104 protein-coding genes (2 of these 104 running past the window's edge) are annotated in these 113,167 nt (G+C 67.0%); 73 read left to right on the plus strand and 31 right to left on the minus strand.

Going from position 1 to position 113,167, the window contains the following annotated elements:
* A protein-coding gene (locus tag Q0996_RS10940; protein ID WP_299618990.1) for an ABC transporter ATP-binding protein crosses the window boundary here: on the plus strand, window positions 1-456 show its final stretch. The gene continues 1,242 nt to the left of window position 1, outside the view; the window shows 456 of its 1,698 coding nt (coding positions 1,243-1,698); its start codon lies off the left edge, out of view; its stop codon occupies window positions 454-456.
* A 63-nt stretch (window positions 457-519) separates the two neighbouring features.
* Complete coding sequence (locus tag Q0996_RS10945) at window positions 520-1,671, plus strand: TauD/TfdA family dioxygenase (RefSeq protein ID WP_299618994.1); 1,152 nt, start codon at window positions 520-522, stop codon at window positions 1,669-1,671.
* Between the two features lie 9 nt (window positions 1,672-1,680).
* On the opposite strand, the gene Q0996_RS10950 is transcribed toward Q0996_RS10945, so the two are convergent.
* Window positions 1,681-2,424: a flavodoxin family protein gene (locus tag Q0996_RS10950; RefSeq protein ID WP_299618997.1), complete on the minus strand. Its 744-nt coding sequence runs from the start codon at window positions 2,422-2,424 to the stop codon at window positions 1,681-1,683.
* An 88-nt stretch (window positions 2,425-2,512) separates the two neighbouring features.
* On the minus strand, window positions 2,513-3,769 hold the full coding sequence (locus tag Q0996_RS10955) for a sodium:proton antiporter (RefSeq protein WP_299619000.1): 1,257 nt from the start codon (window positions 3,767-3,769) through the stop codon (window positions 2,513-2,515).
* A 271-nt stretch (window positions 3,770-4,040) separates the two neighbouring features.
* Here Q0996_RS10955 and Q0996_RS10960 point away from each other — a divergent pair, with 271 nt between their 5' ends.
* From Q0996_RS10960 to Q0996_RS11035, 16 genes are all read left to right on the plus strand, one after another.
* Complete coding sequence (locus tag Q0996_RS10960) at window positions 4,041-4,724, plus strand: alternative oxidase (RefSeq protein ID WP_299619002.1); 684 nt, start codon at window positions 4,041-4,043, stop codon at window positions 4,722-4,724.
* A 24-nt stretch (window positions 4,725-4,748) separates the two neighbouring features.
* Window positions 4,749-5,183 (plus strand): group III truncated hemoglobin, encoded by a 435-nt coding sequence (locus Q0996_RS10965; RefSeq protein WP_299619005.1) that lies wholly within the window; start codon window positions 4,749-4,751, stop codon window positions 5,181-5,183.
* Window positions 5,180-5,452, plus strand: a complete 273-nt coding sequence (locus Q0996_RS10970; protein WP_299619008.1) for a DUF1971 domain-containing protein — start codon at window positions 5,180-5,182, stop codon at window positions 5,450-5,452. Before Q0996_RS10965 ends, Q0996_RS10970 begins: the two co-directional genes overlap by 4 nt.
* A gap of 116 nt (window positions 5,453-5,568) precedes the next feature.
* Window positions 5,569-7,929 (plus strand): carbamoyltransferase HypF, encoded by a 2,361-nt coding sequence (hypF, locus tag Q0996_RS10975; RefSeq protein WP_299619011.1) that lies wholly within the window; start codon window positions 5,569-5,571, stop codon window positions 7,927-7,929.
* Window positions 7,920-8,201: a HypC/HybG/HupF family hydrogenase formation chaperone gene (locus Q0996_RS10980; RefSeq protein ID WP_299619015.1), complete on the plus strand. Its 282-nt coding sequence runs from the start codon at window positions 7,920-7,922 to the stop codon at window positions 8,199-8,201. Before hypF ends, Q0996_RS10980 begins: the two co-directional genes overlap by 10 nt.
* A gap of 6 nt (window positions 8,202-8,207) precedes the next feature.
* Complete coding sequence (hypD, locus tag Q0996_RS10985; RefSeq protein WP_299619018.1) at window positions 8,208-9,350, plus strand: hydrogenase formation protein HypD; 1,143 nt, start codon at window positions 8,208-8,210, stop codon at window positions 9,348-9,350.
* A gap of 5 nt (window positions 9,351-9,355) precedes the next feature.
* A complete protein-coding gene (gene hypE / locus Q0996_RS10990; protein ID WP_322096686.1) occupies window positions 9,356-10,411 on the plus strand; it encodes a hydrogenase expression/formation protein HypE in 1,056 nt (351 codons plus the stop codon).
* An 11-nt stretch (window positions 10,412-10,422) separates the two neighbouring features.
* Window positions 10,423-10,665, plus strand: coding sequence for a hydrogenase maturation nickel metallochaperone HypA (locus tag Q0996_RS10995; protein WP_299619024.1), 243 nt, complete (start codon window positions 10,423-10,425; stop codon window positions 10,663-10,665).
* Entirely contained in the window at window positions 10,665-11,498 is an 834-nt protein-coding gene (hypB, locus tag Q0996_RS11000; RefSeq protein WP_299619027.1) for a hydrogenase nickel incorporation protein HypB, read from the plus strand. Before Q0996_RS10995 ends, hypB begins: the two co-directional genes overlap by 1 nt.
* A 182-nt stretch (window positions 11,499-11,680) precedes the next feature.
* A complete protein-coding gene (locus tag Q0996_RS11005) occupies window positions 11,681-13,255 on the plus strand; it encodes an ankyrin repeat domain-containing protein (protein ID WP_299619030.1) in 1,575 nt (524 codons plus the stop codon).
* 180 nt (window positions 13,256-13,435) lie between these two features.
* Window positions 13,436-14,521, plus strand: coding sequence for a PotD/PotF family extracellular solute-binding protein (locus Q0996_RS11010; protein ID WP_299619033.1), 1,086 nt, complete (start codon window positions 13,436-13,438; stop codon window positions 14,519-14,521).
* A gap of 305 nt (window positions 14,522-14,826) precedes the next feature.
* Entirely contained in the window at window positions 14,827-15,723 is an 897-nt protein-coding gene (locus Q0996_RS11015; RefSeq protein WP_322096687.1) for an ABC transporter permease, read from the plus strand.
* A gap of 8 nt (window positions 15,724-15,731) precedes the next feature.
* On the plus strand, window positions 15,732-16,523 hold the full coding sequence (locus tag Q0996_RS11020; protein ID WP_299619036.1) for an ABC transporter permease: 792 nt from the start codon (window positions 15,732-15,734) through the stop codon (window positions 16,521-16,523).
* Window positions 16,523-17,575: an ABC transporter ATP-binding protein gene (locus Q0996_RS11025; protein WP_299619040.1), complete on the plus strand. Its 1,053-nt coding sequence runs from the start codon at window positions 16,523-16,525 to the stop codon at window positions 17,573-17,575. Before Q0996_RS11020 ends, Q0996_RS11025 begins: the two co-directional genes overlap by 1 nt.
* On the plus strand, window positions 17,572-18,180 hold the full coding sequence (locus Q0996_RS11030) for a cysteine hydrolase family protein (RefSeq protein WP_299619043.1): 609 nt from the start codon (window positions 17,572-17,574) through the stop codon (window positions 18,178-18,180). Before Q0996_RS11025 ends, Q0996_RS11030 begins: the two co-directional genes overlap by 4 nt.
* The gene (locus Q0996_RS11035; protein ID WP_299619046.1) at window positions 18,177-20,351 is read left to right on the plus strand and encodes an amylo-alpha-1,6-glucosidase; all 2,175 of its coding nucleotides are present in this window, start codon (window positions 18,177-18,179) and stop codon (window positions 20,349-20,351) included. Before Q0996_RS11030 ends, Q0996_RS11035 begins: the two co-directional genes overlap by 4 nt.
* Before the next feature lie 12 nt (window positions 20,352-20,363).
* On the opposite strand, the gene Q0996_RS11040 is transcribed toward Q0996_RS11035, so the two are convergent.
* Window positions 20,364-21,362, minus strand: coding sequence for a LacI family DNA-binding transcriptional regulator (locus tag Q0996_RS11040; RefSeq protein WP_299619048.1), 999 nt, complete (start codon window positions 21,360-21,362; stop codon window positions 20,364-20,366).
* A 203-nt stretch (window positions 21,363-21,565) separates the two neighbouring features.
* On the opposite strand from Q0996_RS11040, the gene Q0996_RS11045 reads away from it, so the two are divergent.
* The 12 genes from Q0996_RS11045 (at window position 21,566) to Q0996_RS11100 (ending at window position 33,192) form a co-directional block, all read left to right on the plus strand.
* Entirely contained in the window at window positions 21,566-22,282 is a 717-nt protein-coding gene (locus Q0996_RS11045; RefSeq protein WP_299619050.1) for an SDR family NAD(P)-dependent oxidoreductase, read from the plus strand.
* Between the two features lie 52 nt (window positions 22,283-22,334).
* Complete coding sequence (locus Q0996_RS11050) at window positions 22,335-22,967, plus strand: TRAP transporter small permease (protein ID WP_299619052.1); 633 nt, start codon at window positions 22,335-22,337, stop codon at window positions 22,965-22,967.
* 4 nt (window positions 22,968-22,971) lie between these two features.
* Entirely contained in the window at window positions 22,972-24,273 is a 1,302-nt protein-coding gene (locus tag Q0996_RS11055; RefSeq protein WP_299619054.1) for a TRAP transporter large permease, read from the plus strand.
* A 42-nt stretch (window positions 24,274-24,315) separates the two neighbouring features.
* Window positions 24,316-25,365: a TRAP transporter substrate-binding protein DctP gene (dctP, locus tag Q0996_RS11060; RefSeq protein WP_299619056.1), complete on the plus strand. Its 1,050-nt coding sequence runs from the start codon at window positions 24,316-24,318 to the stop codon at window positions 25,363-25,365.
* 105 nt (window positions 25,366-25,470) lie between these two features.
* Window positions 25,471-26,391, plus strand: coding sequence for an NAD(P)-dependent oxidoreductase (locus Q0996_RS11065; protein ID WP_299619059.1), 921 nt, complete (start codon window positions 25,471-25,473; stop codon window positions 26,389-26,391).
* Window positions 26,388-27,302 carry a PfkB family carbohydrate kinase gene (locus Q0996_RS11070; RefSeq protein ID WP_299619062.1) on the plus strand — a complete coding sequence of 305 codons (915 nt, stop codon included), beginning with the start codon at window positions 26,388-26,390 and terminating at the stop codon, window positions 27,300-27,302. The genes Q0996_RS11065 and Q0996_RS11070 overlap by 4 nt, the downstream gene beginning before the upstream one ends.
* Window positions 27,299-28,327: a tagatose 1,6-diphosphate aldolase gene (locus Q0996_RS11075; protein WP_299619064.1), complete on the plus strand. Its 1,029-nt coding sequence runs from the start codon at window positions 27,299-27,301 to the stop codon at window positions 28,325-28,327. Before Q0996_RS11070 ends, Q0996_RS11075 begins: the two co-directional genes overlap by 4 nt.
* Window positions 28,327-29,691, plus strand: a complete 1,365-nt coding sequence (locus Q0996_RS11080) for an L-fucose/L-arabinose isomerase family protein (protein ID WP_299619067.1) — start codon at window positions 28,327-28,329, stop codon at window positions 29,689-29,691. Before Q0996_RS11075 ends, Q0996_RS11080 begins: the two co-directional genes overlap by 1 nt.
* 2 nt (window positions 29,692-29,693) lie before the next feature.
* Window positions 29,694-30,776, plus strand: a complete 1,083-nt coding sequence (locus tag Q0996_RS11085; protein WP_299619069.1) for a Gfo/Idh/MocA family protein — start codon at window positions 29,694-29,696, stop codon at window positions 30,774-30,776.
* Between the two features lie 93 nt (window positions 30,777-30,869).
* Window positions 30,870-31,577, plus strand: a complete 708-nt coding sequence (locus tag Q0996_RS11090; protein ID WP_299619072.1) for an ABC transporter permease — start codon at window positions 30,870-30,872, stop codon at window positions 31,575-31,577.
* A complete protein-coding gene (locus tag Q0996_RS11095; RefSeq protein ID WP_299619076.1) occupies window positions 31,570-32,316 on the plus strand; it encodes an ABC transporter ATP-binding protein in 747 nt (248 codons plus the stop codon). Before Q0996_RS11090 ends, Q0996_RS11095 begins: the two co-directional genes overlap by 8 nt.
* A gap of 42 nt (window positions 32,317-32,358) precedes the next feature.
* Window positions 32,359-33,192: a substrate-binding domain-containing protein gene (locus Q0996_RS11100; RefSeq protein ID WP_299619079.1), complete on the plus strand. Its 834-nt coding sequence runs from the start codon at window positions 32,359-32,361 to the stop codon at window positions 33,190-33,192.
* Window positions 33,193-33,332: 140 nt separating this feature from the next.
* Here Q0996_RS11100 and Q0996_RS11105 read toward each other — a convergent pair whose 3' ends face one another.
* From Q0996_RS11105 to Q0996_RS11140, 8 genes are all read right to left on the minus strand, one after another.
* The gene (locus Q0996_RS11105; RefSeq protein ID WP_299619082.1) at window positions 33,333-34,226 is read right to left on the minus strand and encodes a helix-turn-helix transcriptional regulator; all 894 of its coding nucleotides are present in this window, start codon (window positions 34,224-34,226) and stop codon (window positions 33,333-33,335) included.
* A 59-nt stretch (window positions 34,227-34,285) separates the two neighbouring features.
* The gene (locus Q0996_RS11110; protein WP_299619085.1) at window positions 34,286-34,873 is read right to left on the minus strand and encodes a carboxymuconolactone decarboxylase family protein; all 588 of its coding nucleotides are present in this window, start codon (window positions 34,871-34,873) and stop codon (window positions 34,286-34,288) included.
* Between the two features lie 63 nt (window positions 34,874-34,936).
* Window positions 34,937-36,838, minus strand: coding sequence for a DNA helicase RecQ (gene recQ / locus Q0996_RS11115; RefSeq protein WP_322096688.1), 1,902 nt, complete (start codon window positions 36,836-36,838; stop codon window positions 34,937-34,939).
* A 304-nt stretch (window positions 36,839-37,142) separates the two neighbouring features.
* Window positions 37,143-38,333, minus strand: a complete 1,191-nt coding sequence (locus tag Q0996_RS11120; RefSeq protein WP_299619087.1) for an HD domain-containing phosphohydrolase — start codon at window positions 38,331-38,333, stop codon at window positions 37,143-37,145.
* Window positions 38,330-39,538 (minus strand): HDOD domain-containing protein, encoded by a 1,209-nt coding sequence (locus tag Q0996_RS11125; RefSeq protein WP_299619089.1) that lies wholly within the window; start codon window positions 39,536-39,538, stop codon window positions 38,330-38,332. The genes Q0996_RS11120 and Q0996_RS11125 overlap by 4 nt, the downstream gene beginning before the upstream one ends.
* Window position 39,539: 1 nt before the next feature.
* A complete protein-coding gene (locus Q0996_RS11130) occupies window positions 39,540-40,913 on the minus strand; it encodes a sensor histidine kinase (RefSeq protein ID WP_299619092.1) in 1,374 nt (457 codons plus the stop codon).
* Window positions 40,914-40,917: 4 nt separating this feature from the next.
* On the minus strand, window positions 40,918-41,463 hold the full coding sequence (locus tag Q0996_RS11135) for a heme NO-binding domain-containing protein (protein WP_299619095.1): 546 nt from the start codon (window positions 41,461-41,463) through the stop codon (window positions 40,918-40,920).
* 218 nt (window positions 41,464-41,681) lie between these two features.
* Window positions 41,682-42,572 carry a LysR family transcriptional regulator gene (locus Q0996_RS11140; protein WP_299619098.1) on the minus strand — a complete coding sequence of 297 codons (891 nt, stop codon included), beginning with the start codon at window positions 42,570-42,572 and terminating at the stop codon, window positions 41,682-41,684.
* A 118-nt stretch (window positions 42,573-42,690) separates the two neighbouring features.
* Here Q0996_RS11140 and Q0996_RS11145 point away from each other — a divergent pair, with 118 nt between their 5' ends.
* The 7 genes from Q0996_RS11145 to Q0996_RS11175 are packed head-to-tail and all read left to right on the plus strand — an operon-like array spanning window position 42,691 to window position 49,096.
* Window positions 42,691-44,319 carry a thiamine pyrophosphate-binding protein gene (locus tag Q0996_RS11145; RefSeq protein WP_299619101.1) on the plus strand — a complete coding sequence of 543 codons (1,629 nt, stop codon included), beginning with the start codon at window positions 42,691-42,693 and terminating at the stop codon, window positions 44,317-44,319.
* Window positions 44,316-45,050: a succinate dehydrogenase/fumarate reductase iron-sulfur subunit gene (locus Q0996_RS11150; protein WP_299619104.1), complete on the plus strand. Its 735-nt coding sequence runs from the start codon at window positions 44,316-44,318 to the stop codon at window positions 45,048-45,050. Before Q0996_RS11145 ends, Q0996_RS11150 begins: the two co-directional genes overlap by 4 nt.
* Window positions 45,050-45,376, plus strand: a complete 327-nt coding sequence (locus Q0996_RS11155) for a succinate dehydrogenase (protein WP_299619107.1) — start codon at window positions 45,050-45,052, stop codon at window positions 45,374-45,376. The genes Q0996_RS11150 and Q0996_RS11155 overlap by 1 nt, the downstream gene beginning before the upstream one ends.
* A gap of 3 nt (window positions 45,377-45,379) precedes the next feature.
* Window positions 45,380-45,727, plus strand: a complete 348-nt coding sequence (locus tag Q0996_RS11160; RefSeq protein WP_299619110.1) for a succinate dehydrogenase — start codon at window positions 45,380-45,382, stop codon at window positions 45,725-45,727.
* Window positions 45,728-45,730: 3 nt separating this feature from the next.
* Window positions 45,731-47,479 carry an L-aspartate oxidase gene (locus Q0996_RS11165; RefSeq protein ID WP_299619112.1) on the plus strand — a complete coding sequence of 583 codons (1,749 nt, stop codon included), beginning with the start codon at window positions 45,731-45,733 and terminating at the stop codon, window positions 47,477-47,479.
* A gap of 10 nt (window positions 47,480-47,489) precedes the next feature.
* Complete coding sequence (locus tag Q0996_RS11170) at window positions 47,490-48,455, plus strand: fumarate hydratase (protein ID WP_299619115.1); 966 nt, start codon at window positions 47,490-47,492, stop codon at window positions 48,453-48,455.
* Window positions 48,416-49,096 (plus strand): fumarate hydratase C-terminal domain-containing protein, encoded by a 681-nt coding sequence (locus tag Q0996_RS11175; RefSeq protein ID WP_299619118.1) that lies wholly within the window; start codon window positions 48,416-48,418, stop codon window positions 49,094-49,096. Before Q0996_RS11170 ends, Q0996_RS11175 begins: the two co-directional genes overlap by 40 nt.
* 284 nt (window positions 49,097-49,380) lie before the next feature.
* Here the strand turns inward: Q0996_RS11175 and Q0996_RS11180 are convergent, their stop codons facing one another.
* Together Q0996_RS11180 and Q0996_RS11185 are read right to left on the minus strand one after the other, a co-directional pair.
* A complete protein-coding gene (locus tag Q0996_RS11180; RefSeq protein ID WP_299619121.1) occupies window positions 49,381-50,220 on the minus strand; it encodes a nitroreductase family protein in 840 nt (279 codons plus the stop codon).
* A gap of 77 nt (window positions 50,221-50,297) precedes the next feature.
* Window positions 50,298-51,167, minus strand: coding sequence for a LysR substrate-binding domain-containing protein (locus Q0996_RS11185; RefSeq protein WP_299619124.1), 870 nt, complete (start codon window positions 51,165-51,167; stop codon window positions 50,298-50,300).
* A gap of 100 nt (window positions 51,168-51,267) precedes the next feature.
* Between Q0996_RS11185 and Q0996_RS11190 the strand changes: the two genes are divergently transcribed.
* Entirely contained in the window at window positions 51,268-51,867 is a 600-nt protein-coding gene (locus Q0996_RS11190; protein ID WP_299619127.1) for a LysE family translocator, read from the plus strand.
* Window positions 51,868-51,972: 105 nt separating this feature from the next.
* Complete coding sequence (locus tag Q0996_RS11195) at window positions 51,973-53,250, plus strand: FAD-binding oxidoreductase (RefSeq protein WP_299619130.1); 1,278 nt, start codon at window positions 51,973-51,975, stop codon at window positions 53,248-53,250.
* Window positions 53,251-53,277: 27 nt separating this feature from the next.
* Here Q0996_RS11195 and Q0996_RS11200 read toward each other — a convergent pair whose 3' ends face one another.
* Window positions 53,278-54,297, minus strand: coding sequence for a LacI family DNA-binding transcriptional regulator (locus Q0996_RS11200; protein ID WP_299619133.1), 1,020 nt, complete (start codon window positions 54,295-54,297; stop codon window positions 53,278-53,280).
* Between the two features lie 185 nt (window positions 54,298-54,482).
* Here Q0996_RS11200 and Q0996_RS11205 point away from each other — a divergent pair, with 185 nt between their 5' ends.
* From Q0996_RS11205 to Q0996_RS11240, 8 genes are all read left to right on the plus strand, one after another.
* Complete coding sequence (locus tag Q0996_RS11205) at window positions 54,483-55,988, plus strand: sugar ABC transporter ATP-binding protein (RefSeq protein WP_299619136.1); 1,506 nt, start codon at window positions 54,483-54,485, stop codon at window positions 55,986-55,988.
* 23 nt (window positions 55,989-56,011) lie between these two features.
* The gene (locus Q0996_RS11210) at window positions 56,012-57,031 is read left to right on the plus strand and encodes an ABC transporter permease (RefSeq protein WP_299619138.1); all 1,020 of its coding nucleotides are present in this window, start codon (window positions 56,012-56,014) and stop codon (window positions 57,029-57,031) included.
* A gap of 43 nt (window positions 57,032-57,074) precedes the next feature.
* On the plus strand, window positions 57,075-58,178 hold the full coding sequence (locus tag Q0996_RS11215; protein WP_299619141.1) for a substrate-binding domain-containing protein: 1,104 nt from the start codon (window positions 57,075-57,077) through the stop codon (window positions 58,176-58,178).
* 268 nt (window positions 58,179-58,446) lie between these two features.
* Entirely contained in the window at window positions 58,447-59,595 is a 1,149-nt protein-coding gene (locus tag Q0996_RS11220; RefSeq protein WP_299619144.1) for an ABC transporter substrate-binding protein, read from the plus strand.
* A gap of 77 nt (window positions 59,596-59,672) precedes the next feature.
* Window positions 59,673-60,593 carry a branched-chain amino acid ABC transporter permease gene (locus tag Q0996_RS11225; protein WP_299619147.1) on the plus strand — a complete coding sequence of 307 codons (921 nt, stop codon included), beginning with the start codon at window positions 59,673-59,675 and terminating at the stop codon, window positions 60,591-60,593.
* A gap of 7 nt (window positions 60,594-60,600) precedes the next feature.
* Window positions 60,601-61,593, plus strand: a complete 993-nt coding sequence (locus Q0996_RS11230; RefSeq protein ID WP_299619150.1) for a branched-chain amino acid ABC transporter permease — start codon at window positions 60,601-60,603, stop codon at window positions 61,591-61,593.
* The gene (locus tag Q0996_RS11235; RefSeq protein WP_299619153.1) at window positions 61,586-62,335 is read left to right on the plus strand and encodes an ABC transporter ATP-binding protein; all 750 of its coding nucleotides are present in this window, start codon (window positions 61,586-61,588) and stop codon (window positions 62,333-62,335) included. The genes Q0996_RS11230 and Q0996_RS11235 overlap by 8 nt, the downstream gene beginning before the upstream one ends.
* 22 nt (window positions 62,336-62,357) lie before the next feature.
* A complete protein-coding gene (locus Q0996_RS11240; RefSeq protein WP_299619156.1) occupies window positions 62,358-63,044 on the plus strand; it encodes an ABC transporter ATP-binding protein in 687 nt (228 codons plus the stop codon).
* A 7-nt stretch (window positions 63,045-63,051) separates the two neighbouring features.
* On the opposite strand, the gene Q0996_RS11245 is transcribed toward Q0996_RS11240, so the two are convergent.
* Window positions 63,052-63,543 carry a MarR family winged helix-turn-helix transcriptional regulator gene (locus Q0996_RS11245; RefSeq protein ID WP_299619159.1) on the minus strand — a complete coding sequence of 164 codons (492 nt, stop codon included), beginning with the start codon at window positions 63,541-63,543 and terminating at the stop codon, window positions 63,052-63,054.
* Between the two features lie 160 nt (window positions 63,544-63,703).
* On the opposite strand from Q0996_RS11245, the gene hmgA reads away from it, so the two are divergent.
* The 6 genes from hmgA to Q0996_RS11275 all read left to right on the plus strand — a co-directional run bounded on the left by hmgA (window position 63,704) and on the right by Q0996_RS11275 (window position 71,092).
* Window positions 63,704-65,002, plus strand: a complete 1,299-nt coding sequence (gene hmgA / locus Q0996_RS11250) for a homogentisate 1,2-dioxygenase (protein WP_299619162.1) — start codon at window positions 63,704-63,706, stop codon at window positions 65,000-65,002.
* A 33-nt stretch (window positions 65,003-65,035) separates the two neighbouring features.
* Complete coding sequence (locus Q0996_RS11255; RefSeq protein WP_299619164.1) at window positions 65,036-66,064, plus strand: fumarylacetoacetate hydrolase family protein; 1,029 nt, start codon at window positions 65,036-65,038, stop codon at window positions 66,062-66,064.
* A gap of 274 nt (window positions 66,065-66,338) precedes the next feature.
* The gene (locus tag Q0996_RS11260) at window positions 66,339-67,298 is read left to right on the plus strand and encodes a glycine betaine ABC transporter substrate-binding protein (RefSeq protein WP_299619167.1); all 960 of its coding nucleotides are present in this window, start codon (window positions 66,339-66,341) and stop codon (window positions 67,296-67,298) included.
* A gap of 130 nt (window positions 67,299-67,428) precedes the next feature.
* Window positions 67,429-68,397, plus strand: coding sequence for a betaine/proline/choline family ABC transporter ATP-binding protein (locus Q0996_RS11265; protein WP_322096690.1), 969 nt, complete (start codon window positions 67,429-67,431; stop codon window positions 68,395-68,397).
* On the plus strand, window positions 68,394-69,929 hold the full coding sequence (locus Q0996_RS11270) for a proline/glycine betaine ABC transporter permease (RefSeq protein WP_299619173.1): 1,536 nt from the start codon (window positions 68,394-68,396) through the stop codon (window positions 69,927-69,929). The genes Q0996_RS11265 and Q0996_RS11270 overlap by 4 nt, the downstream gene beginning before the upstream one ends.
* Before the next feature lie 128 nt (window positions 69,930-70,057).
* Window positions 70,058-71,092: a LysR family transcriptional regulator gene (locus tag Q0996_RS11275; protein WP_299619176.1), complete on the plus strand. Its 1,035-nt coding sequence runs from the start codon at window positions 70,058-70,060 to the stop codon at window positions 71,090-71,092.
* On the opposite strand, the gene Q0996_RS11280 is transcribed toward Q0996_RS11275, so the two are convergent.
* Window positions 71,058-72,623 carry a trimethylamine methyltransferase family protein gene (locus Q0996_RS11280; protein ID WP_299619180.1) on the minus strand — a complete coding sequence of 522 codons (1,566 nt, stop codon included), beginning with the start codon at window positions 72,621-72,623 and terminating at the stop codon, window positions 71,058-71,060. The genes Q0996_RS11275 and Q0996_RS11280 overlap by 35 nt on opposite strands.
* 319 nt (window positions 72,624-72,942) lie before the next feature.
* Here Q0996_RS11280 and Q0996_RS11285 point away from each other — a divergent pair, with 319 nt between their 5' ends.
* From Q0996_RS11285 to Q0996_RS11295, 3 genes are read left to right on the plus strand one after another with little or no spacing between them, the layout of a single operon-like run.
* Complete coding sequence (locus Q0996_RS11285) at window positions 72,943-75,360, plus strand: FAD-dependent oxidoreductase (protein WP_299619183.1); 2,418 nt, start codon at window positions 72,943-72,945, stop codon at window positions 75,358-75,360.
* 33 nt (window positions 75,361-75,393) lie between these two features.
* Window positions 75,394-76,701 carry a histidinol dehydrogenase gene (gene hisD / locus Q0996_RS11290; RefSeq protein WP_299619186.1) on the plus strand — a complete coding sequence of 436 codons (1,308 nt, stop codon included), beginning with the start codon at window positions 75,394-75,396 and terminating at the stop codon, window positions 76,699-76,701.
* Window positions 76,702-76,711: 10 nt separating this feature from the next.
* On the plus strand, window positions 76,712-77,917 hold the full coding sequence (locus Q0996_RS11295; protein WP_299619189.1) for a DegT/DnrJ/EryC1/StrS aminotransferase family protein: 1,206 nt from the start codon (window positions 76,712-76,714) through the stop codon (window positions 77,915-77,917).
* Between the two features lie 48 nt (window positions 77,918-77,965).
* Here Q0996_RS11295 and Q0996_RS11300 read toward each other — a convergent pair whose 3' ends face one another.
* From Q0996_RS11300 to Q0996_RS11335, 8 genes are all read right to left on the minus strand, one after another.
* A complete protein-coding gene (locus tag Q0996_RS11300) occupies window positions 77,966-79,555 on the minus strand; it encodes a S41 family peptidase (RefSeq protein WP_299619192.1) in 1,590 nt (529 codons plus the stop codon).
* A gap of 105 nt (window positions 79,556-79,660) precedes the next feature.
* Entirely contained in the window at window positions 79,661-80,395 is a 735-nt protein-coding gene (locus Q0996_RS11305) for a gamma-glutamyl-gamma-aminobutyrate hydrolase family protein (protein WP_299619195.1), read from the minus strand.
* Complete coding sequence (locus tag Q0996_RS11310; protein WP_299619198.1) at window positions 80,392-81,039, minus strand: isochorismatase family cysteine hydrolase; 648 nt, start codon at window positions 81,037-81,039, stop codon at window positions 80,392-80,394. Before Q0996_RS11310 ends, Q0996_RS11305 begins: the two co-directional genes overlap by 4 nt.
* 2 nt (window positions 81,040-81,041) lie before the next feature.
* Window positions 81,042-82,073, minus strand: coding sequence for an isopenicillin N synthase family oxygenase (locus tag Q0996_RS11315; protein WP_299619201.1), 1,032 nt, complete (start codon window positions 82,071-82,073; stop codon window positions 81,042-81,044).
* A 32-nt stretch (window positions 82,074-82,105) separates the two neighbouring features.
* Entirely contained in the window at window positions 82,106-82,912 is an 807-nt protein-coding gene (locus tag Q0996_RS11320; protein WP_299619204.1) for an ABC transporter permease, read from the minus strand.
* Entirely contained in the window at window positions 82,905-83,813 is a 909-nt protein-coding gene (locus Q0996_RS11325; protein WP_299619207.1) for an ABC transporter permease, read from the minus strand. Before Q0996_RS11325 ends, Q0996_RS11320 begins: the two co-directional genes overlap by 8 nt.
* A 361-nt stretch (window positions 83,814-84,174) precedes the next feature.
* Complete coding sequence (locus tag Q0996_RS11330) at window positions 84,175-85,332, minus strand: ABC transporter ATP-binding protein (protein WP_299619210.1); 1,158 nt, start codon at window positions 85,330-85,332, stop codon at window positions 84,175-84,177.
* 6 nt (window positions 85,333-85,338) lie between these two features.
* Window positions 85,339-86,481, minus strand: coding sequence for a PotD/PotF family extracellular solute-binding protein (locus Q0996_RS11335; protein ID WP_299619213.1), 1,143 nt, complete (start codon window positions 86,479-86,481; stop codon window positions 85,339-85,341).
* Window positions 86,482-86,706: 225 nt separating this feature from the next.
* On the opposite strand from Q0996_RS11335, the gene Q0996_RS11340 reads away from it, so the two are divergent.
* The 3 genes from Q0996_RS11340 to Q0996_RS11350 all read left to right on the plus strand — a co-directional run bounded on the left by Q0996_RS11340 (window position 86,707) and on the right by Q0996_RS11350 (window position 89,352).
* Window positions 86,707-87,399, plus strand: coding sequence for a 4-hydroxythreonine-4-phosphate dehydrogenase (locus tag Q0996_RS11340; RefSeq protein WP_299619216.1), 693 nt, complete (start codon window positions 86,707-86,709; stop codon window positions 87,397-87,399).
* Window positions 87,396-88,238, plus strand: a complete 843-nt coding sequence (locus tag Q0996_RS11345) for a DeoR/GlpR family DNA-binding transcription regulator (protein WP_299619219.1) — start codon at window positions 87,396-87,398, stop codon at window positions 88,236-88,238. Before Q0996_RS11340 ends, Q0996_RS11345 begins: the two co-directional genes overlap by 4 nt.
* A gap of 232 nt (window positions 88,239-88,470) precedes the next feature.
* Complete coding sequence (locus tag Q0996_RS11350) at window positions 88,471-89,352, plus strand: class I SAM-dependent methyltransferase (protein ID WP_299619222.1); 882 nt, start codon at window positions 88,471-88,473, stop codon at window positions 89,350-89,352.
* A 54-nt stretch (window positions 89,353-89,406) separates the two neighbouring features.
* On the opposite strand, the gene Q0996_RS11355 is transcribed toward Q0996_RS11350, so the two are convergent.
* Window positions 89,407-90,174: a glucose 1-dehydrogenase gene (locus tag Q0996_RS11355; protein WP_299619225.1), complete on the minus strand. Its 768-nt coding sequence runs from the start codon at window positions 90,172-90,174 to the stop codon at window positions 89,407-89,409.
* A gap of 165 nt (window positions 90,175-90,339) precedes the next feature.
* On the opposite strand from Q0996_RS11355, the gene Q0996_RS11360 reads away from it, so the two are divergent.
* Together Q0996_RS11360 and Q0996_RS11365 are read left to right on the plus strand one after the other, a co-directional pair.
* Window positions 90,340-90,942 carry a bifunctional transcriptional activator/DNA repair enzyme AdaA gene (locus Q0996_RS11360; RefSeq protein WP_299619228.1) on the plus strand — a complete coding sequence of 201 codons (603 nt, stop codon included), beginning with the start codon at window positions 90,340-90,342 and terminating at the stop codon, window positions 90,940-90,942.
* Complete coding sequence (locus tag Q0996_RS11365; protein ID WP_299619230.1) at window positions 90,929-91,429, plus strand: methylated-DNA--[protein]-cysteine S-methyltransferase; 501 nt, start codon at window positions 90,929-90,931, stop codon at window positions 91,427-91,429. Before Q0996_RS11360 ends, Q0996_RS11365 begins: the two co-directional genes overlap by 14 nt.
* Here Q0996_RS11365 and Q0996_RS11370 read toward each other — a convergent pair.
* The 6 genes from Q0996_RS11370 to Q0996_RS11395 all read right to left on the minus strand — a co-directional run bounded on the left by Q0996_RS11370 (window position 91,426) and on the right by Q0996_RS11395 (window position 98,684).
* The gene (locus Q0996_RS11370; protein ID WP_299619232.1) at window positions 91,426-92,421 is read right to left on the minus strand and encodes an ABC transporter ATP-binding protein; all 996 of its coding nucleotides are present in this window, start codon (window positions 92,419-92,421) and stop codon (window positions 91,426-91,428) included. The two genes, Q0996_RS11365 and Q0996_RS11370, sit on opposite strands and share 4 nt — an antisense overlap.
* On the minus strand, window positions 92,400-93,416 hold the full coding sequence (locus tag Q0996_RS11375) for an ABC transporter ATP-binding protein (RefSeq protein WP_299619235.1): 1,017 nt from the start codon (window positions 93,414-93,416) through the stop codon (window positions 92,400-92,402). Before Q0996_RS11375 ends, Q0996_RS11370 begins: the two co-directional genes overlap by 22 nt.
* Window positions 93,416-94,312, minus strand: coding sequence for an ABC transporter permease (locus tag Q0996_RS11380; RefSeq protein WP_299619238.1), 897 nt, complete (start codon window positions 94,310-94,312; stop codon window positions 93,416-93,418). Before Q0996_RS11380 ends, Q0996_RS11375 begins: the two co-directional genes overlap by 1 nt.
* A gap of 24 nt (window positions 94,313-94,336) precedes the next feature.
* Window positions 94,337-95,257 carry an ABC transporter permease gene (locus tag Q0996_RS11385; RefSeq protein ID WP_299619241.1) on the minus strand — a complete coding sequence of 307 codons (921 nt, stop codon included), beginning with the start codon at window positions 95,255-95,257 and terminating at the stop codon, window positions 94,337-94,339.
* A 103-nt stretch (window positions 95,258-95,360) separates the two neighbouring features.
* Window positions 95,361-96,980 carry an ABC transporter substrate-binding protein gene (locus tag Q0996_RS11390; protein ID WP_299619245.1) on the minus strand — a complete coding sequence of 540 codons (1,620 nt, stop codon included), beginning with the start codon at window positions 96,978-96,980 and terminating at the stop codon, window positions 95,361-95,363.
* Window positions 96,981-97,355: 375 nt separating this feature from the next.
* The gene (locus Q0996_RS11395; RefSeq protein WP_299619248.1) at window positions 97,356-98,684 is read right to left on the minus strand and encodes a glutamine synthetase family protein; all 1,329 of its coding nucleotides are present in this window, start codon (window positions 98,682-98,684) and stop codon (window positions 97,356-97,358) included.
* 182 nt (window positions 98,685-98,866) lie between these two features.
* Between Q0996_RS11395 and Q0996_RS11400 the strand changes: the two genes are divergently transcribed.
* The 12 genes from Q0996_RS11400 to Q0996_RS11455 all read left to right on the plus strand — a co-directional run.
* The gene (locus tag Q0996_RS11400) at window positions 98,867-99,658 is read left to right on the plus strand and encodes an SDR family oxidoreductase (protein WP_299619251.1); all 792 of its coding nucleotides are present in this window, start codon (window positions 98,867-98,869) and stop codon (window positions 99,656-99,658) included.
* Window positions 99,655-101,169, plus strand: coding sequence for a xylulokinase (gene xylB / locus Q0996_RS11405; protein ID WP_299619253.1), 1,515 nt, complete (start codon window positions 99,655-99,657; stop codon window positions 101,167-101,169). Before Q0996_RS11400 ends, xylB begins: the two co-directional genes overlap by 4 nt.
* A gap of 1,172 nt (window positions 101,170-102,341) precedes the next feature.
* Window positions 102,342-103,712, plus strand: a complete 1,371-nt coding sequence (locus tag Q0996_RS11410; RefSeq protein ID WP_299619256.1) for a glutamine synthetase family protein — start codon at window positions 102,342-102,344, stop codon at window positions 103,710-103,712.
* A gap of 291 nt (window positions 103,713-104,003) precedes the next feature.
* Window positions 104,004-105,029 carry a LacI family DNA-binding transcriptional regulator gene (locus tag Q0996_RS11415; RefSeq protein ID WP_322096691.1) on the plus strand — a complete coding sequence of 342 codons (1,026 nt, stop codon included), beginning with the start codon at window positions 104,004-104,006 and terminating at the stop codon, window positions 105,027-105,029.
* A 96-nt stretch (window positions 105,030-105,125) separates the two neighbouring features.
* Window positions 105,126-106,181 carry a sugar phosphate isomerase/epimerase gene (locus Q0996_RS11420; protein WP_299619261.1) on the plus strand — a complete coding sequence of 352 codons (1,056 nt, stop codon included), beginning with the start codon at window positions 105,126-105,128 and terminating at the stop codon, window positions 106,179-106,181.
* Between the two features lie 10 nt (window positions 106,182-106,191).
* On the plus strand, window positions 106,192-107,364 hold the full coding sequence (locus tag Q0996_RS11425) for a Gfo/Idh/MocA family protein (protein ID WP_299619264.1): 1,173 nt from the start codon (window positions 106,192-106,194) through the stop codon (window positions 107,362-107,364).
* A 251-nt stretch (window positions 107,365-107,615) separates the two neighbouring features.
* Window positions 107,616-108,947 (plus strand): ABC transporter substrate-binding protein, encoded by a 1,332-nt coding sequence (locus Q0996_RS11430; protein WP_299619267.1) that lies wholly within the window; start codon window positions 107,616-107,618, stop codon window positions 108,945-108,947.
* 85 nt (window positions 108,948-109,032) lie between these two features.
* Entirely contained in the window at window positions 109,033-109,995 is a 963-nt protein-coding gene (locus Q0996_RS11435) for a carbohydrate ABC transporter permease (RefSeq protein WP_299619270.1), read from the plus strand.
* Window positions 109,992-110,942 (plus strand): carbohydrate ABC transporter permease, encoded by a 951-nt coding sequence (locus Q0996_RS11440; RefSeq protein WP_299619273.1) that lies wholly within the window; start codon window positions 109,992-109,994, stop codon window positions 110,940-110,942. The genes Q0996_RS11435 and Q0996_RS11440 overlap by 4 nt, the downstream gene beginning before the upstream one ends.
* Window positions 110,939-111,151: a hypothetical protein gene (locus tag Q0996_RS11445; protein WP_299619276.1), complete on the plus strand. Its 213-nt coding sequence runs from the start codon at window positions 110,939-110,941 to the stop codon at window positions 111,149-111,151. Before Q0996_RS11440 ends, Q0996_RS11445 begins: the two co-directional genes overlap by 4 nt.
* A 9-nt stretch (window positions 111,152-111,160) precedes the next feature.
* A complete protein-coding gene (locus Q0996_RS11450) occupies window positions 111,161-112,258 on the plus strand; it encodes an ABC transporter ATP-binding protein (protein WP_299619279.1) in 1,098 nt (365 codons plus the stop codon).
* Window positions 112,251-113,167 carry the 5' portion of an ABC transporter ATP-binding protein gene (locus tag Q0996_RS11455; protein ID WP_299619282.1) on the plus strand. 106 nt of this gene lie beyond the right edge of the window, so 917 of the gene's 1,023 nt are visible here — the first part of the coding sequence; its start codon is at window positions 112,251-112,253; its stop codon lies beyond the right edge, outside the window. The genes Q0996_RS11450 and Q0996_RS11455 overlap by 8 nt, the downstream gene beginning before the upstream one ends.

Here is a 113,167-nt window from a genome sequence, read left to right on the forward strand (position 1 = left end):
ATGATCGAGCTCGATCCCGATGCCTTCATCGATCGCTTCCCCGGGGAGCTTTCCGGCGGCCAGAAGCAGCGCATCTGCATCGCCCGCGCCCTGGCGGCGGAGCCGGCCTTCATCATCTGCGACGAGGTGACCTCGGCCCTCGACCAGTTGGTGGCGGAGGGTATTCTCAAGCTGCTGGACCGCATCCAGCGGGAGCTCAATCTCGCCTACATGTTCATCACCCACGACATCGCGACCGTGCGCGCGGTCTCTGACGAGGTGATCGTCATGTACCAGGGCCGCATCGTGGAGCAGGGGCCGAAAGACGAGATGTTCACCCCGCCGCACCACGACTACACCGACCTGCTGCTCTCCTCGGTCCCGGAGATGGACCCGGACTGGCTCGATACACTGCTGGCCGAGCGCGCCGCCCGCAAGGAGCGCGGTGAAAGCGTCATGGCCAGCGGAGATCAATAGAGGTTCCCGCAGGCAGCCACTCACGTCAGGATGCGTGGTCAGGTGTGAGCAGGGAGCGCTGCAATGGAATCCATCGAGTCCGCCAAGATCGTTGAGGAGGGCGCCGCGCTGGAAACCCGTTGGGGTGACGGTGCGGCCTTGCGGTTTCATGCGATCTGGCTGCGCGACAATGCCCTCGATCCGGAAACCCGGTCGCCCGAGAACGGTCAGCGGCTGGTGACCTTGAACGAGATCCCGCCGGACACCCGCGTCCTCGAGACCGCCGTTGCCGAGGGCGCGCTGAGCGTGACCTTCGCGCCGGACCGTAAGACGGTCCGCTTCCCGGCCGACTGGCTGCGGCGGAACGCCTACGATGGGATGTCGGCGCCCGAACCCGGCTGGACCGCCGCGGGCATCGAGACCTGGGACGGTGATCTGAAAGACCTGCCGCAAGGCAGGTTCGACCGCGTGTCGGAGGAACCCGCCGCGCTGCGCGATTGGCTGGCGCTGGTGCGCCGCTACGGCTTCGCCAAGCTCACCGACGGGCCGGCGGAAAGCGGCGCGCTCCTAGAGGTCGCCGCGCTCTTCGGCTACGTCCGCGAGACCAACTACGGCAAGTGGTTCGAGGTGCGGGCCGAGGTGAACCCGACGAACCTGGCCTACACCGGGCGTGGCCTGCAGGCCCATACCGACAACCCCTACCGGGACCCGGTGCCGACCCTGCAGATCCTCTATTGCCTGGAGAATTCCGCCGCCGGCGGCGACTCCCTCGTGGTCGACGGCTTCCGCGCCGCCCAGCGCCTGCGCGACGAAGACCCCGACGCCTTCGGCCTGCTGGCGCGCCACTGCGCCCGCTTCGAATATGCCGGCGCTTCCGGCGTGCACCTTGCCGCGCGCCGGCCGATGATCGAACTGGCGCCGGACGGCGAATTGCTGGCGGTGCGCTTCAACAACCGCTCCGCGGCGCCCATCACCGACGTGCCCTATGCGGAGATGGCGGCTTTCTACCGGGGCTATCGCCGTCTGGCGGAGATCGTCGATGACCCGGCGATGGCGGTCGGCTTCAAGCTGGAGCCGGGCGAATGCTTCATCGTCGACAACACCCGGGTGCTGCACGCCCGCAAGGGCTATGCCGGCAGCGGCTCACGCTGGCTCCAGGGTTGCTATGCCGACAAGGACGGGCTGCTCTCCACCCTGCGCGTGCTGGAAGGAGAGCTCGGCGTCCGTGCCGGCTGAGGCGCCACCCTATCGATAATCCGGATTGGCGTAATCGAAGCGGCAGCCGGCATCCCAGGCGGAGCGCTGGTTGCCGTGGGCGGGGAAGCCGCCGGCATCCACCAACATGCGCGCGCTGTGCAGCAGGTTCCAGGTCATGAAGGTGGTGTTGCGGTTGGTGAAGTCGTTCTCCGGCCCGCCGGAGCCCGCATCGAGGTAGGAGGGGCCGGGCCCGGCCTCGCCGATCCAGCCGGCATCGGCCTGGGGCGGGATCACGTAACCCAGATGCTGCAGCGAATAGAGGATGTTCATGGAACAGTGCTTCACGCCGTCCTCGTTGCCGGTCACCAGACAGCCGCCGACCTTGCCGTAATAGGCGTACTGGCCCTGGTCGTTGAGGTCACCGGAGTTGGCATAGAGCCGTTCGATGACCTTGGTGCAGACGGAAGACTTCTCGCCCAGCCAGATCGGCGTGGTGATGACCAGGATGTGGGCGGCCTTCACCTTCTCGTAGATCGGCGGCCAATCGTCCTTGGGCCAGCCGTGCTGGGTCATGTCCGGCCAGACGCCGTAGGCGATGTCGTGGTCGACGGCCCGCACCACGTCCACGCTGACACCGTTCTTTTCCATGATGGCCTGGGCGATGCGCACCAGACCGTCGGTGTGCGAGACTTCCGGGGAGCGCTTCAGAGTGCAGTTGATGAAGAGGGCCTTCAAGTCTGAGAAGTCCCACTTGCTTTCACTGCACCAGCGTTCCTGCTGTTCGTTGAGCATCTTGTTTCCTTTCAGATTGATTGTTCGTGTGGAGCGTTCGCCTGCCCTCGACGTGTCGAGAGCGGTTTCAAGGTCGATCAGGATTCGCTTATGATCCGCCGCGCGTCGGCATCTCGCTCACGGTCTTGGCTTCCTCGCAGCGGCCCATGGTGTCGGCCAGCGACCCATACCAGCGTGCGCCCGGGGCCGCGGTCACGCCGTGAAGCAGGATAGAGGCGGTGACCGTCACAATTGTGACGACCAGGATGGTCTCCTGGCCGCCGGTATCCGTCTCCTCGAGGATCAGCAGCGCGAAGAGAATGGAGGCGAGACCGCGCGGCCCGAACCAGCCGAGAAAGGCCACCGTGGGCGACTTGATGCCGGTCCCGGCCATGCTGACGGCGACCGGAAGCATGCGCACGAGGGTGAGGCTGAGGCCGGCATAGACAAGCACACTCCAGGTCAGGCCACCGGCGGCCTCGGGCAGGATCGCTGCGCCGAAGATCAGGAATGTGAGGAGGGTGAGAAGCTGACCCTCCGCTTCGGCAAACTCGAAGAGAAAGCCGCAGCGCCCGCGAACCTGGTTGCCGAAGACGATCCCCGCGGTGAAGGCGGCGATGAAGCCGTTGCCCTCGATCAGTTCGGCCCCGGCGAAGGCCATCAGGGCGACGCCCAGGATGGCCGGGCCCTCGAAGCTTTCGCTCATCCAGCCCCGGGTGACGGCTCGGTCGATCAGCCAGGCGCCGAGGCCTCCGACAACGACACCCGCCAAGGGGCCTAGGAGGATCTGCTTGGCGCCGAAGACCAGCCAGCTCTGATCTGCGCCTGCGCCGTGGAATTCGCTGGCTAGGCTGGCGAAGAGCAGCACCAGGGGCAGGGCAATGCCGTCGTTGAGGCCGCTTTCGATGTTGAGCGCCTGACGGATACGCACCGGAACCCGGGGGTTGGAGACCACCGCCTGGCCGAGGGCGGCATCGGTGGGCGCCAGGATCGCCGCCAGCAGCGCGGCCTCCCAGAACGTCAGGCCCAGCGGCAGGAGCAGGGCGGCTGCCGCGCCGGCGGCAATGGTCAGCGGCATGCCCAGCAGCAGCAGGCGGACGGGCAGGTTGTGGTCGCGCCGCACCTGGCGAAGGTCGATCCGCGCCGCATCGGAAAACAGCACCAGGACGAGGGTGAGCTCGGCGAGCCCATGGATGAAGCCGTGGCCGACGTCGAGGTCCGCCAGCCCGAGCCCGGCGTGCCCGATCACCAGGCCGAAAGCGGCGAAGACCATGGGGGCGGTGATCACCGTGGCCTGCAGACGCTTGGAGATCAGGCTGAACAGGACAACGCCACCGGCGATGACCGCAAAGCCCAGTGTATCCACGGCGCCCCCCAATTCTCATGTCGACTCAATGCTGCGGTCCGCCATCATGATCCAAAGCCGCGCCGTCGGGCAACTTGGGACCGCGGCGGGCGCCTCTCCCGGGACCTTCGATGCATTGCGACCGGCGGGGTTACGGGGCGGGCCATCGCGCCGGGTTTCCGACCTCCCGCGTTCTCTTCTATAAAAGATGTATTTTAGGTATTGCTTTTGGCTGCCAGTGCTCCATATAATAGGTATTGAAGATGCTTCTTTGGGGACAAGGGGACGAGCGATGACCCAGAACATCCGGGACCGGGCAGCCACCGGCATCCACCACCACCATGCACCCGCTGATTTCGGCGACCGGATCGCCGCCGGCTTCGTGAAGAGCCTGCGTTTCGTCGCCGACCGCTTCTTCGCCGGCCGTTACGGCCACCGGGCAGTGGTCCTGGAAACCGTAGCGGCGGTGCCCGGGATGGTCGGTGGCCTGCTGCAGCACCTGAAGGCGTTGCGCCACATCCGCGACGACCAGGGCTGGATCCGCGAGCTTCTGGACGAGGCCGAGAACGAGCGTATGCACCTGATGACCTTCGTTCAGATCGCCCAGCCCACCATGCTGGAACGGGTGGTGATCATGGTCACCCAGGCGGTGTTCTATAACTTCTACTTCTTTCTTTATCTCGTCTCGCCGAAGGTCGCCCACCGCGTCGTCGGCTATTTCGAGGAGGAGGCGGTGGTGAGCTACACCCACTACCTGGAAGAGATCGATGCCGGGCGTCACGCGAATCCGCTCGCCCCACAACTCGCCATCGACTATTGGGGCTTGCCGGCCGACGCGCGGCTGCGCGACGTGGTCCTGGCGGTGCGTGCGGACGAGGTCGGTCACCGCGACCGCAATCATGGTTTCGCCAACGCCCTCGGCCGCGGCGAGAATCCGGCGGATGTCCTCGGCGGCCTGCCAGCCGGGCGGGGCTGACCGGACCGGATCGGGGCCATTTCGATGACGGTCGAGACAGTCGGTGGCGCCCCCCGGCCGCTCCATCCGGAGATCGACGAGGCGATGATCGAGCGGCTGGTGCGCCATTTCTACGCCAGGATACGGCGGACTCCGGACCTGGGCCCGATCTTCGAAGCGGTGGTTCAGGATCGTTGGGAGCCGCACCTGCGGATCATGATGGACTTCTGGTCCTCGGTGATGCTGATGAGCGGGCGCTTCAAGGGCCAGCCGATGCAGAGGCATCAGGCCTTGCGGGCCCTGCGGCCGGAGCACTTCCAGACCTGGCTGGCGCTGTTTAGCAGCAGCGCGAATGAGATCTGCCCGCCGGATATCGCCGCGCTGTTTGTGGACCGCGCCGAGCGCATCGCCCGGAGCCTGCAACTCGGCATGTTCGGCCCCCCGGAACTGAGCCTCGCGCGACGAAAGGAGGCGCCGTGAACACCCTGCCGCCATCGGTCAAAGCCTACCACCGGACAGCCGTCTTCACGGAGACGACGGTGCCGAAGGGCCTGTTGCAGGACCATCGGACCAAGCAGGGCGTCTGGGGTGTCATCACCGTTCTGTCGGGACGCCTGCGCTACACCGTGCCGTCGACCGGCGAAGTGAGGGTCCTTGAGGCCGGCCGCCCGGGGATCGTCGAACCCACGGTGGCTCATCGGGTGAAACCCCTGGGTCCCGTCGAATTCTTCGTGGAGTTCCACCGCTAGCTGTTTCGCTCCTGCGTGTGATGGTACGGTAACACCGACCATCGACAAGGATGCGCTTTGGGACAGGGACTTCACGGCAACGCCGACAACCGCGTGGTGATCAGGGACCTGGTGCCGTGAGGGGCGAGGCCATCACCATCCGCGGGCAGGTCCAAGGCGTCGGCTTCCGGCCGACGGTTTGGCGCATCGCCACGGAACTGGGGCTCACCGGCGACGTGCGCAACATTGGTGAGGGCGTGGAGATCCGCCTCTGGGGGGCGGCGCTGGAGCGGTTCGCCGAGCGTCTCGAAGCCGAGGTGCCCGCCCTGGCGCGCATCGAGCAGATGCAGCGGAGGCCCCTGGACGCACCGGCGCCGCCGGCCTTCGAGATCGCCCCCTCCGCAAGCGGGCGCCTGCGCGCGGTGGTGACGCCGGACGCCGCGACCTGTGCCGACTGTCTCGCCGAGGTGCGCGACCCCTTCGCCGCCCGCTACCGCTATCCCTTTGCCAACTGCACGAACTGCGGGCCGCGCTTTTCCATCGTCGAAGGCGCGCCCTACGACCGCGACAAGACGACCATGCGGGGCTTCGCGCTCTGCGATGATTGCCGCGGCGAGTACGAGAACCCGGACGATCGGCGCTTTCATGCCCAGCCCGTCGCCTGCCATGCCTGCGGGCCGCGGGCCTGGATCGAAAGTCTGGGCGGCGGCACCGTCAACCGCGAAGCCCCTTCCATGCTGGACGACGTCGATGCGGCGGGCGGCCTGTTGATGACGGGTCACATCGTGGCCATCAAGGGCATCGGCGGCTTCCACCTGGCCTGCGACGCCACCCAGGCGGCGGCGGTCGCCCGCCTGCGCGCACGCAAAGGCCGCCGCCGCAAGGCCTTCGCCCTGATGGCTAGGGATCTCGATGTGATCCGCCGCTACTGCGCGGTTTCCGAGGAAGAGGCGGCGCTGCTCGCCAGCCCGGCCGCGCCCATCGTTCTCCTCACGCTGCGGGGCGAAGCCTTGCCGCAGGCCCTAGCACCCGGGCTCGACCGCCTGGGCTTCATGCTGCCCTACACGCCGCTGCATCACCTGCTGCTGCGCCGCATGGAGCGGCCCGTGGTGATGACCAGCGGCAACATTTCCGGCCGGCCTCAATGCACTGGGAACGCGCAGGCGCGCGCGGAACTGGCAGGCGTTGCCGACGTTGCCCTGATGAACGATCGGGAGATCGCCAACCGCATCGACGATTCTGTGGTGCGCGTCGACCTCGGCCGTCCGCGGCTGCTGCGCCGCGCGCGCGGCTACGCGCCTGCGCCCATCGCGCTGCCGGAAGGCTTCGACGGCGCCGCGCAGGTCCTGGCCCTCGGCGGCGAGCTCAAGAACACCTTCTGTCTGGTGAAGGACGGGCAGGCGATCCTGAGCCAGCATATGGGCGACCTGGAGGACGCGGCGACCGCCGAGGACGTCGCCCACAATCTGGCGCTCTACCGCGGGCTCTACGCGCACGAGCCCGAGTTGATCGCCGTCGACCGTCACCCCGACTATCTCTCGACCAAGCGCGGGCAGGTGATGGCGGAGGAAGGCGGTCTGCCCCTGGTGGAGGTGCAGCATCACCACGCCCATGTTGCCGCCTGCATGGCCGAGAACGGCTGGCCGCTGCGCGGCGGCTCCGTGCTCGGCATCGCCCTGGACGGCCTCGGCTTCGGTGCCGACGGCACGGTCTGGGGCGGCGAGTTCCTCGGTTGCACCTACACCGGGTTCGAGCGTCTCGCCTGCTTGAAGCCGGTGGCCCTGCCCGGCGGGACTGCCGCGGTGCGGGAGCCCTGGCGCAACGCCTATGCCCATCTGATGGCGGAGATGGGCTGGGCCGAATTCGCCAAAAACTTCGCTCATCTTGATCTCTATCAACGGCTGGAGGCCGCCCCCCGTGCGACCCTGGACGCCATGATCGCCAAAGGCATCAATTCTCCGCTTTCTTCCTCTTGTGGCCGGCTCTTCGACGCGGCGGCCGCGCTCTGCGGTCTGGCCTGGGAGGCCCAGGCCTACGAAGGCGAGGCGGCGATGTGCTTCGAGGCGGCCATCGATCCCCAGGCACTGAACGAGTCCGAGGATCTGGCCTATCCCTTCGTCCTCCCGCGACTCCTCGGCAAGGGGTTGCCTTACATCGAGCCGGCGGCTGCTTGGCGCGCGTTCCTGGAGGATCTGCTCCGCGAGACCTCGCTGGGGGTGATCGCGGCGCGGTTCCACCGCGGCTTGGCCAATGCCATCGTCGCCATGACGGCGCGGCTTTCCGGCGAGGAGAGGCTTTATCCGACGGTTGCCCTGACCGGCGGCTGCTTCCAGAACGCCACCCTGTTCGAATTGGTTCATGAAGGCCTGGAACGGCGGGGGTTCAGGGTTCTCAGTCACGAACGGGTGCCGGCCAACGACGGCGGCCTGGCCTTGGGACAAGCCGCCGTGGCGCTGGCCACCCGGCAGGAAACCCTCAGGAGAGATCCATGTGCCTAGGGATACCGGGACGGATCGTCGAGATCAGCGACGCCGCGAACAAGCTGGCGACGGTCGAAATCGGCGGCGTCAGGCGCCCGGTGAACATCGCCTGCATCGTCGACGAGGAGTATCCGGTGGAGCGCTGCCTCGGCGACTGGGTCCTGGTTCACGTGGGCTTCGCCATGAGCCGCATCGATGAGGAACAGGCCGCCCGGACCCTGGAGGCCCTGACCGAGCTTGGCGAAGTCCAGGCAGAACTGGCGGCCATGCGCGGCTCCGGCGGAGGCTGATCGGTCATGAAGTACGTCGACGAATTCCGCGATCCCGAGAAGGCCAAAGCGCTGTTCCGCGAGATCGAAGCCCTGGCGCAGCGGATCGAAACCAAGGACGGAAAACCGCTGCAGGTCATGGAAGTCTGCGGCGGCCACACCCATTCGATCTTCCGCTACGGCCTGGAGGCCATGCTGCCGGAGAAGATCGAGTTGGTGCACGGCCCCGGCTGTCCGGTCTGCGTGCTGCCCATGGGGCGGGTCGACGACTGCCTGGCCCTGGCCGAACGGCCGGAGGTCATCTTCACCACCTTCGGCGACGCCATGCGGGTGCCGGGCTCGCGCAAGAGCCTGATGCAGGCCAAGGCCGAGGGCGCCGACGTGCGCATGGTCTATTCGCCGCTGGACGCCCTGGCGCTGGCCCGCGACAACCCGGAGCGCGAGGTGGTGTTTTTCGCCCTCGGCTTCGAGACCACCATGCCCAGCACGGCGCTGACGGTGTTGCAGGCCGAGGCGGAGGGCATCGCCAATTTCTCCCTGTTCTGCAACCACATCACCATCATCCCCACCATCAAGGCGATCCTCGACTCGCCGGACCTGCGGGTCGACGGGTTTCTGGGGCCCGGTCATGTCTCCATGGTGATCGGCAACCGGCCCTACGACTTCATCGCCCGGCACTACCGCCGCCCCTTGGTCATCGCCGGTTTCGAGCCGCTGGATATCCTCCATGCGCTCTGGATGCTCTTGACGCAGTTCGCCGAAGGGCGCTGTGAAATCGAGAACCAGTACGACCGCATCGTTGACGGCGAGGGCAACCGTCAGGCCCTGGAGGCCGTCGCGAAGGTCTTCGAGCTGCGCGAGTTCTTCGAGTGGCGCGGCCTCGGCTCCATCGACCACTCGGGGCTGCGGATGCGCGAGGCCTATGCCCGCTTCGACGCCGAGCGCCGCTTCCCGGTGCCCCAGGTGAAGATCGCCGATCCCGCGTCCTGCCAGTGCGGCGAGGTGCTGAAGGGCGTCATCAAGCCCTGGCAGTGCAAGGTCTTCGGCACCGCCTGCACGCCGGAAACCCCCGTCGGCGCGCTCATGGTCTCCAGCGAAGGGTCCTGCGCCGCCTACTACCAGTACGGCGGCGGATCGCGGGAACGCGCGCCGGTGGAGGCGGCGGAATGAACGTAATGACTCCTGCCAACTCGCCCAGCGGCCGCCTGCGCGCCGAGCGTGTCACCTTGGCCCACGGCGGCGGCGGCAAGGCTATGCGTGACCTGATCGAGGACGTCTTCGTCGCCGCCTTCCGCAATCCGGAGATGGGCGAGATGGAGGACCAGGCGCGGCTGACCTCCGCGGCGCTGGCGGAACCCGGCGCGCGGCTCGCCTTCACCACCGACAGCTTCGTCGTCGACCCGCTGGAGTTTCCCGGCGGCGACATCGGCAAGATCGCGGTCTGCGGCACGGTGAACGATCTGGCGGTCGGCGGCGCACGCCCGCTCTGGCTCTCGGCGGCCTTCATCATCGAAGAGGGGGTTGAGGTGGCCCTGCTGCGCCGGATCGCGGAGTCTATGCGCGGCGCCGCGGAGGAGGCCGGTGTGGTGATCGTCACCGGGGATACCAAGGTGGTGGGCCGCGGCGCGGCGGACAAGCTCTTCGTCACCACCTCCGGCCTCGGGGTGATTCCCGCGGAGCGACATTTGGCGGCCAGCCGGGTTCAAGCCGGCGATGTGGCCATCGTCAACGGTGTCCTCGGCGATCACGGCGCGGCGATCCTGGCGGCGCGGGGCGATCTGGCGCTGAGCGGCGACATCCCCTCCGACTGCCGGTCTTTGAACGGTCTGATGGAGGCGGTGATCGCGGCGGCGCCCGCTGTGCGTGCTGCCCGCGATGCCACCCGCGGCGGTCTGGCATCGGCGCTCAATGAGATCGCCCAGGCTGCCGAGGTCGGCATTGAGATCGACGAAGCGGTCCTGCCCCTGCGCAGCGAAGTCAAAGGCGTCTGCGAGATCCTCGGCCTCGATCCGCTCTATCTGGCGAACGAGGGGACTCTCGTGCTCTTCGTCCCGGAGCCGCAGGCCGAGGCGGCGCTGGCGGCGATGCGTGCCCACCCGGCCGGCGAAGGGGCGGTCGTCATCGGCAGGGCCGTGGAGGCCCACCCCGCGACAGTGGTGATGAAGACCCTCTTCGGCGGGCAGCGCATCGTCGACATGCTGGTCGGCGAGCAGCTGCCGCGGATTTGTTGAGGAGCCCGCGGATGCACGAACTGGGCCTGACGCGCAACATCGTCGCCATCGTGTCCGAGCACGCCGGCGCGCGCCGGGTGCGGCGGGTGCGCCTCGCCATCGGGCCCTGGGCCTGCGTAGAGCGCGAGGCCCTCAGCTTCTGCTTCGGTATCGCTGCGGAGGGGACGGTGCTCGCCGGCGCCGCCCTCGAGTTCCTCGAAGCCGAAGGCGATGCCTTTCTGATCAAGGATTTCGAAGTCGAGGAGGCGGCCTGATGTGCGGTACCTGTGGATGCTCCGATCCGGCCAATGCCGTGAGCCTCACCGATCCTGAGAGCGGCGCGCAATCGCTACTCCGCCAGCGCGCGGCGCCCGGCCACGCCCACAGCCATGCACACGGTCATGACCATGATCATGACGAACCCCATGTGCATGGTCCGCACGGCGAGGTGATCTCCCTGGAACAGGCGGTGCTGGCCAGGAACGACGAGATCGCGGCGCGCAACCGCAGTTGGTTCGAGGGGCGGGGTATCCTGGCCCTGAACCTGGTGAGTTCGCCCGGCGCCGGCAAGACCACGCTGCTGGAACGGACGATCGAGGCAGTAGCGGGGAAGATCGAGATCGCCGTCATTGAAGGCGACCAGATGACGGCGAACGATGCCGAGCGCATCCGCGCCGCCGGCGCCCGCGCGATCCAGATCAACACCGGGGCCGGCTGCCATCTGGAGGCCGATATGGTGGCGGAGGCGGTGAAGAAGCTGGACCCGCCAGCGGGTTCCATCCTGATGATCGAGAACGTCGGCAATCTGGTCTGTCCGGCCATGTTCGACCTGGGCGAACGCATGAAGGTGGCGGTGATCTCGACCCCGGAGGGCGAGGACAAGCCGCTGAAGTATCCGCACATGTTCCGCGCCGCGGAACTGGTGCTGATCAACAAGATCGACCTGGCGCCCCATGTCGGCTTCGACCAGGCGCGCTGCCAAGAGAACATCCGCAGCGTCCACCCGGAGGCCGCGGTGATGGCCCTCTCCGCGCGCACCGGCGAGGGCATGACGGACTGGCTCGCCTTCCTCCGGCGCCAACGGAAAGGAGCGGCGGCCCGCGCTTAGGCGGAGGGCTGGTCGGTTTCGGGTTGCATTGCAGCGGCTCCTTGCGGTAGGCACGAGGGCAGCGCGTTCGGGGACGCGCCCTGTCCACGGAAAGAGCGGCCTCACCCCGTCTTCAAAGATATGACTCCGTCTTCTTTTCCTGCCCTCCCGGTGGACACAGGGTGTTGAGGAGAAGAGACGCCATGACCGAAACTTCCCTGAATCCCGCCGACCCGCGCTCCCTTGACGACGCCAAGAGGGCGGCCAAGCGCCTTCGAAAGCAGCTCCACGACGGCGATGCGGATGCGCTCGCCCGTTTTCGCAGCGTCTTTGCCGACCGCCGCGATCCGGCGGCGGCAACCCACGCCGACTGCCTGCACGTCATCGCCCGGGAGGCGGGGGCGGAGAGCTGGCCGCGGCTGAAGCTGGCTGTCGAGACGGCAGCCCTGACCCAGGAGCAGCGCATCAGGCAGCTCGGGCGCGCCGTCACCAACGGCAACTTCCATCTGGTCGACCGCCTGCTGTCCCTCGATCCCGGGCTGCCCGACGCGCAGTTCGGCCTGCAGCTCGCCTTCGCGCGAAAAGACGCTGCGCTGGCGGCACTGGCCCGCGATCCAGCGCTGGCGACCACTCCCATCGGCGAGCGTCTGCCCATCCACGTGCTCTGCGCCTCCAAGATCCATCACCGTTCGCCGGAGGCCGTGGACGCCATGATCGATCTGCTGGAGGCGCTGCTGGCGGCGGGTGCTGAGGTGAACCAGGGCTTTCCGGCCGAACCGGGCGAGGAGCACGAACTCTCGCCGCTCTACTGTGCCCTCGGCCATGCGGGCAACCTGCGCCTGGCGGAGGCCTTGTTACGGCACGGCGCCGATCCCAACGACAACGAGTCGCTCTATCACGCCACCGAACTGCCAACCTTGGAGGGTGTCGAACTGCTGTTCAGGCATGGTGCCGAAGTGGGCACCACCAACGCCTTCCTGCGCATGCTGGACCGGGAAAGCCCCGAGGGCGTCCGGCTGTTTCTGGCCAACGGCGCCGATCCCAACGCGCCGCCCTATCGCCATCCGTCGCCCACGCCGGCCGACGACCGCAACGCCCTGCATCATGCCATCCTGCGCGGCCGCTCCGGCGAGATCGGGGCGCTGCTGCTGGACCACGGCGTCGATCCGGCGGCGCGTCATGACGGGCGCACGGCCTATGCCCTGGCGGTAATCTCCGGCAACCGCGCCATGGCCGAGATGCTGGCCGCGCGCGGCTTGGACACCGAGCTAACTCCTGCGGAGCGCTTTCTCGCGGCCATTGCCGATGGGGACGGAGCGGAGGCCAAACGCCTGCTAAGCGACACCCCGTCTCTTTGGAACGATCTCACTGACAAGGATCTGCAGCGGCCGACCGAGTTGGCCATGAACCGGGACAGCCTCCCGGTCCTGCGCCTGCTGGCCGAACTGGGCTTCGACCCCGACCGCAAGGGCGAATCCGACATGCCGCCGATCCATGCGGCGGCCTGGTGGGGCCACGCCGAGATCGTTGAGATGTACATCGGGCTGGGCGTTGACCTGGAGTCCCGGAACATGTTCGGCGGTACCGCCCTCGGCACGGCAATCCACGGCTCCATGAACTGTCCGGGCGCGGAGGAGGGCGACTATCTGCGCTGCCTGCGCGCCCTGGTGGCGGCCGGCGCCAAGATCCTTCCCGAACACGGCCATCTGGAAATGGGTTCTGAAGAGGTCACGCTCTTCCTGGAGGAGCATCTGGAAGAACTTCAACCGCACGAATGATCGCTGTGCGATGCTTTCGGGGCTGCCGTAGCGCGGTGATTCGGCAAGCCCCTTGATCGCGGCTTCGCCCAGCCCCTACTCTGGGCCCCGGCGCGGTCGAGGGCGCTGTCGGACAGGCAGGGGAAGACGCCGGCACGGCCGCTCAAGAACAGACGACACCCCTTAAGGGAGGAAAGAACAATGGACGGAACTGGCCATCTCTCACGACGCGCGCTTCTCGGCGCCGCGGCGCTCACCCTGGCGGTCGGACTGGCCGGGGCCGGCACGGCGGCTGCAGCCGAGACCATCCGGGTTCTCAACTGGCAGGGCTACGGCACCGACGAGGCCTGGGCGGTGGAGGCTTTTACCGCCAAGACCGGCATCGAGGTGGTGCATGAGTACTTCTCCTCAGAGCAGGAGATGCTGACCAAGCTGCGCACCAACCCCGGTGCCTACGACGTGGTGCTGATCAACTCCTCCTTCACCTCCCAGGCGGCGCAGGAAAAGCTGATTCAACCCATCGACACCGGCGACATGAAGAACGTCGGCGATCTCTCTCCCGGCATGGGCGACAACAAGAACCTGGTGATCGACGGCCAGGTCTACGGCGTCGCCTGGGTCTGGGGCCTCACGTCTTTTGCGGTCAACAGCGAACGCTTTCCGAGCCCGCCGGATTCCATCGAGGCGCTCTGGGACCCGGCCAACGCCGGCCGGGTGGGCTGGCGCGACGACGCCGTGGAGGCGGTGCAGCTCGCCGCCATCGCCCTGGGCCAGGACATGAACAATCCCTCCGATCTCGGCGCGATCCGCGAGAAGCTGCGGGCCCTGAAGCCGCAGATCCGCACCTTCTGGGGCTCCGAGAACGAGTGGAACCAGTTCCTCTCCGCCGGTGAGTTCGATCTGGCGACCTACTGGAGCGGTTCGGCCTCCCGCGCCAAGACCGCTTTCAACCTGCCGGTGGAGTTCATCATCCCGAAGGAAGGGGCCATCGGCTGGCTCGACGGCCTCTCGATCCAGACCGGCGCCAAGAACGTGAAGGAGGCCAAGGCCTTCATCGACTGGATGATCGACCCCGAGTTCTACGTGAAGTGGGATACGGAGGTGGGCGCGCCGGCCTCCGCCAATGCCGCCGCCAATGCGCAGCTCCCGGGCGACGCCTTCAACCGCACGGTCCTGGGCAATCCGGAGAAGGTGGCCAAGGTGCAGTTCATGGGCCCCATCGCCGAGCCCCTGCGCAAGCAGATGCTGGAGCTCTGGCAGGAGACCAAGACCTACATGCAGCAGTAGGCCGTCGCGGTGGTGACGTGACGGCTGCGCTAGGGCCTGTTGAGGTTCACTTCGCCGTTGTGGTCCGAGCGGATTTGGCCCTCGGTTAGGAGCGACGAGGAAGGACATGCTCAAGCATATTCGACGAGGAGCGACGCGGCCGCGGGTCAAATGCGCCGGATCCCTTCGGGACGGGGCAGATATACGCCAGGGCCGCGTCGCGGACGCCTTGTGGGGGACCACCCCACGGCGCCGCCCGCTTCTAACCCTGGCGAATATCTGCTCCCGCCACGACGGCGAAATGAACCTCAACAGGCCCTAGGCCGGTGACGGTCAGGACAGCATCCGAGACCGCGGGGGAGGGGACGGCCGAGCGCCGCCCCCCGAACCGCGCCCTGCCGGCCATGCTAGGGCCCGCCTATCTCTGGCTGGCGGTGACGATTTTCCTGCCGCTCTCGGCCATGCTCTACTTCAGCCTGCTGACGGAAACCCCCTTCGGCGAGCGGGTCGCGGCTTTCACGGTTCAGCACTACCTCGACTTCTTCCAGAAGGACTTCTACCAGACCCTGATGTTGCGCTCCTTCCGCCTCGGTGCGGAGGTGACGCTCTACTGCCTGCTGCTCGGCTTTCCTTGCGCCTACGTGCTGGCCAAAACCATCAAGGGGCGCTGGCGGGAGGCGCTCTTCCTGCTGATCATTCTGCCGTTCTGGAGCAACGCGCTGGTGCGCGTCTTCTCCTGGACCATGGTGCTGCGCGGCAACGGCGTTCTGGAGACGGCGGTGAACTGGGTCTTCCCGGACTTCGGCTCCCTCGGCCTGATGTTCACCTATCCGGCCATCATCATCGGGCTGGTGCACTCCTATCTGCCCTACATGATCCTCACCACCTACATCTCCCTGCAGGCCATCGACGACAGCCTGATCGAGGCGGCGCGTTCGCTGGGGGCGGGGCGCCTCACCACCCTGCGGCGGGTGGTGATCCCGCTGGCGCTGCCGGGCATGGCGGCGGGCTCGATCCTGATCTTCGTGCCGGTGGTCGGCTCCTTCATGGAGCCGCGCATTCTGGGTGGCCGGCAGGGCACCTTTATCGGCACGGTGATCGAGGATCAGTTCACCGCCGTCTTCAACTGGCCCCTGGGGGCGGCGCTCTCCTTCATCATGCTGGGTTTCGTGCTGCTGATCTTCGCGCTCTCGGCGCCGGTCCTGCGGAGGGCGGGATCGTGAGCCGAACCATGAGCCGACGCCGCCTGCCGCTGACCTCCCTGGGCCGGGTCTACCTCGGGGCGGTGCTGCTGTTTCTCTACGTCCCGATCATTGTCATGGCGGTGATGTCCTTCAACGCCTCACAGCTCTACCGCCTGCCCATCGAGTGGAGCGGCGTGTGGTACGAGCGGCTGGCCGGCAACGCCAAGCTGATCGACGCCGGCCTCAACAGCCTCGGCGTGGCGCTGGTAACCACGGTGATCGCCAGCGCTCTCGGCACCCTGGCGGCCATCGCCTTCTTCCGCTACGACTTCCGCGGCAAGAAGCTGCTGCAGATCCTGCTGTTTCCGCCCATCGCCATTCCCTGGCTGATCATCGGCACTTCCATGCTGATCTTCTTCTTCTGGATCGGCATCGGCCGCGGCCTCCATGCCATGGTGCTGGGCCATGTCGCCCTGGCGCTGCCCTATGTGATCATCGTCGTCTCGGCGCGCCTAAAGGCCTTCGATCCGCATCTGGAGGAGGCCGCGCGGTCCCTGGGCGCCAGCCAGTGGCAGACGCTGCGCTATGTCACCCTGCCGTTCCTGGCGCCGGGGGTGATCGCCGCCGCGCTCTTCGCTTTTGCCGTCTCCTTCGACCAGTTCGTGATTTCTTACTTCCTCGCCGTGCCCGGCGTCTCGACCCTGCCGGTGGAGATCTACACGGCGATCCGCAAGGGCTTCACGCCGGAGATCAACGCCATCTCCACCATCATCATCTGTCTCTCCATGGCGGTGCTGCTGGGCGTCGCGCGCTTCTACAAGTTCGGGGGGGAACGCTGATGGCCGCCATCGCCGTCCGCGAGGTGAGCAAGCACTTCGGCAGCTTCACCGCCCTCGACCGGGTCTCCATCGACTTTCCCGACGGCGGCTTCTACGCCCTGCTGGGACCCTCCGGCAGCGGCAAGACCACCCTGCTGCGCATCATCGCCGGCTTCGAGTTTCCCGACAGCGGCCATGTCACCGTCGACCGGGAGCCGGTGGAGAGTGTGCCGGTGGAAAAGCGCGACGTCGGCATGATGTTCCAGAACTACGCGCTGTTTCCCAATATGACCGTCTTCGACAACGTGGCCTTCGGCCTGACGGTGCGCCACCTGGCCAGTGACGAGATCCGGCGCCGCGTGGGCGAGGTGCTGGAGCTGGTGCGGCTTACCGGGCTGGAGGGCCGCAAGCCCCATCAGCTCTCCGGCGGGCAGAAGCAGCGGGTCGCCCTGGCCCGCGCCATCGTCATCGAGCCCCGGGTGATGCTGCTGGACGAGCCGCTCAGCGCGCTGGACAAGGCCTTGCGTGTCGAGATGCAGGTGGAACTGCGCCGCATCCAGCGGGAGGTCGGCATCACCACAATCTTCGTCACCCACGATCAGGAAGAGGCACTGACCCTCAGCGACCGCATCGGCATGCTGCGCGACGGCGCCCTCGTACAAGAGGGCGCGCCCGGCGAGATCTACGAGCGGCCAAGCAGCGTCTTCGCCGCCACCTTCCTGGGTGATGCCAACATCTTTCAGGGCACGGCGGAGGCGGGAGGCTTGCGGCTTGCGGACGGGACTCTTCTGGCCGTCTCGGACAATGCCGGAGCCGCACAGTCCCAGCTCGCCGTGCGGCCGGAGAAGATGTGGCTGCAGCGCAGCGACGACACGCCCGCCGAAGGCACGAACGTCATCGAAGCGCAGGTCTCCCAGCACATCTTCGCCGGCAGCAGCGTCACCTACCTGCTGGACTGGCAGGACCAGACCCTGAAGGTCTTCGCCCAGAACCGGGGGGAGGGGGTGCTGCCGCTGGGTGAGCGCGTGCGGATCTGCTGGTCGCCGGCGCATTCCGTGCCGGTAGAGCCGTGAGCGTGCTGCCCTTCGGGCCGCTGGACGGCGAGGCCTGGCACCTCTGCATCGATATGCAGCGGCTGTTTCTGGAGCCCGGCGAATGGTTCTGCCCGGCGGGGCTGGAGATCCTGCCGGCCATCGTGCGCCTGACGGGCCATGCCCCTGACCGCAGCGCCTTCACCCGCTTCATCACGCCGATGACCGCCGAGGAGGCGCCGGGGCGCTGGCGGCACTACTACAAGCGCTGGTCCTCGGTGACCCGCGCGGAGATCGGGGACGCTGCGATGGACCTGCACGCCGATCTGCAATCCCTCGCGAAGCCGGGGCTGGTCTTCGACAAGGCGACCCACAACGGTTTCGACAGCGAAGCGCTCGCCGCCTTCCTTGAGGAGCAGGCGCCCAGCGCCCTGGTGCTCACCGGGATCGAGACCGATGTCTGCGTGCTGGCCACCGCCCTTTCGGCGGTCGACCGCGGCATCCGGGTGGTGATCGCGAGCGACGCCGTGGCCAGTTCCGACAGCGCCGCTCACCGCGCCTGCCTGGAGTTGGTCTACCCCCGCTTCGACCAGCAGATCGAACAGACGACCTGCGCGGCTCTGCTGGCTTCGGAGTGGCCGCGGTGAGTCCCGCCGGATGGTCCACCTGGAACCCCGAACGGCCGGCGGAACTCTGGAACCCAGAGACGGGATTTCGAGTGGTGCCGGCGCTCTATTCGGCCAAGGCAAACCACTTCCTGGCAACGCCCAGACAGGTCGGCCTCTTTCTTGGCGCCCGCGCCATCGATGGGCGCGCCATCCATTTCGACATCGATCATTACCAGACCCGCCTGCGTTGGCGCTTTCGGCTCGAGCCCGAGGGTCCGCTGATCGAGTGGGTGACGCAAAGCCACGGCGAATGGGGTCTGCGGTTCTGGGTGATCCTCTGTGTTTCCGGACCCGAGGGCTCCCGATTGACCTACGATCAGGCCAGCGGCGTTCTCCAAGGCTTCGATGGTGCGGGTGAACTGAAGCTCCATATCGCGGCCGCCAAGGACCCTTTGCTCGTCACTTTCCATGAGAGTTTAGACGCGCTCGCCAAGGAATTGGAAAACAAAGGATATTTTTATCTGGATTCCCGGGGAACCGAAGGGCGCTTCGCGGCCCTGCGCTTCAATCTCGAGGAAGCCCCGGCCCTGCGCGTCGCGGTCTCCTCGGGGACGGTCGCCCGGCCCGATCTGCCGGAGAGCGCCGATGAACTGGCGTTCCTGGAGCCGAAGGGCCCGCAGCAAGCCTGCCTGCAGGCGATCCACGACGTCATGGCCTGGAACCATGCCTTCGACAGCGTCAACCGGCGCCCCTATACGCTGCTGACCCGCAACTGGAACAGCCGCAAGTTCGGCGGCTTCGGCGTCTGGCTGAACGACGTGCTCTACAACGCGCTGCTGTGGAGCCTCTTCGATCCGGTGAAGGCGCGGCAGAACCTGGAGGCGGTCTTCGCCTGGCAGACGGAGGAGGGGAACTTCCCCTGCCTGGTCACCGGCAACGACGCCTGGATCGACCGCTCCCAGCCGCCCATCGCCGCCTTCGTGGTCTGGTCGCTCTACGCCCGCTCTGGCGACCGCGATCTTCTGGACTGGGCCTTCCCGAAGATCCTGCGGAACTACGACTGGTGGTGGCGCCGGCGGCATCTTGCGGAGAGCGGCCTGGTGGCCTACGGCACCAGCCCGGACGTCGGCACCGGGCTCTACAAGGGGACCAAGCTGGGGGCGAAGAACGAGTCCTCCATGGACAATTCGCCGCTCCACGATCCGGCGCCCTTCGACCCCGAGAGTGGCTTGCTGCTGTCGGCGGACGTGGGCCTGAACAGTCTTCTGGCCCTCGACGGGGAGATCCTGGCGCTCATAGCGCGGGCTTTGGGTCGCACTGACGAGGCCGCGCGTCTCGAAGCGCAGGTGGCCACCCACAAGGCGCGCATCGGCGAACAGCTTTGGGACGCCGAGCGCGGTGTCTTCGCCAACCGCCTGCTGGACGGCGTCTTCATCGACTCCCTCGCGCCCACCTCCTTCTTTCCGCTGGCCGCCGGCATCGCGACGCCGGAGCAGAGCGAGAGCATGATCAGCCGCTATCTGCTGGCGCCGGAGAAGTTCGGCGGGCCCATCGGCCTGCCCTCGGTGACCCGCGACGACCCGGCCTATCCGGACAACGTCTACTGGCGTGGCCGGGTTTGGCCGCCGCTGAACTTCTGGACCTACCTGGGCCTGCGCCGGGCCGGCCGCGACGACGAGGCTGCAAAGCTCGCGGTCATCAGCGCCGGTCTCTTCGCTCGGAGCTGGAAAGCCCGGCACTGCGGCGAGAACTTCAACGCCGAGAGCGGCGCCATCCTCGATCAGGCCGACAGCGATGCCTTCTACTCCTGGGGCGCCCTGCTGCCGGCGCTGGCGCTTTCCGAGGTGATCGACCTCTCGCCCTGGAGCGGCCTGTCACTGGCGCCTGCCCAGGTCGAAGGGGAGGTGGGGCCGCTGCACACGCCCCTCGGCGCCATGACCATCCTGCGAGATGGCGAGGCCTGGTCCCTGTTGCGGAACGGCGAAGCGTTCCTGGCCAGCGACCTTACCGGCCGGATAAGCCAGCTTTCATTGTCGGCCGACGGCTTTGCCGCGGTGCTGCCGGCGGGTGAGGGCGGGGCCTGGCTGCGTTTCGAAGGCCGAAGGATCGCCGGGGCGACTCTCGATGGCGTTCCGCTGTCTGTCACCGATGACCGGATCGATCTGCCGCCGCGTGCCGAGAAAGCCCGGCTCGAAGTCCACTTCGGTTAGCGGCTTATTGGATCAGCGCGTCGGCGCCGGCCCCGTCGACTCACGGACGATGAGGGAGGTTTCGATCTCCAGGGCGCGGGGGGTGTCCTTGCCGCTCAGCAGGGCCAGCAGCATGTCGGCGGCGCGGCACCACATCTCCTGGGTCGGCACCCGGATGGTGGTGAGCGAGGGCTTCAGGTGGCGTGACAGCACCAGATCGTCGAAGCCCACCACCGAGACTTCTTCGGGAATGCGGATGCCGCTGTGCTGGGCTTCCAGGATGGCGCCGAAGCCCTGGACGTCGTTGCCGCAGAGCACCGCCGTCGGCGGCTCGGCCCGGCGCATCAAGGTGCGGAAGGCCGCGCGGCTCTCGGCGATGTCGTAGCGGCATTCCAGCACCCGTTCGTCGGGCAGCTCCAGGCCGTTGGCTGCAAGCTCCGCGCGCACGCCGCGCAGCCGACCGATGGCGCGGTCGTTGTCGGTGGTGATTCCGGCGATCATGGCAAAGCGCTCGTGGCCGAGCTGCAGCAGGTAGCGCACCGCGGTCGCCGCGACGCCTGCGTTGTCGAAGCCGACGCAGGGGTAGGGGCGGTCCGGCGAGTAGACGCCGGTGTTCACGAAGGGCGTCGCATAGCGCTCCAGCACCGCCAGACAGTCCGGGCTATGGGTCTCCCCCATCATGATGACGCCCGCCGCGTGCTGCTCCAGAAAGCTGCGGCAGACCTGGTACTCCTCCTCGGGGTCGTAGTTGCTGGAGCCGATCAGCAGGTGGTAGCCGCGCTCGCTCAGATGGGTCTGCAGCGCTTCGACCCCGGCGGCGAAAATCGAGTTGTCGATGGAGGGGATGATGGCGCCGATGATGCGGCTGGAGCGGCTGGAGAGGGAGCGGGCGGCGCCGCTGGGGATGTAGCCCAGGGCGGCGATGGCCTCCTCCACCGCCTTGCGCGTCGCCGGCTTCACGTAGTCGGCCTTGTTGAGCACCCGCGAAACCGTGGCCGTGGAGACCTGCGCCGCCGCGGCCACGTCAGCCACGCTGGCGCGTCCGCCGGATGCCTGTAATCGCTTTCTCATATCCGCCGCATGAGCCCGTAAGGGCATCCAGTCATATGCACAAATCTAAGCATACTGCCGGATTTAGGGTTGCGGCAAGGCTCATGATATGTAATCGATTGCAGAACGAGTGGTTCAGGCACCAGACCAGCCGCGCCAAGGACCACTTTGGGGACGGCACGGACATGACCGAACAGCAGGGCACCATCGCGATTACCGGCGCCGCCGGCGGCATCGGCCGGGCCCTCTGCACGGTCCTGGCCGAGGTGGGCAGCCGGCTGCACCTGATCGACCGCGAGGACAGCGAGGTCCTGCAGTTCGCCCAACAGATCGGCGCCACGGCGAGCGTACAACCCGTGACCTGCGCTGAGACGGCCCGGGCGGCCCTGGCGCCGGTGGGCGGAGCGATCGGCGGCTTCGTGCATCTCGCCGGCTCCATGGAGGACGACCCGGATCTCGGCGACGATCCCGCGGTCTGGGAGCGCACCATGGCCAACAACCTGCGCAACGCTTACGACTTCGCCACCGCCATGAGCGAGCGGCTGCCGGAGGAGGGCATGGGTCGCCTGGTCTTCACCTCGTCCCTGGCCTTTCGCCGCGGCGCCGTCGACAGCGTCGCCTATTCCGCCGCCAAGGCCGGGCTGGTGGGGATCACCCGCTCCCTGGCGCGGCGCTTCCGCGAACGGGCCACGGTCAACGCCGTCGCGCCGGGGATCATCCTGACCCGCATGCCGGAGCGGGTGATCGAGCGCCGCCGCGATAGGCTGCTGCAGGAAATCCCGCTGGGCCGCTTCGGCGCGCCGCGCGAAGTCGCCACCGTGATTCGATTCTTGCTGAGCGAGGACGCCAGCTACATCACCGGCCAGTGCATCAACGTCGATGGTGGTCAGGTGATGACCTGATAGGCTGCTGGAGACGCGCCGGAGAAGCGCCGACCCGCAGGGGAGGAAGTGAATGATCGCAGTGCTGTCACATGGTGTGGTCTTTTTGCGCAGCGTCAATCGCGCGATCGAGAGCGTGCTGCGTCCGGTGATCACCGTCACCATGGTGGCCATGCTGGTGACCGTCGTCTGGACCGTCACCGCGCGGCTTTCGGGGATCAGCGCGCCCTGGACCGAAAAGGTGATGCTGATCCTGCTTCCCGCCCTGGCCTTCCTGGTGGCGCCCATCGCCTATCGGCGCGCCGGCAACGTCGCCCTGGAGATGCTGCACGACGCCCTGCCCGGCGTTCTGCAGCGCCTGCACTCTTTGCTGCTGCACCTCCTGATTCTCGCCCTGCTGCTGATCGCGCTGGATCTCACGCTGCGCAAGATCGGCCTGAAGTGGGATGCCATGACCGCGGTGCTGGACGGCATCTTCGGCCTCGATCTCAATTCCATCCGCCCCTTCAAGGCGAAGATCAAGATCCCGGTCCTGGGCATCGAGTGGCGCTACGTCTTCATGCTGCTGCCGGTCTGCGTCACCCTGATGGTCATTGCCAACATCGAGATGCTGCTGCGCTACCTCATCGGCCTTTTCGACGCGGATCACCCGCATTTCCGCGCGGTGCGGTCCTTCGAGGAAGTCGACGCCGAGACGGGGGACTAGACCGATGCAGACAGCCTTTCTCTGGCTCTTCCTCGCCTCGCTCGCCCTCTCGATCCCGGTGGTCTTCGGCCTCCTCGGCGCCTCCGGCATCGTCGTCGCCAACGACCTCGGCCGCGACTTCAACCCGCGCGACCTGAACTCGCTGCTCAGCCAGGTCTTCTCCGGCATGTCCTCTGTGCCGCTGATGGCGCTGCCGCTGTTCATCCTGGCCGGCGAGCTGATGAACGCCGGCGGCATCACCGAGCGCCTGGTGCGCTTCAGCCAGTCGCTGATCGGCCACTTCCGCGGCGGTCTCGCCCAGGTCAACATCCTGAGCTCGATCCTCTTCGCCGGGCTCTCCGGCTCCGCCGTCGCCGACACCTCGGCGCTGGGCTCCATGCTGATCCCGGCGATGGAGAAGCAGGGCTATACCCGGCGCTTCGCGGCGGCGGTCACGGCGGCCTCCAGCGTCATCGGTCCGATCATTCCGCCCTCGGGCATCATGATCATCTATGCCTTCATCATGGGGGTGAGCCCGGCGGCGCTCTTCGCTGGCGGCATCGTGCCGGGGCTGCTGATCGGCAGCGGCCTGATGTTCGTCACCTGGCGGCTCGCCATTAAGTACGACTTCCCGGTGGCCAGCCGGCGGGCCAGCGCCCGCGAGGTGGTGAGCGCGGGGCGGGAGACCTTCTGGCCGCTGTTGACCCCCATCATCCTGCTGGGCGGCATCCTCACCGGCTTCTTCACGCCCACCGAGGCCGCGGGCGTGGCCGCCTTCTACGCGCTCATCGTCTCGGTGATCGTGATCCGCGCCCTCAGCCTGCGCGACCTTCCGGCCACCTTCTACCGCGCCGCCGTCGCCTCGGGCATCATCCTGATGCTGATCGGCGCCTCCAAGTCCTTCTCCTGGGTGGCCGACCAGGTGGGCGCGGCGCAGATGCTGGCAGACTTCGTGCTGTCGCTGACCGACAACCGCTACCTGCTGCTGTTTCTGGTCAACCTGATGCTCTTCGTGGTCGGCATGTTCCTGGATGCCGGACCGGCGATCCTCATTCTGGGGCCGATCCTCTCCGAGGTCTTCGTCGAACACATCGGCCTCGATCCGGTCCACTTCGCCATCATCATGTGCGTCAACGTAACCGTCGGCCTGGCGACGCCGCCCATGGGCCTGGTGCTCTTTGTCGCCTCCTCGGTATCGCGCGAGCGGGTCGAGGTCATCGCCAAGGCGATGCTGCCGTTCCTCGCGGTGGAGGCCGGGGTGATCTTCCTGATCACCTTCTTCGAGGATCTGGTGCTTTTCCTGCCCCGCGCCATGGGGCTTCACTGATGCAGGGTTTAACCGAACGATAACGTGAACAAGGAGGAAAACATGACTTTCTGGAAAACGCTTGCCGCCGGCGCCGCCGCCGTGGGGCTGATCGCCGGGGCGGGTAGTGCCCTGGCCGCAGACACGACGTTGAAGATCGCATTCCTGGGCTCGGAGGACGACGAGGATTACGACGGCTCGCTGGTGCTGAAGAACTACGTGGAGGCGGCATCCAACGGCGCCCTGGCGGTGGAGATCTATCCCAACGGGCGCTTCTGCTCCAACGCCGACGAATGCTCCGAGGCGCTGCTCGACGGCCGCCTGGACATCTACATCACCACCAACGGCGGTCTCGCCGGCTGGTATCCCCCGGCGCAGTTCCTCGACCTGCCCTATCTCTTCCCCAGCGACCGGGTTGCCGAGTGCGTCTTCGACGGACCGCTCACCGCCAAGATCCGTCAAGCGGTTCTTGAGGACGTCGGGGCGGCGCGCCTGATGGCGGTCTCCAACACCGGCGGCTGGCGCAACATCGCCACCACCTCGAAGCAGGTGAAGAGCCCGGACGACGTGAAGGGCCTGAAGCTCAGGACCATCGGCGCCGACATTCAGATCGAGCTGGTCAAGGCCCTGGGCGGCTCGCCGACCCCCATCGCCTGGCCTGAGGTCTACACCTCCCTGGGCACCGGTGTGGTCGAGGGCACCAAGAACGGTATCACCGACATCGTCAACATGAAGTTCCAGGACCACCTCAAGTACATCTCCCTGGATGGCCATGCCTACATGGGCGCGCTGTGGTGGATGAACGAGGACATCTTCCAGAGCCTCAGCGCCGATCAGCAGCGCATCGTCTACGACGGCTTCCAGGAACTGAAGATGACCGCCCGCGTGCTGCCCAAGCGCAAGGCGGTCGATGCCTTCAAGGCCTTCACCGATGCCGGCGGCACGATCTATTCGCCGACTGCCGAGGAAAAGGCCGCCTTCCAGGCCGCCGCCAGGCCGGTCTGGGATTGGTACGAAGAGAACTTCGGGGCGGAGTGGATCGAGGCGGCGCAGAGTGCTGTTGCGGCCTGCGAAACCTCGCTTGAAGCCGAGTTCAAGGCGGCGGCCGAATAAAGCGTCCGCAGTGTCCCACGTCGGCGGCGGCCCGGGCAGCGGTGGCAACCCGGTCCGCCGCCGCACTTTGTATGTCTGTTTGCTTTTGTGTTTTCCGGAGACGGCATGGCACAGCCGACCGTTGTCATATCCGAGTTCATGAGCGAGGCGGCGGTCGCCCGCCTATCGCAAGCCCATGCGACCGCCTACGAGCCGGACCTGGTGGACCGGCCCGAGGCGCTGCAGGCGGCGGTGGCCGGCGCACGGGCGTTGATCGTGCGCAATCGCACCCAGGTGGGCGGCGCCCTGCTGACGGCGGCCCCGGCGCTGGAAGTGGTCGGCCGGCTCGGGGTCGGGCTCGACAACATCGACGTGGCGGACTGTGAGGCCCGCGGCATCGCGGTGCGCCCGGCCCGCGGCGCCAACGCCGATGCGGTGGCCGAGTACGTCATGGCCGCCGCCCTGCAACTCATCCGCGGCCGCGCGTTCTTCGCCACCGAGGCCGTGCGTGCGGGCGTGTGGCCGCGCGGCGATTGTCAGGGCCGGGAACTGGCCGGCCGTACCTTGGGACTCTTGGGCTACGGCGACATCGCCCGGCGCTGTGCGCGGCGCGCCGAAGCCATGGGCATGGCCATCGTCGCCCACGACCCCCTGGTGGAACGGGCGGAGGGCGCGCGCCTGCTGACCCTCGAGGAGTTGCTCGCCACAGCCGACGTCCTGAGCCTCCATGTGCCCCTGACGGAGTCCGCCCGGGGCCTGCTGAACGCCGCCCGCCTGGCCTGCATGAAACCGGACGCCATCCTGATCAACACCGCGCGCGGCGGCATCGTCGACGAGGCGGCCCTGGCGGAAGCCTTGAAGGGTGAAAAGCTGGGCGGCGCGGCTCTCGACGTCTTCGCGGTGGAGCCGTTGGACGGCGCGGCCGCCGAGGTCTTTCAGGGGGTGCCGAACCTGATCCTGACGCCGCATATCGCCGGGGTGACCGAAGAATCCAACGAGCGTGTCAGCGCCATGATCGCCGAGGCAGTCCTGGAGGTGCTGGGGTGACCGCGACGGTGGTCTGTGTCGGCATCGCCGTGCTGGATCTGATCTTCGAGGTGGACGCCATTCCGGCGGCGGCGAGCAAGTATCCCGCCCGCTCCTGCCGGGAGGTGGCCGGCGGCATCGCCGCCAACGCGGCCATGGCGGTGGCGCGCCTTGGCGGCCGGGCGCGGCTGGTCAGCCGCCTCGGCGACGACGGGGCCGGCCGCAGCCTGCGCGCCGCGCTGGAGGCGGCGGGGGTTGACGGCTCGGCGCTGGAAACGCGGGGACCGCGCAACGGCGCTGGTGGAGGCCATACCTCCACCTCGGCGGTGATGGTCGACCCGCGGGGCGAACGCATGCTGGTCAACCACAAGGACCCGGGTCTCTTCGACGGCCTGCCGAGCGAAGCGGCCTTCGAGGGCGCCGATGCGGTGATGTGCGACCTGCGCTGGCCGGCGGCGGCCCGGGCCGCGCTGGCGGCCGCCGCCGCGAGCGGGGTGCCGGGCGTCCTGGACTACGACATCTCGCCGGAAGACGGCGGCGCGCTGCTGCCCCTGGCCAGCCACGTGATCTTCGCTGAAGAGGCCCTGCGTGCGCTGCAGGGCGATGGGGATCTGCGGGCGGCGCTGGCGGCTGTGGCGCGGCGCCATCCCGAGGTCGCCTTCGCGGTCACCGCCGGGGCCGAGGGCGCCTTTTGGAACGCACGCGGCGAACGCGGCCATGTGCCCGCCGTGCCAGTGCGTGCCGTCGATACCCTGGGCGCCGGCGATGTGTTTCATGGTGTGGCGGCGCTCGGCCTCGCGGAAGGGCTTTCCTTTCCGGAGGCTCTGGCCTTTGCCGCTGCCGCCGCCGCATTCAAGGTGTCCCGGCCCAGCGGGCCGGGCGCCTTTCCCACACGAGAGGATGTGAAGACGTTGATGGAGTTGAGAGGATGACGCCTGGCAAGTTCTGGGGCCTGCGCCGCATGGCGGATGCGCAGGGGCGCTTCAAGATGCTGGCGGTGGACCAGCGCCCGCCGATCAAGACCAAGGTGGCCGAGGCGCGCGGCGAGGCGGAGCCGCTCTATGCCGATGTGCGCGCGGTCAAGCGGGCCCTGATGGAAGATCTGGCGCCCCAGGCGACCGCCGTGCTGGCCGATCCCACCTACGCGCTCTGCGATGCGCTGACGATCCTCTCCCCCGGCCACGGACTGGTGGTGACGTTGGAGGATTCCCGGTTCGGAGAGGGTGCCGACGGGCGTCTGTCCAAGGCCATCGACGACTGGTCGGTCTCCAAGATCAAGCGGATCGGCGGCGACGGCGTGAAGGTACTCACCTGGTACCACCCGGAACAGGATGGAGCCTCGCGTCAGGCGCAGCACGACTTCACCAAGCGCGTGGGTGAGGCCTGCGCCCGCCACGACATCTCCTTCGTCCTGGAGATGCTGCTCTATCCGCTGGCCGGCGATGCCGAGCAGACCAAGGACTATGTGGAGCAGAGCGGCAAGCGCGCCGACCATGTGCTGAAAACCGTGGAGGAATTTGCGGCGCCGGACTACGGCGTCGACCTCTTCAAGCTGGAGAGCCCGCTGCCGGCCAAGGAGGTGCCGCCGCCGGGCGACGGCGAGACCGCAACGCTCTTCGCCGAGATGGGCCGCCTCGCCGGCCGGCCCTGGGTGATGCTCTCGGCCGGGGCGACCCAGGAGGCCTTCCGCAACGTGCTGCACTATGCCTTCGGCGCCGGTGCCAGCGGCTATCTGGCCGGCCGCGCCATCTGGTGGCAGGCTTTCCAGCACTTCCCCGACATGGCGGCAATGCGCGCCGACCTGCGCGGCCCGGCAACGGCCTACATGGCGGAACTGAACGCATTGACCGACGAAAAGGCGCAGCCTTGGACCGCTTGGTTCACCGACCCGCGGCCGCTGGGATCGGACAGCGAGTGGATGCAGGGCGGCTATACGGACCTGGAGGGGAGGGCCTGATGCGCCTCGCGGTTTTCTGCCTGGCGCGGCCGACCTTCGATGTGGATCTGGCCGCCGAGACGGCTCAGGCCGCCGTCGCGTCCTTGCGTAAGGCCGGGGCCGAGGTCCTGGGCGATGCGACGCTGTTGTTGGATGCAGAGGCTGTGACGCAACGCCTTGAGGCGCTGAAGGATCAACCGCTCGACGGCGTCCTGATCGTGCAGGCCACCTTCTGCGATGCGGCCATGACCGCCACCATCGGCGGGACCCTGGCCGCACCCATCGCCATCTGGGCCTTTCCCGAACCGCGCGATGGCGGCCGCCTGCGGCTGAACTCCTTCTGCGGCCTCAGCTTGGCCTCCCATGCCCTGGGCAAGATCGGCCGGCGCTGCGGCTGGTTCCATGCGCCGGCAAATGAGGCCCTGGACCTCGGCGCCCTCTTCGGACAGGCGGGAACCGCACCGGCGACCCGCCCGGCAAAGTCCGGTGGAGAGGCGGTTCCCTTCGCCTCGCGCATCGGGCTGGTGGGCGAGCACCCCGCCGGCTTCGACACCTGCGGGTTCGATCAGAATGACCTGAAAGCGCGCTTCAATGTCGATGTCGAGCGCATTGACTTGAAAGACTTCTTCTCGGCGGCGGAGTCGGCTGAGACCGCGCGCATCGATCAGCTTCGTAACGATGCTGCCGGGCGTCTGGAAGGGCTGGGCGGCCTCGATGGCGATCAGGTGGACAAGTCCCTGCGCTGCTATGCGGCGCTGCGCGACATGGCCGACAGCCGCCGGCTCGACGGCTTTGCCGTGCGCTGCTGGCCGGAGACCTTCACCGAATACGGCTGCGCCGTCTGCGGGGCCATGGCGACCCTGAACGGCGAGCGCATTCCCGCCTCCTGCGAGGCTGACATGCTGGGCACCCTGGGCTCGCGCCTGCTGCAGGATCTCGCCGATGCCCCGGCCATGCTGACCGACATCGTCGACGTGGATGCCGGCGACGACACGGCGGTGCTCTGGCACTGCGGACTCGCACCGTTGGATTTCTGCGACCCGGACGTCGCGCCGCGGGCGACCATTCACACCAACCGCCGCATGCCGCTGTTGCACGAGTTCCCCATGAAGCCGGGGCGGGTGACCGTCGCCCGCATCAGCCAGGCACAGTCCGAGATGAAGATGGTGATCGGGCGCGGTGAGATCCTCAAACGGCCGATGTCCTTCACCGGCACTTCCGGCGTCATCCGTTTCGACTGCGGCGCGGCGGCGGCGCGGCGCGTCCTGATCGACGCGCAGCTCGAACATCACGTCTCCCTCGTCTACGGCGATGTGAAGGCGGGGCTGGAGGCGGCGGCCGCGGCGGCCGGTCTGCCGGTGCTGGACCTCGACGAGGCGCGCTGACCGTGGAGACCCTGCGCTACGGCCTCATCGGCGGCGGCATGATGGGGCGCGAGCACATCGCCAATCTGGCGCTGATCCCCGGATCGGTGGTCACGGCCATCGCCGAGCCCGACCCGGAACAGCAGCGGCTGAGCGCCGCGGCGGCCCCGGATGCCACTGTCCTGGCCGACGCCGAGGCCCTGATCGCCCGCGACGACGTCGATGCTATCGTCGTCGCCAGCCCCAACCACACCCACCTGGAGGTGCTGCAGCGGGTCTTCGCGGGGCCACCGCGCCCGCTGCTGGTGGAGAAGCCGGTGGTGATCTCGCCGCAGGAGGGCGCCCGGCTGACGGCGCTCGCCGAGGCCTGGCCGGCGCCCCTCTGGGTGGCCATGGAGTACCGCTACATGCCGCCGGTCGCCGCCCTGCTGGCGGAAGTCTGCGCCGGGACCGCGGGGCCGCTGAAGATGCTGACCATCCGCGAGCACCGCTATCCCTTCCTGGACAAGGTGGGCCAGTGGAACCGCTTCAATGCCACCTCCGGCGGCACCCTCGTCGAAAAGTGCTGCCACTTCTTCGATCTCATGAGCCTCATCCTGCAGGACGAACCGCAGCGGATCTTCGCCAGCGGCGGCGCCGACGTGAACCACCTGGAGGAGCGCTACGAGGGCCGCCGGCCCGACATCCTTGACAATGCCTATGTGGTGGTGGACTTCGCCGGTGGCGCCCGGGCGATGCTGGACCTCTGCATGTTCGCCGAGGGCGCAGAGTTCCAGGAAGAGATTACCGCCACCGGCGACCGCGGACGGGTTGCCTGCTACGTGCCGGGGCCCTTGCGCCTGCGCGGTGGGGAGGAGCGGGAGGCCTTTCTGGAAATCAGCCCCCGCAGCCCGGCGAACCCGCAGCGCAGGCCGGTGCCCATCGACGCGGCGGTGCTGCGGGCCGGCGATCACCACGGCTCCACCTATTTCCAGCACCTGAAGTTCCGCGAAGCGGCCCTGGGCCGCGGTCCGGTGGAGGTCAGCCTGGCCGACGGCCTGAAGGCCGTGGCCATGGGCGCTGCGGCCGAGCGCTCGGTGGCGGAGGGCCGGCCAGTCGAGCTTTAGCGCGCCAATCCTCCCGCCTTGTCGGTTCCGGAAGAATCAGCGTAGAATGCATAAAAATGCACAGTTACGCAGTCACCGGACACGAGGGTTTTCTTGCAGGACTTTGGGGCCGCGTTCGTCGAGGCATTCGCGCTGATCGTCAACTTTGACGCACAGCTAGCCGAAATCATTGGACTTTCTCTGCGCGTCACCCTGTCGGCCGTGGTGATCGCCTGCGTCATCGGCCTGCCGCTGGGGGCCCTCCTGGCCGTGACCCGCTTTCCGGGCCGCGGGCTCGTGGTGGCGGTGATCAGCGGCCTCATGGGTCTGCCGCCGGTGGTGGTGGGCCTTGGAGTCTATCTGCTTCTGTCCAGCGCCGGTCCCTTGGGTGTGCTGCAGCTTCTCTACACGCCAACGGCGATGATCATCGCCCAGGCGATTCTGGTGACGCCCATCGTCGCGGCGCTGACCCGCCAGGTCATTGACGACCTCCATATCGAATACGACGAACTGCTGCGCTCCCTCGGCAGCAGCCGCATGGAGACGGTCGCGACCCTGCTCTGGGATGCCCGCTACTCGCTGCTTACCGCGGCCCTCGCTGGGCTCGGCCGCGCCTTCGCCGAGGTGGGGGCGGTGATGATCGTCGGCGGCAACATCAACCACGTGACCCGGGTGATGACCACCGCCATCGCCCTGGAGACCTCGAAGGGCGCTTTGGCGCTAGCGCTGGGGCTCGGGATCATCCTGGTCTGCCTCTCCGTCCTGATCAACGCCGGGCTCATGGGGCTGCGTCGCACGGCGGAGCGCATGGCCTATGCCTGAGGTGCTGGCCATGGATTTCGCCGAAGAAATCGAGACGGAACCGGCCATCGTCCTCGAGGACCTGGTCTTCGCGCGGGGCGGCCGGCGTTTGGTCGATCGCCTTTCCATGACCCTCGGCCCGGCGGGCGTCACCGCGCTCATGGGTCCCAATGGGGCGGGCAAGAGTCTCACCCTGCGGCTCATCGCGGGACTGATCGAACCGGATCGGGGGCAGGTCCGCTTCGCCGGCGGGGACCCGGCGCCGCAGGAGATGGCGCTGGTGTTTCAGAAACCGGTTCTGCTGCGCCGCTCGGTGCGGGCCAATCTCGACCACGCGCTGAAGACTTACGGGGTGCCGCGGCGAGAGCGTGCCGGCCGTCTGGCTGAACTGCTGGCACTCGGCCAACTGGAGAGCCTGGCGGAGCGCCCTGCGCGGGTGCTCTCCGGCGGCGAGCAGCAGCGGGTCGCCATGGTCCGCGCCCTGGTGGCCGGACCGCGCTATCTGCTGCTGGACGAGCCGACGGTCAGCCTCGATCCCCAGGCGACCGCCGCCATCGAGGCCCTGGTGAGCCGCGCCGTCGCCGATGGCGCGCGGGTCATTCTGGTAACCCACGACCGCGGTCAGGCACAGCGTCTGGCCGACGACATCCGCTTCCTGCATAAGGGCCGCCTGGTGGAGGCCGCCTCGGCGGCCCGCTTCTTCCGCGCGCCTCAGTCCGCCGAAGCGCGGGCCTACCTGGCCGGCGAGCTCTTGCTCTGAGGCCGACACCAACCGAAGAAACAACGAGGAGGTGACAAGCACATGCATGCCAAAGCTCTGAGATCCGTGGTTCCGGCGCTCCTGGTGGCGGCCCTCGTTTTGGCGCCGGAGCGCGCGACGGCGGAGGACTTCATCATCGTCCAGTCGACCACCTCGACCCAGAACTCCGGGCTCTACGACCACCTGCTGCCGCAGTTCCGGGAGAAGACCGGGATCGAGGTGCGGGTGGTCGCCGTCGGCACCGGCCAGGCGATCAAGAACGCGCAGAACTGTGACGGCGACGTGCTGCTGGTGCACGCCAAGGCGGCGGAAGAGAGGTTCGTGGCCGAGGGTTACGGGGTCAGCCGCTCCGATGTCATGTACAACGACTTCGTCCTCGTCGGCCCGGCGGCCGATGACGCCGCCATTGCCGGCGGCAAGGACGTCACGGCGGCGCTCGCGAAGATCGAAGCGGCGGCCGCGCCCTTCGCCTCGCGGGGCGACGACTCCGGCACCCACAAGAAGGAACTGGCGCTCTGGACGGCGGCGGGGATCGACCCGCTGGGCGCCAGCGGTACCTGGTACCGGGAAACCGGCTCCGGCATGGGGGCGACCCTGAACATCGCCGTCGGCATGGGCGCCTATGCCATGACCGACCGCGCCACCTGGATCGCCTTTGGCAACAAGGCCGGCCACAGAATTCTCGTCGAGGGCGACGAGCGGCTGTTCAATCAGTACGGCATCATCCTGGTGAACCCTGAGCGCTGCGCCAACGTGAAAGCGGAGCAGGGCCAGCGCTTCATCGATTGGATCCTGTCAGACGAAGGCCAGTCCGCCATCGCCGACTACAGACGCGACGGCAAGCAGCTCTTCTTCCCCAACGCCCGGATCAGTTAGCGGGGGCAGAAACACCCAGTCCACCGCCTGACCTCGTGCTTCGAGACGGTCGCTTTGCGACCTCCTCAGCATGAGGTCAGGCAAGCCATCGCGGTGCCTCACCCTGAGGAGGCCTGAAAGGCCGTCTCGAAGGGCGAGGCTCAGGCGCCGTTCCATTGGACGGCGCCCAGTGCCGAGATGTCGTAGCCGCCGAGGGCCTGGGCCTTTTCCGCGAAGGCCGACGTGCGGCTGAAGGCGAGGAGCGCCTGCAGCGGCGCCTCGAACCAGCTTCGGCGGTCGACGATCAGGTCGAAGCGCTCCTCGATGGCGGGGACGAAGGGCAGCCCGAACTGCCGGGCCATGGCCTCCAGGCCGAGGGCCGCGTCGGCCTCGCCGGCGGCCACCGACGCGGCGGCCTCGGTCTCGGTGCGGGCCAGTGCTGGCAGCAGGGTGATGTCTTCCCGGGTGAGGCCGGCTTGCTTCAACAGGTGGTCCAGCAACAGGGCGCTGCCGGCCGTCGCTTGGCGTTGCACGAGGCGCCGCCCGCTGAGGTCGGCCAGGGAGCTGACCTGGCCCGCCAAGGCCGGCTGCAGCACGAAGCCGCGCTGGCGTTTCGCCCATTCCACCAGCACCACATCCTGGCCGGCCAGCTTGCCGGCCACGTGATTGCGGTTCCAGTCGTCGCGGGCCGGCTCGAACACATGCAGGCCGGCGGCGATCGCCTCTGCCATGGCGACACGCTCCAGGCCGTCCAGGGAACCGTCGAAGAAGGTTGCCAGGCCGGAGCCGGACTCGCGGATCGCCCAGTCGAGCAGCGGGTCGTGACTGCCCGCCACCACGTTGGGGCGGACGGTCTTGGGTTCTGCCTTGGATGCGGCGGAGCCAGCCAGCCAGGCTTCCAGCTCCAGGCGCGGGAACAGCAGCTTGCCGGTCAGGCGTCGGCAGGGGATCTCCCCCTCCGCCGCGAGGTCGTAGACCTTGCGCTCCTTCACGCGGAGCAGGGCCGCCACCTCCTTGGTGGTCAGAAAGGGCGGCGGGTCCTGGTCCGGGCTCATCCCAGAGCCTTAGCCTGATCCGGTGCGGAAGGGAAGGGGGCGGTCGGGCCGGCGGTCCGTCAGGCCTCGTCCGCCTTGGCGTAGTAGCCGACCACATCGCCCTCGGTGGTGACCCCCAGGCCGTTCAGCAGGCGGTTCACGTAGTTGAAGTAGCCGATGATCTGGTTGGCCTCCAGGATCTGGCCGTCGTCCAGCCCGGCGTCGCGCATGACGGTCACGTCGGCTTCGGTCATCTCGCCCGGCGCGCGGGTCAGCTTGCGGGCATAGCGTAGCAGGGCCAGTTCGGCGCCCTCGAAAGCCTGCTCCGGCGCGTCGGCCTGTAGCGCCGCCTCGATGGCATCGGCGCGCGCGTCGTCGCCGATCAGGTGGCGGGCATTGGCCCAGTGGTTGGCCAGGGAGTAGGGGCAGTCGTTGAGGATCGAAACGTAGGAAGAGATCGTCTCCTGGAGCCAGGTCGGCAGGCTGTTGGCCTCGTCGTGGAGAGCCGCCCGGTAGAGGATCACATGGCCGCGCATGGTGTTGGGCCGCAGGGAGTGGACCCGCATCACGTTGTCGACGGTGCCGTGGGGCGTGCGCGCCAGGGACAGCGCGTCCAGAAGGTCGTCGTCGGCTTCTGCGTCCGAGAGCATTTTGATCCAGGCTGACATGGCGGCTTGGCGTCCTTTCGTGGCTGGTGGAGGGCGGGTGTGGTTCCGGTCGGGGACCGGATCTTAGCCGGCGTCGGCGATCTCACCAAGGAAGACCTCGGCGAAGTCGCGCAGCTTGGCGGCACCGACGCCGTTCACCGCGGCGAACTCGTCGTGGTTTGCCGGGCGGCGCCGGGCCATGTCGATGAGGGCGCGGTCGGGAAAGATCACGTAGGCGGGCACGCCGCGTTCCTTGGCCAGGCGCAGCCGCAGTTCCTTCAGTCGGGCCAGCAGCAGCGACTGGGCTTCGGTCATCTCTTCGGCCGGCTGGGCCGACTCGCGGCGGGTTTTCGCTTTGGCCGGCGTGGCGATCCGGTCGGGCCGGTAGTGAAACGGCTCTTCGCCGCGCAGCAGGGCGCGGCCCTTGGCCGTGATGGTCAGCGCGCCATAGCCTTCGATGTCGAGGCGCAGAAAACCGGCGGCGACCAGTTGGCGGATGAAGGACCGCCAGGTCTCCTTCTTGCCGTCGGCGCCGCTGCCGAAGGCGGCGAGACGATCATGTCCGGCCTTCACCGCCTTCTCGCTGGAGGTGCCGCGCAGCACGTCGATGACATGGGCGACGCCGAAGCGCTGCCCGGTCTGCTCGATGACGGCGAGGATCGTCCGGCCCTCTGCGGTGCCGTCGCTCAGTTCGACGGGGGAGCGGCAGAGATCGCAGTTGCCGCAGTGCTCCATGGCTTCGCCAAAGTAATCGAGCAGGATGCGCCGGCGGCAGGAGGGCGACTCGCAGTAGCCGATCAGGGCGTCGAGGCGCTGATGCTCGCGGCGCCGGCGATCCTCGCCGCCGTCTTCCTGGGCGATGAACAGGCGGCGCATGCGGATGTCGTCCAGCCCGTAGAGCATCTGCGCTTCGGCGGGTAGGCCGTCGCGGCCGGCACGGCCGATCTCCTGGTAGTAGGCCTCCACCGAGGCGGGCAGGTCGCAGTGAAAGACGAAGCGGACGTCCGGCTTGTCGATCCCCATGCCGAAGGCGATGGTCGCCACCATGACCACGCCGTCGTCGGTCATGAAGGCGTTCTGGTTGGCCTCGCGGGCCTGCTTGTCCATGCCGGCGTGGTAGGGCAGGGCCTTGATGCCGTTCTCGGCGAGAAAGGCCGCGGCCTCTTCGGTCTTGCGCCGCGACAGGCAGTAGACGATGCCGCTGGCGCCGGCATGGCGCTGCAGGAAGGCGAGCAATTGGCTCTTCCAGTTGCGCTTGATCTCGACGGAGAGCTGCAGGTTCGGCCGGTCGAAGCCCAGCACGAAGCTCTCCGCCCGGCCGGCGAAGAGCTTGTCGACGATGTCGTTGCGGGTCGTCCCGTCGGCGGTGGCGGTCAGGGCGGCGATGGGCACGCCGGGAAAGACCTCGCGCAGGCGGGCCAGATCCTCGTATTCCGGGCGGAAGGCAGGCCCCCATTGGGAGATGCAGTGGGCTTCGTCGACGGCGATGAGCCGGACGTCCAGGCCCTTTAGGGCGGCCAGCATGCGCTCGGTCATGAGGCGTTCCGGTGCCAGATAGAGCAGGCGGGTTTCGCCCGCCGCGACCCGCCGCCAGGAGGCCACGTTGTCGTCGCGGGCGCGCGAGGAGTTGATGGTTTCCGCGGCGACCCCGGCCAGCCGCAGCGCGGCCACCTGGTCCTGCATCAGGGCCACGAGGGGAGAGACCACGACCGTCAAGCCGCCGAGCGCCAGCGCCGGCACCTGAAAGCAGAGCGACTTGCCGGCGCCGGTCGGCATCACCGCCAGGGCCGAGCGGCCGGCCATCAGGCTGGCGATGACCTCCGCCTGTCCCGGGCGAAAGCCGTCGAACCCGAAGACCTCTGAGAGGATGCGCCTTGCAGGGTCGGTCATCGCGGGCGCGGCATTTCGGCTGACGGTCCGGTCACGCAGGCTGGCTCCCAGGCTCGGGATCATGGCGGAGGGCGACTCGGACGAGGAAGCCGCCATGCAGGCGAAGACCTCATGCCATTCCCCGGCGCGGCCTTCAAGCCCGCCGGGCGCGCGAGGGTTGCCAGTGCTGTGGAAAAAGAACCGGATGCCTTAGAGATTGCCCCGAAATGAGTGGCTTGATTTCAATGCTTTGCTATTGGAATCCCGCCCCCCATCGTCACCCTCGGGCTTGTCCCGAGGGTCCATGGAAGGACCGAGACCGGGACCCCGATGGATTGCCGGAACAAGCCCGGCAATGACAACGTGGGAGGCTGAGGCATGGGAATTCCTTGACGGTTAAGGCCTCATCTCGGGTCTGGGTCTAGTCCGCCTCGCCGGGCTCTGCCTCTTCGTCGGCGATTTCGGTCACCGAGAGCGGCATCTTGAGCTTCTTGAGTTTGTGATACTGGCGCAGCTTCTCGATCATCGGCCGGGACAAGCGATGGCCGCCAGCGAGCACCAGCACGCCCGCCTCGGTCACAACGTCGGCGGCCAGTTTGTGGCGCTCCGTCAGTTCATGGAGCTGAACCTTCTGGATTTCCTCGCCCGCCTCGGCGCTCTCCTCGCCTTCGCCGGGCGTCAGGCAGCTTCGCGCCGCCTTCAGGATCGCCAGATCGTAGGGTTTGCCGGCCTTGTCCAGCCGGTCGAAGACGGCGACGCTGGGCTGCTCCCTGGGTGAGGCTTCGGCGAGGTCGGTGAGGATGCGCAGGATGCGGGATTCCACCGGCAGGTCGTCGCCCTTGGTGCCGTCGCCGGGAAAGCCGCTGCCGTCATAACCGGCGGCCTGGTAGTAGACCGCCCGGGCCACCGGTTCTAGCCGTGGGATGTTCTTGATCAGGTCGCGCGCGGTCTCCGGCGTGCGCGCCACCAGTTCGGCCTCCACCTTGTCCAGCTCCTCGCCGGCGCGCAGTTTCTGCGTAAGGTCGCCGGGCAGGGTGATGCGGCCGATCCCGTGCAGCATGATCGTCATGTTCAGGGCCCAGGCATCCTGCAGGCCGATGGCCTTGGCCAGTTTCTGGCCCCAGCGCTGCAGCCGCGCGCCTTCCTTGAAGGCCTCGGGATCGTTGAGGGAGAGGACGTCGACCAGGACCTTCACGCTGCCGGCGAGGGTCTTTTCCAGAAGCTCGCGCTCGGCGGCGATCAGGCGGTGATGCTGCTGTGCCGCCTCCACGGCCACCGCCAACTCCTCCGGCCCGCAGGGCTTGGTGAGAAAGCGGAAGATGTGGCCTTCGTTGACGGCGTCCATGGCCGTCTTCTGGTCCGCGTTGCCGGTCAGCATCATGCGCACCGTCATGGGCGATTTCTGCTTCACCTGGCGCAGGAAGGCGATGCCGTCCATCTCCGGCATCTGCTGGTCGCTGACCACCACGGCGAAGGGGCCGTCCTGTTGCAGGGTCTCTAGCCCGGCGGCGCCGCCTTCGGCGGTTTTCAGGTCGAAGCGCTTGCGCAGGCCGCGCTTGAAGGCGCTCAGGATCTGCGGGTCGTCGTCGACGAAGAGGACTTTCTCGGTCACGCCGCCGCCTCCTTGTCGCGCCAGCGGTCGACCCAGCCGTCGATTTCTCCGGCGCAGTTCTGCCGTTCCAGATAGGTTCGATCCAGCGCATCCGCAGTGGCCGCTTTCGGGTCCTCCGCTTGAAGGCCGGCCACGATGGCCAGGGCGCTGTGGCTCGCGAGCAGCGCCGTCTGACCGTCCTCGGGCAGTTGGGCTTCGCCCGGGTGCTGCAGATGCCCGATGGCGCCGACGACGTTCGCCGGCAGACCCCAGATCTGCGCCAGGTAAGCACCGAAGACCGCATGCGGCTGTCCGAATTGATCGATCTCGGCAGCGTCAAGGGCTTGACCGCCGGACGCGCGCTCCAGAACCTTCGCGTAGTCTCCGGGCGCCTGATAGCACAGCAGCAGACGGCCGAGATTGTGGAGCAGCCCGGCCAGCCGCGCCTCGGCGATTGCGCTGTCGGAGGCTTGGCGCTGTTCGGCGATCCAGCCGGCAAGCTCAGACACCTCACGGGCCTTGTCGATGGCCTGTTCGTAGAAGTCCCGGCAGGGCCCCTCGGCATAGACGCAGGTCAGGTCGTGATCCTGCAGCAGCCGTCTCAGCACCTCCCAGCCCAGCAAGTTGACGGCGTCCTTCGGGCTGCAGACCGGATCGCCGATGCCGAAGTAGGCGGAGTTGGCCAGCTGCATCACCTTTGCCGCCAGGCCCGGTTCGCCGGCAAAGAGGTCGCCGACCCGTTCCATCGGGGCGGAGGCGCTCTCGATCAGGGTGCCCAGCTCCTCGAAGCTGGCCCGCGTCGCGGCCAGACAGGCGATGGAGGTGACCCAGGTCTGTTGTGTGGCGTCGGTCAGGGGCTCGCGCAGGGCGAGGCCGGCCTTGACGGTTTCGATCAGCCGCTCGCTGTTGGATGGCTTCGGAAGAAACTGGTGGCTGGTCTTGACGGTGCGAAAGGTCGCTTCCGTGTCGGCCTCGCCGGAGAGGATCAGACGCAGCGAGCCGGGATAGAGCGTCGCGACCTGGTCGAGCAGCTCGGCGCCATTCATGCCCGGCATTTTCATATCCGTGACCACCACGTCGGCGGCCTGTTCGGCGAGCATGGACAGGGCCATCTCGCCGCCCTCGGCGAAGTCCATGTCCCAGTCGTTGCGCATGCTGCGCAGCAGCCGGCGCAGCCCCTGCAGAATGTTCTTCTCGTCGTCGACGAACAGCAGCCGCGGCTTCATTCTAGACCGCTTCCTTTAAGTTGGTTTCGTCGGGCAGGGGCAGGCGGATGGTGAAGGTGGTGCCGACGTCCGGCGTCGAGTCGACCGAGATGGTGCCGCCGTGCTTCTGGGTGATGCTGGCATAGGCGATGGAGAGGCCCTGGCCGGTGCCCTTGCCTACGCCCTTGGTGGTGAAGAAAGGGTCGAAGATCTGCTTCTTGTGCTCCGGGGAGATCCCGCAGCCGCTGTCCGAAATGCTGATCTCGGCCATGCGCTCGCGCTGGGCGGTCTTGATGGTGATCTTGCCCAGCGCTTCTTCCTTCTTGCTCTCGATGGCATGAGCGGCGTTGATCACCATGTTCAGAATGACCTGATTGAACTCGCCCGGCAGACAGGGAACCGGCGGCAAGGCGTCGTCGAAATCCGTCTCCACCTCGGCCAGGTACTTCCATTCGTTGCGGGCCACGGTCAGGGTGGTCTCGATCGCCTTGTTCAGATCGACAAGGCTCTTTTCGGCGGTCCCCGGATGGGAGAACTCCTTGACCGCGGTGACGATCTTGCTGACCCGCGAGACGCCGTCCAGTGTTTGCTCGATGGAGCTTGGGACTTCCTCCTTCAGGAAATCGAGGTCGGCCTCGTCCTGTGACTTGCGCACCTTGGCCACCGCCTCGGAGAGAACGCCCGCTGCTTCGGCAGCCTCGAGGAGATCGTTCTGGGCGGCAAGCACGGCGACCAGATCTGCAAAGGCATCCCTCAGGAAGTGGCAGTTGTCGCTGACGTACTGGACCGGCGTGTTGATTTCGTGGGCGATGCCGCTGGCCAGGGTTCCCAGGGATTCGAGCTTTTGCGACTGGGCAAGCTCGCGTTCCAGCTTGGCCCGCTCCTCTTCGGCCTGCTTGCGGGAGGAGACGTCCTTGCAGATCCACACGGTGAAGCTGCTGCCGTCCAGATCGAGTTCGGTGGCCGCCAGTTCCATGGGAAAGGTGGCGCCGCCTTTTCGCTGCCCGGTCAGTTCGATGGTCTTGTCGGAGGTGTTCATCTCCTGATTCAGTTCCGAGACGGCATCGCACTTGCGCGCGGCCTCCCGGGCGTCGGCGCTGAACAGCTCGAAGAGGTTCATGCCGAGCAGATCGTCCATCGCCGTCTCGAAGGTGAGCTCGGCGATACGGTTGGCGCGGATGATCTGCTCGTTTTCGTCGACCAGGAAGATCGCGGCCATGGCGTGGTCGAGCACGGCCTGGACCTGCTGCGATTGGGCCTTGATCTGCTGCGCCGACTTGGTGACCTGTTCGCTGGCGAGAAAGAGATCGCGGCTCTTCGTCTCGAGCAGGGATTCGGCCTGCCGGCGCGCGATCTTCTCGCGGGCCAGGCGTTTTTTCAGAACGTCTGCGTCCATGGGGTCAGGCCTGCTTGGTCAGGAGGAAACGCACCCGCTGTCCGGACTCGTCCTCTGCATCTTCCTGCCGCACATCGATTTCCTCGCCGAAGTAGTCGATGCAGCCCAGCAGCAGCCCGTGCGCCGCGTCGGCGAGGCAGCGCTCCGACTCGTAAAGCACTTCCATCCGCTGCTCTCCGTCGCGCGTGCAGATGATGCGCGGCGGCTTGGCGTCGCTGTAGAGCTTGCGCACTTCCTGGTGCACGATGGTCTCGAGGCCCTCCAGGAAGGTGAAGGCATCCTTGATGCCGGAGAGAAAGCGCGGATAGGCCCGCACCAGCCGCTCGAAGAGATAGAAGCCGTAGGTGCGCACGAGATCGGGCACATTGGTGCCGGTCTCCTTGCTCAGCTCGACGACAAGCTGCACCAGCTCGCGATGATCGTAGGTGCCGATGGTGGTGTAGGCGCAGCCCGAGGGGACGTTCGCGCGCTCGATGATCCGTTCCGTCGTTTCCGGGGTGAACTTCGTGTCCACCATCTCCAGGAACTCGGTGAAAATGATGCCCTTCATGCTGGAGGCCTCCTCGCGATTGCCTGATCACAGGGGGGCTGCGTGGTGACGCAGAGCGGCCTTCGTCCATGCGCCCTCGGGGCCCCAGTCTTTCCACCAATGCGGCGGAAACCAGGGCTTTTGGCCGATTTCGGCTCATCCGGCTGAAACTTCTAGATACAAAATCTAGATAAAACGTTAATTACCGATGATTGAATTCTCGACGATGCCGTGCCGTATCAGCGTTGTGGGGCGGAGGCCTTGCCGGCGTAGACGCGGCGCAGTTCTTCGGCCAGCAAGGACACGAGATGGCTCTTGGCCGAGTCGCCGCGCCGTTCCACCACGAGATGGCGCAGAATGGGCGGAGAGCCCAGGGGGAGGGAACGGATTTCTTTCGGAAAGGCCCGGCCGCCGGCATTCAGGGGAACGATGGAGACGCCCAGGCCGCTTTGCACCAGGGAGATCACCGCATCGAGGGTGTCGATCTCCATGCGGGAGGCCACCGTGATGTTTCGCCGCCGCAGTTCCCCTTCGATCAGGCGGGCCACCCGCGCCTGGCGGCTGAAGCGAACGTAGGGCTGGGAGGCGAGGATCTTTCCGATGTCGCGCCCCCTGGCGGTCTTCGGGGCGATCAGCACCAGCGGCTCGCTGGCGATGCGCTCGGCGACCAGATCCGGGTCTTCCGGTTCGGCTTCGGTCACCACGGCGCAGTCGATCATGCGCCGCTTCAACTGGTCTTCCAGATCGTGGGAGAGGCCCGTTGCCAGGCGCACCGAGAGGTCGGGGTAGGCGGCCTGCAGCCGCAGCAGGGCCGCCGGCATGGCCGCGGCAACGGTGGTGTGGACCGCGCCGACCCTGAGGCTGCCCCGGGCGGGACTGCGCGACAGGCTGTCGCTCAGGGCTTCCCACTGGGCGATGACGGCGCGGGCGCGTTCGACGAAGGCGCGGCCCTCTTCGGTCAACAGCGGCGGGCGCTTGCGCCGGTCGAACAGGCTGAGGCCGGTCTCGGTTTCCAGCGCCCGGAGCTGGTGGCTGACGGCGGACAACGAGATGCCGAGACTCGCGCCGGCTTCGGCGAAGCTGCCGCAGTCGGCGGCGGCGACCAGCGTGTAGAGCGACTTCACATCCATCTTGAACGAGACGCGGATATAACTTCAGAAAATTTCAACTTACATATCACTTGCTTGAGGAGATTAGAAGCATATACTGGCCGTCAATCACAAAAGGTGGATCTAGGAGCGGACCTTCATGCGCGGTGCGGATCATCTGGCGAACGCCATGGCGAGCGCCGGCGTCGACGTGGTTTTTTCGCTCTCCGGCAACCAGATCATGCCGCTCTACGATGCCCTGATCGATCCGGGCATCCGCATCGTGCACAGCCGCCACGAAGCCGCGGCTGTATTCATGGCCGATGCCTATGCCCAGGTTTGCGGGCGCTCCGGTGTGGCCCTGGTGACGGCGGGCCCCGGCTTCGGCAACGCGCTGGGAGCGCTCTACACGGCGGCCATGTCGGAGAGTCCGGTGATCCTTCTCTCCGGGGACTCGCCCGTAGGGCTGGACGGACAGGGGGCCTTTCAGGAGTTTCCGCAGGAAGCGGCGGCCCTTCCCTTCGTCAAGGCGAGTGAGCGTGTGCGTTCGGCGGCGGACTTGCCGGAGGCCTTTGCGCGGGCGGTGCGCCTCGCCCATGCCGGCCGCCCCGGCCCGGTGCATCTGGCCCTGCCGGCGGACGTGCTCACCGCCGAAGCCGCGCCCTCGGCGCCCCTGTCGTCGGATGCCTTTGCGCCGCCCTGGCTGGCCACCGACCAGGGCGCCATCGATACCGTCGTAACCCAGCTCGCGCGCTTTCAGAGACCGCTTCTCTTGACCGGACCCTGCCTGGGGCCGTCGCGGGGCGGTGACCGGCTGGCGCGGCTCGCCGCGGCGCTCGATCTGCCGGCCGTTTTCCTGGAAAGCCCCCGCGGTCTGCGCGACCCGGCGCTCGGCGCTTTCGCCGATGTGCTGGCCGAGGCCGACGGTCTGGTCTTTCTCGGCAAGGCCGTGGACTTCATGTCGGGCTTTGCCGGCGCCAGCAAGGCCTCGACGGCGGAGGTCCTGCTGTTGGATCCCGATCCGGCGGTGCTCGCCCAGGCCCGGACGGCGCTCGGCGAACGGCTGCTGTTCGCCGCGCAGGCCGATATGACCGCGGCGGCCGACCTGCTGATCTCAGCCGGCTCCGGTGGCAACGCGCGCGCCGGCTGGCGTGACGAAGTGGCAAGGGCGCTTGCCTGCCGGACCGAAGCGCAGGGGAGCGGCGGTATCCTCGCCCAGCAGGTGGGCGCTGCCGTGCAGGCCGAACTCGACAAGGACGGGGAAACCATCCTGATCTGCGATGGCGGTGAATTCGGCCAATGGGTCCAGGCGACCACCCGGGCCGCGACACGGATCATCAACGGGCCCTCCGGCGCCATCGGCGCGGCGCTGCCCTACGCCATCGGTGCCAAGCTCGCCCGCCCGGGCGCGCGGGTCATCGCCCTGATGGGCGACGGCACGGCCGGCTTTCACCTGGCCGAGTTCGAGACCGCGGCACGGGAAGCGACGGATTGCGTGGTCATCGTCGGTAACGACGCGCGCTGGAATGCCGAGCAGGTGATCCAGATCCGCGACTTCGGGCCCGAGCGCAAGATCGGCTGCGACCTGAACCCGGACGCCCGCTACGACCTGGCGGCAGCCGCGCTCGGCTGCCGGGGATTCCATGTCACCGAAGCCGCGGATCTTGCCGCGGTGCTGGCCGAGGCACTGGCGACAGAGGGCCCGGCCTGCATCGACGTGGCCATCGAGTCCCGCGCCGCCCCGACGGTGACCCGCAAGACGGCAGCGGCAGCGGAGGTGCCGGCATGAACAGCGACCATGTCGGTCTGCTGACCGTGCGCGTCTGGCGCGGCCGGGAGGAGGGGCGTTTCGAGACTTATCGGGTGCCGGCCCGCGCCAACCAGACGGTGCTGGATGTGGTGACCGAGGTGCAACGTTCCCAGGAGCCGGCCCTGGCCTACCGTTTCGCCTGCCGGGTCGGGGTCTGCGGCTCCTGCGCCATGACCGTGAACGACCGGCCGCGCTGGACCTGCCGCACCCATGTCGCGCGGGTCCGCGAGGAGGGGATCCTGACCATCGAACCGCTGCGCAACATGCCGCGGATCAAGGATCTGGCCTGCGACCTCACGCCCTTCTTCGAGAAGTGGCAGAAGGCCGGCGGGCGCCACGTCGCCACGGCCAGCCGCCGCGACCCGCTGCAGAAGATCGACCCGCGGTCCAAGCCGCGCCTGGCGGCCTCGGCGGCCATCGAGTGCATCAACTGCGCGGTCTGCTACAGCGCCTGCGACGTGGTCTCCTGGAACGCCGGCTATCTAGGGCCCGCCGCACTTAACCGCGCCTGGACCCTGGTAAACGACGCCCGCCATGGCGCGCGCCATGAAACGCTGGACCGGGCTTTCGCCGACGGCGGCTGCGCCTCCTGCCACAGCCAGGGCAACTGCACCCGTCACTGCCCGGTCGAGCTGAGCCCGTCGGAGTCCATCGCTGGACTGAAGCGCAGCGCGCTCTTCGGGGCGCCGAAGCTGAGGGAACCGGCATGATGGAACGCCGCTTCTTCCTGCTGCAGCGGCTGAGCGCGCTGGTTTTGGCGCCGCTGGTTCTGGTTCATTTGATCCTGATCCTCTACGCCGTCCGCAACGGCCTGACGGCCGACGAGATCCTGGGCCGCACCCAGGGCAGCCTCGCCTGGGCGCTGTTCTACGGGCTCTTCGTGGTCGCTGCCGCCGTTCATGCGCCCCTGGGCCTGCGCAACATCCTGCGGGAGTGGACCGCCCTCGGCGACAGAGCGGCCGCCGGGTTGGCCGCGGCCTTCGCGCTGGTCCTCCTGCTTCTGGGGCTGCGCGCTGTCGTCGCCGTGGTGGGCTGAGCCATGCATCCGCTGCGCGGCCACCGCTCCTACCTGGCCTTTCTCGGCCACCGCCTCTCGGGCCTCGCCCTGGCGGTCTTCCTGCCGTGTCACTTCCTCGCTCTGGGGCTGGCGCTGGAGGGCGCCGAGGCGCTCGACCGCTTTCTCATCTTCGCTGAACTGCCCCTGGTGAAGGCGGCGGAGTGGGGCCTCGTGGTGCTGCTGGCGCTGCACCTCTTCTTCGGCCTGCGCGTCTTGGCACTGGAGTTCACGCCCTGGCCCAGCCGGACGGACCCGCGCCTCGCTTGGATCGTTCCCGGCGGCGCGGCGGCCCTGGTGGTCGGGCTGGTGTTTCTGGTGCAGGTGGTCTGAGCCATGGAGATCGAGCGCCACAAGACCGACATCCTGATCCTGGGCACCGGCGGCGCGGGCCTCTTCGCGGCGCTGCACGCCAAGCAGGCGAACCCGGAGCTGGACGTCACCATCGCCGCCAAGGGGCTGCTCGGCAAGTCCGGCTGCACCCGCATGGTGCAGGGCGGCTACAACGTGGCGCTGGCGCCGGGTGATTCCGTAGAGCGCCACTTCATGGACACCATCGTCGGCGGCAAGTGGCTGCCGCGCCAGGACCTCGCCTGGAAGCTCTGCGAGACAGCGGTGGAACGCATTCGCGAGTTGGAGAACGAAATCGGCTGCTTCTTCGACCGCAATCCCGACGGCTCGCTGCACCAGAAGGCCTTCGCCGGCCAGAGCTTCGACCGCACGGTCCACAAGGGCGATCTCACCGGTATCGAGATCATCAACCGGCTCATGGAGCAGGTCTGGGCCCTCGACGTCACCAAGCTGGAAGAGCATCGCGCCATCGAACTGGTGCCGGCGCGCGACGGTTCCGGCATCGCGGGCGTGCTCCTAGTCGATATCCGTACGGGTGGCTATCGCTTCGTGCAGGCCAAGGCGGTGCTGCTGGCCACCGGCGCGGGGCCGACCATGTACCTCTACCACACGCCCTCCGGCGACAAGAGCTGTGACGGCCTGGCCATGGCGCTGCGCTACGGCCTCGGCCTCAGGGATATGGAGATGGTGCAGTTCCATCCCACCGGACTGCTGGGTGGCCCTGACACACGCATGACCGGTACTGTCTTGGAGGAGGGGCTGCGCGGTGCCGGGGGCATCCTGCTGAACGGCGCCGGCGAGCGCTTTATGGCCGGGCTGGACCCCGCCGCCGAGCGGGCGACCCGCGACATCGTCTCCCGCGGCATCTACGCGGAGATGCGCGCCGGCCGGACCAGCCCCATGGGCGGCGTCTTCATCGAGATGTGCCACCTGGGCGAAGACAACGTGCGCCGGCAGTTTCCGGGCATGGTGAAGCGCTGCGCCGACTGCGGCTTCGACCTGGCGGGCGGGCGTGTCGAGGTGGTGCCCACCGCGCACTACATGATGGGCGGGGTGGAGTTCGAGATCGACTGTTCGACCGATTCCCCCGGGCTCTTCGCGGCGGGGGAGGACTGCGGCGGCGTCCACGGCGCCAACAGGCTGGGCGGCAACGGTGTTGCCAACGCCACCGTCTTCGGCGGCATCGCCGGCGAGTCGATGGCGGTCTACGTGCAGCATCAAAGCGCCTGGCGGGAGCCCGACGAGACGGTGATCGAGGCCGGCCTTGCGCGGGCCGAGCGGCCCTTCGCCCTGGCCCCGGGCGATCTCGGCGCGCTCCGTGAAACCCTTTGGCAGGAGATGTGGGACCAGGTCGGGGTGATGCGCACCGAGCCGAGCCTCCAGCGCGGGCTCGCGGCCATCGATCGGGTGACGGCGGCGCTGCGGTCGACGGGCTTGGCCGATGGCGACCGGGCGTTCAATCTCACCTGGCACGACTGGCTGAACCTGGACAGCCTGCTGTCGATCAGCGCGGTCATCGCCCGGGCGGCGCTGGCGCGGGAGGATTCCCGCGGCGCCCACTTCCGGGAGGATTTCCCCGAGACCGGCGATCTGCACGGCACCGCGTTCACAAGAATAAGCCGGCAGGGTGAGGACCTGAAGACGGAGATGGTGCCCGTGACCTTCGAGCGGGTGAAGCCCGGCGAATCGCTGATCGACGACCGGATCGGCGCCCCGCCCGCAGCGGTGATGTAAGGAGAGACCAATGATCGAGAACGCAGCCATCGAGGAGGCGGCCTATGAGATCATGCGCAAGGCGGCGATCGACATCCCCGAGGACTACCTGAACGGCATCAAGGGCATGATCGACGTGGAGAGCGGCGATCTCTCCGCCTTCGTGCTGCAGTCCATGGTGGAGAACTGGGAGGCCGCCAGCGAGGACCGCCGGCCCATGTGCGCCGACACCGGCCTGCCGCGTTACTACGTGAAGGTCGGCGACCGGGCCACATTCACCGGCGGCTTCACCGGGATCGAGCGGGCGCTGCGCAGTGCCACCGCGCGCGCCACCCACGACGTGCCGCTCAGGCCCAACCGGGTGCATCCCCTCTGGCGCAGCGAGCACAACAACAACGTCGGCATCAACGCGCCGGAGATCGAGTGGAGCTTCGAGCCGGAGGCCGACTGGATCGACATCACCACGGTGCACAAGGGCGGGCTCTTCGGTTCCGACTATCGCATGCTCTTTCCCGGCGACGGCATCGACGGCATCAAGCGTTTCCTGCTGGACACCCTCATCGCCTTCGGCAAGCGGGGCCTGGCCTGCCAGCCGGCCATCGTTGGCGTCGGCATCGGCGGCTCCAAGGACATCTGCATGGTGTTGGGCAAGCAGGCGGCCTGCCTGCGCGTCGTCGGCGACCGCAACCCGGACCCGAAGATCGCCGCCCTGGAGCTGGAGCTGAAGGAGCTGGGCAATTCCATCGGCATGGGGGCCATGGGTTTCGTCGGCTCCTCCATGGTGGTCGATTGCCATATCGAGGTAGGCTACACCCACACCGGCGGCATGCCGGTCTCAGTCCACACTTTCTGTCTGTCCTCGCGCCGGGCAACAGCACGCCTCGCGGCGGACGGCACCGTGAGTTACCGGACCGACCCCCTCTGGTTCACCCCTTACATGCGCAGGGAGACGGTGGAATGGCCGAGCCAGGACGCAAGCTTAAACAGGTCCGCCTAGACCTTCCGGCCAAGGCGGAGGACATCGCCGCGCTGGAACTCGGCTCCGTCGTCTTCCTCAGCGGCCTTGTCTACACCGCGCGCGAAGGCGTCTATAACCGCGTGCTAGTGGAGGGCCACAGCCTGCCGCCCGGGCTGACCGAGGCGAGTAACGTGAACTTCCACTGCTCACCGGCGGCCGCTCCCCAGGACAACGGCAGCTATGCGATCGGCGGCGTCACCGCGACGGCGAGCTTTCGCTTCTCCAAGTACCTGGGCGACTGGCTGGACCGCACCGACACCAAGATCGTCATCGGCAAGGGCGGCATGCCGCGGGACGACTACACGCAGGTCCTGGCGCCACGCGGCGCGGTCTATCTCACCACCGTCGGCTACGGTACCGGGGCCCTGCTGGGGCGCGGCGTGAAGGCGGTGCGCGAAGTCCACTGGCTGGAGGAACTGGGCATCGCCCAGGCGCTCTGGCTGTTCGAGGTGGAGAATTTCGGCCCCTTCATTGTCGACAGCGACTGCGCGGGCAACTCGCTCTTCGCCCAGCAGGGCGACCAGGTGAACCAAGGCATCGCCAAGCTCTACGAGGGCCTGAAGGCCCCGGCGCTGCACCGCTTCGGCGAAACCGACGACCGCAAGGACGAGGTGATGTGAGGTTGGTCCTGCGGGACTAGGGCCTGTCGACATTCATTTCGCCTTCGTGGTCCGAGCGCACTTGGCCCGCGGTTAGGAGCGACGAGGAAGGACATGCCTAAGCATATTCGACGAGAAGCGACGCGGCCGCGGGCCAAATGCGCCGGATCCCTCCGGGACGAGGCAGATATGCGCCAGGGCCGCGTCGCGGACGCCTTGTGGGGGATCACCCCACGGCGCCGCCCGCTCCTAACCCTGGCGCATATCTGCTCCCGCCACGACGGCGAAATGAATGTCGACAGGCCCTAATCCAGTTTGAAGCCCTTGCGGCGGACGAAGGCGCCGAAACCGGCGCGCTCCGGCTTGGAATACTGCCGCGCCTTGTCTTCCGACCAGCCGTAGGCCGGGTCCTCGCCGTAGTCCTCGACGAAGCGTTGCGTCCGATAGCGGCGGCAGGGGTCGTAGGACGCAATGGCCGCCTCGATGCCGGCCTCGCTGAAGCGGTTCTCGTGCAGGGTGACGGCCAGCGGCAGGCGCGGACTGATCCTTGGGGTCTCGGCAGGCCAGCCGAGACCGAGCCCGGCGACGGGAAAGACGTGGTCCGGCAGCCCCAGGAGGTCGCTCACCGTCTCGGCGTCGTTGCGGATGGCGCTGATGGGACAGCAGCCCAGGCCCAGGGCCTCCGCCGCCATGACACAGGCGGCGAGCGCGATCCCGGCGTCGACGGCGGCGTTAAAGAAGGCATCCAGATGGTCATTGGCGAAAGGCCGGCCGCGCAGCGCGTGGATCTGGCGTTGGCGCCGGTTGTTGCCGCAGAAGATGAGGAGGGCAGGGGCCTCCGCCGTCCATGGCTGGTCGCCGATGTGGGCGTTGATCCGTTGCCGCAGATCGGGGTCGCTCACGGCCACGATATCGCGCTGTTGCAGGTCGCTCTTGGTCGGCGAGGAGAGCGCGAGCGCGGCCAGCAACCGCAGCAGACCGGGTTCGACCGGCTCTGTCCGGAAGTACCGGCAGGAGCCGCGGCCCGCAAGCACCGCCAGCGCATCGGTGGCATCACCCGCCAGCCCGCTTTCGAGATCCGCTCCATCGCTGAAGCGCGCTGCCAGCGCCTCGCCAAGGGCCGTGGGGCCGTTCGACTCCGTCATTCCCGCTCTCCCGTCTCTCGCGTGTTCAGGCTGGTTATAGAGAGAGGAGTCGCGGCTCGCAAAGCTGCCGGGCGCTCTCAGGCGCTGCGCCGGGTGTTTGCAAGAAGGCCGTCGCGCAGATGCCTGGCGACTTCAAGCGCGGCCGGGCTCGGCTCGGGGCGGCGGTGCAGGTTGATGGCGAAGCTGGGGAGCTCCGGCAGGCCGGAGTCCCGTCCCAGAACCTCAAGGTCCGAAGGGATCGTCGAGGCCAGCAGCGCCGTCACGGCGAGGTCGGCCCGCACGGTGGTCAGCGTGGCTTCGATGGTGCCGTTCTCGAACACGGTGCGCCAGGCCATGCGCTTCTTGCGCAGCGCTTCGAAGATCGCGGGACGGAAGGCACAGTCCTCGCTCACGATCGAAAGGGGCAGGGGCCGCTTGCCCAAGGCCCGTCCGTTGCGCGCGCCGATCCACAGCAGACGCTCCACGCAGAGGCACTCGCCGGCGCTTCTGCCCAAGGGCTCTTCGACCAGGGCCAGATCGATGTCACCCCCACCGAGCCGGCGCAGCAGTTCCGGGGAGGTGGCCGAGACCAGCGAGACCTCGATCTGCGGATTGGCTTCGACGAAGCCCTCCAGAACCGGCGGCAGGAAGGGGGCGATCAGGTCGACAGGCATGCCGAGGCGCACAGTCCCGCGGATTGCCGGCGCCGTCATCTCCCGCCAGATCTCGTCGTTGAGGTCCAGCAGCCGCTTCGCGGGGCCGAGCAGCGCCTCGCCGCTGCGGGTCAGCGTCAGTCCGCGCCGCGTCCGGTCGAAGAGCATGCACTGGAACGCCTCTTCCAGCCGCTTGATCTGCTGGCTGACGGCGCCCTGGGTCAGGTTCAGCCTGGCCGCGGCCGTCGTCATGTTGCCGCTGTCGGCGACTGCCAGGAAAGCACGGGCAAGCCCGATGTCGAGATTACGGCTCATATCAAGAAATTAAGATCACTAATGTTTATGATAAGGAGAATTTCATTCCATAATAGCGGAATTCGGCTCAAGTGTGAAGTCCCAGTCGGAGGATTTCGCAATGTCGGACCTGCTCGCTTCGCTCGTTCTCTTCGCGGTGGTCGCGACCATCACGCCAGGCGGCGCCACCACCCTGGCGACGGCTTCCGGCATTCAATTCGGCTTTCGCCGCAGTGTTCCACTGCTGCTCGGCATCGCCGCTGGGTTGGCTGGACTGGCCGCCGCTGCGGCCTCGGGCCTGGCCGTCCTTCTGCAGAGCCTTCCGATGTTGGAGGTGACGTTGAAACTCGCCGGCACGGCCTATCTGCTATGGCTGGCCTATCGGATCGCCTGCGCCGGCGCGCCGGACCAAGGGGCCGGGGCGACGGCGGCCCCCTTCGGGTTCATCGCCGGCGCCCTGCTGCTTCTGATCAATCCCAAGGCCTGGGCCATGGTGCTGGGCGCCGTCGCGTCCTTTGCTGCCCTGTCCGGCAGCCCCTCGCAGCTCGCTTTGATCATGGCGGCCACCTTCGGCTCTGCGGCGATTGGCTCGCTCACTCTATGGTGCGCCGGCGGCATGGCCGTCGCGCGGATACTGCGCAGCGAAAGGCAATGGCGTCTGGTCAACGCCCTTCTGGGCCTGTTGCTGGCCGCCTCGATCCTGCCGATCTGGCTGGCTTGACGCAGGGGCGATGTTCCTCCGGCGGGTCGACGTGTGCTTGTGTTGTCCTCCCAGGTTCGATGAAATCGGGTCCGATGACGGACCAGACAAATCAGGGGCCAGTGCATGGGTGAGGCGGGGACCGGGAGCAATCTTTGGGCGGCGACGGCGGGCCAGCCACTCGCTGCGCCGGTGCTTTCGGAAAGCGTGGTTGCCGACGTTGTCATCATCGGCGGCGGGTTTACCGGCTGTTGCGCCGCCTTGCATCTGGCCGAAGCGGGCCTCACGGTGCGCCTGTTGGAGGCCGAGACCATCGGCTTCGGCGGCTCGGGGCGCAACGTCGGCCTGGTGAATGCCGGGCTCTGGCTGGCACCGGAAGCGGTGCAGGCGATTCTCGGGCAGGACGAGGGGCGCCGGCTCAACGAGCGCCTGGCCGCCGGTCCCGATCTGGTGTTCGCCCTGATCGATCGCCTGGGCATCGAATGCGAGGCGACCCGGGCGGGCACCCTGCACTGTGCCCATGCGCCGAAAGCGCTCGCCGGCCTCGAGGAGCGGCTGCGCCAACTCCGCGAGCAGGCCGCGCCTGTGGAGCTGCTGAGCGCGGCGGAGACGGCGGCGCGGACTGGAACCTCGGCCTTTCATGGCGCGCTGCTGGACCGGCGCGCCGGCACCATCCAACCCCTGGCCTACTGCCGTGGCCTCGCCCGGGCGGCGCTAGGGGCGGGGGCCGTGATCCACGAGAAATCGCTGGCCCTGGCGGTGGAAAGAGAGGGCGAGGGCTGGTTGGTGAAGACGGCGGGTGGCAGCGTCTCCGCCGGTGCCTTGCTGCTGGCTGTGAATGCCTATGGCCGGCCGGTGGAGGGCGTGAGCGACCCCGCCTATGTTCCGCTGCACTACTTTCAGATCGCCACCCGGCCGCTGAGCGACAACCTGCTGAAGACAATCCTGCCGCAGCGCGAGGGCTGCTGGGACACGGCGACGGTGATGTCGTCATTTCGCCTGGATCGGGCCGGGCGTCTGCTGGTCGGCGCCATGGGATCGCTGGAGAGTCGCGGCGCGTCGTTTCATCGCGCCTGGGCCGGACGCAAGATCGCCGCCCTGTTTCCCGCGCTCGCCGATATCGACCTGGAGCACGCCTGGTTCGGCCGCATCGCCATGACCGGCGATCACCTGCCGAAGATCGTGCGGCTGGGGGAGCGCGCACTCTCGGTCTTCGGGTTCAGCGGCCGCGGGATCGCCCCGGGTACGGTCTTCGGCAAGGCGCTGGCCGACTTTCTGGTCTCCGGCGATCCGGCGGTCCTGCCGGTCGCGCCGGTGGACGGCCACCGCGAGCGGTTGGCCGGAACCAAGCGGGCCTACTACGAGTTCGGCGCCTCTGTGATGCACGCCATCGACTGCCGGTGAACGCCGGCGGCGGCTGAGTTGGGGGCGTCAGACCGTCGAGCCGGGCACCAGGTGGAACTCGACGTCCACCTTGTCGGGCACGGGGTTGCCGTGAATGCGGTTCAGGATGTTCTCCGCCGCGACCTTGCCGATCTTCAGCCGGTAGCTGCTGGTGGTGGTCAGGCGCTTGGGCAGGATGGCCGTGATGTCCATGCTGCCCCAGCCCGCAATGCCGATGTCCTTCGGCACGTCCAGCCCGCGGGACTGGCAGTACATCAGCCCGCCGGCGGCCATGTTGTCGTTGAGGTAGTAGATCAGATCGAGGTCGGGCTGGCGCGAAAGGATGTGCTCGGTGCCGTAGAAGCCGGCATAGAAGGAGGAGGTGTCCTTCAGCAGTTGCCGGGTGGGCAGGTCCTTGCCGGCATCTTTCAGGGCCTTGCAGAAACCGTCCAGGCGGGCGGCGCCCATCATGGTCTGCTCCAGATCGACGCCGACGTAGCCGAAGCGCTGGTAGCGCTTGGTCGCCACCAGCCGGCCCATCTCATAGCCGGCATCGAAGTGGCTGAAGCCTACGCACATGTCCAAGGGCTTCGAGTTCAGATCCCAGATTTCCACCAGCGGCACCGCCGCCTGCTTCAGCATGTCGATGGTCCGCGCCGAGCGCTGCCGGCCGGTGAGGATCAGCCCCGCCGGGCGCCAGGCGAGGATGGCTTCGACCCAGGTCTCCTCGGCTTCCAGGGAATGCTCCGAAGCGCCGACAACGGTCTGGTACCCGAAGCGGCCCAATGCGCGGTCGATGCCTTCCAGGATTCGGGCGAAGGTCTCGCTGCCGAGCTGCGGGACGTTGACGCCGATCAGGGTGGAGGCGGCATCGGAGGCGAAGGCGGCGGCGATCTTGTTGGGCACATAGCCCAGGCGCTCGACTTCCCGCAGCACCTTCAGGCGGGTGGCCTCGGAAAAGCCCGTCGCATTGCGCAGCACGCGGGAGGCGGTCATCTTGCTGACGCCTGCCGCCTTGGCGACCTCGGCCAGGCTGACCGGGCCGGTGCTGCGTTTCTTCTCAGCCATGACGGCACGCTCTCACGATCCGAAACTCCGCTCGAAACTCGGGCCGACACTCTGGGCCCGGAGCCCTGTTGCCAAGAGGTTTCTTGACTCGCCCCCGGTCATTGCCCACCCTACCGTTGCGTTACCGGTAACGTTACGTACCAGGCGGCCATTCAACAAGCCTAAACCGGTGGGGAGGAAGCAAGGTGCAGCGTGCCGCGTCGGACGGCCTGTTCTTCGACTCGATTGTGAAGTCCTTCGGCGGAACCGAGGCCCTGAAAGGGGTTTCGCTGGCGGTCGGCCACGGCGAAATCGTCGCCCTGCTGGGCGAGAACGGCGCCGGCAAATCCACGCTGATCAAGATCCTTGGCGGCATCCATCAAGCCGATGCGGGGCGGGTGCTCATCGGTGGAGAGCCTTACACCCACAAACCCGGACAGTTGAACGAACGCCAGCGGGTCGCCTTCATCCACCAGGATCTGGGCCTCATCGAATGGATGACCATCGCCGAGAACATGGCGCTGGCTCAGGGCTTCGCCCGGCGGGCCGGGTTCATCGACTGGCGCTCCTCGGAAGCCATCGCCGCCGAGGCCCTGGCCAGGATCGATTGCGACTTCCATCCGACGACAAGGGTCCAGTCGCTCTCCCGGACCGAGAAGTCGCTGGTCGCCATCGCCCGCGCCCTGGCGGTGGACTGCGACTTCCTGGTGCTCGATGAGCCCACGGCCAGCCTGCCCGCCGACGAGGTGGAGCGGCTCTTCGCCGCCCTGCGGCCGCTGCGCGACAAGGGCGTGGGCATGATCTTCGTCTCTCACCGTTTGGACGAGGTCTTCCGCATCGCCGACCGCGTGGCGGTCCTGCGCGACGGGGAGATGGTGGGGGTCCGCGACACGGCCCACACCGATGCCGACGAACTGGTGAACCTGATCGTCGGGCGCCAGACCCGGGAGATCGTGAAGCTCGCTTCCCAGGAAGGCGCCGACCTGCTGACCGTGGACGAGCTGACGGTCGGCGAGGTGGGCCCGCTGTCCTTCACCCTGAAGAAGGGCGAGCTCCTGGGGCTGGTGGGGCTGCGCGGCGCCGGACAGGAGGAGATCGGGCGCTGCCTCTTCGGCGCTCTGGAGCATGACGGCGCCATTCGCCTCGACGGGCAGGCACCGGACCTGACCTCACCGAAGAGCGCCATGGAGTCCGGCATCGGGCTGGTGGCACGGGACCGGGTCGTCGAGTCGGTGGCGCCGGCGCTCTCGGTTCGCGAGAACGTGTTCCTCAATCCCGCCGGTTTCGGGCGCGGCATCTTCGCTTTCCAGACACCCGGCAAGGAAGCGCGGCAGTCGGTGGAGATCGGCCGCGACGTGGGCCTCAGCCCCAACGACCCGGCCATGGCCATCGAGGCCCTCTCCGGTGGCAATCAGCAGAAGGTGGTCATCGGCCGCTGGCTGGCGACCCGCCGCAAGCTCCTGATCGCCGAAGACCCCACGGCCGGGGTCGATGTCGGCGCCAAGGCGGAGATCTACGCCCTCATCAACCGGGCCCTGGGCACTGGCATGGGGGTGCTGATCGTCTCCACCGACTTCGAGGAGGTCGCCAACATCTGCCACCGCGCTCTGGTGTTCAGCCGCGGCAAGCTGGTGGCGGACCTCTCGGGCGTCAACCTCACCATCGAAACGCTCATTCAGGCGGCCTCGGCCGGCGACAGCCAGGCCGCCTAGACAAGAGGCAGCGGAACCACGCCATGCAATCCATCGAATCCAACGCGCTGGAGCCGACCAAGGGCGAACTCTCGGGGTTGTCGCTGGCCGGCCGCTTGATCCGCCTGCTGCCGGCCTACGGCTTGGTCCTGCTGACCGTTTTCCTCATTCTGCTGTTCTCCCTGATGCTGCCGGAAACCTTTCCGACGCTGCTCAACCTGCGGGCCATCGTCTCCGACAAGGCGATCATCGCGCTGCTGAGCCTCGGGGCCATGATCCCCATGGTGGCCGGGCGCATCGACCTCACCGTCGGCTACGGCATCGTGCTCTGGCACATCCTGGCGATCTCCCTGCAGACCCTCTACGGCTTTCCCTGGCCGGTGGCCGTCATCACCGTGCTGCTGCTCGGCGCCTTCGTCGGCTTCTGCAACGGCCTGCTGGTCGAGGTCGCGCGCATCGACAGCTTCATCGCCACCCTGGGCACCGGCACCGTGCTCTACGCTCTGGCGCTCTGGCACACCGGCGGACGGCAGGTGGTCGGCGTGGTGCCCGACGGCTTCTATGCCATCAACGGCACCTTCGTCATGGGGATACCCATTGCCGGCTTCTACGTGCTGGCGATCTCGATCCTGATGTGGATCGTCCTCGAATACCTGCCCATCGGGCGCTACCTCTATGCCATCGGCGCCAACCCGCGCGCCGCCCAGCTCAACGGCATTCCGACCCGCAAGTACGTGATCGGCGCCTTCGTCACCTCTGGGCTGATGACCGCGCTGACCGGCGTGCTGCTGGCCTCCAAGCTGCGCATCGGCCAGGCCAGTGTCGGGCTGGAGTACCTGCTGCCGGCGCTGGTCGGCGCCTTCCTCGGCTCCACCACCATCAAGCCGGGCCGGGTCAACGTCTGGGGCACCATCGTCGGCGTCGCCATCCTGGCGGTGGGCATTTCCGGCATCCAGCAGTTCGGCGGCTCCTTCTGGGTCGAGCCCATGTTCAACGGCGTCACTCTGCTGATCGCCATCGGCATCGCCGGCTACGCGCAGCGGCGCCGCGGCGGCAAGACATGAACCCTAAATCCCAAATCGAGATCCAAGCAGACGGGAGGACATCATGCTGAGACGAACGGTTGTAACGACGACGGCTGCAGCCCTTGTCGCGTCCCTGGCCATGCCCCTCACGGCATCCGCCGACGACGTCAAGGAGGCCATGGCCCTGGTCGAGAAGTTCGCCGGGCGCAAGACCGCCTGGGACGGGCCCACCAGCGGCCCCAAGGCGGCGTCGGACAAGACAGTGGTGGTGGTCGCCGCGGATATGAAAAACGGCGGCATCCTGGGCGTCACCAACGGCATTGAGGAGGCGGTGGAGGCCATCGGCTGGAACCTGCGGGTGATCGACGGCGCCGGCACCATCTCCGGGCGCTCGGCGGCCTTCGGCCAGGCCCTGGCGCTGAAGCCCGACGGCATCATCATCAACGGCCTGGACATCGTCGAGCAGAAGACCAGCGTGGAGTCCGCCAAGGCCGCCGGCATCCCCATGGTCGCCTGGCATGCCGCCCCCTCGGTGGGCCCGGTGCCGGAGCTGGGGGTGGCGGCCAACGTCACCACCGATGCCATGGACGTCTCGGCGGCGGCGGCAAGCTGGGCCTTCGCCGATGCCGGCGGCAAGCCCAAGGTGGTGATCTTCACCGACTCCACCTACTCGATTGCCATCGCCAAGGCCGACCGCATGAAGGAGGTGATCGAGCAGTTGGGCGGCGAGGTGCTGGAGTACGTCGACACGCCCATCGCCGATACCTCCAACCGCATGCCGACCCTGACCACGGCTCTGCTGCAGCGCTACGGCGCCAAGTGGACCCACAGCCTCGCCATCAACGACATCTACTTCGACTTCATGGGACCCTCTCTGGCGGCGGCCGGCATCTCGGGGGATGGCGCACCGAAGTCCGTGGCCGCCGGCGACGGTTCGGAATCCGCCTACCAGCGGGTGCGCGCCAATCAGTACCAGGCGGTCACCGTGGCCGAGCCTCTGAACCTCCAGGGCTGGCAGCTCGTCGACGAGCTGAACCGGGCCATGCAGGGCGAGGGCTGGTCCGGCTATGTGTCCCCCCTCCACGTGGTGACGCCGGAAAACATCGCCTACGACGGCGGGCCGAAGAACCTCTTCGACCCCGAGAACGGCTACCGGGAGGAGTACCGGAAGATCTGGGGCAGGTAGGGGCTCCGCCTCCTTTTCCGGGCCTGCCTCTCTCTGGCGGAACCGCGCCGAACGCGGTATATCCTTGGGCCAAGCACGGCAGGTCACAAGGCCGGTCCCGCCAGCGGGCGGGGGCAGGGGAGAGTTCGACAGAGATCATCCAGCGTGTCCCTGCGCCACCGCCGACAGGCGCGGCCCGCAGCCTTGCGGTGCCTGTGACAGCTAGGAAAGCGCGGCCCCGGCCTGGATATCTCATGGGGGTCGGTAAGGAAGAACAGGAGGGAGGAGCATGAATAGAGGATTGCGGAGCCTGACGCTCGGCGTCGCCGGCCTGTTGGCCGGCCTTGGCGGGGCTCAGGCCGAAGAGCTGAAGATCGGCATGATCACCACACTGTCCGGCGGCGGATCGAGCCTGGGGATCGACGTGCGCGACGGCTTCCTGCTGGCGGTGAAGCAGGCCGGCGCCGGCGACGTCGAGGTTCTGGTGGAGGACGACGCCCGCAAGCCGGACCTCGCCAAGCAGATCGCCGACAAGTTCATCCAGCGTGACAAGGTGGACATCCTGACCGGCATCATCTGGTCGAACCTGGCCATGGCCGTGGTGCCGGCCAGCGTGCGCCAGGGGGTCTTCTACATCAGTCCCAATGCCGGGCCTTCGGCCCTGGCCGGCAAGGGCTGCCACGAGAACTACTTCAACGTCGCCTGGCAGAACGACAACCTGCACGAGGCCATGGGCGGCTATGTGCAGTCCAACGGCTTCAAGGCGCCCTTCATCCTGGCGCCCAACTACCCGGCGGGCAAAGACGCGCTCACCGGCTTCAAGCGCTACTACAAGGGCACGGTTTCCGGCGAGATCTACACGAAGCTGGGCCAGAAGGACTATGCCGCGGAGATCGCCCAGATCCGCGAAGCCAAGCCGGACTCGATCTTCTTTTTCCTGCCCGGCGGCATGGGCATCGCCTTCATGAAGCAGTACGCCCAGTCCGGCCTCGACATCCCGGTCTTCGGGCCGGCCTTCTCCTTCGACCAGGGCATCCTGAAGGCGGTCGGCGATGCGGCCCTGGGGGTGAAGAACACCTCCCAATGGTCCAAGGACATCGACAATCCGGCCAACAAGGCCTTCGTCGACGCCTTCCAGGCGGAGTACGGGCGCCTGCCGTCGCTCTATGCCAGCCAGGGCTATGACGCGGCGAACCTGATTCTGGCGGCCAAGGCCAAGGCCGGTGGGACCGGCGATGCCGCGGCCTTCCGGGCCGCCCTGCAGGAGGCCGACTTCGCATCGGTGCGCGGCGCCTTCAAGTTCGCCAGCAATCACCATCCGATCCAGGACATCTACGTCCGGGAGGTGGTGAAGGAGGGCGAGGTGCTGACCAACAAGATCGTCGGCGTCGGCCTCACCGGGCACGCCAATGCTTATGTCGGCGACTGCAAGATGTAGTCCGAAGCAGACGAACGCCTCGGGGGTCGCCGCTTGGCGGCCCCCTTTTCCTTTGTGCCCAGCGTGACCATCGTCCCGTGTCTCTCGCTTTCCTCATCGAACAGCTTCTGAACGGCCTGCAGTTCGGCGTCATGCTCTTCCTGATGGCCGCCGGGCTGACCCTGGTCTTCGGGGTCATGGGGCTGATCAATCTGGCCCATGGCTCGCTCTTCATGATCGGCGCCTTCTTCTGCTCCTGGATCGGGGAGGTCAGCGGCTCCTTCTGGGTCGGCCTCGGCGGCGGGCTGCTGGCGGCGGCGCTGGCCGGCGCCGTGATCGAAATCGTGGTCATCCGGCGGCTCTACGACCGCGATCACCTGGACCAGGTGCTCGCCACCTTCGCCCTGATCCTCATCCTCTCGGAGGTGACGCGCTGGATCTTCGGCGACCAGCCGCTTTATCTGGACGTGCCGCCGCTGCTGGCCGGGGCCCTGCCGCTGCCCGGCGGCGGGGGCTATCCCATCTACCGCCTCGCCATCATCGTCGTCGGCCTGGCCACGGCCTACGGCCTCTACCTGCTGATCACCCGGACCCGCCTCGGCATGCGCATCCGCGCCGGGGAGTCGGACCGGGAGATGATCGGCGCGCTGGGCGTCGACATCCGTACCCTCTACACCGCGATCTTCGCCCTCGGCGCGGCCCTGGCCGGACTCGCCGGGGGCATGGTGGGCGTCCTGCAGTCGGTGCAGGTGGGCATGGGCGAGCCGGTGCTGATTCTCGCCTTCGTGGTCATCGTCATCGGCGGCATCGGCTCGGTGAAGGGCGCCCTGGTGGGCTCGATCCTGGTGGGCCTCACCGACACCCTTGGCCGGGTCTTCCTGCCGCGGCTCTTCGCCCTGATGCTGCCCACCGCCGAAGCAACCGCCGTCGGCTCGGCGCTCGCCTCCGTCACCATCTATCTCCTGATGGCGGCCATTCTCGTGTGGCGCCCCCGGGGCCTGTTCCCGGTGGGCGCGTGAGGCCGCCATGACGAACGGACTCTCCCGAGAGCAGGTAGTGAACGGCAGCCTCCTGGCGCTGCTGCTGGCCGCGCCGCTGATCGCCGCCGCGCTGGACGAGCCCTTCTACGTCTCCCTGGCCACCCGCGTCGCCATCCTGGCGCTGGCCGGGGTCGGGCTGAACCTCGCCCTCGGCTACGGCGGCATGGTGAGCTTCGGCCACGCCGCCTTCTTCGGGCTGGGCGGCTATGTCGCCGGCATCGCCGCCTTCCACGCCTTCGAGGAGAGTGCTTTCCTCACCTGGCCCTTCACTATCGGCGGCAGCGACCAGCTTCTGGTCGTCTGGACCGTCACGGCCCTGGTGGTGGCCCTGGTGGCGCTGGCCATCGGCGCGGTCTCCCTGCGCACGTCGGGCGTCTACTTCATCATGATCACCCTGGCCTTCGCACAGATGATCTACTACCTCGCCATCTCGCTGCCCACCTACGGTGGCGAGGACGGGCTCTCCATCTATCTGCGCAATCAGTTGCCGATGGGCGACAGCGCCGAGCCGCTGACGTTCTTCTTCGTCTGCTACGGGCTGCTGCTGCTGGCGCTGTTCGTCTCGGCGCGGCTGGTGGCCTCACGCTTCGGCGCGGCCCTGCAGTGCGCGCGGATGAACGAGGTACGCCTGGCCACCCTCGGCATCGCGCCCTTTCCGGTGAAGCTGACCGCCTTCGTGCTCTCCGCCGTCATCACCGGCATCGCCGGCGCCCTCTTCGCCGACCTCAACGGCTTCGTCGGCCCCTCCATGCTGTCCTGGCATCGCTCGGGGGAGATCATGATCTTCGTCATCCTGGGCGGGGTCGGGCGGCTCTTCGGGCCGCTGGCCGGGGCAGCCCTGTTCATCCTTCTGGAGAGCTTCGTCGGCGGTTTCACCGACCGCTGGCAGCTCATCCTCGGTGCCGTTCTCCTGGCCGTGGTGCTTTTCGCGCGGGGCGGACTCATCGGCCTCTTGGCAGGGAAGCTGCGCCATGGCTGAGCCGCTGCTGGAGCTCAACGGCCTCAGCAAATCCTTCGGGGCGCTGAAGGCCTGCGACGGGGTCGATCTCACCCTGCTGCCGGGGGAGATCCATGCCCTCATCGGCCCCAACGGCGCCGGCAAGTCGACGCTCATCGCCCAGGTGGCGGGATGGCTGAGGCCCGATGCGGGCGCGATCTCCCTGCTCGGCCAACCGGCCGTCCATCTCTCGGTGGCGGCCCGGGCGCGGCGCGGGCTCGGGCGGACCTTTCAGATTTCCTCCCTGGCCTCGGAGTTCTCGGCCCTCGGCAACGTGCGCCTGGCCCTGCAAGCGCGGGAGAGGGGCGCCTTCGGCTTCTGGTCGCCGGTGCGCAAAGACCGCCGGCTGCGCGAAGAGGCCCTGGCCGTGCTGGCGCGGGTCGGCCTGGAAGAACGCGCGGAGGTTCCCGTGACCACGCTCTCCCACGGCGAACGGCGGCTGTTGGAAGTCGCCCTCGCTCTCGCCCTGCGCCCCAAGCTCCTGCTCCTCGACGAACCCATGGCGGGGCTGGGGCCGGAGGGCACGCGGGCCCTCACCGCGTTTCTCCGCACCCTGAAAGCCGAGGCCGGCATCCTGCTGGTGGAGCACGACATGGATGCGGTCTTCGCCCTGGCCGACCGCATCTCGGTCTTGGTCTACGGGCGCATCATCGCCAGCGGCCCGCCGGAGGAGATCCGCCGCTCCGCCGCGGTGCGCGAAGCCTATCTGGGGGATGCGGCATGAGCCGGGCCCATGGGGAGCAGTCATGCTAGCGGTGCGCGATCTCGAGGCCTTCTACGGCCCCTCCCAGGCGCTCTTCGGCGTCGACTTCGCAGTCGGCGAGGGTGAGATGGTGGCGCTGCTGGGCCGCAACGGCATGGGCAAGACCACCACCATCCGCGCCATCTGCGGCCTGACCCCGCCGCGTGGCGGCAGCGTTTCGTTCCTTGGCCGGGACCTGAGGGGCCTGCCGGCCTTTCGCGTCGCCCGCCTCGGAATCGGGCTGGTGCCGGAGGGGCGCCGCTGCTTTCCCAACTTGACGGTGCGCGAGAACCTGCTGGCCACGGCGCGCGACGGCGCCTGGGACCGCACGCGGACCGAAGCCCTGTTCCCGCGCTTGGGCGAGCGGGCGGACCAGTCGGCGCGCACCCTCTCCGGCGGGGAGCAGCAGATGCTGGCCATCGGCCGTGCCCTGATGACCAACCCGCGTCTCCTGATCCTCGACGAGGCGACGGAGGGCCTCGCGCCGGTGATCCGCCAGGAGATCTGGGCGGCGATCCGTGCGGTGAAGGGCAGCGGTCAGGCGATCCTCATCGTCGACAAGAACCTGAAGGACCTGCTGCCGCTCTCCGACGCCTGCGTGATCCTGGAGAAGGGCCACTCGGTCTGGCACGGCACCGCCGATGCCCTGGCGGCGGACGCCGGCCTGCAGGATCGGTTTTTGGGCGTTTGAGTGCGCGCTAGGCCACGCGCTGCTTCGATTCTAGGTCGCCCGATTTGATTTGCTGTGGACCACGGTTGCGGATTCCCATGGCGCGCTCCAGGGCCGCAAGGCCCGTGGCCAGGGCCTTCTGCTCGGCTGGACTGAGCCTTTGCAGCAGGTCTTCCTCGAAGGCCAGCATCTTGGGCGCCAGGCGCTTGTAGGCGGCGGTTCCCGCTGCCGAGAGCGAAAGGTGTTCGATCCGCCGGTCCCGCGCGTCGCTGTGGCGCACCAGCCAGCGGCGTTTCTGCAAGGCCGAGACCGCCCGGCTGACCTTGGTTTTGTGCATCGCCGAATGGGCGCCGATCTCCTTGGCCGTTGCCGTGCCGAACTGGCCAAGGGTCGCCAGGGTGCGCCACTCCGGCACCGTCAGCCCGAACTCGTCACGATAGATGGCGGAAAATTGACGGCTCGACACCGCCGCGGCACGATTCAGCCGATAGGGCAGAAACGTCTCGAGTCTTAAGTTCATTGCCCAGCATACCTCCGCCTGCGCATCCGGGGCCGGTTGCAGGCCATGCTTGATAGTTACATTTGCAACTATCACATAGGGAGTGTGGGGCGCAAGATCCGCGCGTCGGCGATTGACGGGCCGGGGGCCGGCAGAAGGAGTGAGCCGTGGAGATTCAGTCATGGCGCTGAGCTATCTATCGGGGTTTGGCAACGAGTTTGAGACGGAAGCGCTGCCCGGCGCCCTGCCGGTGGGGCAGAACTCGCCGCAGCGCTGTCCCTATGGGCTCTATGCCGAACAGTTGAGCGGGACCGCCTTCACCGCGCCGCGTGCCGAGAACGCACGCTCCTGGCTCTACCGGATTCGTCCGTCGGTGAAACACATCGCCCGCTTCGAGCACGTGGAGATGCCGCTCTGGCTGACGGCTCCTTCCACCGCTTCGAACGGCCTGGCGCTTGGCCCGCTGCGCTGGGGGCCGCCGCCGATGCCCAACGAGGCGCTGACCTTCGTCACCGGCATGCGCAGCGTGACCACGGCCGGCGACGCGCGGGTCCACAGCGGCATGGCGGCCCATCTCTACTTCGTCACCCAGTCGATGGAGCGGGACTATTTCTACAACGCCGACGGCGAACTGCTGGTGGTCCCGCAGCAGGCCCCGCTGCGCTTCGTCACCGAGTTCGGGCTGCTGGACGTGGCGCCCGGGGAGATCTGCGTCATTCCACGGGGCGTGAAGTTTCGTGTCGAACTGCTTGAAGGGCCCTCGAAAGGCTATGTCTGTGAGAACTACGGGCAGAGCTTCGCCCTGCCAAACCTCGGGCCCATCGGCGCCAACGGCCTGGCCAATCCGCGGGACTTTCTGAGCCCGATGGCCGCCTTCGAGGATCTGGCGGAGGAGGGCAGCCTGACGGTGAAATGGGGCGGGGACTTTCACCGCTGTGCGCTCACCCACTCGCCGCTGGATGTGGTCGCCTGGCATGGCAACTACGCGCCCTACAAGTATGATCTGAAACGATTCTCACCCGTTGGCTCGGTGCTGTTCGACCATCCGGACCCGTCCATCTTCACGGTGCTGTCGGCGCCCTCGTCGACGCCCGGCACCGCCAATGTGGACTTCGTCATTTTCCCGGACCGCTGGATGGTGGCGGAGGGGACCTTCCGTCCGCCCTGGTACCACATGAACGTGATGTCGGAGTTCATGGGTCTGATCTACGGCGTCTACGACGCCAAGCCTGACGGATTCCAGCCCGGCGGCATGAGTCTGCACAATGCCATGCTGCCCCACGGCCCGGACCACAACGCCTTCGCGCAGGCGAGTGGCGAAGACCTGGCCCCGGTCAAACAGAGCGGCACCCTGGCCTTCATGTTCGAGACCGGCTTTCCCCAGCAGGTCACGGACTATGCCGCCGGGCTCGAAACCCGCGATACGGCCTATGCGGATTGCTGGGCGGGTCTCCAGAAACACTTCGATGGCAACCCCTGAGCGGCGGCGCCACCCGACAGGACTGGGCATGCAATGAAGCTTGCGACCTTGAAAGACGGCAGCCGGGACGGGCGCCTGGCCATCGTGTCCCGCGATCTTACCCGGGCGGTGAAGGCGGAAACCGCCCCCACCCTGCAAGCCGCTCTGGACGACTGGACGGCGGCGCTGCCGGGGCTGAAAGAGGAGGCGGCGGCCCTGGAGAGCGGCGCACGCGGCGACGGCGGCGACAGTTTTCCCTTCGATTCCGCGGGCTGCCACGCGCCCTTGCCGCGGGCCTATCAGTGGGCCGACGGCTCGGCCTACGTGAACCACGTCGAGCTGGTGCGCAAGGCACGGGGCGCCGAGATGCCGGAGAGCTTCTGGACCGACCCGCTGATGTATCAGGGCGGGTCGGACTCTTTTCTCGGGCCCCGCGACCCCATCCCGCTGGTTGATCCGGCCTGGGGCCTGGACCTGGAGGGCGAGGTGGCGGTGATCGTCGGCGATCTGCCGCTGGGCGCCGGCCCGGAGCAGGCGGCGGCGGCGATTCGCCTGGTCATGCTGGTGAACGACGTCAGCCTGCGCGGGCTCATCCCCGGCGAGTTGGCCAAGGGCTTCGGCTTCTTCCAGTCGAAGCCCTCCTCAGCCTTCTCGCCGGTGGCGGTGACCCCGGACGAACTGGGGGACGCCTGGGACGGGGCGAAGCTGAGCCTGCCGCTGCTTGTGGACCTCAACGGCCAACCCTTCGGCCGGGCCGAGGCGGGGGAGGACATGACCTTCGATTTCCCGCGGCTGATCGCCCATGCCGCCCGCTCCCGCCCGCTGGCGGCGGGAACCATCGTCGGCTCCGGGACCGTGTCCAACCGCGATGCCGACGGCGGGCCGGGCCGGCCGGTGTCTGCCGGGGGCCGGGGTTACTCCTGTATCGCCGAGGTCCGCATGGTGGAAACCCTGCTGGAAGGCGCCCCGAAGACAGCATTTCTTGCGGCGGGGGACGTCGTCCGCATCGAGATGAAAGACGCCCGGGGCGACAGCCTGTTCGGCGCCATCGAGCAGCGGGTTGAGCCGGCCGTGCGCTCTTGAAGCCTCCCTCTAGCGTAAGTTTTGCTAAATATAGTCTTCAAATATACTGAATAAGCATCCTGGCGGTTCGACTTTCGCCGGGCAGTCGTCAAACTGTCATCCGGGTTCGTGGGAGGCGGCTTGGCAGTCGCGGGTATGTCCGGCGGGTTTCTGAAGTTCAGGCAGACCCGGCCAATGGGCAGCGGCAGGACGGCAGCGGCGATCCCAGAAAACACCGGCCCGGCGGAAGGGCCGTACCGAAAAACAGGGCAAAGCGAACAAGGAGCGTTTCACGATGAGGAAATCAACCGGGATTCTCGGCGCGTGCGTCGTGTCGATGGGGGCCTTCGCCGGCGCGGCGCAGGCCGCCGATGTGGTCATCGGCGTGCCCAACTGGCCGTCGGTCAATGCGACGGCGCATATCCTGAAAGTCGCCATCGAAGAAAACCTCGGCCTTTCGGTCGAACTGCAGAACGGCACCAACCCCATCGTCTTCGAGGCGATGGACAAGGGCTCGATGCACGCCCATCCGGAGGTCTGGCTGCCGAACCAGCAGAACCTCCACGACACCTACGTCAAGGACAAGGGCACGGTGGTCAAGAACCCGAACGGCGTCGCCGCCTTCCAGGGCATGTGCGTGCCGAAGTTCGTGGCCGACGAGCACGGCGTGAAGTCCATCACCGACCTGACCGACCCGGCCAAGGCCGCGCTCTTCGACTCCGATGGCGACGGCAAGGGCGAAGTCTGGATCGGCGCGCCGGGCTGGGCCTCCACCAACGTGGAAAAGGTCCGGGCCAAGTCTTACGGCTATGCCGAGACCATGGTGCAGACCGAGATGGACGAGACCCTGGCCTACGCCAACCTCGACAACGCCATCAAGGCGAAGAAGCCCTGGGTTGGCTTCTGCTACACGCCGCATTATGTCTTCGCGCTGCATGAACTGCATGCCCTCGAAGAGCCGGCCTACGACGCGTCCAAGTGGAACGTGCTGCAGCCGACCGACGATCCGGCCTGGCTGGAGAAGTCTTCGGCGGCGGTGGCCTGGGATACGGCCTACCTGCACCTCCACTACGCCAAGTCCCTGGAGAACGATCATCCGGAAGTGGCGACGATCATGGCCAATATGCAGCTGACCACCGAAGAGGTCAGTGCCATGACCTTTGCGCTCGTGATCGAGAAGCAAGAGGCCCTCGCCTACGCACAGACCTGGGTGAAGGAGAACGAAGATCGGGTTCTTGGCTGGCTGAGCCAGTAATCGATCCGGTAGCGGCCGCCAAGTTTCTTGGCGGCCGCATCTCCTTTACAAAACAGGTGATGCTATGAGCGACCCCGCCGTAAAACTATCCGGGGTGTGGAAGGTATTCGGCCCCCGAGCCGATGAAGCCATGGCTGCCATCAAGGCCGAAGGCCTGACCAAGCCCGAGGTGCTGGAGCGCTTCGGCTGTGTGGTCGGCGTTCAGGATGCCAGCTTCGAAGTTCCCCGTGGTGAGATCTTCTGCATCATGGGGCTTTCCGGATCGGGCAAGTCCACCCTTGTCCGCCACGTCAACCGCCTCATCGAGCCGACGGCGGGTACCATCGAGCTGCTGGGCAATGACGTCAGCGCCATGTCGCAGAGCGAACTGCGCCAGGTGCGGGCCCAGACCATCGGAATGGTGTTCCAGCACATGGCGCTGATGCCGCACCGTTCGGTGCGCGACAACGTTGCCTACCCGCTGGAGATCCGCAAGGTCACCAAGTCCAAACGCTGGGCGATCTCCGACCATGCGCTGGCCCTCGTCGACCTTGTGGGCTACGAGGACCGCCTGCCGCGGGAGCTCTCCGGCGGCATGCAGCAGCGTGTCGGCATCGCCCGCGCGCTGGCATCGGACCCCGCTATCCTGCTGATGGACGAGCCCTTCTCGGCCCTCGACCCGCTGATCCGCATGCAGCTTCAGGATCAGTTCAAGGCGCTGGTGGCCCAACTCCAGAAGACGACCCTCTTCATCACCCACGATTTGGACGAGGCCATCCGCATCGGCCACCGCATCGCCATCATGAAGGACGGCGTCATCGTTCAGATCGGAACCGCCGAAGAGATCGTGACCAATCCCGCGGACGACTATGTCCGCGACTTCGTCCAGGGCATCTCCAAGCTGAAGCTGGTCAAGGCGCATACCATCATGGAGCCGATCGAAGGCTTCAACGGTGCGCTGGAGGGCGCCCCCAGGGCCGACGAGGGGGCCGATCTCGATCAGCTCATCGACCTTTCGGTCGGCACCGACATCCCGGTGGTCATCACAGCAGAAGGCCGTGAGATCGGCGTGGTGACCAAGGCGCGCCTCTTGCGCGGAATTCAGGGAGGCAAGGAATGACCGACGTAACGGTAACAGCCGCGTCCGATATCGAGGTCGATCGCGAAGCCTTGGATGCCTCGATCGCGGAGTTCGCCGGCAAGAATGCCGACTACTACGCGGCGGCCTTTCACAAGATCCACGAATCCTCCGGATTGATGCCGCAGACCTTCAATCTGGCGGCGGCCCTGCTTGGGCCGATCTGGGCGGCGATGCGCGGCGTCTGGGGGTTCTTCTGGGGCTTCTTGCTGCTGGAGATGATCGCCTGGGTGCAGATCGGCAGAGGGGCCTGGGGCGATCTCGGCGCCGACGCCTTCGAGCGGGCCGAACGGCAGCGCGAGCGCGCGGCCGGCTTTCTGGATCGCGCCGAGCAGGCCCGTCAGGCCGGCGAGGACCCGGCACGTTTCGAAACCCTGGCGGCCAACCTGCAAAAGGCCGCGGACAACAGCCAGGCGGCCGCCGATGCGGCCCAGGCGGAGGCCCTGACCATCCTGCTCTTCGGTCTTGGCCTGCTGCTGATCTTCAAGCTGGCCCAGGGTGTCTGGTCCAATGTCGTCTACGAGAAGCAGTATTCGGCCTGGCGGATCGAACCCGATAAGACGGAGGCCGGCGTCAAGTCGCGCAACCTGCTCCTGGGCATCGCGCTGGTGCTCACCATCGCGCCGCTGACGGTCTACAAGTTCACGGTCGGCGAGTCGCCGGAGATCCTGGACAGCTTCCCGGCGGAGAAGGATCACTACGTCGCGACGGCCTCATGGTTGGAGGCGCGCATCGATGCGGCTGCGACCGGCGGCGCCGGCGCCTTCGATTCCATCGTCGCCGGCGTTCGTTCCGTCCTCGATGCCCTGACCATCGCCCTGATCGGTACGCCCTGGCCCGTGGTCATGGCGGTGATCTGTGTCGTCGCCTGGCGCGCGGCCGGGCCGCGGGTGGCGATCTTCACCGCCGCCTCGCTCGCCTATGTGGCCTTTCTCGGCTACTGGGAGATCAGCATGGAGACCGTCGCGCTGGTCGGTGCGGCGGTGATCATCTGCGTGGTCATCGGCATTCCCTGCGGCATCTGGTTCGGCAAGTCGAAACGGGCCTACAGCTTTGCCGAGCCGGTCCTCGACCTGATGCAGACGCTGCCGGCCTTCGTCTATCTGATTCCCATCATCGCCTTCTTCGGCACCGGCAATCCGCCGGGCATTCTGGCGACCATCATCTTCGGCATGCCGCCGGTGATCCGCCTGACGGCGCTCGGCATGCGCGGTGTGCCGGACAACATCAAGGAGGCGGCGACGGCCTTCGGCGCGACCCGCTGGCAGCTCCTGAAGGATGTCGAGGTGCCCTTGGCGCTGCCATCCATCATGACCGGGGTGAACCAGACGATCCTGATGTGCCTCTCCATGGTGGTGATCATCTCGCTGATCGGCGGTGGCGGCCTGGGCAAGGTGATTCTGGAAGCGCTCCAGTATGCCGCCAAGGGACCGGGTCTGCTGGGCGGTATCGCCATTCTGCTCTGTGCCATGGTGATCGACCGCATCGTGCAGGGCGGCTTCCGCCAGAAGTAAGGCCGGGAGCAGGCGGGGCGCGGCCCCGATAAATCGCCGGCCCCGGGAATCCGGGCCGGCGAGGGGGTCCATTTGCCCTTGTCAGAGCCCGGACCCGGTGCTTTGCTCAGAGAATGGATCAAGAAAGCTTGCGCGCGACCGAAAACCAGAGCCAGGATCCAGCCGACCTATCGCTGAGGGCTCTCAGGGTCTTCGTGGCGGTGCAGGAAGCCGGGTCCATGGCGGTGGCGGCCGAGCAGCTTGGGGCCAGCGCCTCGGCGGTGTCCCAGCAGATCTCCAATCTCGAGCGCTCGGTCGGCGCGCGGCTGTTCGACCGCGCCGCGCGGCCCATCGCCCTGACGCCGGCGGGCGCGCTGCTGTGCAGCCATGCCCACCGCATCCTGGAGGCGGTGGGCGAGGCCCGCAGCGAGCTGATGGAGCTCAATCTCTCCTCGCTGCCGGCCCTGCGGCTGGCCATCATCGACGACCTGGACGCGACCATCACGCCGGAGCTTGTGGCCCATCTTCACAAGCTCTATCCGCGCTGTTGCTTCACCGCCAGTTCCGGGCGCTCCGACGACATGACCGATGCCCTGCTGCGGCGGGAGGCCGACGTCGTGGTCTCGGGCGAACCGCCGCAGGACATCTCCGCCTTCGATCTCTTTCCGCTGCTGCGCGAGCCCTTCGTTCTGGTCTCGGCGCGCGGGGTCATCGACGACAGGCGCGACATTTCCGAGCAGTTGATGGCGCTGCCCTTCGTGAGCTATCCCGACAGCCTGCCCATCGGCCGCACCATCGCGCGTCATCTCAGGCGCCTGCGCATCGTCTTGCCGCAGCGCTATGCCTTCGAAGCGACGCGTTCGGTTCTGGCCATGGTGCGCAACGACGGCGGCTGGGCCATCACCACGCCGCTTGGCCTTCTGGACAGCGAGCGCTTCCGCGCCGACCTGGAGGTGCGGCCGCTGCCCTTCGTCGGTTTCAACCGCTCGATCCAACTCATCGCCCGGCGCGACGAACTGGGGCGGCTTCCGGAAAAGCTGGCCGAGCTCTGCCGCGACCTGATCCTCCAGCGCTTGCGGCCTGCCGCCGTGGAGATCGCCCCCTGGGCGGCCGACCAGATCGTCGTCCACGGGCGCGAGGTCCCTGGCGCTATCCGCGCCCCTGCAGCCGTTCCCGCGAAATGAGGATCGGATAGCGTTCGCGGATCCGGCGGTCGGTTTCGGAATCCAGATAATCGGGGAAGTGGCTGTCCAGGATCTCCCGGGCCTTGGTCTTGGCCGATGCCCAGAGATCGGCGGCCCCGCTCTCCTGCCAGCTTCGCGGATCGTTGCGGTCGGCGAGTTGCGGATAGAAGTAGTCCCGCTGCATGGCGGCCATGGTGTGGGCGGCGCCCAGGAAATGGCCCTCGCCGGTGACCGCCTCCAGGATCGCCTCGAAGCCCAGCGTCTCCTCCGTCACCTCGATGCCCCGAATCAGCCGGTTGATGTGGCCGAGCATTTCGTCGTCGGCCACGAAGGCCTCGAAGGAGGCGCCGAGCAGGCTCGCCATCATGCCGGAGGACTCGTAGATCATGTTGCCGCCGGCGAGCCCCGCGGCCACCGCGGCCATCGCCTTTTCCATGCCCATCTGGGCGTCCACCGCCTTGGCATCGGCCATGGAGGCGGCAACGCCGCTAGGCAGGCCCAGCCAGTTGCCGATCTGGGCCGCCGCGGCGTTCATCATCGAGATCTCGCCGCCGCCGCCGCAGAAGGCACCACTGCGAAGGTCGATCACCAGCGGCCAGTTGGAGAAGATCACCGGATAGCCCGGCGCGAAGAGGTTGACCAGGATCAGCCCGGCCAGGGTTTCCGCGGTCGTCTGCGCCAACATGCCCGCCGGGGCCGCCGGCGCGGTGGCCCCGGACTGGGCGGCGATGATCGCATTGATGGGCAGGCGGTTGCGGATGCAGGCGAGGGTAACGTCCACCGCATCCTCGCCGTAGCGCAGCGGCGAGATGACCGGAGAGATATGCGCCTTGCAGAAGGGGCGCTTGGCGAAGCGGCCTTCGCCGCCGAGCACCAGATCGAAGAGTTCGACGATGGGATCGACGTTTTCGCCGAGGGTGAAGGAGGTCCCCACCGGCTTGGTGGTTCCGGCGACGAGAGCATAGGCGGTGTTCACATCCAGCTCGTAGACGTCGGGGACGTCGGTGGCGACGCAGCAGCGGGTGAACCAGCTGACGTTGGGCAGCCTGTCGATCAGGCGGGTAAAGTCATAGAGGTCGGCCAGGGTCGAGGGGCGGTAGTACCCGCTGTCCATGTCCAGCGTCTGAACCGCCGCCCCGCCGGTCCCGAAATAGACCTTGCGACCGCCGACCTCGATATCGTGTTTGGGATCGCGGCCGTGGAAGACGAAGCTCTTGGCGGCGCCGTCGATGATGGTTTCCACCATCGACCGCGGGAAGGAGAGGCGGCCGAGGTTGTTGCGAAAGGCGCCCTGTTCCAGCGCCTTGTCCCAGACCACCTGCGGCACCTCGGCCATACCGATCTCTTCGAGGATGCGCAGGGCGGTCTGGTAGACGGCCTCCACGCCAGCCTGGTCCAGAGGCCGGTAGGCCCCGCCGAGTTGGCCGGGCGGCGCGGGCCGGACCTCCGGCTCCGCCGCCCTGCGCGCCGCCACGCGTGAGGCGCGCCCGCCGCGCCCGCGCCGTGAACTGGGTGCCTCGTCGGGGGTCATGCTTTTTTTTGCTCCCAAAGACAGCCGATCTGCCAGTCCTCAGATTGCGCCAGATTGCGCCGCGTCCGCAGGTCCGCCAGCGACAGTTAAGCAAAATCGAGGGGCGCCTTCCGAATTCGAGTATCTTGCGGATTTGTCATATTTGACAGTGATTTAATGGCCTCATCCCTGGCGCCTGGAGGACGTATTTCGGCCTTTAGGCGGCCGGAAGGGGCGCCGCGTCTTGAAGCCGACAAAGGCGCAGAGCTAGCGTCATGACAAGCATCTAGGAACCGCTTCTGACGTTGGGGATGCATCACAGGGAGGCAGTGAAAACACCGTGAAGAGCCATGCGCGTGTTGTGGTGATCGGCGGCGGCATCGGCGGCTGCAGCACTCTCTATCATCTCACCAAGGAAGGCTGGAGCGACGTCGTCCTCGTCGAGCGGGACGAACTGACGTCGGGCTCAACCTGGCATGCGGCGGCCCAGGTGACCCAGTTCGGGGCCATCCAGGTGACGGTCGGTCTGAAGCGCTATAGCTGCAAGCTCTACGCCGAACTGGCCGCCGATCCCGAGCATCCCATCAACTATCACATCACCGGCGGCATCCGCCTGGCCCACAGCCAGGACCACATCGACGGCTACAACCACTTCATCGGCCTGGCCAAGGGCATGGGCGTCGACTTCGAGCTGCTGGCGCCGGAGGAATGCGGCCTGCGCCATCCCCTGATGGCGACCCACGGTCTGATGGGTGGCCTCTGGGACCCGGTCGACGGTGATATCGATCCCAGCCAGTTGACCCAGGCGCTGGCCCGCGGTGCCCGCAAGGCCGGTGCGGAGATCTATCGCTTCAACCCGGTGGAGGCCATCGACCGCCAGCCGAACGGCGAGTGGGTTGTGCACACCAAAAACGGCGACATCACCTGCGAGATCGTGGTCAACGCCACCGGCTATCGGGTGAACGAGGTCGGCGCCATGTTGGGCGTCGAGCACCCCGTGATGTCCATGGAGCACCAGTACTTCCTGACCGAGCCCATCGAGACCCTGGAGGGCATGAACCGCCGTGTGCCGATCATCCGCGACCCCGGCGACGACTTCTATAGCCGCCAGGAGAAGCACGGTCTCTTGGTCGGCATTTATGAGCAGGATTGCCGCACCTGGGGTATGGACGGCATCGATCCCAGCTTCACCATGGAGCTCTGCCCCAACGACCTGGACCGGTTGCTCGACAATATGGAGCGGGTCTTCGAGCGGCTGCCGGCGCTGACCGAGACCGGCATCACCTCTATCGTCAACGGGCCCATCACCTACACCGCCGACGGCCTGCCGCTGATCGGCAAGATCCCGGGGCTGCGGAACGCCTATGCCTGCCTCGGCCTGCGCGCGGGCATCGGCGAGGGCGGCGGCCACGGCAAGCTGCTGGCGGAGATGATCGTGCACGGCGAGGCGGAGTGGGATACCTGGCCCCTGGACCCGCGCCGCTTCTTGCGCCACGCCGATACCGAGTACACGGCGCTGAAAGCCATCGAGGACTACCAGAACGAGTTCCGCTTTCACATGCCCCATGAGGAGCGGCCGGCCGGGCGCCCCGCCAAGACCACGCCGCTCTATCCGGTGCTGGCCGCCAAGGGGGCCGAGTTCGGCAGCGTCGCCGGCTGGGAACGGGCGCTCTACTTCAAGCCGCAGCCGGACTTCGAGCACGTGCCCAGCTTCCGCTTTGCCGCCTGGCACGAGGTGGTGGCCGAAGAGGTGAAAGCGGTGCACGAGCGGGTCGGGCTGATGGAGGTCTCCGGCTTCAACCGGATCGAGGTGTCCGGGCCGGGCGCGGCGGACTGGCTGGACGGGCTGACCTGCAGCCGCATCCCTTCGGCGCCTGGCCGCGTCTCCCTCTGCTATTTCCTCAATCACAAGGGGCACGTGGCCGGGGAGGCGACCCTGGCGCGGCTCGGGGAGGACCGCTTCTGGTTCGGCTCGGCCGCCGCGGCCGACTGGCACGACTGGGACTGGCTGAGCGAGCGCCTGCCGGAGAGCGGGGTCTCTCTGCGCAGCCTGACCGCCAGTCACACCATCCTGGTGGTGGCCGGTCCGCGCGCCCGCGATCTCCTGGCCCAGGTGGCGCCGCGCAGCGACTGGAGCAACGCGGCCTTTCCCTGGATGGGGGTCAGGGCGGTGCGTATCGGCCATGCCGAGGCGGTCGCCATGCGCGTCAGCTTCTCCGGCGAGCTGGCCTGGGAACTGCACATCCCCAACGAACAGCTCTACCTCGCCCACCGCTGCCTGGAGCAGGCGGGGGAGGATTTTGGGTTGCGTCCCTTCGGTCTCTACGCCACCGAGTCCATGCGGCTCGAGAAGTGCTACCGCCATTGGAAGGCGGATCTGCTCACCGAGTTCACGCCCTTCGAGTCCTCGCTGGATCGCTTTGTGAAGATGGACAAGGCCGGCTTCGAAGGCCGGGCGGCGCTGCTCAACGGCGCCGGCGGTCCGCCGCGCCAGCGCTTTGTGCCGCTGGTGGTGGACTGCGACTTCGCCGCCGCCCACGGCGGGGACCCGATCTTTCTGGGTGAGCGGCTGGTGGGTACGGTAACGTCGGGCGGCTACGGTCATCGCTGTGGGCAGAACATCGCCCTGGGCTTCGTCGACGCCGATCTGGCGGACGTCGGCGGAGAGCTGGAGGTCTCGATCATCGGTGAACGGCATCGGGCCAAGATTGCCCGCGAACCGCTGTTTGACCCGGACAACGAACGCGTGCGCGGTTAGGCAATCCCCATAGGGGCAGGAGAAAAGACGTCGATGGAGTACATCAAAAAGGCTGAAGCGAACCCGGAGGAGGAGGACCGCCGGGTCCAGGCGGCTGTCGCCGAAATCCTGGCCGACATCGAAGCCCGCGGCGAAGCGGCGGTGCGCGACTACGCGCGCAAGTTCGATGGCTGGGAGGCGGACTTCGTGCTTTCCGAGGAGAAGAAGCGGGGGATCATCGCGGGCGTGTCCGATCAGGTGAAGGCGGATATCGCGTTCGCCCATAAACAGGTTCGCGGGTTCGCCGAGGCCCAGAAGGCCAGCCTGCTGGAGTTTTGCCTGGAAACCGCGCCCGGCGTGCGCCTCGGCCAGAAGGTGCTGCCGATGGACGCGGCGGGCTGCTATGTGCCCGGCGGACGCTACGCCCATGCCGCTTCGGCCATCATGTCGGTATCCACGGCCAAGGTCGCGGGCGTGCCGCAGATCGCCGCCTGTTCGCCGCCGCGCGGCGAGTCCATCAACCCCGCCGTCATCTACGCCATGGATCTCGCCGGGGCGGACATCATCCTCGAGATGGGCGGTGTCCACGCCGTGGCCACCATGGCCTACGGCCTTTTCGGGTGCGAACCGGCGGACATCCTGGTGGGGCCGGGCAACGCCTATGTGGCCGAGGCCAAACGCCTGCTGTTCGGGCGCTGCGGCATCGACGTCATCGCGGGACCGACCGAGTCGGCCATCATCGCCGACGAGAGCGCCGACCCCATGACCATCGCCGTGGACCTGGTGTCCCAGGCCGAGCACGGCCTGACCTCGCCGGTGTGGTTCATGACCACCTCGCGGGAGTTGGCGGAAACGGTGAACCGCATCATGCCGCGGGTCGGCGAGGACATGCCCAACGCCGAGGTGGTGCTGACCGCCTGGCGCGATCACGGCGAGATCGTGCTCTGCGAGGACCGCGCGGAAACCTGCCGCATCTCCGACCGTTACGCGCCGGAGCATCTGCAGGTCATCGCCGCCGACCTGCCCTGGTGGCGGGACAACCTGCGCAACTACGGCTCGCTCTTCCTGGGCGAGGGGGCGACGGTGACCCATGGCGACAAGTGCTCGGGCACCAACCACATTCTGCCCACCGGCCGTGCGGCGCGCTATTCCGGCGGCCTGAACGTGCAGAAGTTCCTCAAGGTGCTGACCTATCAGGAGATCGACGAGCAGGCCAACAAGGTGTTCTCCGCCGCCGGCTCGCGGATTTCCCGGACCGAGGGCATGGAGGGCCATGCGCGGGCCTGCGATTGGCGCCTGCGCAAGTACTTCCCTGGCGAGAACTGGAGCTTCGAAGTTTACGATCAGCAGCGCTACGACTGAGGACAGGGAGATGAAGCGCTTCACGAAGTCCTTCACCCAGCAGGAGCCCATCTCCGAGACGGCGGTCGAGCGCGCGGTGGCGGTGATGCGCTCCGGCCGGCTGCACCGCTACAATATCGATCCCGGCGAGATCTCCGAGGTTGCGGCCCTGGAAGAGGAATACGCCGCTTTTCAGGGGATCCGCTATTGCCTGGCCTGTGCCTCGGGCGGCTATGGCATGCAGGTGGCGCTGCGGGCGGCGGGCGTGAAGCCCGGCGACAAGGTGCTGGCCAACGCCTACACCCTGGCGCCGGTGCCCGGCGCGATCCACAGCATCGGCGGCCGGGCGGTGCTGGTGGAGATCGACGATCACTATCACATCGACCTGGGCGACCTGGGCCGCAAGGCGGAGGCCAGCGGCGCCCGTATCCTGCTGCTGTCCCACATGCGCGGCCACATCGCCGACATGGACCGTCTGATGGCGGTCTGCGACAAATTCGGCGTCACAGTAATCGAAGACTGCGCCCACACCATGGGGGGCCGCTGGCGAGGCACCCGCTCCGGCAACTTCGGCAAGGTCGCCTGCTTCTCGACACAGACGTATAAGCACATCAACTCCGGCGAAGGCGGTTTCATCACCACCGATGACCCGGAGCTCGCCGCGCGGGCGGTGGTGCTCTCCGGGTCCTACATGCTTTACGGCCGCAATGGCGCTATCCCGGACGAGGAGGTCTTCCACCGCGTGCGCCTGGACGTGCCCAACTGCAGCGGGCGCATGGACAACCTGCGCGCCGCCATCCTGCGCCCGCAACTGGCTGCGCTGGACGAGGCGGTGGAGCGTTGGAATGCCCGCTACGACCTCCTCGCGGAGGGGTTCCGCGCCGTGCCCGGCCTGCGGGTGCCGGCGCGCGATCCTCGGGAACACTATGTCGGCAGTTCCATCCAGTTCTTTGCCGAGGGCCTGCGCCGCGAAGCCATCCCGCAGTTCCTGGAGAACTGCGCGGCGCGCGGCGTGGAACTGAAGTGGTTCGGCGACGCCGAGCCCAAGGGCTTCACCAGTCGCTACGACAGCTGGCGCTATCTCGGCGAGCAGCCGGACCTGCCGCAAACTCTCGCGGTGCTGGACAAGACTTGCGACATGCGCGTGCCGCTCACCTTCGACCTTGACGACTGCCGCCTGATCGTGGAGATCGTCGGCGAGGAAGTGGCCCGTCTGCGCAGCGACCAGGCGGCATAAACTGCTCGGGCGTCTTCCACTTACGTAGAATCGGTGGCGGCCCGGGCCCTACCTAAGATCTGCTTCGAGAATCGCTGCGTAGAGCGCCGGGTCTTCGAGGATAGCCTCGGCAAGTCTTATGTCTTTATCGTCCTGGCCGATTTCCGGTGGGCATTGATCGCGATGGGCCTGCAATGCAGCGCTGTCACTATCGTCGATCTTCCGCGTCCGGGTCGCGTGATCGATATGACCCTCCCCCATCTTAAGCTGTGTGATGGCAGCTTCGCCGCTGTCCAGAGCGGCGCTACAGATCATCGGCAGGGCTCCCCGCTTGTCCATCGTGTAGTCGCTTGAGGTCTTGATCTCATTTCCTCGGTGGACGAACAACGCGCCGTTCCCGAGTGAGAGAGGCCATTCGTAGTACCCAGTTCCCCTTGTCACGCTTCCGATCACGATTCCACGTCCGGAATCGGCAAACTCCGCTACCAAGGGCTCGGCGCCATTGGAGGTGTTGCCATTCGCGAGGACGACCAGAGGGATTTCGGAGTTCTCCAGCGCTTTGCGTGCAGCAAAGCGTTCGCGCGGGGAGGTCTTTTGCTCCTCCTGATCATAGTAACGCGTGCTGTCATTGTAGAAGACATCGTGAAGCAAAGCGGTCGCAAAGGGATTCGCAATAGCGGTCCCGCGGAGGTCGAGGATGATGCCTGACATATCCTCCTGGCCCAACTCCGGCAGTTCGGCGGTTTCGTCCTTGATGTGCGCCTTCAGGGTTTCCAACGTCTTCTTGCTAATCGCGCTGACTTGGATGTAGAGCACGCCATCCCTTTGCTGCATCACGGGCATATCCAGGTTCTGATGCGTCCGTTGCAGTGTAATGGTGCGCGATTGCGTGGAACCGGCACTGCGGACCGTGACGTTAAGTTCACTGCCCGTCGGCCCCACGAGTTGCATCGCCAGCGGAATGCCCTCGTAGTTGCCGGCTGGCTTGCCGTCAATTGCCAGGACTTGATCGCCGGGCTTGAGTCCCGCCTGCTCAGCATCCGATTGGCGCCTGACCTGCGCGATCTCTGTCAAATCGTTTGCCGGCTGCATACGAAAGCCGGGAATTGCCCAGTAATCCTGTTTCCACGAATAGTCCAGGTATTCCCGCAATGGATCACCGCCTGCGAGGCCGACCGCCTTCAAGTCCTGGCGCGATACATAGCCGATTTCGCGATCGAGACTCGCCGCGGCGGCTGCCAGCACAAGGTCGGTGATCTCGATCCAGGAGGCACTGGCCACGTTCGGAGAGGCCCCTTTCAATGCCCATACCGAATTCCTTGTCACGGCGGCCCAGCCGTCTGCTGCATACCAAGCCGGTTGGTCAAACCTGTAGATGACCTCGTCGCGGAGCACGACTTCCGCGAAGCGGCCATCGACAGAAACACGCATGTCCGGCTCCAACTCGCGGAGGCTTTCGATGGCTGGGAGAACAATGTCTTCGAGGCGAACTCCGTCTTTCCTGTGGGTTTCATAGAGGTAGTCGAAGGAAGTACGAAGGGTGCGCGTCGTGTCGGTTTGCGTGGGGGCATCGAGGTTGGGTCTGGGAACCGCGCAGGCCTGTAGCAGAACCAGCAGGCATAGCGCCTTGAAAACTCCAATCTGCCGCAAGCGAGCCATTCCACATCCCTAGAGTTTTGGGTTCTCTAGAGTTCGCAAATTCTCGTTACGGTTTCAAGGCATTTGCAGCGCACAGCTTATCGGGTTGGCGAATGGGGCCTGGATCTACCCGTAGACCGCCTCGGAAAATGCGCGGAACAGGCGGGTGGAGAAGTCGTTTTCCAGGGGCTTGTATTCGGGGTGCCATTGGACGCCGAGGGCGAAGGCCTTGGCGCCGGTCACCGAGACGGCTTCCGGCGTGCCGTCGGGGGCCAGCCCCTCGATCTCCAGGCCCGCCGCCGGGCGGTCGATGCCCTGGGCGTGAAGAGAGTTGACCTCGATCTCGGTGGCGCCGGCGATCTTGGCAAACTGTCCATCCGGCGTGAAAGTCATGCCGTGGCGCAGGCCGTAGCGCACGTCCGGGTCGTCGTGCTTGGGCATGCGGTGATCCATGCGGCCCTCCACCTCATGCACGCAGGCATGGAGGGTGCCCCCCAGGGCGGCGTTCAGTTCCTGAAAGCCGCGGCAGACGAAAAGACTCGGCAGCCCACGGCCCAGCGCCGCGTCGATCAGGGCAAAGGTCATGGCGTCACGCGCCTCGTCGTAGGGCTCGGCCTTCTCGTGGGCGTCCTGCCCGTAGCGGCTGGGATGCACGTTGGAGGGGCTGCCGGTGAACAGCAGGCCGTCGAGCACGCCCAACATGTCGTCCAGGTCCTGGCTTTCGGCCATGGCGGGAACGATCAGCGGCGTGCAGCCCGAGACCTCCCAGACCGCGCGGGCATACTTGTCGCCGAGAACGTGGTAGCGGGCGTTGTCGTAGGTGCGAAAGTCGGCGGTGATGCCGACGAGGGGGCGTCTCATGCGGCCGAGGCGCCGCGCGCGCCCATCTCGTCCAACAACTCGGCGGTTTCGGCGATACGGGCGTAGCCCTTCATCACCGCGAGGCTGGCGGTCTCTTCCTCGGGCGACTTGGTCGCGCAGGCATCGGCCACCATGGTGACCAGAAAGCCGCGGTCGGCGGCATCGCGCACGGCGGACTCCACGCACTGGTTGGTCAGAACGCCGAAGATGGCCAGCCGCTCGACCCCCAGGTTGCGCAGGACGTATTCGATGTTGGTGGCGTTGAAGATGCCCGAGGCGGACTTGGGCAGCAGGATTTCGTCGTCGGCCGGGGCAAGCGCCGGCATCACCTGGCCGCCCTCCGAGCCTTTTGGAATGAGGATGTTGCAGCGCTTGTGGTCGAGGCTGCGGTCGCGTCCGTCCAGGGTCAGCGCCTCGATCACGGTGTAGAGCACCTCGATCTTCGCGCGCCGGGCCGCCGCGATCAGGCGCTCGGCATTGGGCAGCACGATCCCGTCGAGCCGATCCCAGTAGTGCGCGGTTTCCGGCTGGCCCAGTTTCTCGGCCAGCGCCCGCTCGCAGAAGCCGCGCTGCAGGTCGACGACCAGCAGAGCCGCGTTTTCCGCCTGCAGCGTGAAGTCCGCTGTGCTGGTGGTCCCGGCCATCGCTAGCTGTTCCCGGTCTTGTCCCGGTGATAGTCGAAGGTCGCGTTGATCATGTCCAGCAGGTGCTGACCGCTGGTGGTCGGCGGAAAGCGGGCCGGGCGTTCCGGTCCGACGCAGCCCGGCAGCGCTTCCACCCTGGCGCTGAAATTGGGATCGAAGAAGAAGGGAATGGAGTAGCGCTCGGCGCCGGAGACGTTGATCACCCGGTGTTGGGTGGAGGCGAAGAGGTTGTTGGTCCAGCGCGCCATCATATCGCCGATGTTGATGACGAAGGTGCCGGGCAGGGGCGGCGCGTCGATCCACACCCCGGCGGCGTTCTTCACCTGCAGACCGCCGTTGGCATCCTGGGCCAGGATGGTCAGGCAGCCGAAGTCGGTATGGGCGCCGGCGCCGATCTGGTCTTCGGTGATGGAGCCCTGCTGCGGCGGATAGTGCAGGGGCCCCAGGGTGGTCATGGGGTCGGTCAGGTCGCGGTCGAAGTGGCACTCGTCCAGCTCCAGCGCCAGGGCGAAGGCGTGCATGATCTGACGGCCGAGGCCGGTGACGGCATCGAAGTAGGACTGCATGGCGCCCTGCCAGCCGGGCAGGTCGACGGGCCAGAGGTTGGGGCCGTGCAGGGGCAGGCCGGCGCGGACCAGCGGATGGTCCTCGGCCAGGTCGCGGCCGATCTTGATGCCTTCCTTCAGGTCGCCCTCGGCGATCTGCTTGTCCGGATCGAGGTTCTCGCCGCCCAGCTTGAAGTAGCCGCGGTGGCAGGGCGATTTCTCGATGTCGATGGCCAGCTTGGCCTCCAGCGGCTGGTCGAAGAAACGCTTGGCCTCCGCGAAGGTGCGCTCCAGCAGTGCCGGTTCGACGCCATGGTTGGAAAGATAGAAGAAGCCGATGTTGCAGCAGGCCTCGCCGATTTCCCGCGCGACGCTTTGCCGGGTGGCGAGATTGCCCGTGAGAAAGGGCCCGAAGTCGATGACCGGGATCTTCTCCAGGGGCACCCGTTCGCCTCGCAGGTTCCGGTGCAGCTCTACAGTCGCGCTCATAACCTTCCTCTCAAGACCTCGCTCTTAGGGCTCTACCTCTCCTGCCGGCGCCGCATCACGATCCAGGTGCCGTAGCCCAGGATCAGGATCAGGGCCGCGCCGGTGGTGGTGAGGGCACCCAGGGTCGGCACCAGCGGCGTGTAGCCGGACACCATCTTGGCGTAGAGCCATTCGGGCACGGTCTGGTCGGCGCCGGTGGTGAAGAGGGAGAGGGGGAAGTTCCCCCAGGACAGCAGAAAGGCGAACAACCCGCCGGAGACGACCCCCGGCCAGAGCACCGGCAGAGTGACCTCCTTCAAGGTCTGCCAGCGGGTTGCGCCGAGATCGAAGGCGGCCTCCTCCAAGGCGGGGTCGAACGAATAAGCCTGGATAGAGATGACAAGAGTCACGATCGGCACGATCCATACCAGATGTGCGATCACCGCCGTCCGCCAGTCGGGAATGATCCCCACCGACGAAAACCAGATCAAGAGGGCCAGGCCCAGCACGGCCTGGGGAAAGAAGATGGGCAGCAGCACGAGGCGCTGATAGAGGCGCCGGCCGCGCCACTGGAAGCGCGCGAAGGCGAGGGCGCCGAAGAAAGCCAGCACCACGGAAATCAGAGCCACCAGCAGCGCGATGGTGAGCGAGGTGGAAACCAGATCGCGCACCGTGAGCGAGGTGAAGGCCTTTTCGTACCACTTGCTGTCGAAGGCCGGGACGGGAAAGCGGAAGTAGCGCTGCTTGGAAAAGGAGGCCAGGGCGACGCAAAGGATCGGCAGGTAGAGAAAGACGATCAAGGCGCCGGACCAGACCGCGATCAGGCCATGGGTGATGCGCTTCTTGCGGGCCTCAGTCATTGCCGCCGCGCCCCAGAATGCGGTCCAGGTCGACCCAGTTCAGCAGGGTCAGCACCAGGGTGCCGGAGAAAAGGATCAGGATGACGGAGAGCGCCGAGCCCAGGGGCCAGTTCTGCCCGAAGGTGAAGGCGGTTTCGATCTCGTCGGCGATCATGATCACCGCCTGTCCGCCGAGGATCTTGGACTCCGCCAGCGAGCCCAGGGAGAGGATGAAGGTCAGCAGGCCGCCGATCAGGATGCCAGGCATGGCCAGCGGCAACTCGATCTCCCGGAAGACCTGCCAGCGCGAGGCGCCCATGTCGAAGGCCGCCTCGGTCACTTCGCGGGAGACCATGGAGATGCCGAGCACCATGGGAAACAGCGTGAAGGGCAGATAGACGTAGACCAGCCCCAGGATGATGGCCGGCACGTCGTAGAGCATGCTCTCGGCATCGATGCCCAGCCAGGCCTTGAGGCCGCCCAGGAAAACGCCGCCCTTGATGAGGAACAGCACCCAGCCGAAGAGGCGGATGTTCTCGGAGACGAACAGCGGGATCACGACCGCCAGGGTCATCAGGTTGGCCCAGCGCCCGAAAAGCTTGGCCATGCCATAGGCGATGGGCCAGCAGATCAGCATCAGGAGCGCCACCGTCGCCAGCGCCAGGCCCAGGGACTTGGCGAAGGAGATATAGTAACTGCCGGAGAAGATGGCGAAGTAGTTCTCCAGGGTCGGCGGGAAGGTGAAGTCGAAGGTGCCTTCCGGCATGAAGGAGTAGCCGAGCACCGCCAGCAGCGGCGCGGCGAAGGCCAGCGCCAGAAAGATCAGCACCGGCAGGGCGGTCAGCAGGCCTGGACTGAGGCGCAGCCGCCCGCGCGCTGTCTGCGCATCGGCCTTCGACAGGCTCTGGCTGATGGTCGCCATGATCAGACCCTCTCCCCTCGCGGGAGAGGGAGGGGCCCGCGAAGCGGGAGGGTGAGGAGGCGGCTCTGCGCTCTCGGCTTACCCCTCACCCAGCTCCGGCTAAACTCGCTGCGCTCGCTAAGCCTGCGCATCCCTCTCCCACCAGGGGAGAGGAAAAAGATCGATGGCGAAGGGCGGTGACCGGCGACTCTCGAATCCCTCTCCCCTCGCGGGAGAGGGAGGGGCCCGCGCAGCGGGAGGGTGAGGGGGCTCTGCGCCCTCGGCTTCCCCCTCACCCAGCTTCGCGTAAGCGCGACCTGCGGTCCCGCTAACGCTGCGCAACCCTCTCCCGCAAGGGGAGAGGGAGATAGATGCTGAGGCGTCATTCCGGCGCCAGCACGCTGTCGCGTGCGTCCCAGCCGATGGTCACCCGATCGTCGAGGCGGCCCTCGTAGCGCTGCTCGCGGAGCTTCTCCACCAGGAAGACCTGTTCGCCGACGCGCACCTGATACTGGATGCGGCTGCCCAGGGCGTACTCGTTATAGAGCACCCCTTCGACCTGGTTTTCCGCCGTCTCGCCGGGGCCGAGGAAACGCAGGTACTCCGGGCGGATGACCAGATAGCCGCCGGCAACGTCCTCCATGACCTCCGGGCCCTGGAAGGTCGCGTCGAGCGCCGCGCAGTGGAGCCCGGCCCCGTTGGGCTTCACCTCCAGCACGTTCACCTCGCCCATGAACTCGGAGACGAAGCGGTTGGCGGGCCGCGAGTAGATCTCGTCCGGCGCGCCCACCTGCACCAGTTCGCCGGCGCGCATGATGCCGATGCGGTCCGACATCACCATGGCCTCTTCCAGGCTGTGGGTGATGTAGACGAAGGTCTTGCCGGTCTCCCGGTGGATGTCCTTCAGTTCCTTTTCGAGCGTCTTACGCAGGCGGAAGTCGATGGCCGAAAGGGGTTCGTCGAAGAACAGGATCTCCGGGTCGAAGGCGAGCGCCCGGGCGAGAGCGATGCGCTGGCGTTCGCCGCCGGAGCACTGGCTGACCTGCTTGCCGTAGTAGTCCTCCGGCAAGCGGAGTTGACGCATCAGCGCGTGGGCGCGCTCCCTCCGCTCGGCCGGCGGTACGCCGCGCATCTTCAGGGGGAACTCGATGTTCTGCCCGACCGAGCGGTGCGGGAAGAGAGCGAGGGACTGGAAGACCATGCAGGTCGGCCGGCGGTTGGCCGGTGTCTCGTTGATGCGCTGGCCGCGCAGCAGGATCTCGCCGCCGCTGGGATCCTCCAGCCCGGCCAGCATGCGCACGAGGGTGGTCTTGCCGGAGCCGGAAGGCCCGACAATGGTAAAAAACTCGCCCTCATGGATGGCGAGATCGATCTCCTTGACCGCCGCGAACTGCCCGAAGCGCTTCGACAGTTGCGACAGCCTCAGAATGGCGTCGGCCACACTTGCGTCCTCTTGTTGGCCGGATGACGGCGCGAGGCCGTGCAGCGTTGCGGCGGCCCCCAGGGAGCTCTCGCGCACAAGGGGGCCGCCTTCAGCCATTGCGGATCAAGCCTCGCGCTTGGCCTCATTATAGATCTTATCCATGACGTCGTAGTCCGGATTGATCTGATAGTCGACGGTATTCGACAGCTCCTCTTCCAGGCTGTCCCACTGAATGGCGTCCAGTTCCTCGGAGGAGAACTTCTCGAAGACCTTGGGATTGCCCATCTGGGTGACCGGATTGTAGGTGCCCTCGGCGAAGGCCACAGCGTGGCAGGCGTCCGGCTCGTGCACGTACTCCAGGAAGTCGTAGGCGAGCGGCGAGACCTGCGGGTTGTTGACCACCGAGGTGACCTCCACCCAGGTGATGCCGCCCTTGCCGCCGGCCAGCGGCCCCTTCTTCGGGGTGATGCCGCGGATATTCGTTTCGCCGTCGAGGCGGGCCGGGCTGGCGGTGTAGGTGCCGCCGGTGAGATAGAGATCGATTTCGCCGTTGATCAGCGCCAGGTTCATGGCCACCAGGTCGTCGGTCTTCAGCTTGGCGCCCTTGAACCAGGCCCGGGCGACCTTTTCGAAGGCGGCGATCTCGGCCTCGCTGTGCGGCACGAAGGGGTCGAGCCCGGCGCCGATGCACATGTGGTAGATGTTCCAGTTGTCGTAGGTGAGGATGCCGAACCTGCCGGCGTTGGAAGCCTCGTTGAAGAGGTTGAAGCCCTCGTCCTCGGCGGTGGCCCGGCTCACCTTGTCGGTGTTGACCACGAAGTTGAAGGGCCCGAAGCGCTGGATAATGCCCAGCAGGTTCGCGCCGTCCTCCGAGTAGCACCATTTATAGTTCTCGTTGAAGGGCGCCATCATCTCGGCGAAGAAGGGCTCGAAGCGCTCCTTCGGCAGCGGATTGATGAGCCCCTCCGGCCACATCTCGTCCCGCGCCCAGGGCTGGTTCACGTTGATCACGTCCCAGACGTTCACCTCGCCGGCGCGCAGCTTGTTGATCATGTCCGGGTCGGAGGTGCCGCTCTCGGCGGAGATGTCGCCCGAGGTCCTGCGGCGGAAGGGGTCGAGCACCTCGTCGGAGTTGTAACCCTCCCAGCAAAGGATGTTCAGCTCCTTCTCGCGGGCGGCAAAGGCCGGCGAGGCCAAGGGGCCGGCCAGCCCGAGGGCCCCGGCGGCCGCGGAATACCTCAACAGACTGCGACGGTCGAACTGCATGATCACGCTCCCCGTTTTCTTGTTGTGCCAGGGCCCGACGGGCCCAACGCAGCTTTCGGAAGATCGCCCGACGAAGGGATCCCCACTCAGATCATTTGATGAAAGTACCACGCGGAATTTGGTAATTCCAACATGATTTGTTGTACTCGCCACGAACTTGGGGCATAACCGAGGGGAGGCGTTGGCCGGAAGAAGCGCAAAGACTGGGAAGAGGGACAGCCCTAGATGACGCGACCCAATTCGCGACCGGCGATTGATTTCATCTTCATGTTCACCCGCGCGGATCAGACCGTTGAGGACTGTCTGGCGGTGTTCGATGTCGTCGCGTCGGCCGGTGTGAAGCACATGGGCTTTAAGGATGTCGGAACGGACTTTGAGACCCTGGTCGCCTTGAATCGGCGCATCCAGGATGCCGGCGCCACCAGCTACCTGGAGGTCGTCTCGACCACGCCGGAGGCCTGCCTGGACTCCGCGCGCGCGGCGCGGCGTATCGGGGTCGACATCGTCATGGGCGGGACCGATGCGGAGGGTATCCTGGCGGTGCTGGAGGGCAGCGGCATCGGCTATCTGCCGTTCCCCGGCCGTCCGGTGGGCCATCCGACGGCGCTGGGCGGCAGCGCCACCGACATCGAGGCCGACTGCCGCAAGTTCGAGTCCCTGGGCTGCGCCGGGGTGGACCTTCTGGCCTACCGGGCGACGGAGGCCGACCCCCTGGACCTGGTGAAAGCCGCCCGGCGCGCCACCCGCGGCACCCTGGTGGTGGCCGGCAGCGTCGACTCGCCGGACCGCATCCGCGCCCTGGCCGACGCCGGTGCCAATGCCTTCACCATCGGCTCAGCCGCCTTCGACGGCTCCTTCTCGCCGCGCAAGGGCGCCCTGGCCTCGCAGTTGGGGGACATCCTGGACGCCGCGGCATGACCATGGCGCTCAAGAGCGCTTCGGGTAAGGCCGGCGCGGCGAAGGGCACCACCGAAAAGGCGAGCGCGAAGAACGGCGACCGCCTGGACCGCGACGAGCGCCACCGCCGCATCATCGGCGAGCTGCAGTCCAACCCCACGGTGCGCATTTCCCATCTTGCCGAGGCCTTCGGGGTTTCGACCGAGACCGTGCGCCGCGACATCGACAACCTCTCCTCGCGCGGGCTGGTGGAGCGCACCTACGGCGGCGCTGCGGCGCCCATGGGGCGCGAACCCAGCGTGCGCGAGCGCAACACCGCCATGGTCGCCGAGCGCCAGCGCATCGCCGCCGTGGCCATTCAGGCCATCGCCCCGGGCGACGTGGTGATGATCGATTCCGGCGCCACCACCCACCACCTGGCCCAGCGCATCGCCGCCGAGGGCATCGAGGCCACGGTGATCACCAACGGCCTGGAGATCGCCGAGGAGCTGGGTGCCTCCGCCAACGTGCGGGTGATCCTCTGTCCGGGGGCCTATTCGGCCCACGAGAAGGGGGTCTACGGCCAGGACACCTGCGACTTCCTGGGGCGTTTCCACGCCAACGTCGCCTTTACCTCGGCCGGCGGCATCACCCAGGGCGGCGTGACCGACGTGGACTCCAACGCCTGCTGGATTAAGCGCGCCATGTTCAAGCGGGCCGAACGGCGCATCTTCATGATCGACCATGCCAAGTTCAACGTGCGGCTGCTGGAGATCGTCATGCCTCTGAGCGATCTCACCGACCTTGTGGTCGACAAGCCGCTGCCCGAAAACCTGGCGGAAGCCAGCAAGAACGCCGGCATCACCACGGTGGTGGCCTGAGGCAGCTTCCCGCTGCTGAAAATCCTGCGCTTCCCAGTGGTCCAATGTGAGAGTTGCAATCTGGGCGCAGATCCTTATCTGTAATCCCGCCGCAACCAAGCCATGGTCAGCCGCCGCCTTTTCGGCGGTGGGTCCAAGGCGGAACCTTCAAAAAAGTCGCCCGCACCGCAGGCCCCGATCCATCTTCGGAATCGGGTTCTGTATCGGTGGAGCAACGGTAAGGAACCAAGGCATGAGTGTTGCACAGGCGAGCGATCCGACCGATCCCGGCAAGGAGTTGGTCGATTTCTGGAACGAGATCCTCGTTCCCAAATTCACCCGTTTCAAACACATCCTGGTCGGCGGTCTGACCCACCACAGCGAGGCGATCTTTCCATCCTTGCCGGTGAAGCAGGGCGAGCGCGTGTTGGACGTCGGCTGCGGCTTCGGCGACACGGCGATCCAGCTCGCCCGGCGCGTCGGTCCGCAAGGCGCGGTCACCGGAATTGATTGCTGTGACGCCTTTCTGGAATTCGGCCGCAAGGATGCGGCGGCGGCCGGCCTGTCCAACGTCACCTTCATCGAAGGCGATGTCCAGAGCCATGCCTTCGAGCCGGTCCACGACTTCGTCTTCTCCCGCTTTGGGACCATGTTCTTCGAGAACCCGGTGGTCGGGCTGCGCAACATGCGCACGGCGCTGAAGCCCGGCGGCCTGATGACCATGATCGTGTGGCGGAGCATCGACGACAATCCCTGGCTCGGCCTGCCCAAGCAGGTCGTGCTGGAGTATCTACCGCAGCCGGGCGCGGACGCGCGCACCTGCGGCCCGGGGCCCTTTTCCATGGCCGATCGGGAGATGGTCACGGCGATGCTGAAGAGCGCGGGCTACGTCGATCCCGCGTTCAAGCGGGTCGACGCGCCGGTGCTGGTGGGCGCCACGACCCAGGACTCCATGGACTTCCAGTTGGCCCTGGGCCCGGCCGGAGAGGTGTTCCGCGAGGCGGGCGAACTGGCCGAGCAGCGGCGCGCCGAGATCGAGGCGGCCCTGAGCGAGGCGATCTCGGCCTACCAGACCGACGAGGGCATCGCCATGGCCTCGAGTTCCTGGGTGATCACCGCGGCCAATCCGGGCTGAACGGCGCTCCGGCGGGAGTCTTTGCCGGATCGATCTTAGCGGCGGGGACTGCGATCAGAGGCAGCGCCCGGCATCGACCGGCAGGGCACAGCCGGTCATCGCGCCGGCTTCGGCCGGCGACGACAGGAAGACGGCGGCCTGGCCGACATCCGCCGGCGTGATCAGCCGGCCCAGGGGCAGGCCCTCGGCAAAGCGGCGTTCATCGGCCTCGCTCCGCGTCCCGCCGGCGAACTCCGCCAGCATCGGCGTGTCGCCGATGGCGGGGAAGAGGCCGTTGACGCGAATGCGCTCGGGCGCAAGCTCTTGAGCCAGGGATTTCATCAGGTACAGAGCCGCCGCCTTGGCCATGCCGTAGCCGTAGAGCTGCGGCCGGGGCAGCAGGGCGATCCCGGAAACGGTGATCAGAATCGATGCGCCTTCGGCCCGCCGGCGCAGCGCCGGGATGGCCGTCTGGCAGGAATTCACCGCGCCGATGGCGTTGACCTCGAAGTGCTGGCGCAGAACGTCTGTCGAGGTGTCGAGGAAGGCGGCCGGGCGTTGGCCGATCCCGGCGTTGGCGACCATGATGTCAAGCGCGCCGAATTGCGCTTCGCAGGCTTCTACGGCAGCTTCGAGGCTCGCGCGATCGAGGACGTCGACCCGGACGGCGGCCGCCCTGGCGCCGTCAGCGCGGAGCGTCTCCGCCAGGGATTGCGCTTTCGCCTCGTCGATATCGGCGATCATCGCCGCCGCACCCTCCCGGACGAAGGCCTCGACGATGCCTTTGCCGAATCCGGAGGCCCCGCCGGTCACCACGGCGGCCATGCCTTCCAACCGACCCATACGATCTCTCCTCCGGGCGATGTCTTTGCATCCGGCAGTCTGCGGGGATTCGGGGGCGATGAGAAGTGCGCCGGCGGTTGCGCCGCGGCGCGGCGACTGGCCTGATTCGGACCTCGTTGTATCGCCGCGCTCGCGCAAGCGCCGCCCGCTTTGTAGGATGCCGTCATGTTGGATTTCGAGACCTGCAATGCCGCGCGGCTGCGGCGCGACCCCGCCTTTGACGGCCGTTTCTTCACCGCCGTCAAAACGACGAGGATCTACTGCCGGCCGGTCTGTCCGGTGCGCCAGCCGCTGACCAAAAACGTCGTCTACTATCCGAGCGCGGCGGCGGCGGAACAGGCGGGCTATCGGCCCTGCCTGCGCTGCCGTCCCGAGACCGCGCCCTTCAGCGCGGCCTGGAACGGGACCAAGACGACGGTGGGCCGGGCCCTCAGCCTCATCGAGGACGGCGCCCTCGACGAAATGAGTGTCGATCAGTTGGCCGAACGTCTGGGCATCGGTGCCCGGCATCTTTCCCGCCTGTTCCGGCGCCATGTCGGGGCCAGCCCGCTGCAGACCGCCAAGACCTTTCGCCTGCAACGCGCCAAGCGCCTGCTCGACGACACCGACGTTGCGATCACGGAGGTTGCCAGCCGCGCCGGCTTCAAGAGCCTGCGCCGCTTCAACGCCGCCTTTCTGGAGCTTTACAAGCAACCGCCCTTGGCCTTTCGCAAGAGGCGCTCCTCGGGTCCGCGCAGTGAGCGCGGGGAAATCCATGCCGGCGTGTGAGGCCGGTCTGCGCTACGGCGCCCTGGAAAGCCCGGTGGGCCGTCTGCTCGTGGCTGGCGATGGCGAGTCTCTGCATCGGATCGTCTTTCCCGCCGACACCCGGGTGCGCGAGCGGCCGGCTGACTGGCGCCGGGACGACGGGGCCTTTGCCGAGACCTTTCGGCAGCTTAAGGCCTACTTCGCCGGAGAGCTGGACAGCTTCGACCTGCCGCTGCGCTTCGCCGGGACAGCCTTTCAGAATACGGTTTGGAAAACCCTGCTGAGCATTCCCTTCGGCGAGACCGTCTCCTACGCGGCGCTTGCCGCGCGGATCGGCAGGCCCACCGCCTACCGGGCCGTGGGCGCCGCCAACGGCGCCAATCCGCTGCCGGTGGTGGTGCCCTGCCACCGGGTCATCGGCTCCGACAGGTCTCTCACAGGCTTCGGCGGCGGCATCGAGACCAAACGATTCCTGCTGGCCCACGAGCAGAAGGTCGCGGCCCCCTAAAGCCCCTCTTCGGTGAAGCGGTGGCAGGCGACCCGATGCGCCGGGTCGTCGGCCAGGGGCAGAAGCTCCGGCACCTTCTTCTCACAGACCTCGCCCACCTTCAGCGGGCAACGGGTGTGGAAGCGGCAGCCGGAGGGCGGGTTGATGGGGGAGGGCACCTCGCCCTCCAGCACGATCTCCTCCCGCTCGATATCCGGGTGGCTGGGCAGGGCGGCGGAGAGCAGTGCCTTGGTGTAGGGGTTGCGGGGGTTCTCGAAGAGGCTGGCGGTGGGTGCCAGTTCGACGATGCGCCCCAGGTACATGACGGCGACCTTGTGAGCCATGTAGCGGGTCGTTCCCAGGTCGTGGGCCACCATCAGGTAGGACATGCCGTACTGCGCCTGCAGGTCCTTGAAGAGGTTCATGATCTGGGAGCGGATGGAGACGTCCAGCGCCGAGACCGGCTCGTCGAGCACCAGCAGCTTGGGCTCGGAGATGAGGGCGCTGGCGATGGCGATGCGCTGGCGCTGACCGCCGCTGAACTCGTGGGGAAAGTTGCGCGCCTGCTCCGGCCGCAGACCGACGTCCGACAGCACCTTGGCGACGCGCTCGCTCACCTCGCCCTTCGAGGTCTTGTGGTTCACCACCAGGGCTTCGGAGACGATGTCCTTGACGCGCATGCGCGGGTTGAGGGAGGACCAGGGGTCCTGGAACACCGCCTGGACATGGGTGCGGAAGGTCTTGAGTTCGGCGCCGGTCAGACCGTGCACGTCCTTGCCCTCGACGGTGACGCTGCCGGCGGTGGGCGTTTCCTGGCGCAGCACCAGCTTGGCCGTGGTGGTCTTGCCGCAGCCCGATTCCCCCACAAGCGCCATGGTCTCGCCGGCGCCCAGTTCCAGGCTGACCTCGTCGACGGCGCGCACGTAGCCGACAACGCTTTCGAAGATCAGGCCCTTGGTGACCGGAAAGTGCTTGCTGGCGCCTTCCAGCTTCAGGATCGGTTCCGCGTCCATTCCGTCTCCTCCAGGGCCCAGCAGCTCGCGCAGTGCCGGGTCTTTCCGCTCCCCGGATCGGTGAACTCCGGCGGGTAGTCCTGCTTGCAGTGCGGCAGGGCGACGTCACAGCGCGGCTCGAAGCGGCAGCCCCTGGGCATGTCCCAGAAAGCCGGCGGCTGGCCGCGGATGGAATAGAGCCGCTCCACATCCTCCTCGATGGTCGGCACCGACTTCAGCAGGGCGCGGGTGTAGGGGTGGGCGGGATTGACGAAGATCTCCCGCACCGGGCCGTATTCCACTACCCGGCCGGCGTACATCACCGCCACCTTGTCGCACATGCGCGCCACCACGCCGAAGTCGTGGGTGATGAAGATGATCGCCAGCCCGGTCTCCGCCTGGATGTCCTTCAGCAGGCGCAGGTACTGCGCCTGGATGGTGACGTCCAGGGCCGTGGTCGGCTCGTCGGCGATCAGCACCCGCGGCGAGGAGCCCAGCGCGATGGCGCCGACCACCCGCTGTTTCATGCCGCCGCTCATCTGGTGGGGGAAGTCGTCCACCCGGCGCGCCGGATCGGCCACGCGGACGTGACGCAGGGCCTCGATGGCGCGCTTCAGGAGCGAGTCGCGCGACCCCTTGGCGTGCATGGCGATGGCCTCGACGACCTGGGCGCCGATGGAAAAGACCGGGTTCAGGGAGGTCTGGGGGTCCTGCAGGATCATGGAGATGTGGCGGCCGCGGATCTTGCGCATCTCCGCTTCTGATTTCCGCAGCAGGTCCTCGCCGTCGAGGATGACTTCCCCTCCGACGATCCTTGCCGCCGGGCGCGGCACCAGGCGCAGCAGGCTCAAGGCCGTGATGCTCTTGCCGCTGCCGGACTCGCCGACGATCCCGAGTGTCTCGCCGGGGTCGACGGTGAAGGCGACCCCGTCGACCGCCTTGATAAGCCCGAGCTTGGTATCGATCTGGGTTTCCAGATCGCGGACCTCGATGGCCGGTGTCGCGCCTGCGCCCATCACAGCTCCTTCAGCTTCGGGTCCAGCTTGTCGCGCATCCAGTCGCCCAGCAGGTTCAGGGCCAGCACCGTCAGGGTGATGGCCAGACCCGGGAAGAAGGCGATCCACCAGGCGCTGACGATCAACTGGCGCCCGTCGGCCACCATCAGGCCCCAGGCCGGGGTCGGCCGCGGGATGCCGACGCCGAGGAAACTGAGCCCCGCCTCCAGCAGGATCACCGAGCCGACCTGCAGGGTGGCGAGCACGACGATGGTGTTGGCCGCATTGGGCAGGATGTGGCGCCAGATGATGCGGAAGTGGGAGGCGCCGGAGACCCGGGCGCGGGCGACGAAGTCGCGCTCGCGGATGCTCAGCACCTCGCCGCGCACCTGGCGCGCGTAGAGCGCCCAGAGCACGAAGGCGACCACGGCGATCACGGTCTGGAAGCTGGGGCCGACGGACACCGCGAGCACCAGGGCCAGCAGGATGCTGGGCAGGGCCATGGTGATGTCGACCAGGCGCATGATGATGGCATCGGCCAGGCCACGGAAGTAGCCGGCGATCAGTCCCAGGGCGGTGCCGAGGACGCCGCCGAGCAGGATGCCAACCAGCGAGATGGACAGCGAGACCTTGGCGCCGTGCATGATGCGGCTGAGGATGTCGCGGCCTAGCCGGTCGGTGCCCAGGGGAAACTCCCAGGTGCCGCCGAAGAACACCGGCGGCTTCAGCCGCTTGGGGATGGAGCCGGTGACCGGATCGTGGGGTGCCAGGAAGTCGGCGGTGAGCGCCGGGATGATCAGCAGGAACACCAGGATGAAGACCGGCACCACCGGCAGCCCGGCGATGGCGCGCGCCAGGCTCGGCTTGGCCTCGCTGATCATCGCCTCGGGCGCCGCTTTGGAAGAAGGGTCTTGCATGGTTTCTGTCTCCTCCCGCGCCGCTCAGCGATAGCGGATGCGCGGGTCGAGGTAGGCGTAGAGCGTATCGACGATGAGGTTGGCCAGGATGAACACCCCGGCGAAGGTCAGGACCACCGCTTGCACCACCGGGAAATCGCGTCCGCGGATGGCGTCGATGGCCAGCAGACCGGTGCCGGGCCAGGCGAACACCGTTTCGATGACCACCGAGCCGGTGAAGATGGAACCTGCGATGAGGCCGAAGTAGGTGAGGGGCACGATGGCCGCGTTGCGGAAGGCGTGGACCCAGACCACCCGCCATTCCGGCACGCCCTTGATGCGCGCCAATTTCACGTACTCGCTGTCCAGCACCTCCAGCATGGCCGAGCGCGTCAGGCGCATCAGCGCGGCCACCTGGAACCAGCCCATGGCGATGGCCGGCAGGATCATGTTGGCAAGGCCGCCGCGGCCGGATGTGGGGAACCAGTTGAGGGTCACGGCGAAGACCCAGATCAGCACGATGCCCAGCCAGAAGTTCGGCATTGCCTGGCCGAGCAGCGCGATCAGCTTGCCGAAGGAATCGAACGGGCTGTCCTTGTAGACGGCGGCCAGCACGCCGATGGGCAGGGCGATGATGGTGCTGACGATGATGGCGAAGCCGCCGAGCTGCAGGGTCGCCGGCAGGCGATCGAGCACCAGCCCCATGGCGGTCTGGCCGGACCACTTGATGGAGTCCCCCAGGTTGCCCTGCAGGGCGTTGCCGAGGAACACCAGGTATTGCTCGTGGTAGGGGCGGTCCAGCCCCCAGAGCCGGATCAGCCGTTCGGCCTCCTCCGGCCCCGCGTCGTCGGGCAGCATGGCATCCACGGGGCTGCCGCTCAGGTGGGAGAGGACGAAGGCGATCATGCTGATGGCCAGCATCGCCAGCAGGCTCTGAAAGAGGCGGATGATCAGATAGCGCTTCATGAGGTCGCGGTCCCTCCGCTCGGGCGCCCTCCGTTCGGGGAGCGAGCCGCTGTCCGGCGCCCGCGGCGGGGCGCCGGCTGGCCTAGCGGCGAAGCCTGTTCGGCTACTGCGCGGCCTTCACCAGATGCCAGTGGCCGTAGCCGGAGGAGGTGACCCCCGGGAACTGCCAGCCCGACACCATCTTCGGGTTGTAGGCCAACTGGGCGCGGATCTCGAACATCGGCAGGTCGACGTACTGCTCGAAGAGGTAGTTGAAGACCTCTTTGGCGATCTCATGCCGCTTGCCCGCATCGGTCTCGCCGGAGAAGGCCTTGATCTTGGCGGTGGTCCAGTCGTTCTCCCAGCCCTGGTAGGGGCCGCCCGGGTTGGAGTAGAAGGCGCGGAAGGCCACCTCGGTGGGCCGCGGCGGGCCGTTCTTGCTGGGGTGGATGATGTAGGCCTCCCGGGCGCGGCCCATGGCGCCGACGGTGGCGTGATCCATCTCCCGCAGCTCGGCCTGGAAGCCGACGGCGATGAGGTACTGGTGGATCAGCTCCATCTGCAGTGCGATCTCCGGCACCCCGGCGCTGGGCTTCAGCACCAGGCGGATGGTCGGGTCCGGAAAGGCGTCGGGATAGCCGGCTTCCTTCATCAGCGCCTTGGCGCGTTCGGGGTTGTAGGCGTATTCCGTCTTGAAGCGTTCCTCCAGAGTGGGGTCGTAGCCCTCGTGGCCGGGGGCCATGGCATAGCGGGCGAGCAGTTCGGCGCCGCCGCCGGGGAACAGCACTTCCAGCATCTCATCGCGGTTGAGGGCGATGTTGATGGCCTCGCGGATGCGCCGGTCGGCCCAGGGCAGGTCCTTGCCGCAGGCCGGGTCGCCGGTTTCGCAGTAGAGCCCGTTCAGCACCACGTCGGTCTGCAGGGTGGCGCGCGCCGACTGGGTGGTCTCCATGCCGGCGTTGATCGCTTCCGACATCAGCTCGCGCGGCAGGTCGGCGATGGCCGCCTCGCCGGAGAGCAGCATCGCCAGTTTGGTCGCCGCCTCGTCGACGAAGCGCAGTTCGAGCTCCGTGAAGTCCGACTTGGTGCCGGAGTAGTGGGAGTCGAAGCGCTGGTAGAGGATCTGGCCGGGCTGGCGGGAGACGAACTGGAAGTGCCCGGTGCCGGCGAACTTGCGGTCGTAGCCCTCCAGCCCCTCGGCGTCGAACTGGGCCTTGCTGTAGACCTTCATCACGCTGCGCCCGCCGTGCAGGAACAACAGGTCCTTGATCGGCTTGTCGTAGGTGAAGCGCACGGTGTAGCGGTCCAGGGCTTCCGCCTTGGCGCCCCGCAGTTGGTCCACCGTCGGGATGATCGCGTCCTCGCCGGTGTGCAGCCCGTAGCTGTGGACCACGTCGGCGGAGGTGAACTCACCCCAGCCGTGATGGAACTGCACGCCCTCGCGCAGCTTGAAGGTCCAGACCTTGAAGTCCGGGCTGGCTTCCCACGACACGGCCAGCCCCTTGTCCGTTACCTCGCCGCTCACGGGGTCATGTTCGATCAGGCCCTCAAGCGCCGGGTCCATGACGTGCCACATGGTGGCGCCGGACCAGAACCGGTTGGTTTCGGTGCCCGGCTTGCTGACCGCGGCCACCAGCCGCTCGACCTGCGCGGCCATCGGCAGGCTCAAGGCGGCCAACCCGGTCCCCAGGGCGACCGTCGCGGCGATCAGCGCCCGCGCCGGGCGCATTCCATTCCACGGCATGCTTCCCTCCCTTTGAGATGTCATCTGGTGCAGCATCTTCTTGGTTTTCTGATATCTCACTTAGTATGCCACAATTCGCGCAAATAGAAAGAGGGACGTCGGGGTTTGCGCGATGAGCGCCGGCGGGTGTGTTTCGGCCGCGGTCGGCAGTGAGCGTCGACTGGGTGGTAAGGGGGCTTCAGATGCGCCCCGGCATTCCTGTGCCGAAGATCAGATTGCGAGTGCAATCAATTGCTTGCGGTCCGGCCGGTCAGGGCTACCGATCGCGTGTCGAGATCAGGGAACGGGGCGGGAGTCCCGCCCGGCGGGGGCAGGATTGCTGCGCCGCCGGGCGTGAAACGGTACGACTATGTCGAGTATTGAAGGAGTGAGATTCTAGTAAAGCTCCAAGTACTCGTTGCGCTCCCAATCCGTGACGTGGCTGCGGAAGCGCGCCAGTTCGGCTTCCTTGACGGTGGTGAAGAGCTTGATGAAGTCGGCGCCCAGCATCTCTTGCATGGCCTTGTCCTTCTTCAAGGCGACGAGGGCCTCTTCGAGGCTGCCGGCCAGCTTCTCGTGCTGCGGATCGTCTTCCGAGGGACCTTCGGAGGGGGTCGGCAGTTCGCCCTTGTCCTTGATGCCGAGCAGGCCGGCGGCCAGCACGGCGGAGGTCGAGAGATAGGGATTGGAGAGGCCGGAGCCGGCGCGCATCTCGATGTGGCAGTTCTCCTCGCCGGCATCCTTGATGCGCACCATGGCGGTGCGGTCCTCCACCCCCCAGGAAATGTTGGAGGGCGCGAAGGTGTGGGGCTTCAGCCGGTGATAGCAGTTGGGCGTCGGCCCGATCAGCGGCTGCATGGCCTTGGCGTGGGTCAGCAGGCCGGCGGCGAACTTGCGCAGCAGCGGATTGAGGCCACCCTTGGCCCCCTTGGTGTAGAAGGCGTTCTTGCCGGTCTTGCGGTCCACCAGGCTGACGTGGACATGGCAGCCGCAGCCGGCCATGTCGGTGGCCGGCTTGGACATGAAGGTCGCCAGATGGCCGTGGCGGTGGGCCAGCTCCTTGATGGCGTTCTTGAAGGTGAAGCCCTTGTCGGCGCCGTCCAGGCCGATCCCGGGACCGAAGTTGGTCTCGTACTGGGAGGGCGAGTATTCGCAGTTGTGGGTGATCACGTCGATCCCGGCGGCCTGCAGGGTATCCAGCAGGGTGTCGAAGAACGGCACGTACTGATTGCGGGTGGCGTTGAAGATGTGGACGCCGCCGAACAGCGGTTCCTTGCTCTCCGGGTCCAGCAGGTAGAACTCGAACTCCAGGCCGAACCTCACGTCGTAGCCCAGCTTGTGGGCCTTCTGCAGCAGGTTGGCCAGCACCGTCCGCGGGGTGGCGTTGATCGGCTCTCCGGGCGTCCAGCAGGCATCGCAGATCACCTTGGCGGTGTCTTCCAGCCAGGGTACCGGGCGCAGGGTGGCGGGATCGGGAAACAGCTTCTGGTCGCGGTAGCTGACCTCCTCGTGCACGCCGGACCCGCCGATCACGGCGGAAGCGGAATCGAGGCCGATGGTGCCGCCGTAGAGGTTGAGGCCCTTGCGGGCATAGCCTTCCGCCTTGGCGATGGGAATGACCTTGGTGCGGCTGGTGCCGTGCAGATCGGGCAATTCGAAGCGAACGTAGCGCGCGCCCATCTTCTTCAGCGCCGCCATCATCTCTTTCACCGAGTCCCCCGCCATGGCTGTCTCCTTTGCCCCCTGGTTTGGTTGCTTGGCCCTGGTCGAATTGCGGCCAAGTTGGTAACTGCCAACATTATGTTGCAGTTGCCAAGTGACGCAAGCTACCTTCGCCGGCGCAATGCCTTTTGCCCGGCCGGTCCGCCGGGCTGATAGAGGCGATAACGGGGAGAAGGGGGACATCGATGACTGGAGGCCAACTGGCCGGGCGCCACGCGGTGATCACCGGCGCCGGCGCCGGGATCGGGCGCGAAGCGGCTGTGCTGTTCGCCCGGGAGGGCGCGGCCGTGGCCGTGGCCGACATCGACCGGGCGGCTGCCGAGGAGACGGCGGCGGCCATCGGCGCCGAGGGTGGCCAGGCAGCCGCGCTCACCGTCGACGTGGCGGACGCCGCCTCTGTGGAGGCGATGATCGCCGCGGCGGAGTCCGCCCTTGGCCGGGTGGACATCCTGTTCAACAATGCCGGCGTGATGCTGTCGGACGACCGGGGGCCGGAAGACACCGAGGCCGCGATCTGGGACCGCACCATCGCCATCAACCTGACCGGCGTGTTTCACGGCTGCCGCTTCGGCATTCCGGCGCTGCGGCGGGCCGGCGGCGGGGCGATCCTCAACATGGCCTCCCTGGTCGCCGTCATGGGCTCGGCCGTGCCGCAGCTCGCCTACACCGCCTCCAAGGGCGGCGTGCTGGCCATGACCCGGGAGATCGCCGTGCAGTACGCGCGCCAGAACATCCGCGCCAATGCCCTGCTGCCCGGACCCATCGGCACGCCGATGACGGCGGAACTCTTCGACACGCCGGAGAAACTGGAGCGGCGCCGGGTCCACATGCCCTTGGGCCGCTTCGGTGAGGCCAAGGAGGTGGCGGCGGTGGCCTGCTTCCTCTGCTCCGACGCGGCGAGCTACGTGACCGGCGCCGGCTGGCCGGTGGACGGCGGCATCTCGGCGGCCTACGTGACGGCCGAGGACCCTGCATGACGGCTCCCGACAAGCCCGTCGTCCTGGGAATCGACCTCGGCGCCGGCAGCCTGAAGGCGAGCCTGGTCGGCGAAGACGGTGAGACCCTGGGCGAGGCCGCGCACCCCATCGCGACGGCGACACCGCAACCCGGCTGGTCGGAGCAGGACCCGGTGGACTGGTGGCGCGCGCTCTGCGCCGCGGTGCCAGCGGTGCTCGAGAAGGCCGCCGTGGCGCCGGAGCGGGTTGCCGCGGTGGGCCTCTCCGGCGGTGCCCACATCGCGGTGCTGGAAGATGCCGCCGGAGCGGTGGTGCGCCCAGCGATCCTCTGGAACGACCAGCGCAGCGCCGCGGAAGCCGAGGAGCTCCACGCCCGCGCCGGCGATCTGATCGTCGAGAAGGGGCTGAACCGCGCCAACCCCACCTGGACCCTCTGCCAACTGGCCTGGCTGCAGAAGCACGAACCGGAGGCCGTCGCGCGCACCGCCCGGCTCTACATCTCCAAGGACTGGCTGCGCAGCCGTCTGACCGGCGACTGGACCACCGACTACTCCGACGCCCTGGGCGCCCTGATGTCGGATGGGACGACCCGGTCCTGGTCGCCGGAGATCTGCGCCCTGATCGACTGGGACACGGCGACCCTGCCGCCGGTGCGCGAGCCGAGCGACATCGCCGGCACCGTCCAGGCCGCGGCGGCTCGTGCCACCGGCCTCAAGGAGGGCACGCCGGTGGTGGTCGGCTCCAACGACACCACCGTGGAGCTTTACGGCGCCGGTGCCCTGGATGCGGGGCAGGGGGCCATCAAGCTGGCGACCGCAGGTGTCGTCTTCCTCACCGCCGGCCGGCCGGAGGTGCATCCGCCGGTCTCCTGCTATCCCCACATCATGCCCGGGCGCTGGTACATGGCCTCGGGCATCAACGCCTGCGCCACCGCCCACCGCTGGGTCAGGGACACCTTCTTCTCCGACCTGCCGCCGGAGACCGCCTTTGCCGAGATGGACCGTCTGGCCAGCGGCGTGACGCCGGGCTCGGACGGTCTGCTTTTCCACCCCTATCTCCTCGGCGAACGGGCGCCGCACTGGGACCCGAAGCTGCGCGGCGCCTTCCTCGGGCTGACTCTGGGGCACAGCCGGGCCCACTTCGCCCGCGCCTGCTACGAGGGCATCGCCTTTGCCCTCAACGACGTTCTGCTGGCGGCCAAGGATCTGTCGGGTGCCACCTTCGCCGACATGCGCCTGCTGGGCGGCGGCGCGCGCAGCGCCACCTGGCGCCAGATCATCGCCGACGTGACCGGGCTGACGGTGAAGGTGCCGGTGAACGGCGATGCCTCCTTCGGCGCGGCCCTGGTCGCGGCGGTGGGGGCGGGGCTCTTCGCGTCGCCGGAGGAGGCGGTGGCGCGCTGCGTGCGCATCCGCGAGGAGAACGCGCCCGATCCCCAGCGCCATGAGACCTATCAGCGCCTGTTCTCCCTCTACGACCAAGCGCGCCAGGGGCTCACCGAGGTCAACCACCGGCTCCACGATCTTGCATAGTGGCGAATGATATTGTGGTACTAAACTAGCCAAGCACCAAAGTGTCGGATAACTAGTGCCCACTGCTTATCGGAGTGGGGCGCCCCGATTACAGAGGCGCTGTCGAGTTGCAACGCCGTATGCTGTGATTAGTGATCGTGTCCTGGGAGGACGGCATGAAAGCATGGTTGATCAGGTGGTGTTGGGCGGGCGACCACGCCAAGGTTGACGATCCAATCGTCACCGTGTTGAGCGCCCGAGTAAGTGCGGAAGATGTTCGCAAGTATGTTGAACAGCGGTACCTTGAGGCAACTGCATCACTGGACGAACTGCTCTCATATGCTCGCTACAACCGACCGCGAGAATTGCCGTACCCGGCGCATCACGAGCGAGGGACTATACACTGTGGGCACAACCCCTGGCTTCAAGCGACTAAAGTTGATGGTCTCCGTATTGAGATGAATGCGGATGGTGAGGAAGTACTGAAATGGGCGAAGGCCGCGTGAGCGAGGCATTGCCATCTTGCGCGGTTTGTCACCTGTCTATTGCACGGGTACCCACCGGTTGGTCGCATTGCCGGCGGCACCGGTGCCTTGAACGCATCTGTAGTCTTTGCCTGCGTATCTTTCGATCCGGCCAGCTGGAACCCCAGATTTCCTTGGAAAGGCGCAGTTGTTTTTCAGCCCATCTGTTTCTCCGGATACACAATAGCTTTCGGCCGCTCCTGGAGGCCCAGCGAAGCAATTCCCCATATCGCAGTCGGGGCCACTCAAGCACTCTTCTCCACCCTCCAGGCTATCCCAGAATCCAATTCGCAACATGACCCAGTTCATTCTAGCGTAGGTGTTTTCAAAGGAATCCAGAGCCTCGTGCGCTAGAGTTAAGATCGCGACAATGCCCGCTATCCAACTTGCAACTTTCTTCATTTTCCGAACTCCCACAAGAAGCTTCGATCTCGGAAACCCCACAAACAGAAGGAAATCTCGATGACGTTGCTCAAAAATAGGTCTTAGTCAGCTACCAGTAGTTTGTCAGGCAGGTCCATGACAACGGCCAATCCTGACACCGCGACGCAATCTTGCGCATGGGACCTCGACCCAGACCGCTAGGAGGTCCTATGCTTTCAGACCAATCCAGTCATTGTGCAGAGAGACTTCTCTCTGACGTTCCAGCCCAGAGACGGAGTTCCGGCCATGCCAGGCAATCTGACCCTCGCCCAATTGAAAGAGACAGTCGCCAAGGGGGCGATCGACACGGTGCTCGTCTGCATGGTGGACATGCAGGGCCGGCTGGTGGGCAAGCGCTTCCAGGCCGAGTTCTTCCTCGACTCCGCCAAAGACGAGACCCATGCCTGCAACTACCTGTTGGCCAACGATCTGGATATGGAGCCGGTGCCCGGCTACGAGGCCGCCAACTGGGCGCAGGGCTATGGCGATTTCGTTCTGAAACCCGACCTCTCGACCCTGCGGCTGCTGCCCTGGCTGGAGGGCACGGCGCTGGTGCTCTGCGACGTGCTCGACCACCACGACCACAAGGAGATCCCACATTCGCCGCGCGGCCTCCTGAAGGCCATGGCGGCGCGGCTGGCGGGCAAGGGCTACTCCGCCTATCTGGCCTCCGAACTGGAGTTCTACCTCTTCGACGAGACCTACGAGAGCGCCTACCTGAAGCACTACAACGATCTGAAGACCGCCGGCTATTACATCGAGGATTATCACATCTTCCAGACCACCAAGGAGGAGGATGTGATGCGGGCCGTGCGCACCGGCCTGCAGGGCGCCGGCATCCCGGTGGAGAACTCCAAGGGCGAATGGGGGCCGGGCCAGGAGGAGATCAACGTCCGCTACACCAGCGCCCTGGAGATGGCCGACCGCCACACCATCCTGAAGAACGCGGTGAAGGAGATCGCCCACGCCAAGGGCAAGGCCGTCACCTTCATGGCCAAGTGGGACTACGAGCTGGCCGGCAACTCCTGCCACATCCACGCCTCGCTCTGGGACAAGGCCGGCAAGAAGCCGCTGTTCTACAGCGCCAAGGAGAAGTTCGGCATGTCGAAGCTGATGCGCCAGTTCCTGGCGGGCCAGCTCAAATACGCCGACGACATCACCTATTTCCTGGCGCCCTACATCAACTCCTACAAGCGCTTCCAGGTCGGCACCTTCGCGCCCACCAAGGCGGTCTGGAGCCGCGACAACCGCACCGCCGGTTTCCGGCTCTGCGGCGAGGACACCAAAGCGGTGCGCATCGAATGCCGCGTCGGCGGCGCCGACCTCAACCCCTATCTCGCCTTTGCCGCGCTGCTGGCCGCCGGGCTTGCCGGCATCGAGGAGAAGCTGGACCTGCCCGATCCCTTCGTCGGCGATGCCTACTACGGCAAGCGCCTGCGCGAAGTGCCCAAGACCCTGCGCGAAGCCACCAAGGCTCTCGACAAGTCGAAGATGCTGCGCGCCGCCTTCGGCGATGCGGTCATCGACCACTACGTCCACACCGCCGACTGGGAACAGCTCGAATACGATCGCCGGGTCACCGACTGGGAACGCAAGCGCGGTTTCGAACGCGCCTAACGCCGCAAAGAATGGGCTGGTTGGCTGGGCCTGTGTTTGACCTCGTGGTTCGAGACGCCCCCTTGTTCCAAGGGGGCTCCTCACCATGAGGTCAATCAGTCCAACACTGTGCCTCACCCTGAGGAGGGCCGACAGGCCCGTCTCGAAGGGTGATTTGAACTCACCGCCGGAGTCCGGCACTGCCACCGGCAGGACCGGTCGGAAGGTATAACATCACCATCTGAGTTGCGCCCATCATCGATGCATGCAATGCTGCGTGCCTTGGGAGGACTGGGGGAGGCCTGGTGCCCCGTGGCGCGGATAACAATCCAGGACGTGGCGCGGGAGGCGGGCGTGAGTGTCGCCACCGTCGACCGTGTGCTCAACCGCCGCAGCGGCGTGCGGGCCGAGACCGTCAAGCGGGTCGAGGCGGCCGCCGACAAGCTGGCCTATCAGCCGGACCGACTGGCGGCGCGGCTGGCGCGGGCGCGCGACTATCGCTTCTGTTTCATCCTCCCCACCGGCACCAACACCTTCATGCAGACCCTGCGGGCCGAGGTGGAGGGGACGGCCGAGCGCCTTTCGGCCGAGCGGGTGCGCATCGCCGTGCGCCTGGTCGATGTCTTCGACGCCATGGCGCTGGCGGAAGAACTGGAAAGCCTGGGCGACGATTTCGACGGTGTCGCCGTGGTCGCCCTCGACCACCCGGCGGTGCGCGAAGCCATCAACGGCCTGGTCGATGGGGGGGTCAAGGTGGTCACCCTGGTCTCCGACGCGCCGGGTGCCAAGCGGGTTCACTACGTCGGCATCGACAACACGGCGGCGGGGCGCACCGCGGCCATGCTGCTCGGGCGCTTCATCGGCCAGCGCGACGGCAAGGTGGGGCTGATCGCCGGCTCCCTGGCCCTGCGCGATCACGTCGAACGGCAGTTCGGTTTCGAGCAGGTCATGGCGCGTGAGTTTCCCCATCTGGAGGTGCTGCCGGTGCGCGAGGGCCGCGACGACTACGAGAAGGTTCAGGCGGTGACCGTCGCGCTGCTGGAGGAAACGCCCGATCTGGCGGGCATCTACAACGTCGGCGCCGGCAACCGCGGCATTGCCGCTGCGCTGGAGGCCGCCGGGCGCGCTCAGGAGGTCGTCTTCCTCGCCCACGACCTGACACCTTTTACCCGCAGGCTGCTGGTGCGTGGCATCATCGATGCCGTCGTCAATCAGGACCCCGGCCATCAGGCGCGTAGCGCCGCGCGGGTACTGCTTTCGTCCTGCGAGGGGACGCCCATCGTCGTCGATCAGGAGCGCATCCGCATCGACGTTTTCTTGCGGGACAACATTCCCTGACGTTCATCCCGGGCGGCGGTCGGGCGCCCGGACACGCCAACGCCGAGGCCCATCGCGGGCGAGACAACAAGGCACAGGTAACGGAGGAGATGCTCAATGAAGACCATCAAGGGACCGGCGATCTTTCTCGCCCAGTTCGCTGGTGACGAAGCCCCTTTCAATTCGCTGGAGTCCATCGCCGGCTGGGCCTCCGCCCTCGGCTACAAGGGCGTGCAGATGCCGAGCTGGGACGGCCGCCTCTTCGATCTGAAGAAGGCCTCCGAGAGCAAGGACTACTGCGACGAGGTGAAGGGCACCCTGGCCGGTCACGGGCTGGAGATCACCGAGCTGTCCACCCATCTGCAGGGCCAGCTCGTTGCGGTCCACCCCGCCTATGACGACGCCTTCGACGGCTTTGCGGCCCCGGAGGTGCGCGGCAATCCAAAGGCGCGCCAGGAATGGGCGGTCGATCAGATGATGCGCGCCGCCAAGGCCTCCGAGAACCTGGGGCTGACCGCCCATGTTACCTTCTCCGGGGCGCTCGCCTGGCCCTACATCTATCCCTGGCCGCAGCGCCCGGCGGGTCTGGTGGAGACCGCCTTCGACGAACTGGCCGGCCGCTGGCGGCCGATTATGGACGCCTTCGATGCCGCCGGCGTCGATCTCTGCTACGAGATCCATCCCGGCGAGGACCTGCACGACGGCGTGACCTTCGAGATGTTCCTGGAGCGGCTCGGCAACCATCCGCGCTGCAACATGCTCTACGATCCCAGCCACTATGTCCTGCAGGCGCTGGACTACCTCGAGCACATCGACATCTATCACGACCGCATCAAGATCTTTCACGTGAAGGACGCGGAGCTGAACCCGACCGGCCGCCAGGGTGTTTACGGCGGCTATCAGTCCTGGGTGAACCGCGCCGGGCGCTTCCGCTCCCTGGGCGACGGTCAGGTCGACTTCGTCGGTATCTTCTCCAAGCTCACGGGCTACGGTTTCGACGGCTGGGCGGTGCTGGAATGGGAGTGCTGCCTGAAGCACCCCGAGGACGGCGCGCGCGAGGGGGCGACCTTCATCCGCGACCACATCATCCGGGTCACCGAAAAGGCCTTCGACGACTTCGCCGAGGGCGGCAGCGACGAAGCCGCCAACCGCCGCATGCTCGGCATCGTCTAGGGAGGCCGGCATGACCATCGAAGGACGCGACGAAGACCTGAGCGGCGGGCGCATCCGCCTGGGCATGGTGGGCGGCGGGCAGGGCGCCTTCATCGGCGCTGTGCACCGGCTGGCGGCGCGCATGGACGACCACTACAGCCTCGTGGCCGGGGCGCTCTCCTCCCAGAAGAAGCGCGCCGTGGCTTCGGCGCTGGAACTGGGCATCTCCAGCGACCGTGCTTACGGTTCCTATGAGGAAATGGCCGCCAAGGAGTCCAAGCGGCCCGACGGCATCGAGGCGGTGGCCATCGTCACGCCGAACCACATGCACGCGCCGGTCGCGCGCGCCTTCCTCAAGGCCGGCATCCATGTCATCTGCGACAAACCGCTGACCACCACGGTCAAGGAGGCCAAGGACCTGGTGCAGCGGACGAAGAAGGCCAAGCGCCTCTTCGCCGTGACCTACAACTACTCGGGCTATCCGTTGATCCGCCAGGCGCGGGGCATGGTGGCGGCGGGCGACCTCGGGCCCATCCGGGTGGTGCAAGCGGAATACCCGCAGGACTGGCTGACCGAGCGCCTGGAGCAGACCGGCCAGAAGCAGGCCAAGTGGCGCACCGACCCCAAGCAGTCCGGGGCCGGCGGCTGCGTCGGCGACATCGGCACCCACGCCTATCATCTCGCCTGCTTCGTCTCCGGGCTTACCCTGGACTCGCTCTGCGCCGACCTCAGCACCTTCGTGAAGGGCCGCAAGGTCGACGACAACGTCAACGTAATGCTGCGCTTCAAAGGCGGCGCCCGGGGCATGCTCTGGGCCAGCCAGGTGGCGCCGGGCAACGAGAATGCCCTGCGTCTGCGCGTCTACGGCACCAAGGGCGGCCTGGAATGGAGCCAGGAGAACCCCAACGAGCTGTGGCACACGCCCTACGGCCAGCCGCGCCGGCTGATCACCCGCGCCGGCAGCGGCGCCGATGCCGAGGCGGCGCGCATGACCCGGGTGCCGCCCGGCCATCCGGAGGGCTACCTGGAAGGCTTCGCCAATCTCTACGCGGAGATCGCCGCCGCCATCCGTGCCGGGCGCTCAGGGGCGAAACCCGACCCCGCGGTGACCTTCCCGACGGTGGCCGACGGCCTCAGCGGCGTCGCCTTCGTCGAAGCGGCAGTGCGCTCCAGCGCCAAGGGCGCGGTCTGGGTGAAGGCCTGACGGCGGGGCGCCGATTTGCCGCTTGCGATGTTTAGTAAAATGAAGTTTACTAAACTCAATAAATAAACAAGTGCCGGGGCGATTTTGACCCTGGCCGGGAGGGGGAACACCGTCAAAACCATCTCCAGACAGACGAGACCTCAACGAGATTCAGTGCGCCGGCGCAGTGTCTGTATGGCGCGGTGTCTGAATGGCGCAGCGGCAACCGGTTCTGCCCGCGCCGCAACAACGAGCCCTAGGGAGGAATAACGATGAAGAAGGTTCTTGCCTTAGCGAGCGCGGTCTCCGCCGCGGCCCTCGCTCTTACCGCACCGGTCGGCGAGGCCAAAGCGCAGTCGACCGAGCTGACGCTTTGCTGGGCGGCGTGGGACCCGGCCAACGCGCTCGTCGAGCTTTCCAAGGATTTCACGGCCCAGTCGGGCATCGGCATGAAGTTCGAGTTCGTGCCCTGGCCGAACTTCGCCGACCGCATGCTCAACGAACTGAACTCCGGCGGCAAGCTCTGCGACCTGATGATCGGGGACAGCCAGTGGATCGGCGGCGGTGCCGAGAACGGCCACTACGTGAAGCTCAACGACTTCTTCGACAGAGAAGGCATCTCCATGGACGACTTCGCCCCGGCGACCGTCTATGCCTATTCGACCTGGCCGAAGGGCGAGCCGAACTACTACGCCCTGCCGGCCATGGGCGATGCCAATGCCTGGTTCTACCGCAAGGACTGGTTCGCGCGGGCGGACCTGCAGTCTGAGTTCAAGGCGAAGTACGGCCGCGATCTGGCACCGCCCAAGACCCAGCTCGAGCTCAAGGACGTTGCCGAGTTCTTCCAGGGGCGGGAGATCGACGGCCAGAAGCGTTACGGCGCCGCGATCTTCACCGAGCGTGGCTCGGAAGGGATCACCATGGGCGCCACCGGCGCGCTCTACGCCTGGGGCTTCAAGTACGAGAACACCCCCGGCAAGTACGACATGGAGGGCGCGGTGAATTCCGCCGACGCCGTGGCGGCGCTGGAGTACTACAAGGAGCTTTACAAGTGCTGCACGCCTCCGGGCTATACCGACAGCTACATGCAGGAAAGCCTGGATGCCTTCAAGTCCGGCCAGGTGGCCATGGCGATGAACTGGTTTGCCTTCTTCCCCGGCCTCCACAAGGACGAGCAGGTGGGCGGCGACAAGATCGGCTTCTTCGTGAATCCTGGCCAGAAGGTCGAAGCCTCGACCCTCGGCGGTCAGGGCATCTCCGTGGTGTCCTATTCCGACAAGCAGGAAGAAGCGCTGCAGTACATTAAGTGGTTCGCGCAGCCGGACGTGCAGAAGAAGTGGTGGGCGCTGGGCGGCTACTCCTGCCACGTCGCGGTGCTGAACGATCCTTCCTTCAAGGAGAGCCAGCCCTTCGCGGCCGACTTCTTGCTGGCCATGGACGGCGTTCAGGACTTCTGGCAGGAGCCGGCCTATGCCGAGCTGCTGCTGGCCATGCAGAAGCGTCTGCATGACTACATCGTGGCCGACCAGGGCACCGCCCAGGAAGCCCTCGACAAGCTGATCGAGGATTGGACCGAAACCTTCGAAGACGAAGGCAAGCTCTAGGCGGTAAGATTGTGCCGAGCCCCGGCCCCTGCGCAGTCATGCGGGGGCCGGGGCCGGTGCGGCCCCTTGTGCTGACAGAACTCCGATGACCGAGACCTCGCCCATCCAGCGTGTCGCCGATTCCGTGGCGCTCTCGACGCCGCCGCGGATGGCCGGCCAGATCCGCGGCCTCTCCGACCGCGCCATCGCCTGGCTCTTCGTGACGCCGACGATCCTGTTGCTACTGGCGATCAACATCTTCCCGCTGGTGTGGACGATCTATCTCTCCTTCACCAACTACAAGGCCAACCGGCTGAACCGCGAAGTGAAGTGGATCGGACTCAAGAATTATGAGCGGGTGCTGACCGATTCCGATATCTGGCACACCCTACAGGTGACCGCGCACTTCGTCTGCTGGACCATGTTCTTCCAGGTGATCCTCGGTTTCGGCCTGGCCTGGCTGATCAACAAGCAGTTCCGCGGCCATTCCTTCTGGACCACCCTGATCCTGCTGCCGATGATGCTCTCGCCCGCGGTGGTGGGGAACTTCTGGACCTTCCTCTATCAGCCGCAGATCGGCCTCTTCAACTACGTGGTCGGCTTCTTCGCCGGGGTCGATCCCTCGTCCTTCCAGATGATCGGCGAGGTCAATCTGGCGCCCTGGGCCATCATCATCGTCGACACCTGGATGTGGACGCCCTACGTGATGCTGATCTGCCTCGCCGGGCTGCGGTCGATACCCGATTACATCTACGAGGCCGCGGAGGTCGACCGCGCCTCCAAGTGGCGGCAGTTCTGGTCCATCACCGTGCCGATGGTGCTGCCGTTCCTGATGCTGGCGGTGCTGTTCCGGGTGATCGAGAACTTCAAGATGTTCGACCTGGTGGTGGAACTCACCTCCGGTGGACCGGGTTCCGTCACCGAACTGGCCTCCATCAACCTCAAGCGCGAGGCTTTTGAGAAGTGGCGCACCGGCTACTCCTCGGCCTTCGCCATCATCCTTTTCGTCACGGTCTTCGGCGTCGCCAACATCTACGTGAAGGCCCTCAACAAGGTGAAGCAGCGATGAGTGCGAGCACAGCCAACTCGGTGGTCGAGCCGAAGCCCTGGGCGCGCCGTCTCGCCGGTGCCGCCGTGGTGCTCTACGCGCTGATCACCATCGTGCCGCTGATCTGGATCTTCCTGACCGGCTTCAAGACACCGCCGGATTCCATCTCCTATCCGCCGAAGGTGATCTTCGAGCCGTCGCTGGAAGGCTATGTGAACCTCTTCACCACGCGCACTCGCCAGACCGCCGAGTACATGGCCTCCCTGCCGCCGCCGGAGAACTGGGTGGAGCGCCTGGTGCGCGACCGCAACATGGTGATCGCCGGGCCGTCGAAGTTCGGCGAGCGCTTCCTCAACTCCATCATCATCGGTTTCGGCTCGACCTTCCTCTCGGTCTTCCTGGGAACGCTCGCGGCCTATGCATTTTCGCGCTTCAAGGTGCCGCTGAAGGACGACCTCATGTTCTTCATCCTGAGCACCCGGATGATGCCGCCCATCGCGGTGGCCATTCCCATTTTCCTGATGTATCGCACCCTCGGCCTCTCGGACACGCATCTCGGCATGATCCTGCTCTACACCGCGGTGAACATCTCGCTCGCCGTCTGGCTGCTGAAGGGCTTCATCGACGAGATCCCGAAGGAGTACGAGGAGGCGGCGCTGATCGACGGCTACACCCGCCTGCAGGCCTTTGTGAAGGTGGTGCTGCCTCAGGCCGCCACCGGCATCGCCGCCACCGCCATCTTCTGCCTGATCTTCGCCTGGAACGAATATGCCTTCGCGCTGCTGCTGACCTCCGGCACGGCCCAGACGGCGCCGCCCTTCATCCCGACCATCATCGGCGAGGGCGGGCTGGACTGGCCGGCGGTGGCCGCCGGGGCGACTCTGTTCCTCATCCCCATCGTCGTCTTCACCATCCTGCTGCGCAAACACCTGCTGCGCGGGATTACTTTCGGGGCGGTCCGGAAATGAGCACCAACGGCAAATCCGACACGCCCTCGCTGCTGACCCGCTTCCTGCGCCTGCGCCGCGGGCCCTGGGAGAACCTGGCGACGGTGATCATCGCCGTGGGCACCTTCATGCTGATGCAGCCCTTTTTCCTGGAGCTCTTCACCTATTCCTTCGTGACCATCCTGACCGGCACGGTGATGTTCATCATCGTCAGCCACTTCCCGGAGTGAGGTGGGACGATGGCTGAAATCCGCGTGGAGAACCTGCTCAAGACCTTCGGCGACTTCGTCGCCGTCGCGGGCTCTTCCTTTACCGTGGCCGACGGGGACTTCTTCGTCATGCTGGGGCCCTCGGGCTGCGGCAAGACCACGACCTTGAGAATGATCGCCGGGCTGGAGCTGCCTACCTCCGGCGCCATCTACCTCGACGGCGAGGACGTCACCTTCAACCGCGCCTCCCAGCGCGACATCGCCTTCGTCTTCCAGCTCTTCGCGCTCTATCCCCATATGAACGTGCGCAAGAACATCGGCTTTCCGCTGAAGTGCATCGGCCGGCCGCGCGGCGAGATCCGCGAGCGGGTGGAGGAGACGGCACGGCTGCTGCGCATCGACCATCTGCTGAACAAGCCGGTCTCCGGCCTTGCCGGCGGCGACCGCCAGCGGGTCGCGCTGGGCCGCGCCATCGTGCGCCGCCCCAAAGCTTTTCTGATGGACGAGCCGCTGGGCACCCTGGATGCCGAGTTCCGCAACCTGATGTGCGAGGAACTGCGCTCGCTCCACGACCGCATCGAGGCAACCACGGTCTATGTGACCCATGATCAGCTCGAGGCCATGTCCATGGCTGACAAGATCGCGGTCATGAACCTGGGCTTTATCGAGCAGTTCGGTACGCCACAGGAGATCTACGACCGCCCGGCCACCATGTTCGTGGCCGACTTCATCGGCTCCCCGCCGATGAACTTCCTGCGGTTCCAGGGGGCGCTCAGCCCGGGGGCGACCGCGGTGCGCATGAACGGCGCCGAGATCGCCGTGCCCGAACTGCGCGAGGCGCGGGCGGAGGGCGAACTGGCCCTCGGCGTGCGCCCGGAGCACATCCGCTTCGACGCGGACTCCGCGCTGCGCGGCAAGGTCTTCGAAACCGAATACCTGGGCACCAATCAGATCGTCACCGTGGAGACTGACCACGGCATGATCAAGGCGCGGATGCGCAACGACAGCCGCATCGTGGCGGGGGAGACCATCGGCCTGTCCTTCCTGTCGGAGCGGCTCTCCCTCTTCGAGGCGACAGACGGCCGCGCCATCAAGACGGCGCTCTTCGACGGAGGGCGCCATGGCTGAGGTGCGGCTGAGCGGTATCACCAAGCGCTTCGGCGAGATCACCGCCGTCGATGCCATGGATCTCACGGTGGCCGACGGCGAGTTCGTCGTGCTGCTGGGGCCCACGGGGGCGGGCAAGACGACGACCCTGCGCCTGGTTGCCGGGCTCGAGAAGGCCGACGCTGGCAGCGTGCACATCGCCGGCCAGGACGTCACGGCGGCCTCGCCGACGGTGCGCGACGTCAGCTTCGTGTTCCAGCAGTACTCCCTCTATCCGCACCTCACGGTCTACGACAATCTGGCTTTCCCCCTGCGCTCCCCGGTGCGGCGCACGCCGGAGCCGGAGATCCGCCAGCGGGTGACCGCCATTGCCGAGATGCTGCGCATCCCCCACAAGCTGGAGAACAAGGCAACCCAGCTTTCCGGCGGCGAGATGCAGCGGGTGGCCATCGGCCGCGCCCTGGTACGGGCGCCGCAGATCTATCTGATGGACGAACCGCTGTCCTCCCTGGACGCCAAGCTGCGCGCGGAGATGCGCATCGAACTGAAGCGCATCCAGAAGGAACTGGGCGCGACCCTGCTCTACGTGACCCACGATCAGATCGAGGCCATGACCATGGCCAACCGCATCGGCGTCATCGACCAGGGCCGGCTGATCCAGGTGGGAGCGCCGCGGGAGATCTATGAGGATCCCGGCAATGTCTACGTGGCGACGCGCCTCGGCCAGCCGGCCATCAACCTCATTCCCCGGGACCTGATCCCGGCGGGCAGCCTGCCGGCGGGAACCGAGACCATCGGCGCGCGCACCGAGCACATCCGCATCCAAAAGGTGAGTGCGGAACGGGCCCAGGGAACCGTGCAGTGGATCGAACACCTGGGGGACCAGAATCACCTGCACGTCACCGTCGGTGAGCGCAAGATCACGACGCT

Origin of the sequence: Pelagibius sp. (genome assembly GCF_028289705.1) — a bacterium.
Lineage (GTDB): Bacteria > Pseudomonadota > Alphaproteobacteria > Kiloniellales > Kiloniellaceae > Pelagibius.

Bases quoted from the DNA above. Each gene is read 5' to 3' on its own strand.
- Q0996_RS11165 (WP_299619112.1), top strand. From the start codon at position 45,731: ATGGAGATCGAGCGCCACAAGACCGACATCCTGATCCTGGGCACCGGC.
- Q0996_RS11350 (WP_299619222.1), top strand. From the start codon at position 88,471: ATGAGTGTTGCACAGGCGAGCGATCCGACCGATCCCGGCAAGGAGTTG.
- Q0996_RS11075 (WP_299619064.1), top strand. From the start codon at position 27,299: ATGACGCCTGGCAAGTTCTGGGGCCTGCGCCGCATGGCGGATGCGCAG.
- Q0996_RS11445 (WP_299619276.1), top strand. From the start codon at position 110,939: ATGAGCACCAACGGCAAATCCGACACGCCCTCGCTGCTGACCCGCTTC.
- Q0996_RS11230 (WP_299619150.1), top strand. From the start codon at position 60,601: ATGACGAACGGACTCTCCCGAGAGCAGGTAGTGAACGGCAGCCTCCTG.
- Q0996_RS11020 (WP_299619036.1), top strand. From the start codon at position 15,732: ATGAGCCGACGCCGCCTGCCGCTGACCTCCCTGGGCCGGGTCTACCTC.
- Q0996_RS11130 (WP_299619092.1), bottom strand. From the start codon at position 40,913: ATGGACGCAGACGTTCTGAAAAAACGCCTGGCCCGCGAGAAGATCGCG.
- Q0996_RS11395 (WP_299619248.1), bottom strand. From the start codon at position 98,684: ATGGCGGGGGACTCGGTGAAAGAGATGATGGCGGCGCTGAAGAAGATG.
- Q0996_RS11005 (WP_299619030.1), top strand. From the start codon at position 11,681: ATGACCGAAACTTCCCTGAATCCCGCCGACCCGCGCTCCCTTGACGAC.
- Q0996_RS11400 (WP_299619251.1), top strand. From the start codon at position 98,867: ATGACTGGAGGCCAACTGGCCGGGCGCCACGCGGTGATCACCGGCGCC.
- Q0996_RS11150 (WP_299619104.1), top strand. From the start codon at position 44,316: ATGAACAGCGACCATGTCGGTCTGCTGACCGTGCGCGTCTGGCGCGGC.
- Q0996_RS11160 (WP_299619110.1), top strand. From the start codon at position 45,380: ATGCATCCGCTGCGCGGCCACCGCTCCTACCTGGCCTTTCTCGGCCAC.
- Q0996_RS11450 (WP_299619279.1), top strand. From the start codon at position 111,161: ATGGCTGAAATCCGCGTGGAGAACCTGCTCAAGACCTTCGGCGACTTC.
- Q0996_RS11430 (WP_299619267.1), top strand. From the start codon at position 107,616: ATGAAGAAGGTTCTTGCCTTAGCGAGCGCGGTCTCCGCCGCGGCCCTC.
- Q0996_RS11145 (WP_299619101.1), top strand. From the start codon at position 42,691: ATGCGCGGTGCGGATCATCTGGCGAACGCCATGGCGAGCGCCGGCGTC.
- recQ (WP_322096688.1), bottom strand. From the start codon at position 36,838: ATGGCGGCTTCCTCGTCCGAGTCGCCCTCCGCCATGATCCCGAGCCTG.
- Q0996_RS11155 (WP_299619107.1), top strand. From the start codon at position 45,050: ATGGAACGCCGCTTCTTCCTGCTGCAGCGGCTGAGCGCGCTGGTTTTG.
- Q0996_RS11335 (WP_299619213.1), bottom strand. From the start codon at position 86,481: ATGCAGTTCGACCGTCGCAGTCTGTTGAGGTATTCCGCGGCCGCCGGG.
- Q0996_RS11010 (WP_299619033.1), top strand. From the start codon at position 13,436: ATGGACGGAACTGGCCATCTCTCACGACGCGCGCTTCTCGGCGCCGCG.
- Q0996_RS11420 (WP_299619261.1), top strand. From the start codon at position 105,126: ATGAAGACCATCAAGGGACCGGCGATCTTTCTCGCCCAGTTCGCTGGT.
- Q0996_RS11220 (WP_299619144.1), top strand. From the start codon at position 58,447: ATGAATAGAGGATTGCGGAGCCTGACGCTCGGCGTCGCCGGCCTGTTG.
- hmgA (WP_299619162.1), top strand. From the start codon at position 63,704: ATGGCGCTGAGCTATCTATCGGGGTTTGGCAACGAGTTTGAGACGGAA.
- Q0996_RS11435 (WP_299619270.1), top strand. From the start codon at position 109,033: ATGACCGAGACCTCGCCCATCCAGCGTGTCGCCGATTCCGTGGCGCTC.
- Q0996_RS10965 (WP_299619005.1), top strand. From the start codon at position 4,749: ATGACGGTCGAGACAGTCGGTGGCGCCCCCCGGCCGCTCCATCCGGAG.
- Q0996_RS11265 (WP_322096690.1), top strand. From the start codon at position 67,429: ATGGCTGCCATCAAGGCCGAAGGCCTGACCAAGCCCGAGGTGCTGGAG.
- xylB (WP_299619253.1), top strand. From the start codon at position 99,655: ATGACGGCTCCCGACAAGCCCGTCGTCCTGGGAATCGACCTCGGCGCC.
- Q0996_RS11095 (WP_299619076.1), top strand. From the start codon at position 31,570: ATGCCTGAGGTGCTGGCCATGGATTTCGCCGAAGAAATCGAGACGGAA.
- Q0996_RS11140 (WP_299619098.1), bottom strand. From the start codon at position 42,572: ATGGATGTGAAGTCGCTCTACACGCTGGTCGCCGCCGCCGACTGCGGC.
- Q0996_RS11195 (WP_299619130.1), top strand. From the start codon at position 51,973: ATGGGTGAGGCGGGGACCGGGAGCAATCTTTGGGCGGCGACGGCGGGC.
- hisD (WP_299619186.1), top strand. From the start codon at position 75,394: ATGGAGTACATCAAAAAGGCTGAAGCGAACCCGGAGGAGGAGGACCGC.
- Q0996_RS11365 (WP_299619230.1), top strand. From the start codon at position 90,929: ATGCCGGCGTGTGAGGCCGGTCTGCGCTACGGCGCCCTGGAAAGCCCG.
- Q0996_RS11065 (WP_299619059.1), top strand. From the start codon at position 25,471: ATGGCACAGCCGACCGTTGTCATATCCGAGTTCATGAGCGAGGCGGCG.
- Q0996_RS11330 (WP_299619210.1), bottom strand. From the start codon at position 85,332: ATGGCTGAAGGCGGCCCCCTTGTGCGCGAGAGCTCCCTGGGGGCCGCC.
- Q0996_RS11245 (WP_299619159.1), bottom strand. From the start codon at position 63,543: ATGAACTTAAGACTCGAGACGTTTCTGCCCTATCGGCTGAATCGTGCC.
- Q0996_RS11320 (WP_299619204.1), bottom strand. From the start codon at position 82,912: ATGACTGAGGCCCGCAAGAAGCGCATCACCCATGGCCTGATCGCGGTC.
- Q0996_RS11425 (WP_299619264.1), top strand. From the start codon at position 106,192: ATGACCATCGAAGGACGCGACGAAGACCTGAGCGGCGGGCGCATCCGC.
- Q0996_RS11100 (WP_299619079.1), top strand. From the start codon at position 32,359: ATGCATGCCAAAGCTCTGAGATCCGTGGTTCCGGCGCTCCTGGTGGCG.
- Q0996_RS11080 (WP_299619067.1), top strand. From the start codon at position 28,327: ATGCGCCTCGCGGTTTTCTGCCTGGCGCGGCCGACCTTCGATGTGGAT.
- Q0996_RS11185 (WP_299619124.1), bottom strand. From the start codon at position 51,167: ATGAGCCGTAATCTCGACATCGGGCTTGCCCGTGCTTTCCTGGCAGTC.
- Q0996_RS11110 (WP_299619085.1), bottom strand. From the start codon at position 34,873: ATGTCAGCCTGGATCAAAATGCTCTCGGACGCAGAAGCCGACGACGAC.
- Q0996_RS11440 (WP_299619273.1), top strand. From the start codon at position 109,992: ATGAGTGCGAGCACAGCCAACTCGGTGGTCGAGCCGAAGCCCTGGGCG.
- hypD (WP_299619018.1), top strand. From the start codon at position 8,208: ATGAAGTACGTCGACGAATTCCGCGATCCCGAGAAGGCCAAAGCGCTG.
- Q0996_RS11025 (WP_299619040.1), top strand. From the start codon at position 16,523: ATGGCCGCCATCGCCGTCCGCGAGGTGAGCAAGCACTTCGGCAGCTTC.
- Q0996_RS10960 (WP_299619002.1), top strand. From the start codon at position 4,041: ATGACCCAGAACATCCGGGACCGGGCAGCCACCGGCATCCACCACCAC.
- Q0996_RS11235 (WP_299619153.1), top strand. From the start codon at position 61,586: ATGGCTGAGCCGCTGCTGGAGCTCAACGGCCTCAGCAAATCCTTCGGG.
- Q0996_RS11190 (WP_299619127.1), top strand. From the start codon at position 51,268: ATGTCGGACCTGCTCGCTTCGCTCGTTCTCTTCGCGGTGGTCGCGACC.
- Q0996_RS11385 (WP_299619241.1), bottom strand. From the start codon at position 95,257: ATGAAGCGCTATCTGATCATCCGCCTCTTTCAGAGCCTGCTGGCGATG.
- Q0996_RS10950 (WP_299618997.1), bottom strand. From the start codon at position 2,424: ATGCTCAACGAACAGCAGGAACGCTGGTGCAGTGAAAGCAAGTGGGAC.
- Q0996_RS11355 (WP_299619225.1), bottom strand. From the start codon at position 90,174: ATGGGTCGGTTGGAAGGCATGGCCGCCGTGGTGACCGGCGGGGCCTCC.
- Q0996_RS10980 (WP_299619015.1), top strand. From the start codon at position 7,920: ATGTGCCTAGGGATACCGGGACGGATCGTCGAGATCAGCGACGCCGCG.
- Q0996_RS10995 (WP_299619024.1), top strand. From the start codon at position 10,423: ATGCACGAACTGGGCCTGACGCGCAACATCGTCGCCATCGTGTCCGAG.
- Q0996_RS11360 (WP_299619228.1), top strand. From the start codon at position 90,340: ATGTTGGATTTCGAGACCTGCAATGCCGCGCGGCTGCGGCGCGACCCC.
- Q0996_RS11255 (WP_299619164.1), top strand. From the start codon at position 65,036: ATGAAGCTTGCGACCTTGAAAGACGGCAGCCGGGACGGGCGCCTGGCC.
- Q0996_RS11180 (WP_299619121.1), bottom strand. From the start codon at position 50,220: ATGACGGAGTCGAACGGCCCCACGGCCCTTGGCGAGGCGCTGGCAGCG.
- Q0996_RS11210 (WP_299619138.1), top strand. From the start codon at position 56,012: ATGCAATCCATCGAATCCAACGCGCTGGAGCCGACCAAGGGCGAACTC.
- Q0996_RS11375 (WP_299619235.1), bottom strand. From the start codon at position 93,416: ATGGGCGCAGGCGCGACACCGGCCATCGAGGTCCGCGATCTGGAAACC.
- Q0996_RS11215 (WP_299619141.1), top strand. From the start codon at position 57,075: ATGCTGAGACGAACGGTTGTAACGACGACGGCTGCAGCCCTTGTCGCG.
- hypB (WP_299619027.1), top strand. From the start codon at position 10,665: ATGTGCGGTACCTGTGGATGCTCCGATCCGGCCAATGCCGTGAGCCTC.
- Q0996_RS11240 (WP_299619156.1), top strand. From the start codon at position 62,358: ATGCTAGCGGTGCGCGATCTCGAGGCCTTCTACGGCCCCTCCCAGGCG.
- Q0996_RS11410 (WP_299619256.1), top strand. From the start codon at position 102,342: ATGCCAGGCAATCTGACCCTCGCCCAATTGAAAGAGACAGTCGCCAAG.
- Q0996_RS11055 (WP_299619054.1), top strand. From the start codon at position 22,972: ATGCAGACAGCCTTTCTCTGGCTCTTCCTCGCCTCGCTCGCCCTCTCG.
- Q0996_RS11050 (WP_299619052.1), top strand. From the start codon at position 22,335: ATGATCGCAGTGCTGTCACATGGTGTGGTCTTTTTGCGCAGCGTCAAT.
- hypE (WP_322096686.1), top strand. From the start codon at position 9,356: ATGACTCCTGCCAACTCGCCCAGCGGCCGCCTGCGCGCCGAGCGTGTC.
- Q0996_RS11310 (WP_299619198.1), bottom strand. From the start codon at position 81,039: ATGGCCGGGACCACCAGCACAGCGGACTTCACGCTGCAGGCGGAAAAC.
- Q0996_RS11105 (WP_299619082.1), bottom strand. From the start codon at position 34,226: ATGAGCCCGGACCAGGACCCGCCGCCCTTTCTGACCACCAAGGAGGTG.
- Q0996_RS11345 (WP_299619219.1), top strand. From the start codon at position 87,396: ATGACCATGGCGCTCAAGAGCGCTTCGGGTAAGGCCGGCGCGGCGAAG.
- Q0996_RS10945 (WP_299618994.1), top strand. From the start codon at position 520: ATGGAATCCATCGAGTCCGCCAAGATCGTTGAGGAGGGCGCCGCGCTG.
- Q0996_RS11280 (WP_299619180.1), bottom strand. From the start codon at position 72,623: ATGACCCCCGACGAGGCACCCAGTTCACGGCGCGGGCGCGGCGGGCGC.
- Q0996_RS11175 (WP_299619118.1), top strand. From the start codon at position 48,416: ATGGCCGAGCCAGGACGCAAGCTTAAACAGGTCCGCCTAGACCTTCCG.
- Q0996_RS11325 (WP_299619207.1), bottom strand. From the start codon at position 83,813: ATGGCGACCATCAGCCAGAGCCTGTCGAAGGCCGATGCGCAGACAGCG.
- Q0996_RS11300 (WP_299619192.1), bottom strand. From the start codon at position 79,555: ATGGCTCGCTTGCGGCAGATTGGAGTTTTCAAGGCGCTATGCCTGCTG.
- Q0996_RS11390 (WP_299619245.1), bottom strand. From the start codon at position 96,980: ATGCCGTGGAATGGAATGCGCCCGGCGCGGGCGCTGATCGCCGCGACG.
- Q0996_RS11380 (WP_299619238.1), bottom strand. From the start codon at position 94,312: ATGCAAGACCCTTCTTCCAAAGCGGCGCCCGAGGCGATGATCAGCGAG.
- Q0996_RS11305 (WP_299619195.1), bottom strand. From the start codon at position 80,395: ATGAGACGCCCCCTCGTCGGCATCACCGCCGACTTTCGCACCTACGAC.
- Q0996_RS11200 (WP_299619133.1), bottom strand. From the start codon at position 54,297: ATGGCTGAGAAGAAACGCAGCACCGGCCCGGTCAGCCTGGCCGAGGTC.
- Q0996_RS11270 (WP_299619173.1), top strand. From the start codon at position 68,394: ATGACCGACGTAACGGTAACAGCCGCGTCCGATATCGAGGTCGATCGC.
- dctP (WP_299619056.1), top strand. From the start codon at position 24,316: ATGACTTTCTGGAAAACGCTTGCCGCCGGCGCCGCCGCCGTGGGGCTG.
- Q0996_RS11045 (WP_299619050.1), top strand. From the start codon at position 21,566: ATGACCGAACAGCAGGGCACCATCGCGATTACCGGCGCCGCCGGCGGC.
- Q0996_RS11125 (WP_299619089.1), bottom strand. From the start codon at position 39,538: ATGAAGCCGCGGCTGCTGTTCGTCGACGACGAGAAGAACATTCTGCAG.
- Q0996_RS11170 (WP_299619115.1), top strand. From the start codon at position 47,490: ATGATCGAGAACGCAGCCATCGAGGAGGCGGCCTATGAGATCATGCGC.
- Q0996_RS11260 (WP_299619167.1), top strand. From the start codon at position 66,339: ATGAGGAAATCAACCGGGATTCTCGGCGCGTGCGTCGTGTCGATGGGG.
- Q0996_RS11340 (WP_299619216.1), top strand. From the start codon at position 86,707: ATGACGCGACCCAATTCGCGACCGGCGATTGATTTCATCTTCATGTTC.
- Q0996_RS11295 (WP_299619189.1), top strand. From the start codon at position 76,712: ATGAAGCGCTTCACGAAGTCCTTCACCCAGCAGGAGCCCATCTCCGAG.
- Q0996_RS11315 (WP_299619201.1), bottom strand. From the start codon at position 82,073: ATGAGCGCGACTGTAGAGCTGCACCGGAACCTGCGAGGCGAACGGGTG.
- Q0996_RS11135 (WP_299619095.1), bottom strand. From the start codon at position 41,463: ATGAAGGGCATCATTTTCACCGAGTTCCTGGAGATGGTGGACACGAAG.
- Q0996_RS11370 (WP_299619232.1), bottom strand. From the start codon at position 92,421: ATGGACGCGGAACCGATCCTGAAGCTGGAAGGCGCCAGCAAGCACTTT.